Genomic DNA, 115,343 nt, shown 5'->3' with positions numbered 1-115,343 from the left:
TAACGGAAGCTGGAAGGGCGGTCCCGATATCATGGGCAAGGATGGCCCGAGCAACTGGGCTGCAGTCTCTGCGCTCATGACGGGTAATCAGGGAACCAGCGATTTTAAGGGCAACATGGACAAAGCTGTTCAACAAGGCGGTTGGGTTGCATTCCTCACGCATGGTTTCCAGTTCAAGACCAATGGCTTTGCAGACTATTCTCCGACCGATGCGAATGGAATGGATGGCGCTCTCCAGTATGCTCAGCAGAAAGATAAGGACATTTGGGTTGCCCCGATGGGCTATGTCGCCATGTACATCAAGGAACGCAAGGCCTCGAAAATTGAACCGCAGGACGGCGGCTCTGCAAACTCCATGGCTTTCGAACTCAAGCATAGCATTGCAGACAACATTTCCAAGTACGACTACCCGCTTTCCATCAAGGTGAAAACCGACTGGAGCAAGGTCGAAGTGACGCAGGATGGCGCAAAGCTTGAATCCAAGGTGGATGGCGGCTATGTTTACTTTGACGCGGTGCCCAATGCAGGCAAGATTGTCGTGACCAATGCAAATGCAGCTCCGGAACCGGAGTCTTCTTCCAGCAGCGAAGTTGTTTCCTCTAGTTCCGAAAACCCGTGGGCAATTGCATCTGAAATTCAGGACAATTTCCAATTCTCTGTGTACAGGTCTTCCGACAACTACATTGTGGTCGGTGGCGCCCAGGGCAAAGAAATCACGGTGTTCAACAGCCTTGGCCATCAGGTGCGCACTACCCGTGGTCTCGGTGTTGAACAGAAGGTTTATACCGGAGCCAAGGGTGTGTATATTGTGAAAGTCGGTAACAAGACACGTAAGGTTCGACTGTAGTCGAAAAAGTTTAAACCTCTCTCTTTAGAATGGTGGGCGTCGTCCTGCCATTTTTTTATCTTTTTAGCTGTATAAAAAAGAGGCTTCAAAATGAAAAACGTAGTTCTTCTCGGTGCGACCGGTTCTATCGGTACTTCTAGCGTCGATGTCATTCACCAGCATTCCGATATCTTCAATCTTTATGCCGTTGCCGCAAACAGCAGTGTGGCCAAAGTTGCCGAAATCGTGCGCAAGTACAAGGTGGAACGTGTGTGCATGTTCGACCCGAATGCCGCCAAGGAACTCGAGAGTGTACTCGGCATGAAGGTGCTCGTGGGCATGGAAGGCCTTTGCGAACTCGCTGCCGACCCGAAGGCCGATATCATCATTAACTCGCTGATGGGCGCCGTGGGATGCCTCCCGACGATTACCGCTATCGAACACGGCAAGCATGTGGCTCTTGCAAACAAAGAAACCATGGTCATGGCAGGCCCTGTCATTTGGGACAAGCTTGCCGAAAATCCGAAGTCCTTCATCACGCCGATTGATTCCGAACACAGCGCCATCTTCCAGTGCCTCGAAGGCGGCAAGCGCGAATCCGAAGTGGAATTTCTCGAAATCACGGCATCCGGTGGTCCCTTCCGCGAATGGCCCATTGAAAAGTTTGAAAACATCACCGTGGCAGACGCCTTGAATCACCCGGTGTGGAGCATGGGCAAGAAGATTACCATCGACTCTGCCTCCATGATGAACAAGGGTCTCGAAGTGCTCGAAGCTCACTTCCTCTTCCACATTCCGTATGATCAGATCAAGGTGGTGGTGCACCCGCAGTCCATGGTGCATTCGCTGGTGCAGTTCCGCGACGGTTCGCTGATGGCCCAGCTCGGTGCCCCCGACATGCGCATCCCGATTCAGGTGGCGCTCACGTGGCCCGACCGTCTGCCGCTCGATACCAAGCGTCTCGACCTGCCGACGCTCGCGAAACTGACCTTCTTCGAACCGGACTTTAATAAGTTCCGCTGCCTCGCCCTTGCGTTCGAGGCGGGCCGCCGTGGCGGTATCGTGCCTTCGATGATGAATGCCGCGAACGAAGTTCTCGTGGACGCCTTCCTCAAGGGTAACCTCAAGTTTACCGACATTCCGCGCCATGTGGAAACGATTATGGCCGGTGCCCCGAACGTGACCGGTCACCTGACGCTCGACCAGGTGCTTGAAGCCGACGCCGAAGCCCGTCGACTGACACTCGACCTGATCAAGTAAGTTGTAATCTTGTACAACAGAATTTTGAGTCGCTCCGGAGCGGGGCGACTTTTTTGATTTATATTACTTTATAGGCAATTTTGCCTGTTTGGAAGAGGATTGAGTATGAATAAGATTGTGGCGGTGACCTGCCTCGCTGTAGCGGTGTCTGCGTTTGCGCAAGGTTTTGGCGGTCAGCAAGGTCAGGGTAAAATTGAATACTCCGAAAAATTTGCCGACTTGAATTATGCAGGCGACGGAAAGACTTTCCATACATTGGACATCTACCTGCCCAAAGAAACGAAGGATGCTTATCCGGTGGTGATTCATACTTACGGTAGCGCCTGGAGCATGAATAATATGAAGGGCTCTGCGGACCTGAATACAATCGGCTCGGCACTATTGAAGGCCGGATACGCGCTTGTGACGCCGAATCACCGCTCCGCAAGCGATGCCATTTACCCGGCGCAGTTGCACGACCTTAAGGCCGTTGTCCGCTTTATTCGCGGCAATGCGGCTAAGTACAAAATCGACACGAGTTTTATCGCTATGTCTGGGTTCTCCTCGGGCGGTCACCTATCAAGTCTTGTAGCGACAACCTGTGGCTTGAAAGAAGGCAAGTCCGGCGCTGTGACGGTTGACTTGGTAGGTGACTTAGGCGATTTTACGCAGTACAGCAGCTGTATCGATGCTGCATCGCTGTGGTCGCCCCCGACCGATATTTATACCATGAATCCTATCAATAATTTTATGGGTAGCGGAACTTACGAAGGCGCCTTTATCGGTGCCGAGCGCGAAGGCAACAAGGATAAATGGATGGTGGCGAGTTCGCCGTACTATGCCAGCGAAGACGATCCGCCTATTATCTTGTTCCATGGAACATCGGACCAAATTGTAAATAAGGAACAGAGCCAGGAACTCTACGATTCTCTGAAAAAGCATGATGTCGTGACGGAACTTGTCTCGGTGGCGGGTGGAACCCATGGCGGCAGCGAAATGTACGTCTCCGAGAATTTGGACAAAATGATCAGTTTCTTCAATATGGCACGTGATGCAAAGTCACAGGTAGTCGATCCTCTGGATTCCGCGAAGGTTGATTCCTTGAAACGGGATTCGTCGTCGGATTCTCTGACTCGTCTGCCTTCGAACTGGAAACAGCTTGCCCATGTCGGCGTGGTCGGCAGCAAGCTGGTGGCTTTCGGGAATGGGGGCGAATACCGTTGCGCTGTCGTCTCCGTGAACGGCTCGGTTACCTGGCGGGGCAATTTCCGGGGCTCCTTAGACCTGTCCTGGCTGCCTTCCGGGACGTATGCCATAGTTGTAACATTCCCGTCAGGAATGCAAAAAAGCCTTAAATTCGCAAAGAAATAGAACAATGGGTACACTTGTGTCCACTTTTGGTCTCAAAAGTGGACGTTTTTGCTGTTTTATAGGGTACATTTATGGATGGACTAAAAAGGAGTACCCGAGATGTTGAATTTTGGCCTAAAACAGTATGTTCCCATGACCATTGCGCTGCTTTCGCTTTCGACGGCAGCGTTCTCCGCGACTGCTTATATCAATCAGGTCGGTTACCGTTCTGGCGATTCCAAGGAGTTTGCCTTGGTCGATGGGTCCGGTAATGTTGAAATTGTCAATGCTTCTGGTTCTACTGTCTTGACCGTGACTCCAGGCGAATCCTCGACTTGGGCACCGAGCGGGCAGAATGTGCAGCTGGTGGATTTCTCGGAATTGAAAACTCCCGGAACATACTCTATCAAGGTGGGTGGACAAGTAGTCCGCTCCGATTTGAAGGTTGCCGATAAAACATACGAGGACGTGCTCAAGGCCTCCTTGAAATGGTATTACTATCAGCGAGCCTCCATGGCTCTTGATGAAACCTACGCGGGGCAGTGGAAACGTGCCGCAGGACATACGAACCCGACTGCCCGGCTCCATAGCTCTACAGGTGCCTCGGGAACGATCAATTCTAGCAAGGGTTGGTACGATGCCGGCGACTATGGCCGCTACATTGTGAACTCGGGTATCACCACCTATACGCTCCTTTCTCTTTACGAACATTTCCCCGATTATTTCAAGACGCTCAAGTGGAATATCCCTGCCGAAGGCAACCTGCCGGACCTGCTTGCCGAAATCAAGTGGAATCTTGACTGGATGCTTACCATGCAGGCTTCCGATGGTGGCGTTTACCACAAGTTGACTACACTTGGATTCCCGGGTGACGTGATGCCTGCTCAGGATTCCGATCCCCTTTATGTTATCGGTAAGGGGACGGCAGCGACCTTTGACTTTGCGGCGGTGATGGCTGTGGCGGCACGCGTTTATAAGCCGTTCGATGCTTCTTATGCTAGCAAGTGCCTCGAAGCAGCCAAGAAGGCCTACGCTTGGGGCGCCCAGAACCCGAACAAGGCGTTCAATAATCCGTCCGATGTGGCTACGGGTTCCTATGCCGACGGCTCGCTTGGCGACGAGAAGGACTTTGCCGGTACGGAACTTTTCGTGACTACGGGCGATGCCTCTTACAAGACTTCCGGGGCATCTCACAACCTGCCGGGCTGGGCCGACGTTTCGGGCCTTGCTACCTACGGCAAGGCGACTCATGCCACTGAATTTGGTAATGTGGCTCAAGTGGCGAAAGATACGTTGCTGAGCGTGGCCGATGATTTTGAAGCGCGCTCTACGACAGGTTTTGGTGTCGTGATGGGCGATAACGACTTCTACTGGGGTTCCAACTCCGTGGCCGGTAACCAGGGCGTGTGGCTCCTGCACGCCTATTATCTGACTGGCGACAAGAAGTACTATGTCGCGGCGACCAAGGTGCTCGACTACCTGCTCGGCAAGAACCCGCTCGACATGTCCTTCCTGACGGGTTATGGCACGAAATCCCCGATGATGCCTCACCACCGCCCGAGTACGGCTGATGGCGTGAAGGACCCGGTTCCTGGCATGATTGTTGGCGGCCCGCAGCCCGGTGGCGAAGACATTGGCTCCCAGACCTGGGAATGCAAGGACTACAGGACAGGCAAGCCGGCGACATCCTATACGGACAACCGCTGCAGTTATGCGACAAACGAGGTGGCGATTAACTGGAATGCTCCTTTTGCATACCTCGCTGGCGCTATCGAAGCGATCAATGCCGGTTACGCTCCTTCTTTCGCGACGTCTGGAATTACTTCTATCAAACCCGCTGTCGCTCGCAAGGCTCACGCGAAACAGGGCCCGCAGCTCCGTTTTGCAGACCAGATGCTCTATGTCGAAAAGAATGGCAAGCGCTTCAACCTGAACGGCCACAGAATCAAGTGAAAGGTTGCTAGTTTTGAATTAGTTGTAATTGTTAGGCGGATTTTGTTCCGCCTTTTTTCGTTATTCATTCTTTATTTTTAAATCATTCGGAATTCCGAACTCTGAATTCTGAATTATATTTACCCCGAGAGGTTCCTATGAAAAATCGTTTTGCCAATCGTTTTGTTTTTGCCGCTTTAGCGGGGCTTTCTCTTGGTTCCGCCGCTTTTGCCGCCCAGAATGTCATCAAGGTCGATGACTTGCATCCGGGTGTCGTCATCAATAAAGAAAACATGATGTCTGCGGACCTCGCGATTTGGAACCCGCCGAGCCGCTATTACGACATGACCTCTGCGTTGATCGATGGCGGTTACACGCTGTTTAGATTCCCGAATGGATCTCTTTCGAATGATTACCACTGGAACGGTATCGGTAGCTACGATAGCACGGGCCTCTGGACCGCCGATGAAACCAAGTGGGCGCGCGGTTTCTTGGGCGAAACGATTTATCGCGGCACCACCAAGGACAACTACGGCTTTGTGCGTCGCAGTCACTTGGCCGACGGCAATATGGAAACCATGTGGTGGGGCGAAATTTTGGACCCGGTGGACCCGCCTTGGGTCGTGGTGGAATTTCCGGAAAAGGTCGATGTCGATTCGTTGGAAATTAGCTGGGGAACGCTTCGCCCGAAGGCTTTTGAAATTGCCTACTGGACCGAAGACTATGCCGAATATCCGGGCGTGCACCAGGCGCTTGAAAACAAACTGAAGCTTGAAAAAGTGGTCAAGGTGAATGGCGCGACCACCAAGTACAAGTCTAAGTTCCGCACGCGCTATGTGGCCATTCGATTCAAGACAGCTGATTTGCCTAGCAAGGGCGTGCAGATTCGCGAAATGAAACTTTATAGCGGCGAAACCGACTTGCTTGGCGGTAACAACTACAAGTTCTACGCAATGTCTACCCGCAATGGCGACAAGGCCCGTACCGACTGGACCGACATCAAGTGGGATTTTGAAGAATTCATGGAGTACATCAAGACGCTCCCGAATGCCCGTGCGGTCATTTGCGTGAATGCGGGTACCGGAACTTCGAAAGAAGCTGCAGCCTGGGTGCGTTATGCAAATAAAGTAAAGGGCTACAACATTAAGCAGTGGCAAATCGGCAACGAACTCGACGGTGAATGGGAAGAATCCGGCCCGATTTCGGCAAGGCATTACGCTGCACGATTCCTGGAATACGCTCGCGCCATGAAGGCGGTGGATTCTACAATCGTTCTGCATGGCCCGCTCTTCAGTACGCACAAAATGCTGCAGAAGGGCGCCGGCTTGCTCGATGGCAAGTACTGGATGGAAGAATTCTTGCGCATTGTGGGCGAGGCCGAAAAGAAAGACGGCAAGCGTTACCTCGATGTAGTGGACTTGCACAATTACCCCTACTGGACGCCCAACGAGCCGAAGCCTGCCGAAATGCTCAAGGCCATGCTCGATGTGGGCCCGAATATGGATACGCTCAATGTGTGGATGAAACGTCACCTTGAAGGCGAACGCGGCGTGTTCCTTTCGGAATTCAGTACGTGCGTGCAGGGCTTTAGCCTGCTCATGGATTACCCGCAGGCATCGGCAGTGGCAAGCATCTTTGCACAGCATGCGATGCGTTTTGGTAACCGCCTGCAGGTGCTTCCGTGGGATGCTTTCGGCAACTTGTTCAAAGGCCCCGATGACACTTGGGGGACCATTAGCATGACGGCCCTCGCCAAGGAAGGTTCCTGGAATTATTGGAAGTCTCTGGAGCCGACGGCGGAATACTACGGCATTTACATGACTTACATGGATTTCCTTGAAAATGGCTATGCGGTGCTGCCCGTAAAATCGACGAGCGCAGACATCGAAGCTTACGCTATCGGCAAGGGCGATTCTGCCCGCGTGATGATTGTGAATTTGTCTGAAACCCCGCAGGTGGTGCAGGTTGACCGTGCAAGCGTTTCTGCTGCAGGTGGCGCGACCGAAGTCGGCAAGGGAGACCTGGTGCGTACACAGGTCGAAATCTTTGGCGAAGATCAGTTCAAGTGGGTGGGCACTACGCAGAAGGCGTACCCGTACCCGAAAATGGGCCCGAGCGGCCGCCGCATTAACCCGAGCAAGAGCAAGGACATTACGGTGCCGCCGTTTGGACTCGCTGTTGTACAAATTAACCCGCAAGTGACTTCGGGCGAGGCTGCCGCGGAACCCAAGGTGTTGGCTGCGGCTCTCGAAAAGAAGGTGCTCCTTGCAGGTGATACGCTCGACCTGTTTGGAACGGTTGTTCAAGAAAATGGTCAACTGATCGGAAGTGTACTCTCGATTCCTGAACTTGGTATTTCAAAGGTGATTACTCCCGATGACGGCAAGTGGAACGCTTCTATTGAAAGTTTCCATGTCAAGGTGCCCTTCCCGGCCAATGTTAAGCTGGGCTCGGCGACGGCCGTGCTGAAAATTTCTGGTCTTGGCAAGAAGTCGACGGTGTTCAAGATTCCGTTCCGCATCCGCGGCGCCTACCGCACCACCAGCGTCATGCAGAATTACGATAACGGCCTCGATGCAGTCGACTGGTTCCCGGTCGCAAACGGAGACAATGCGACGACTATCGGCGCGAAGGTCTTCAACGGTGCTCCTCCGCACGGCGGCTTTATCCGCCACGACTTCATGATCGAACAGCCGCCTGCGCAGGGCTGGCCGAACTTTGCCGGCGCCTACTACGTGATTCCTGAAGAAGTTCACAACTCGGTGGGTATTGTGTTCGACTACGCCACGAACCATAGCAATCCCGATGGCTACTTCGAAGTGCAAATCGCAAGCGAACAGGTCAAGGATTACGATGAATTCATGATACGCCTCAAGAATACTCGCGGTTCCTGGATGCGCGACACGCTCATCTGGGAAAATATGAAACAGGAAGGCTGGGGTAAGACTATTCCGCAACTCGACCCGAAGCAAATCAAGAACTTCTCTTGGCGCGCCCGCTACAGCGGCACGGGTTACATCAGCCTCGACAACATTTACCTGTTGCAGGAAGACGGCACCGAAGTCCCGATGCCCCGCGGCCTGAGAAGACTACGCTAAAATTGTCATGCCGGACTGTACATCTTCTTTTGTCTTGTGTCATCCTGAGCGTAGTCACGATGTGACGAAGTCGAAGGATCTCTTGGTGCATTTTACTACATTATTACACGATGGAATCGATTCTCAGTAATGTATTGATGTTTGTGCTCGGCCTGATTGGCCTGAGTTTCCTGGTGACTATTCACGAACTGGGCCATTTTTTGGTGGCAAAGTGGAATAATGTCAAGGTGAATACTTTCAGCATCGGTTTCGGAAAGAAACTTATCAAGTTCCGTCACGGCGAAACGGAATACTGTATTTCGGCGATTCCGTTTGGTGGCTATGTGGCCATGGCGGGTGAAAATCCCGATACGCTCAAGGAAGGCCAGGTCCCGGACGAACGTGATTTTGTGGCGAAATCGGTGGGCGCTCGCGCGTCGATTGCATTTGCGGGCCCGTTCATCAACATTGTATTTGCCTTTATCTTGTTGATGATTCTTTACATGGTCGGTGTCGAAGAACCGGCAACGAACGATTTGATCGTGGGCTTTGTCGCAAAAGATTCTCCGGCCGTAACCGCTGGCATTCAGCCGGGCGACACCATCACTGAAATCAACGGCAAGCCCACTCAGGGCTGGGATGATTTCCGCGAACAGATTGGCGTAAGCCTCGGCGCAAGCGTCCCGCTTACCGTGCACCGTGGCGGCGAACCGTTGACCATTACGGTTGTCCCCGAAGAACTTGTGATTCCGGCGCAAGATTCTGCCAGCTCCGAAATTGCGATGGGAATTGGCGACATTGGCATTTACCCGCGTAACCGCGTGATTGTACGCTTGCCTCCTGTAGCGGGCTCTGCAGCTGAAAAGGCGGGCCTTGCCGTGGGCGATACCATCTTTGAAATTAACGGCGAACATATTTCCCGCTACGAAGAAGTCGTGCGCATTATCGACGGTAGCAAGGGCGAACCCGTAAACATTACCGTTATCCGTAACGGCGATACGCTTACCAATTCGCTCACGCCTGTTTACAACGAAGAATATAAACGCTATATGGTCGGCATCCAGATGGGCTACGTGCTCTTCCGCGAAACGAAAATTGTGCGCCGCGGCCCTGTAGAAGCTTTCACGAAAACTTGCGCCACCAGCTGGAAAATGACCACGAGCATCTTCCGCTATTTCAAGCGCATGTTCCAGGGACAAGTCAAGGTCGATGCCTTCTCCGGTCCGGTCTCGATTGTTGCCGTCATGGGTAACGTGTGGATGAGCGGCTTCCAGGATTTCTTGATGCTCCTTGCGCTCATCAGCATTAACTTGGGCGTCATGAACCTGCTTCCGCTCGCGATTACCGACGGTGGCCTCCTCATGTTCCTCGGTATCGAAAAACTGCGCGGTAAGCCGCTTTCCACCAAGACGCAGACGGTCATTCAGAATGTGGCTGCCGCGTTCTTCATCAGCTTCTTCGTGTTTATCACGATTCTAGACTTCGGCAAACTCTCGCTGTTCTTGAAGTGACAAAGACGCTCGTCATTTACGGTTGCCGTTTTGGCTCCGATGATGATGTTTTCCTCTTGACAGGCTAATAAATATTAGCTATTTTAGCTAATGAATGTTAGCCAACTGTAGAGGCGTCATGTCTACAAAAGAAAAAATCCTTGAAACCGCCCTAACGCTATTTGCCAAAAACGGATACGACGGCACCAGCGTGGAGCAAATCGCCCAGGATGTCGGCATCAAGGCGCCGTCGCTTTACAAGCACTTCAAGGGCAAAGAAGACATCTTGAATGCGCTCATCGACATCGCCGAAGCGCGTTATGAGGAATCGTTCGGTTCCGCGAAAAAAATCGGCACAATTCCCGGGAATATCGACGGATTCATCCACGAAATGATGAAAAGAATCCGCTTTACAATGAACGACCCGATTATCAAGAAGATGCGTGTTTTCTTGGTGCAAGAACAATTCCGCAGCGAACGCCTCGCCGAAATCACCACAAGGCATCAGGTGGACGGACTTTTGCAAATGTACCAGAAAATTCTCGAAACATTGATGGCCGCAGGAATAATCGTCAAAGACGACCCAGAAATGCTAGCGACAGAGATTACGGCCCCCGTCGCACTCTGGATTTCTAAAGTTGATCGCCAGCCGAAATGCGAAAAAGAAGCGCTCAAATTCATCGAAAAGCACTTGCAGCATTTTTTCAAAACCTACAAGAAATGAACCGCCCCATCACAACATTGTTTATGCTGATGTCCGTTGACGGAAAATTAAGGCAAAAAAATGGCAAAAGAAATTGATCCGAAAAGCACCACTAGAGCAATGGCGTTCAAGCTTTGGATGCAGGCTCCAAATCCGATGGTGACATTTTTCAAATCGCTAAACGTCACAAGACTCGTGAAGGTGAGCAAGAAGCGCGGCTTGAAGTTCAACATGCTTATGGATTACTGCATCGGCATGGCCGCGGCAAACGTTAAGGAATTTTACATGCTCCCGGTAAACGGCAAGCTTATGCAATACGATTCGATTGCGGTGAATACAATCGTGAAAAACGACGAAGGCGAAGTCAGCTCTTGCGACATTCCGTTTTCCGAAGACTTGGCGACATTCAACCGCGACTATCTCAAATACACAAGGATCGTGGCAGAAAGTTGTACGGATTGGGACTTGTCCGAGAACAGCATGGTCATCGGCACATCGGCCATCATCGATGCGGAAATCGACGGCGCGGTCGGCATGAATTCCGGCATTTTCAACAACCCGTTTATGATTTGGGGGCGTTACAGGAAACGTCTTTTCCATTACGAATTGCCTGTATCATTCCAGTTCCATCATACGCAAATGGACGGGGCTCATGCCGGGAAATTCCTCGCGAATTTGCAAAAGGCTATCAACGAACTGCGATAAAAAACATGAAAAAATTACGATTCGGAGCGGCGCTTCACTTCCTTATAGCTATTGGTCATGTATGCTGCCTGTTCGCTTTAGACGAGACATTCGAAGCCTATGGAATTAAAGACTTCATGCATCAGATGGTATCAGGCCACATTTGGATGTTGTATGCCCTGACCATCGGTCTTGCCTTTGCATTCTGCGTGGCTGGACTTTATGCACTCTCGGCTACTGGCCTGGAGTTAATTTGGGGTGGCGAACGTCCTAAATCTTTTGTATTTAGTATAGTCAACGACGAAAGTAAAACTCTAACAAACGATTGAATTTATGGTAATAAAGAAATTGGATCATAAACTAACAGTCTGTAAAGTAGCGGACGTTAGTGATGTCGATACGGGTAAGGATTTTTATTTCATTGGCAAGACCGACGAAGAAATATCCCTCGTATGCAAAACAGATGATGTACCCCAAAATACTATTGAACGAGATGATGGATGGCGGGGATTCCGTATTCAGGGTGTACTTGATTTTTCTCTTATAGGTATCCTTTCGAAACTCTCGGCTATTCTTGCAGAAAATGGCGTTGGAATTTTTGCGATATCCACTTTCAATACGGATTATATCCTTGTGAAAGCCGAAAATTTCGAGAAAGCGCTGAAAGTCTTGTCTGATGCGGGATATGACGTGGTGTGATAAAGCCTCAAAGAAAGGATTATAATCGGATGAACACTATCATCATCTACGGAAGCCGCTACGGCTCGACAAAACGCTACGCTGAACGCCTCGCCGAAATCACGGGGCTCAAGGCAGTTTTCTTTAAAGACGTGAAAAGCGTTGCCGGCTATGACCGCATCGTCTATCTGGGCGCCCTCTGCGCCGGCGGTGTCATGGGCCTCAAGAAAACGGTTTGCGGCCTCTCTGCAAGTCAGGAACTGTTTGTCGCGACTGTCGGTCTCGCCGACCCGACCGATGCCGAAAACGTCAACCACATCAGGGACTGCCTCAAAAAGCAGGTTCCCGCATCGCATTACGATGAAAGTAAAATTTTCCACCTTCGCGGCGCCATCGATTACACCAGACTCAGCCTGAAACACAGAATCATGATGAAACTTTTGTATTCGAAGGTCACGAAAATCCCCGAAGCGGAGCGTAACGCCGAAGTCCGCGCTCTCATCGCCACCTACGGCAAGCAAGTGGACTTCGTGAATTTTGATACCCTAGAACCGATTGCTCAAATTTTGAAATAATTTGAATAAGTTCCTTGACAAGAATTTTAAAATAGTGTACATTTGTGTATGTGTTAAATAAAGGAGAACTTATGGAAATGAAGTTTTGTCAGAGCTGCGGAATGCCGCTCACACCGGAAATCTTGGGCACCAACGCCGACGGCAGCAAGAACGAGGAATATTGCATCTACTGCTACAAAGACGGCGCGTTCACCGGCGACTTCAACATGGAACAGATGGTCGAATTCTGCTCGCAGTTCGTCGATGAATTCAACAAGAATACAGGCAAAAGCCTGACCCGCGAAGAATACAAGGCGGAGCTTCGCAAGTACTTCCCGACACTCAAGCGCTGGCGCCTCCCCGCGGACCAATTGCCCCACGCCACCTCGCCCATGAAGCAGAAGTTCATTGAAGAGATCAATGCGCTGAACATCAAAGACATGCCGACCATCGACAACCTATTTGTTCTGCAGGGCTCGTTCATCAATCAGGAATACAAGATCAACGGCAACAGCGTCAAGCTTTTAGACGACAACGCAAGCTACTGGGGCAACCAGGTCGAAAAGCAAAACGCCGAAGGCCGTTGCTTCGGAATCGCCTGCGACGAATGCTACATTCTCGTGAGCGAATACGGCAAAAACGGTGCCGATGCTGAAATCGTCGTATTCAAGAAACGGTAACGGGTAATTATGCTTCTATTCAGTGCAAAATAACTATATTGTGTGCAGAAAGGGGAGTAGTAAGCCTGATTATGCATAAGATTATTGTTTCCATAATTGCCCTATTGGCTATGACGCAAACCGCCATAGCCCAATTCAATACTCACATAAGCCATAGGCTCATCAGCGGAAAGTCGGTGCAAACAGTAAAAGCGGGAGACTTCATCGAACCTGTCGTTTACGAAATTACGGAACTCAATCGAGTTTATGATTTTTATATCAATTACCCGGTAAATACAACGGTCAAGACGCTGGGACTGAAACTGGATTGCGGCACACTGCCAAGCAGTAAAGCCGAGTGCACCATATCCGGTCGCATTCCGGCTAACACCCCCGGGGACGAATACGAAATGTCATTTACCGCAGCTGGGAATTATGCCCATGAATACCTGCAAATCACAACCGGTATAAACATCACTCCGTTAAATGAACAAGTGGAGCATATCAGCGGAAACCTTGACCAAACAGTTACCGCAAGCGATGAGATTGAGCCCATTGTGTTCGGTTATACAGAATTGCTTAAAGAAAATCTTTCTGGCGTGCCTGAGGGAATTTCGGCAAAAATAGACGACGAATCTGCTATAATTACAATTTCGGGTGCCACGGGCCAGGACCATCCCGATGGCGATTTTAATTATAGACTAGCAGCCTACATTATGGAAAAAGATTCCATCGTCTTTAACGGCACAATTTCTGTCAAACACAAAAAGTTCACAACGACGTTAGTCGCTATCGAAAACGAAACGCAAGATGTCGTTGCAGGCGACGCAATCAAACCGATCGTGTTCAGGTATGCCCACATGCAGAACGCGACCGTTGACGGGATTCTCGAAGGCTTCGAAGTCAATCAGGATAAAGAAAAGGATCTCGTCATTATCACGGGAACCGTTCCTCAAGATATCGGTGACCATGTGCTGACCATAACCGTAACCGCACAAGGCAACGACAATAACGCCGAAGCTAATGCCTCCGTCAACATTTCGGCAAATCCCGACTATTCTTCTAGCTCTGTCTCTAGCAGCAGCGAAGTTTCCCCAAGTTCGTCTTCTGTAGCATCAAGCAGCAGCGCCGCGGAGTCTAGTAGTAGTGAAGCTGCCGAAAGTTCTTCAAGTGAACTCACGACTGCGATTTATGTTGTGCAAAATATGTTCAATGTAAATTTCGTGAACAACGAATTGAGCGTCACTCTTGCAAGCGTGCCCAGTGCGAACTTGCTGATATTCGACATGATGGGCCACCTGCTCGAAACCCTCGATGTTGGCGCTTCGACTACAATCAACCTCGGCCACCTGCCGCGCGGTACACTCCTCCTTAGAATTTATGGCCAGGGTTTTGCCGAAACAAGACAGATTGTTGTCAAATAAAGTAAACGGACTGCCCGTATAATTAAGATATTACGCTTCTTTCCCGAGCACGGCGCGGGCGAGCTGGTCGGCGCACGATGTGGGCTTCCCGCCGCAAGTGCTGCCGACACTCACGGCGACTTTTTTTGTTTTTTAGTATTTTCCCCTTGACTCGTCCCTTGGGGCAGGCCTTATATTTCTAGCAGATTCGAATCCTAACCAAAATCGTACGATGACAAACTACAAAACCAAACTCAAAATCGGAGAGTTCTCGCAGCTGATGCAGGTGACGGTAAAGACCTTGCGTCACTACGAACAGAAAGGTCTGCTATTGCCCCACGACGTGGACAACCTGACGGGTTACCGTTACTACAGTATCGATCAGATGCAAAAGTTGAAAAGCATCCGCGAATTGCAAAATCTCGGATTCTCGCTGGACGAAATCAAGGAACTGTACGAAGACGATTCGCACACGCCAAGCATCCACCAGATGGAAGAGAAAATCAAGGAAACGGAAACACAACTGAAACGTTTGATTGCCCGCCGCGACCAACTGCTCAACTGGAAGAATTCTCTAAAGGAAATGAATACAGTGGATAAATTCAGCATCCAGTCTCTGCCGGAAATCATCGTGGCAAGTCATCGGGAAATCATTCCCAACTTCGAAGTGCTGGGCCCCATGTGCTACGAAAAAATCGGCCCTGAAATGAAACGTCTCGGTTGCAAGTGTCCCAAACCCGAATACTGCTTTACTGTCGAACACAACAAGGAATACACCCCGACAGATATCGATATCGAATACTGCGAGCAAGTTGTAGAAATGGGGACCGACAGCGACATTATCAAGTTCAAGCGCATTCCGGCTGTTCCCAAGGCCCTCTGCATGAAGCACATCGGCCCTTATGAACGTTTCTACGAGTCGTTCATCGAAGCATTCCGCTACATCGAAGAAAAGGGGTACAAAATCGCGGGAAAGCCCCGCACCAGCTACATCGACGGAGCCTGGAACCAAGAAGACCCTGAAAAATGGCTCTCGGTTATCCAGATTCCCATAGAATAAACTATATCTATAGTCTGCCCCATCTTGGGGCGGACAGCAAATTTATTAAGGTGACCAAAGTTCATTATGGCAAAAGAAATTGATCCGAAAAGTACAACTCGAGCAAAAGCGTTTGAGTTTTGGATGCAGGCTCCAAATCCGATGGTGACATTTTTCAAATCGCTAAACGTCACAAGACTCGTGAAGGTAAGCAAGAAGCGCGGCTTGAAGTTCAACATGCTTATGGATTACTGCATCGGCAAGGCCGCGGCAAACGTTAAGGAATTTTACATGCTCCCGGTAAACGGCAAGCTTATGCAATACGATTCGATTGCGGTGAATACAATCGTGAAAAACGACGAAGGCGAAGTCAGCTCTTGCGACATCCCGTATTCCGAAGACTTGACGATATTCAACCGCGACTATCTCAAATACACAAAAATCGTGGCAGAAAGTTGTACGGATTGGGACTTGTCCGAGAACAGTATGGTCATCGGCACATCGGCCATCATCGATGCGGAAATCGACGGTGCCGTCGGCATGAATTCCGGCATTTTCAACAATCCGTTTATGATTTGGGGACGTTACAGGAAGCGTCTTTTCCGCTATGAATTGCCGGTTTCGTTCCAATTCCACCACACGCAAATGGACGGGGCTCACGCCGGGAAGTTCCTTGCGAACTTGCAAAAAGCAATCGATGAACTTCGATAAAAAAACATGAAAAAATTACGATTCGGAGCAGCGCTCCACTTCCTTATAGCTATTGGTCATGTATGCTGCCTGTTCGCTTTAGACGAGGCATTTGAAGCCTATGGAATTAAAGACTTTATGCATCAGATGGTATCAGGTCACGTTTGGATGTTGTACGCATTGACCATCGGTCTTGCCTTTGCATTCTGCGTGGCTGGACTTTACGCACTCTCGGCTACCGGCGACATTCGGCGCTTGCCCTTGACACGTATGGCAGTCATCACCATTGTTGTGCTCTACAGCCTTCGCGCTCTGGTTGGTGGTTTTAGCTGTATCAATGATTTTACTTGGTTGCGATGTGTCTCGTCCCTCATTCCCGCTGTTATTGCATGGTGCTACTGGCCTGGAGTTAGGAGAACTTGTGAAGCACGAAAGGAATATGGAAACCGATACTAACAAATTCCGAAAAAAAAGCGAAAAGGACTTGACGAGAATTTTTAAATAGTATACATTTGTACACGTGTTGTAAGGAGGAAATTTCATGCCTTTTGACTTTAAAAAAGAATACAAGGAATTCTACATGCCGAAGGGCAGGCCGGAAATCGTCACCGTCCCGAAGATGAACTACATCGCGGTGCGTGGCAGGGGCAACCCGAATGAAGAAGATGGTGAATACAAAAAGTCTATCGAACTTTTGTACGGAATTGCATACACGATTAAGATGAGTAAAAAGGGTGACCACAAAATCGAGGGTTACTTTGATTACGTCGTGCCGCCACTTGAAGGATTCTGGTGGCAGGACGACGTTGACGGAATCGATTACAGCCACAAGGAAAATTTCCAGTGGATTTCTGTCATCAGGCTCCCTGACTTTGTTACCAAAGTCGATTTCGTTTGGGCGATTGAAGAAGCGACTCGCAAAAAGAAAATGGACTTTTCAAAAGTCGAATTTCTAGAAATCGAAGAAGGACTTTGTGTGCAGTGCATGCATTCCGGCTCGTACGATGACGAACCCGCGACAATCGTTGCAATGGACAAGTTTATCGCCGATAACGGCTACGAAAATGACATCTCGGACACGAGGCGTCATCACGAGATTTACCTTTCCGACGCGCGCAAAGTCGCCCCGGAAAAGTTGAAAACAGTCATCCGCCACCCGATAAAGAAGAAATAAAGGAGAACTTATGGAAATGAAATTTTGTCAGAGCTGCGGAATGCCGCTCACACCGGAAATCTTGGGCACAAACGCCGACGGCAGCAAGAACGAAGAATACTGCATCTACTGCTACAAAGACGGTGCATTCACCGGCGACTTCAACATGGAGCAGATGGTCGAATTCTGCTCGCAGTTCGTCGATGAATTCAACAAGAACACCGGCAAGAACTTGACCCGCGAAGAATACAAGGTGGAACTCCGCAAGTATTTCCCGACGCTCAAGCGCTGGCGCCTCCCTGCGGACCAATTGCCGCACGCCACTTCGCCCATGAAGCAGAAGTTCATCGAGGAGGTCAATGCGCTTAATATCAAGGACATGCCGACTATCGACAACCTCTTTGTGCTGCAGGGTTCGTTCATCAATCAGGAATACAAAATTAACGGCAACAGCGTCAAGCTATTGGACGATAACGCAAGCTATTGGGGCAACCAGGTCGAAAAGCAAAACGCCGAAGGCCGCTGTTTTGGAATCGCCTGCGACGAACGCAACATTCTCGTAAGCGAATACGGCAAGAACGGAGCCGATGCCGAAATTGTCGTTTTCAAAAGACGGTAGCGAATGGGCGCGAAAGTCGCCCTGCTTGAATTTGGAAAGGTAAGAAATAGCTATTTTTATAAGAAAGGAAACTTCTTATGAATAAATGGGCTAGGAATTTTGCGAGTGCAATTTCAGTAATGAGTTGTGCTTTCGTACTCGGCTGTGGTGATGATTCGTCCGGTTCTAATTTCGATCCTAAAATGCAGACCGCGTTTTCTATGGAAGAACTCGGGGATTGCGGAAAAGGACAGGAAGGCGATTCGGTCTATGTCAACGATGAAGACATCTACGTGACATGCAAGGATGGCTTCTGGATGATGTTCGAATTTACTGAAGAAGACCAGGACCCACCAGAAGAAAAAAGCTCCGGCAGTAAAGACAACGGTTCGAGCGGTAGCGAAGCGAAGTCAAGCTCCAGTACGCCATCGACGAGTTCGGGGAACGAAAAATCCTCGTCTAGCCAGATTACAACCTCGCTGAACTTGTACGTCGCCGCAGATGATACCTTGATATCCTTAAGGTACCTGCAAGATTGCAACAGCAGTCATGAGGGAAAATTCGTGTTTGTCGCTTCGTTGAATGGCTACTTGCGTTGCCATGACGAACACTGGGAAGAGTTCGTGCCCACCTTGGATGATGCTCCGAAATCTTCGGCTTCGATGAACGATCCGCGCGCCGGTAAGTCGGATTTGTCGAACTTTTTCGAGATGGATTCCTTGACTATTTACAGTAGCAGCGCCCAGTATTCCTCCGAATACGATACGACCATGGCGAATGCCGAAAGAGTCCTGGGCTTGTGTGCCGGCGATAATCTTGGCAAGGTCGCTCTGGACAGCGAAAAGGTAATCAGAGTTTCGCGCAGCGACCTGTACTATTGCCTGAAGGGTGTGTGGATTCCGGTATTGGCCGAAAATGCCGATACTTACGGTTTTGGAACCGCAACGAACGGCACCTTCAAGGAAGGCCTGATGGGAACTCCTCAAAAGTCCATGTCGGCATACTGCGACAAGGCGTTTTCCAACATCACGCACGGGGTATATGTCTATGACAACAAGTGGAGACTGGCCGATTCAACCGAACTCTGCTTCAACAAGATGTGCTCCGCTGCAAATATTGGAGAATTAGCGTACCTCGAAGATATCCCGTTCACATGCCGCGAAAAGAACAGGTGGTCCCTCTCTAACATGTATGAGCTTCCTGTAGAAAAACACTTCAACAAGAATGTTTCTTACGGAACCTTGATAGATGAACGTGACGGACAGACATACAAGACGGTGCAGATTGGTGATTATGAATGGATGGCGGAGAACTTGAACTATGCGGGGGTGGATTCCGATGTGGGCGAGTGCTACAATCAGGATCCGAAAAATTGTGCCATTGCCGGTCGCATGTATACTTGGCTAGAAGCCATGCGGTTGTCTGCGACTTACAAGAGCACCATATTCAAGGATACTTTGGATTGGCAGGGAATCTGCCCTGTGGGTTGGAGAATCCCCCTATCTTCCGAGTGGAATTTGTTCTCGAAAGCCGAAAAAAATTCCTTGGCTGAATGCACCTGGGTTTCCGATGTCGACGTCTATAAGAATATAGGACAGTTCAATGAAGATGGGATGACGATTCTCCCGACAGCGCCTGGAACAACTTATCATCAGGCCTACTTCTGGTCTACAACGAATAGAGCGTATGAGGCATACGAGGGATCTTTCCGCGTGGGAAGATCTTATGTCAGTTATTTTATAAAAACTAGTGCCATTGCAGTGCGCTGCATCAGAAGTGTAGGGGGTAATGACTGATGAAGACTTTAACGAAAATCCCGTTAGTTCTGGCTGCGATTTCTGGAATGGCCTTCTGGTGTTGCGGCGGCGATAGCTCTTATGCCGATATGTATCAAGGTGAGGGCGTTTATACAAAGAGCATGGAAGACTTGGAAGCGTACGGATGTGACAATTCCAAGGAAGGTGTCATTGTTTACCTGTCCGAAGAAAACGAGACCGTCATTTGCACCAAGGGAAAGTGGACTGTCTATCAGGATTGGCTGGATAAGCATCCCCAATCTTCGAGTTCGAATAAAAAATCGAGTTCAAGTACAAAATCAAGCTCGAGTGCCAAGTCGAGTTCCAGTTCGAACCGGTATTCTTCTAGCGTCAATATCGATAGCCTTGGCTCGGTTTCAGGTTTGTCGGATTTGCCCGAGTGCGATTCCTCGATCAACAAGGCGGCCGTTTATGTCAAAGCCTTGGATCGGACTCTGAAGTGTTTCTCGAAAATCGGCTGGATCGAAAGCGAATTTAACGCCGTATTGGATACTTCGCGCTGGGATGAAGCTCCCAAAGAAGATTGCGAACTCGAAGGAGATGAGTACTACAATTACAGCGTGAAGATTCGCTATGTCTGCAAAGACTTGAAATGGATCCCCTATAGCGACTGGGCCCTTGGCTCTTTCCCGGAATCACCTGAAATCCCGTCTTGGGATTCTACGATATTGGATCACGAACTAGAACACATCATAACGGATCGTCGCGATTCTGCGTTTGGAGAGTGTACTGCTGGCCGCGAGGGTGAATTCATCTTGAACGAAACCCTGGGGTATTCCAAGAACGGTTATTACCAGTGCAGCGAAGGGCATTGGTACATCGTTCCCGATTCCGTTGCCGATACTATTGGTCTTAAGCCCATTGGTGAAGGGTCGTTTGCTATAGCGAGATTCACTAGGGACTCCTCTGGATGGGATAGGCCTAAGTTGCCCGATCAATGCATTGTGAAGGGTGAGCCGGAAGCTGCCTACTATGTCTACGACGGGGGCGCATGGCGTAGAGCCTCGTATTACGAAATTTGCGAACTTCATCCTTGCCTCAAGGCGAACGAGGGAGATACATACAACCTGTTCGGTTTCACGTTCTATTGCCGCAATAGCAACTGGGAACAAGATGGCCCTTATAGTTTCAAGCAGAGCGATATTTTTGCTAAAGATAAAGAATATGGCACAATGACAGACCCCCGAGACGGCCATGTTTACAAGACTATCGATATCGATGGAAATACCTGGATGGCCGAGAACCTCAACTATTACGACAACTCGGGATTTATGTACCTGGAAAGCTATTGCCATGATTATAATGGAAGCGAGTGCGGGCTTGGTGGCCGTAGCTATTCCTGGGTCGCTGCGATGGCTATCGATACCGTTTACAAGAACGAACTTATTCCCGATAGTCTTATAACGCTTCCGTACCGGGGTGTTTGCCCCGAAGGCTGGCACATCCCGAGCTATACGGAATGGGAAAACCTCTTTACGGAACATTCTGTCACATCCCTGGAATCGGAAGCGGGCTGGCTTTATTCCTGGACCGATTATGTCGTTTCTGAAAAGTGGAATTCGACGGGTTTCTCTGCTTTCCCGACAGGGCTGGCTGAATATAACACGAGCGCGTATTCAGGAAGATGGGTCTGGAATTCTTCGGGAAATCGGACTGAATTCTGTACTGCATCACCCAGTAAAGACGATGTGTCGTATTCTTACCATGCTTATATGACATCGCGTTATGCCGGTCTTTATAAATACTATAGACGAAATGGATGCTTTGTCAGGTGTCTTAAGGACTAGGGGGATTAAATAATGAATAAGACTTTATTTTTCGCTATATTGGTTTTTATCCTCTCTGTCGGACAATCCCTCGGGGCGCCTGTTCCGTGGCCGGTTAAGCCTGCAAAGACATTCTTCAGGGCGGATGGTGGAATCATGGAAATCTCCACTCCCGAAGAATTTGCTCTTATGGTGGAACGCCTGAAAACAAACCCGGATGAATCGCAATATTACATTTTGAAAACGGATATTGTGATAAACAAAGGTGACGCGAAGACCTGGGCGAAAAATCCGCCTAAATACGAGTGGATTCCTGCAGGATTGCCTGCCGACACTCCCTATGTTAATTTCGATGGAAATGGACATACCATAAGCGGTATATACATAAATACGGAAGATAGTTGCCAAGGCCTTTTTGGTGCGATAAGGGGCTATGTCTACAATTTGAATATTGTCAATTCGTATATCAAGGGCGGCAATAATGTCGGCGCGCTTGCAGGCTCCGTTTGGGCTCCGGTAAATGTATATGTCGATGCCATTGTGGAAGGAAACGATAACGTTGGCGGTATTATTGGGAAAGCTTCCCAAATGGTTTCGAATGGCTTGGTGTTCAAGGGTTCCGTGAAGGGGAAAAACCATGTCGGTGGCATTGTCGGGGCGGTAAATTCTGGAGAAATGAGAAACAGCGATAATTACGGTTCTGTCTATGGAGAACGAAATGTCGGTGGCATTTATGGGGGCCTTGATAAAACTGAAATGAAAGCGATTAACCTTAAAAACTATGGCACCATTGTTGGCAAGGTTAATGTCGGGGGTATTGCGGGGGTTAATTCTTTCAATGAAAAGCCCGAAAATAAAGACGCGTACCCGATCAGGGCGGGGTTCCTGAGAAATATGGGCGAAGTTATTGGCGAAGATACAGTTGCTGGAATTTTTGCAAAGTATAGCCGTCCCAGAAATGTTTATTACATTCCTATGAAATACTCGTACAATGCGGGAAGGGTCCGTGGCGTAAGCAGTGTGCAGCCCCTATATGAGGCTCTTTACAAAGACTCGGCTTCTTGCTACAAGTGTGTGAACTTCAAGGAAGTTTATGAAAACGGGGGCTTGGTTGCAGAAAAGATTAGGGAAAGCCAAATCGACCTTTATGTGGATTCGCTGGGCCCAAGCTTTATACCCGATTCGGGAAAGGTGAAAATCAATGATGGCTTCCCCATCCTGCTTACCGAAAACAAGAACTTCAAATACCTGGCAGGCAAGGGAACCAAGGAAAGCCCGTTCCTGATTTCTTCACTTGATGACTTGATTAAGTTCAAGAAGCGTTCCCAAGCCTATACATTGCAGGAAGCGCCGTATTACAGGCAGACGGAGGACATCGAATGGGATGCCTCGATGAACTGGATTCCAGATACTTTGTTTGAAGTCGACTACGATGGTGGTAACCACAAGATTTCGAATTTGTATTCCCACAACGAGAATGGGTGCGGTGCATTTATAGATTCTGTGAAAACTGCTGTCTTTAAAAACCTGTTCCTCGAAAATGCCGATGTCATGGGTGCTGTCTATGCGGCAGGACTGATTTGCCATGTGGGTAATGTTGAAGTCTCGAATTTGAAAGTATCTGGAAGTGTAACGGCTGCTTATCATTATCGCGAGACTTTGTCGTGGATGAGCCGTGCGGCTACGGCAGGGGTCGTTGCGACGGCTATATATGGGACAATCCGAAATACGGTCAATATGGCTGATGTCTCCGCTTCGGAAAATGCGGGTGGCATTTTTGGAATGCGGCCTAGACTAGGTACGGTAAACCTTTACAATGTCGTGAACAAGGGAAACATAACTGGGCGTTTCTATGCGGGTGGCATTTCCGCACAAGATGGGAATATCCTGTATGCCGAAAACTACGGAGATGTTTCTGGCTCGAGTTACGTTGGAGGTATTTCGGGCCTTCCGGCTTCGGTTAGCAAATCGTTTAACCGCGGGAAAATTACGGGTTATGACTATGTCGGCGGTATTGCGGGAAAGGCGGACATATTGCACGATGTGTATAATGCTGGCTCCATCGATAACTTGGGAAACCCCTTGAAGGTTGGTGCGATTGTTGGACAGGGGTTGCGTTATTATGGAAAACAAAATGGGATTTGGTCCTCGAATGTAGCTGGCGTCTATTACCAGAAAGATGGCCTTGCGCTTGCGGGGCATATGCCCGACAGCGTCAATGTAGTGGATTCAGCGAGCTTTACAGCAACGGAATTCAAGGATAAGGCGACTGCCGATAAGATGGGACGCACCTTTAGGGCCGACGAAGAAAATGTTAACGACGGTTACCCTATACTCGCGTTCGATTTTAAGGGAAATGGTTCCGAAGCAAGCCCGTTCCTTGTCGAAACTAAGGAAGATCTGATGCGTTTGTCCGATCTGTTGCTTGATACGCTCATGAGAATAGTCTATGCTAACAGTCACTTCAAGCTAACGAGCGATATCAAGTTTGATTCTACGGATAAATGGATTCCGCTGGGATATTCGGAAAGACTTCCATTTGGAGGCTCGTTTGATGGTGGTAATCATACTGTTAGTGGCATTGTAAGGCGGGATTCTGTCCATGCGGGATTCTTTAATTACCTGTATAAAGCAACTGTCAAGAATTTAGGTGTAAAGGATTCCCGTTTTACGGCGGATCATGCCGCTGCGATTGCTGCGTATGCAGTCTCGTCGACAATCTCTAATTGCTGGAATGATAATTCGTATGTATATGCGAATAAGTATGGGGGAGGAATTCTTGGCTATGTTTGGACAGGAGCACGCATCGATAGGGTCTATAATACGGGAACCATTGAAGGACGTTCCAATATCGCGGGAATTGTCGGTTATTTGAGTCTGTACCAAACAACGGATTCCTATCTGGTAAACGCTTACCATCGTGGCACGGTGAAATCTTCGTCCAATTCATCGATATACGGTATTGCCTACATAAATGGAAGTGCTATGGGTGGGTCGAATATCCTCGTCAAAAATCTCTATACGACGGATACCACAAGGTACATGATATCGTGCAGTGCTAAGTCTTGCGATTTTAACTCCATGTTCCACATCAAGCGAAATGACGAGGATTCGACAGGCCTTTCTGCCGAAGAAATGAAGACGAAGGAATTTGCAGAAAGGTTGGGAGATGCATTCGCTTTTGATGAAAAAGGCGTGAATGGCGGGTTCCCCATATTCTCTGGCAAGGAAAGCGTAATTCCCGGGGCTAATAAAGATAGCGCCGAAGTTGTAATCCCTGTGCAACAGAAAAAAGTCCCGAGTGCTTTTGTAGCAACTGCAGGCGACAAGAATATATTGCTGCAAGGGAATTTGCAAGGCAAAAAGATTGCTGTATTCGATGTGAAAGGCTCGAAGGTTTGGATGGGTACTGCTACGGCGAATACGCATTCTATTCCTGTGTCGAGGGCTGGCGTCTATCTGGTTCGCTGTGGCAAACAGACCGTAAAGATTGCCGTGCGGTAGAAACGGATATAATGAAAATCGAAATTGCGGCAAAAGATGATCTCTTGCCGCATACCCGCGCATGGCTCGATACCAGTGGCGATGTGCCGCAGACCGTCTCGTTCTTGGAAAAGGTCTTACTCGCTGATTAGCGCCTGCCTCGACGTTTGTAGTCGGCATCGATTTTCTGCTTCCACCTGCGTTCGTTTGCGCGGTTTTGGCGGATGTCGCTTATGAGACAACATTCTGCATTGTACATCATGCGGATTCCTTCGCCATCATTCACGTAATTCGCGGCGCGGGTTTCATCGATACCGAAGTTCCTTGCGGTTTTGAAAATTTATAGGATTAAATAAAAACTTCCTTTTAAAATTAAGCCCAAAAGATCCCCTTCAGGCTTTTCTTTGACGACTATTCCATCTTGCTTCCCTGCTATTCAAGTTCATATTCAAGCGCATTGTCAAAAAGAACTTTGAATGAATCGCGCAAGAATGGAGTTACACCTGCCCGCTTGATGACAAAGTTTATACTGACAACTTCTAGAATGGAATAAAAAACTATAATTGTAGTTATGAAAAAGTTCTTTTCACTATTGGCTGTGTTTTTCGTACAATTGTTCGCGGATACTCCCGAAGAATGGATTGCGAAGGCGAATGGCGTGATTAAACAAGAAATTCGTGCATCAGGTAATTCCATTCGTTCTGTCTATTCCTTTGAAAGCCTTAAGGAGGCTTCGACGATACTGGATTCCGCACTCAAGAGGTTCCCTTACCGAATCGATGTCTGGCTCGGACAGGTTCAGTTGAACGGTGAAATGGAAAACTGCAAGGCGCAGGTCGAGTACTTCGAGAAAATCCATGAACTATTGAAGACGAAAAGGGACAAGTGCGAACTCAAGGACGGAGAAAAAATTGGCAATGCAGACGAACTTCTAGAAAAGGAGTTCACCATTGCCGCTAGAAAGCACTTCGAATCGGAGAATGATCCGTGCTACGAAATGCTTGCCCGCCAAATGCTCAAGTTTCTCCCCAACAGTGTAGAAGCGCTGAACGCTATGAGCGTTGTTCATTTGCTCCAAAAGAGTGACAGCGCGATAGTGTATCTAGAGCGAGCTTACAAGTTGAATACTTCTGACTGCGTTGTGATTCACAATATTGCGGAATTTTATAAACGCAAGGACAATAAGAAAAAGTACGAAGAATACACGATGAAAGAAGCGCTGATGTGCCGGCAGAAGTAGCTTGTAAATAAGTATTTCCCGACCCTCAAACGTTGGAAATAGCTTCTTTCCCGAGGACGGCGCGGGCCAACTGGTCGGCGCACGAAGTGGGCTTCCCGCCGCAGGTGTTGCCCAGGAGCTTTGCCGCGATATCTTCGGCGCTCATGCCTTCGCAGAGCTTTGCGATTGCCTTCAGGTTGCCGTTGCATCCGCCCGTAAAGCGGATGTTCCTGATTTTGTCTCCGTCGCGCGTAAACTGGATTGTTGTCGCGCAAACGCCTCTGGTCTTGAAAGTCTCTTCCATAATAAACTCGTTGCAGGTTTGTTTGTTGTCATCCTCGACCGTCAGGGAGGGGATCCATTTTTTGATAAATATAGAATGTCTTGGCGCTGGGCGAGAGGACTTGGCAATCTCTAGCTGTTTTTATAGATTATAGCAACAAAGCATATCGCAGTGGATTAGGTATGAACATTCTGATTCTTTCGGGTAGCCCGCGCAAGGGCGGCAATACGGATTTATTGGTGGATGCGTTCGTGAAGGGTGCTTCGCAAAAGCATCAGGTCGAAGTCGTCTCCGTTCACGATCACAAAATCAATCCTTGCGTCGGTTGCAATATGTTGGAATAAATTCGGATAGGGACAAATTCAAAGGCCACAGAAATGTTTGATATTTCTAAAATGAAATGGGTCAGGGAACCCCGGAACTACAGCATCAATCAGGAAGGCGTCGAAATTGTGACCGCCCCGCATACAGACCTTTGGCAAAGGACCTACTATCATTTCAGAAACGATAACGCTCCGGTTCTGCAGATGGAAACAGAAGAAAAGTTCTTTTCCTTTGTCGCCAAAACCGATTTTTCCGAAAGTCGTCATCGCTTCGACCAGTGCGGGGTGGCGCTGTATCTGGATTCGGAAAATTGGCTTAAGGCGTCGGTCGAATATGAGAATGAAAAATTCCAGCACCTGGGTTCCGTCGTGACAAACCGCGGGTATTCAGACTGGGCGACGACCGCGATTCCTGCAGATGTAAAATCCATGTGGTATAGGCTCAGCAGGCGCGAAGATGACTACTGCATAGAATGTTCTCGAGACGGGGTGCAGTTTTCCCAAATGCGGATTTGCCACATGCTCGAAGGAGCCGGAAAAATTCGGTTTGGCATATATGCATGCAGCCCGGAAAATTCCAGCTTCACGGCTCGATTTACGGATATGCTGGTGACGGAATGCGCATGGAAAGCGCACGACGGCCAACAACCGGATGCGTAAACGTAGATTTCCACCAAGTCGGCATCGAGCATCACCTTTACCCCGCGGATGGTATATATCCGCGATCCATAATACCACCTTTTCTGGTGCTGGGAGTTAAACTTTGTACACGGCCTTTTTCTCGGCGACTGCACAGGGGGTTATGCAGAGTTTTAAACCCATGGCGTTCAGCACACGCATGATGGTGTCGAATCTCGGATGCGCGTCTTCTCTTAGCGCCTTGTACAAACTTTCGCGATTCAGTCCCGCAGACGCGGCGATTTTTGCCATTCCGATTGACCGGGCTGCATCTCCAATGGCATGTTGCCAGAGGACGGGGTCGTTTTCGGCAAGGGCTTCTTCCAAAAAGAGTTTCACGTCTTCTTCTGTTTTAAGAAGATCTGCGACATCCAAATCAGAGACCTTTGCATCAATTTTTTTCATTGTTCAACTCCTGTCCTCCCACAATGTAGCCAATCGGCTACAAATTGTCAATAGGCCTGTGCGATTTTTTTGAAGGGGGAAGTCTCCCCCTCGCTTCTGCCCCATGTCATCCCCGCGCAGGCGGGGATCTCCCTGTGGCATACGCTACCCCCTCTAGCGGGGACACCCCGCAACGCCCCGACTGCAAAAAAACGGGATTTGCCTCAAAAAACTTAGGATTGCCATCTTTTGTCTTCAAAAAAGGGTATATTTCCGTTGTATGTCAATCAAGTTCATTTCGCCTAAAAAGTCCGTCAATTCCGCGTTTCTCAAGCTCCCTGTCCCCGTCGAAAAGATGGAGGATTTCAAGCTTTCGCTTAGGAATCTTTATAGCAAGCGGAACCCGGCGCAGGACGAAGAATACCACAAGGGCGAAATCTGGAACTTTTTACGCAAGATTTTTGAACCCGATTATTCGGTGCAGGTCAACCGCCCGATAGACTTGTGCGTTTTTAACGGCAATACGGCAAGTGCAAAGCCGGCGGTGATTATCGAAGCGAAATCGCCGACGAATGCGGCAGAAATGCTTTCGGCGGAGCATCCGAACGTAAAATCGTTGCAGGAACTCGTCTATTACTTTATGCTGGAATACGTGCATTCGGGCAATCACGAAATCAAGTGGCTCGCCATCACAAATTTTGACGAATGGTATTTCTTCGACGTTAAAGATTTTATCCGCTATTTTGGGAACAAGACGAAACCGATATACGATCAGTTCCTGAAATTCAAGGCGAATCAGATGAGCGGCAACAAGACATCCGATTTCTACAACGAAATCGCGAAACCCGCCATCGACGATTTCCTCGCCTCCTGCGACATCAACGTTGTGCATTTTAATTTGGAAGATGCTTGCAAAAACGTCATTGCGAGTCCCGGATCAAAGTCCGGGATAAACTCCGCGAAGCAATCTCCGCCAGCGTGTCATCCTGAGCGGAGCGTAAGCGGAGTCGAAGGATCTAAAAAGCTCCTCCCTCTTTTCAAATTCCTCTCCCCGGAAACCCTCCTCGCGAAGCCTTTCGCAAACGACAGCAACAGTCTCGACCGCAACTTTTATGCGGAACTCTTGCACATCATTGGCCTCGAAGAAGTAAAAGAAGACAAGGGCAGCAAGAAAGTCATCCGACGCAAGAAGCCCGCAAATCGCGACAAGGCGAGCCTCCTTGAAAGTGCTATTTATCAGTTAGAAATCAAAGAATCCGATGCGAATAAATGTGAAGAAACCGCACTTCGCCTCTGTATCACATGGATAAACCGCCTATTATTTCTTAAGTTGGTGGAATCTCAGATCCTTATGTATCAAAAGGGTGATGCATCCTACCGGTTCATGAGTTCGGACAAAATTAAGGGTTTTGATGAACTCAATATTTTCTTTTTTAAAGTTCTTGGGAAAAAGGTTGATGACCGTGACGCAGATGTAAAAGCTAAATATCCGAATGTTCCCTATCTGAACAGCTCCCTTTTCGAACCCACGGAAGATGAATCGAAACTGATGATTGGGAATCTCTTGGATAATGATCTTGAAATTTTCAACAAGACCGTTTTGAAGGACGAACGCGGCAAACGCGCAAAAGGCACGCTCCCGAATCTGGATTACATCTTCAAGTTCCTCGATGCGTACAACTTCGCAAGCGATGCCCAAGGCGGCGTGACCTCTACGAGCAAGACGCTCATCAACGCGTCGGTTCTCGGACTCATCTTCGAAAAAATCAACGGCTACAAAGACGGCAGTTTCTTTACGCCTGGGTTCATCACCGACTACGTGGCCCGCGATGTGCTGGAACGGACGGTAGTGCAGAAGTTCAACGAGAAAAAGTCCTGGAAATGCGAAAATTTGGAAGATGTCTCGGACAAGATTGAAGATATTTCAGAAGCGAATGAAATTGTTGATGACATCCGCGTTGCCGATGTCGCCGTGGGCTCTGGGCATTTTTTGGTGTCGGCCCTTAATCGCCTGCTTGCAATCAAATCGGAATTGAACATTCTATGCGATGCAGACGGCAAACGCATCAAACGTCGCGACCTGATTTTGAAAGTGGATAACGACGAACTTTCTGTTGTTGATGACGAGGGCGAACCGTTTGAATACAAACCGGGCAACGAAGAAAGCCAGCGGTATCAAGAAGCCTTGTTCAACGAGAAACGCCGCATTATCGAGAAATGCCTTTTCGGTGTTGACTTGAACCCCAACAGCGTGAATATCTGCCGTTTGCGCCTTTGGATTGAACTTTTGAAGAACGCCTACTACACCAAGGAAAGCGGCTACAAACAACTTCAGACACTCCCGAACATCGACATCAATATCAAAGTCGGCGATTCGCTGCTGAGCAAATACCCCGTGCAGAACGGACGCTTGATTGCGGATTATCTTACTCGTGATGAACGAGCCGACCGCAAACGGGACAGCCTCAAGAATAGCCTTATTGAATACAGACAGCTTGTGCAGGAATACAAAACGGGCAAGTCGCAGAGTTCCAAGATGATGCTCCGGCACAAGATTGCGTCGCTCAAGAGCCGAATGGTTGAAGACGGACAGATTGAAATGTTTGACGAATACAAGGGTTCTGCGGGTAATACCATCGATTTTTCCAACTCGCTCGAATGGATGTTCGAATTTCCAGAAGTTTTGGACGAAAAAGGTCGCTTTGTTGGCTTTGATGCAATTATTGGAAACCCGCCGTATGTGCAGCTCCAGAGCATAGGCGAAATGAGCGACGTCTACAGCAAACGCGATTACAGTTGCTATAACAAGTCTGCAGACCTTTATTGCCTTTTTGTGGAACGCGCCTACAGCCTGCTGAAAAAGAACGGATATTTCTCGTTCATCATGCCGAACAAGTGGATGCTCGTGGATTACGGCAAGGAACTGCGGCGATTCATGAGCCAGACCTCGCTCAAGAAAATTCTCAACTTTGGCGATGTTCAGTTCTTTGCCGATGCGACCATTTACGTGTGCATATTCGTATCGCAAAAGTCCGGCGACAAGATGCCCGTTTTGGCGTGCTCACTGAACAGCAAGATCTATCACGGCGAATTCGAAAAAGAAGTCAAGGCTGCGACATTCGAGTTCTCGACAGAAAATTTCGGAGCAAGCGAATGGAGCATCCGCAACAAACTCCACGATTCCGTATTGCAGAAAATGAACGTCGGCACGGCTCTGAAAGATATGCCGATTACAATTAATTACGGCTTAAAGACAGGTTATAATGATGCTTTCTTTATTGATGGCAAAACAAGAGAGAAATTAATTTCTGAAGATGCGAAAAGTGCTGAAATAATAAAGCCGTTATTACGTGGGCGAGATATTGATGCTTGGAGGACGGAAAAGGAAGATCAATATATATTATTCGTTCCGTGGCATTTCCCGTTACATTTGAATCCGAACATTGTCGGGTGTTCCAAAGAGGCCGAGACTGAATTTGAAAGGGAATATCCCGCTGTTTACAAACATCTGCTGAGTTACAAAGAAAAACTCTCAGCACGAAACAAGGCCGAAACAGGCATTCGCTACGAATGGTATGCATTACAGCGTTGGGCTGCTGATTATTATAAAGAATTTGCCAAACCAAAAATCATGTACCCGAATATGACTTCGGTATTCCCGTTCACCTATGACGAAACCGGCTCTTTCGGCAACGACAAATCTTTTATCATTACAGAAAAGGACAATTCGCAGAATTTGCCAAAGGGAACGGAAAACGTCATTGCGAACGAAGCGAAGCAATCCAGTGCAGAAACATCCGGCGATGTCATTCCCGCGAAGGCGGGAATCTCCTCTCCTAGTGGCTATAACTTACTGAAAGCCCTTCTTGCAATCTTTAACTCGAACCTCGTCAAACTCTGGATATGGTACAACTGCCCCGAACTCATGGGCGGCACCCGTGAAATCCGCAAAGCCTACTTCGAAAACCTCCGCATCCCCCTAAACAACACGGAACTCCTGCAGCAACTCGCCACCCTCGCCGACCAAATCATTTTCGCCAAGAAAAACGGTGAAGACACAACGGAATTAGAAAAACGCGTGAACGAAATCGTCTATCAACTCTACGACATTGCCGATACCGCAGAAATCGAAGCCGTGGAGAAAAGATAATATAAATGGAGATGTTTTATGTTTAGAGCATATGTATTGGATTTAGAAAATATTGCCCCTTTAATTAAGAATGAATCATCATTGTCTATTTATGATGATGTTAAAACCTCTAAGATTATAGAAACGTTAGAAAATATTCTTAGTGCTAAAAAAGCATTTTTGAACGCTAAAGAGTTGTGCGATTTATTCTTTCCTTCTGCTGAATTTCCCGTTTTTTTATCTCATTCGGGCCAGAATAAATTAAATGTGCGAAAATTTGCTCAATGGTTAAAGAGAAATTTCGAATTAAATGCGTTTATTGATTCTGATTTGTGGGGCTGTATTGCTGATTTGCAAAAAAAAATAGACGCAAAATTTAGTAAGGATGAATATGGAAAATATGATTATAAGAAAATAAATTATAGTACCGCTCATGTTCATATGATGCTTAGTCACGCATTAACTCAAATGATTGATTATTCAGAGTGCTTTATATTTTTAAAATCATCAGAATCTATATCCATTCAAGATACGCAAAAGGGGACATTTTCGCCTTGGATCTTTCATGAATTGGCAACTGTTGATACGATAAGAGAAAACCGAAACAGGAAATCTTTGCCCCAAGAGATAGCGAAAGTACACGCAGGAATGTTTTCAAAACGTTGTGATGAAAGTCTAAAAATATTTTACCCAATACCATACAAAAGACCTATTTCTCTTGTAAAGGATGATCTTGAAAATTGGCAATCAAATTTCATGAATCCTTATTCGGATAGGTTGAAGCGTATAATGAAATGTGCGGGTATGCTTTGTGAAGGTTATGGAGAAGAAATGGCTATCGCAAAAACGAAATGGGAAAAAGCTTTGAATTGGCTTTATAAAAACTATTAAAAATAGGGTGGTAAAGTATGAAACGTCAAGTCTTTTATAGTTTCCACTATAAGCAAGATTCTCGTCGAGTTGCTCAAATTCGTAATATTGGGGCTATTGAAGGAAATACGGCTGTATCTGATAATGATTGGGAAGAAGTAAAGAAAGGTGGAGACGAGGCCATTCGTCGCTGGATTGATGCCAATATGCAGTATCGCTCGTGTTTGATTGTCCTTGTGGGGGAACATACCTCGGAAAGACCTTGGGTTGACTACGAAATTCGACGAGCATGGAATAAGGGAATGGGTGTTTTTGGAATATACATCCATCGTATAAAAGATCCTTTGCTTTGTCGATATGGTTATATGGGGTTTTCTAATATGGGTGATAATCCCTTTGATAAAATATTCTTTGAAAATGGTAATCCATTATCTTCTGTGGTACCATGTTATAATCCAAATCCTAACGATGCATACAATGACATTGCAGAACATTTAGAAGATTGGGTTGAAAAAGCAATTAAGGTGAGAGGTTAAAGAATGGCTTTATTTAATATTAATCGTTTTGAAAAAATTGCACGTGAAAGTCGCGGTACAATTGTTGAAAGTGCTGCACAAGAATCTGTTAGACTCAATTCTGAGATGTATTGTTTTTCTCAGTTTGATGATTTAAAAAAGTATGATATTTTTCTGTCTCATAGCTATAAGGATCGAATAGCTGTTGCGGGATTGGTAAAATATTTGAAAAAGCAATATGGTTATGAAATATATGTTGACTGGATTGAAGATAATACATTAGATCGTACTAGCGTGACAAAAGAAACTGCAAATGTTATTAAAAACCGGATGAAAAATTGCAAATGTCTTTTTTATGTAACCTCCGAAAACGCTCCAAGTTCTAAATGGATGCCATGGGAATTAGGACTAATGGATGGGTTAAAGGGAAGAGTTGCTATTTGTCCTTTAATAAGAGGAACGTCTAGTTCTGATGTTTATCAAGGACAAGAATATTTAGGGATTTATCCTTACATATCTGAAAATCCAAAAAAGGGTTCAGATGAGTTGACTCTATGGGTAAATGATAACGAGGCTTGTTATGTTAAATTTAAAGCATGGCTTGATGGAAAACTTCCTTGTTTACACAAAGATGATGAATGAAAAAATAGGAGAAGTCTGTTATGGAACCAACAATTTTTAATAAACTTGTAAATCGACTTCAATCAGGCGAATTGGCGTTTTACATTGGGGCTGGTTTTTCTGTTCCATGTAAGTTGGTTGATTGGAATGGTTTGATTGAACCCTTAATTTCCCCTTTGAATTTAAAGCTCAAAAAAGATAAAGATGGTAATTATATAGGAAATGAAGATCTTATACAATTTGCTCAATTTGTGGCAAATCAGCCTGAAGGGAGAAAAAAAATAAATGAGGCTATAAGAGAGGGCTTTTCAAAAGGGGTAATTTCTGATAATCAGAAAGAATTAGCCAAGTTAGATGTGTCCGAAATTTGGACAACAAATTATGATCCGATGATAGAAAATGCGTTGCGTGAAAATAAAAAAGAGCCATGTGTAATTGTGAATAATAAGGATTTATTGGAAAAAGAGAAAAAGGGCGCTATTCCTATATATAAAGTTCATGGGGATTATTGTGATCCCGAAAATTGTGTGATTACAAGTTCCGATTATGAAGATTTTTTTGAAAATAAAAAAAATTTTATATACGCTTTAAAAACAGCTCTTATAAGAAAAACTTTTATTTTTGCAGGATTTAGTTTTAAAGATCCTGATGTTAAATATATTTTAGCAGAGTTAAGACATTCTTTAACAAAAGATAACATGCCGGAACATTTCTGGATTATTTGTACGCAAGATAAAAAAGATCGAGAAGTAGAATATGAGTTGTTTAAAGAAGATTTGAAAAAAAATTACAATATTACATCTATAGAAATTAATGATTTTAAGGAAATACCTCAATTGTTGCGAGATCTTTCTAAATATGCCAAAAGAAATCGTATATTCATTTCAGGATCATATTGTCGGGAAATTGATGAGTCTGATGATGATTATAAAAAACGTACAAATGATATCGACTCTTTTATAAGTGATTTGACGTCATCTTTGGTAGGAAAAGAAAATCAGATTGTATCAGGCTATGGTCTTGGAGTAGGTAGTGCTGTTATTACCGCGTGTTTACGGACTGCATATGAAAAATATTCAGCATCATCTAGTTCAAAATACCTTATAATGCACCCGTTTCCTCGTAATATTGCAAACATGGCGGAAAAAGAACGCCTTTGGAAATCTTATAGAGAAGAAATGTGTGATGAGTCTGGTATACAAATAGTTCTTTTTGGACGAAAAATAAATGAAAAGAAGGAAGTTGTTAATGCGGATGGAGTAAAAAAAGAATTTGACATAGCTCATCAAAAAGGACTCTTTATAATACCAATTGGATCAACAGGTGGAATGACGAACGTCATTTGGAATGAAATCTGCAAAGAAATGGAAGAATTTGGCTACAATTCAGATTTTTTGAAGACTAAATTAAAAAAATTAGGAGAGTTAGATTATGTGAAGAATAAAGCAGAATTGGTTGATTGCGTACTTGAAATAGTTAATGATGTTCAATCTTATAAAGGGTAATTATAGAAAAGTCTACTATGTGCTTGAATAATGATGTCCATTTAAACGAAATTTTTGATTTGAAAATTGATTCTCTTAATGATGTTTATAAATGTTATGTCGAATCTCAAAATAAAAGAATGCAAGACATTAAATTCGGTGTTCGAAAATATGGTGACAGAAGAATCAAAGACGAAGAAAAATTGAAATTTTATGAAAAAATAAATGACGACTTAAATAATGATTATAATGAGTCAAATGTAACTGTTTTTTTGTCTCATGCTCATGAAGACCTTAAATATGCATACTCTGTAGCGCGTTTTTTGAAGAAAGCGTATAATGTAAATGTTTATATAGACGCATTCGATCCTTTAATGCCTTCAGCGACGAATGCAGATACGGCTGATAAATTAATAAAAAAAATAAAAAGTGCTGATAGGTTTATTTTTGTTGGTACAAAAAAATCTTTTATGTCAAAATGGTGTAATTGGGAGTTGGGCTTAGGGGATTCCAAAAGCTTAAGGGGACATCTTGCATTTTTGGTAATGAGTAATCGGAATGAAAAAATGGGCAATTTTAACGAAAATGAATATGTTGGTTTATATCCGTTTATTTGGGATAAAAGTATGTGTGGTATTGAATCTAATGAAGATGTTTTATATGTTGGATATCATGGCCTCAATAACAACACTTATGTGCCGTTGAAAGATTGGCTAAGCAAAAAAAATAAATTTAGATATGCAAATACTGCGCTTAGTAATCGGAACGTTTCTCTAGTGGTTTTTTTTCTTTCAAAATTCAAAAAGCGGGCTGTCGAAGCAATGAATTTTGGAACTATTTCAGGAGCGTTGGAAAAAATGTCATTTATTTTGGGTATACCCTTAAAACAGTGCTATTGTGAGTTTAATCTTATTTTCAAAAGTGAACAAAATGGTTTTAATAAGTCTCTTCCTTCAAGAATTGCTTTGAGATGTTATAATGAGTGGAAGGATAAACCATTTGATGATTTAAAACAAGACGTATTGCACATAAAAGATGATTATGAGAGGATTTGTTATAATGACCTATCAAGAAGTTGAATCTTTAGCCAAATCTCTTTCTTATCGCGATAAACTCCATCTTGCACAGACAATGTTGCAAATGGCTCGAAAAGAAGAGGAGGAACAGAACTCATCAACAGCAAGGTTTGCTGCTGAATTTCCCAATATTGTTGAGCGAATTCGAAAGTCAAAGCCCGGGAAAAGAAAATCTTTAACTAGTTTCATCAAGGATATGTTCAATTTCCGAGGTGGGATTACAGATGAAGAGATTGACCGCGTGATTGACCAATTGCAAAAACAGAATGTAATTACGATAGATGATGTTGGTCGTGTAACCTATCAATAATTTTTTTGTTCCATTAGAAGGTTACCCATGCTTTTCACTCCCACTGGCACATTCTATTCCAAGGTTCAATTCAAGACCGAAGAAGAGGTCGAGAAGGTTGTCGCCCGCAACTTCAAGCTTCTCTTCGGAGACTATTCCATCTTGCTGCCGAAAAGTTTAATCCGGACTTCTGGCGGCAAGGGGACTGTTCCCGATGGCATCATCGTAGATTTCAAGGGAAACCGATGGTTCATCTTGGAGGTGGAACGCGGCGACCACGAAACGTGGGGGCATATTGCTCCGCAAGTCAGCAAGCAGCTTGTCGCGGTGATGAATCGCGAGACGAAGAACAAGATTACGGAACTTTGCATTGCAGAAATCGGAAAGCAGAAGGAGTTCTCGAAGCTTCTTGAATCCGACCTGAAAATCCAGCAAATCCATGTGCACGGTTTTGTCCAGAAGATTCTGGAAAAGGACCCGATTGTCTCTTTGCCGATAGACTATTCTCCGAGCGACCTTGAGGAATGGGCTTCGATGCAGAAGGTCGATGTGCAGATTCAGCATATCGAAAAATATATGAACGGCAAGGGTGAGGTGCTTTACGACTTCCCGGATTTGGAATTGACGCAGGAAAAGGAGTCCTTGAAGGCAACAGACAAGAGCAATGCTTTGTACGAGATTGTGAAGGCGGGGCTTTTGATCGTGGGCGATGTCGTGCATTTCGATTATGGCCCGAAGGGCAAACCAAAGGCGCATTTCGAAGGAAAAATCTGTTCCGACGGAATCGAGGTGGACGGAATCGTTTCTTCGGCCAGCGTCTCTGCCTTGCGTTGCATCCAGCAAATTAGCCCGTCGCGCACAACGACGAACGGCTGGGTCACCCCGTGGTCCCGTCAATGGCTGCTGCCCTCGTTGCCGGAGGCGCCCGGAACGGCCTCATTTTTTGGAAGAATAAGGATAGAAAGGAATTGAAAAATGAGTAACAGTTCAACCTATTGCCCTCGCCCGTCTAAAAATCTATTTTAACGCCTAGAGGAAAAATATGCGTATAGAAGAAATCCTTGCAATGGAAGAATCTCAGACTTTTGACCGCAAGAGCGTCAATATTGCTCCGCGCGATTTTTCGAACCATGTCTGTGCGTTCGCCAATGCGGATGGCGGGATTCTCGTTGTTGGAATTTCGGACAAGACTCGTAGAATAGAGGGTGTCGATCATCACAAACGCGAAGTAAATGAGCTGTTGCGAGTCCCGATGGATTTCTGTATGCCGACAGTCCCTTTCGCTCACGAATTTGTTGAGTGCGTTGATTATAAGGGGCACGCGAACCATGTACTGGTATTCCATATCGAAGCAAGTCCGTTCGTTCACGAAAATCAGGCCCATGATGCTTATTTGCGAATTGGCGACAAGTCTAAGATTTTGTCTTACGATGACCGTATGACTCTCAGTTTCGACAAGGGCCTGCGTTCGTTTGAAGATGTTCTTGTGCCGGAATCCGGTTATGATGATATTGATGAGGCTTATCTCAAAGAATATTTGAATTTAATCGGCTATTCTAAGTCTCCGCGTGAGTATCTGTTGCATAATAAGAACTTTGCTAAAGTAAAAGAGGGTGTTGTTCATTTGAGTGTTGCCGCAGTACTTCTTTTTGGCAAAAACCCGCAGTTGTTCTTCCCGCGTGCAAGAGTGCGTTTCATCCGTTATGAGGGAATCGAGGAAAAATTCGGTGCGGAAATGAATGTTGTTAAGGACGTAACATTTGAGGGGCGGATTCTTGAACAAGTTCAGAAGGCTGTCGCCTATATCCAGACGCAGATTAAGGAACGGACTTATCTGACTAAGGGAGGAATCTTCACGACGGAGCAGGAGTATCCTGAATTTGTCCGTACTGAACTTATTGTCAATGCTGTGACCCATAGAGATTATTCCATTCGGGGGACGGAAATCCAGATAAAAATGTTCGATGACCATCTTGTTGTCGAGTCTCCGGGGAACCTTCCGAGCCAAGTGAAGATAGAAACGATCAGAAACGCTCATTTTGCCCGTAATTCGCATATTGCGGAATACCTGAAGGACTACAAGTATGTGAAGGATTTTGGGGAAGGTGTTGATCGCATGTGTCGGGAAATGGAGGCGCAGGGATTGCCGAAACCAGAATATCGGCAGGATGCTTTCATTTTGAAGGCTATCGTTAAAAATTCGGGATTTGGGTCGAAAAACTTAGGGATTGATGGCGAAAACTTAGGGATTGATGGCGAAAACTTAGGGATTGATGGCGAAAACTTAGGGATTGCTCAGCTCAAATCTGAGATTTTAGATGCTAAGTTGAATGCCTCGGTAAGGGATAAAATATTGCAACTTGTGAACGAAATCCAAATAAATCAAGTTTTTGGTGCTGGCGATATTGTGGATATCTTAAAGTGTGCTCCGGCTACTGCGACCAATCTTATAAAGCGGATGAAAACGCTAAATATAGTGGAACCTGTTGTGGGCGCAGGCAAGGGAAAATACGTATTGCGCCGTGCTAAGTAGATTGTGCAATCATGAATCCACGCGAAGTTCTCGTATTAATCAAAGGAGATTTTCTAATCGGTGAATCGGAAGCGTAATTGTATCCGCAAAAATTTTCCGCAAGTTGCGGAAGAATTGTCTAAAGAGCCATGGAAACCCGAACCATGCAACCACTAAAACTTGAGGATCTTACCGTCCAGTTCGATAGCATCGTCCGCAGGTATTGCGACGGTGGCCTTATCGCTTACCGAGATGCGCGCTATTTCACGAATGACATGCTGAATCTTTTCGAGCGAATCGAAAGGCAACGCCTGTTTGTAAACAATGACGGAGCCAAGAATATCTTGGCTGTCGCGGTTCAAGAATCGCTCCGCCATGAGAGACGAGCTGGAAAAAATTTAGTCTCGTCAGTTGTTCGGAATTTCCGAACAACTGCGGCTGAGCCTAGTGTAAAATTTCCTTAAGCCCCTTGCCAGAATCCCAATATTATCTACATTTCAGCTGCGGTTCCTAATAGTGCAGGCTCCGAAAGGCATTTGATGATTGTCAAATGTTTTTCTTTTTTTCAAAGGGGCCACTATGTCTAAAAAGAAACTCGCTTCGTCAAAGAGCAACGCGAACCTCAACGCCGACTTCATAACGGATTTGAAGAGCATCGTTTCTACGGCACGGAATATGAGTTTTCGTGCGGCAAATCTGATGCAGGTCGCCTGCAATTGGCTACTGGGCTGGCGAATTGTGGAACAGGAACAGCAGGGAAAGGCTAGAGCTGATTATGGGAAACATGTTGTTGAAACGGCTTCCGAAAATTTAACTGCTGAATTCGGAAAGGGTTTCTCGATCGCATCGTTAAAAAGTTATAGGAAATTTTATCTTAATTTTCAGGGTTTACAGGTATTTCAAACTCTGCCTGTAGAGTTTAAGAAAGCGATTGCTGCAAAAGGGCAGGCATTGCCTGCCCTTTTTGAAAGTGAGGAAATAAGGCAGGCTCTGCCTACCCAATTGTCATGGAGCCATTACGAATGCCTTATGCGTGTCAATGACATCGATGCTCGAACGTGGTATATGCAGGAAGCCGCTTCGCAGCAATGGGATTATCGCACCCTAAAGCGGAATATTGCGTCTCAATATTACTATCGGTTAATGCAAACTCCCAAGGCTAAAAGGGCTACCGTTGTCAAGGAAATGAAAAAAATGACGGCCGATTATCAGAAGGAGCGTTCGGAGTTTATCAAGAATCCTTTGATTGCAGAATTTCTTGGAGTAAATCAGGATGCAGCGGTGACTGAGTCAACGTTGGAAAATGCGATTTTGAATCAAAAAGACCGAAGGAGATAACCCGACAATTGGCATAATTCTCTGCTCCGACACTAATGCCGATGTTGCTCGTTTTTCAACACTTGCAACAAATAAACGCATGTATGCAGCACAATATCTGACCTACATTCCTTCTAAGGAAATTCTGGCCCGCGAGATTGAAATGCAAAAGGAACAGTTTATTGAGCAATACGGAAACTTAAAGAAAAGAAGTAAAGCAAAGAGCTAAGGTTTCAGAGATTGTCGAGAACCATTTTGCCAACGCCGACATCATACAATTAGTAAAAAGCGGGGCTTAACCCTGCGTATTGCTAAAAGACGGCCATTGGGAGATTATGAATTAAGGGTTTGTCGCGTGGGTGTTTTTTTCTCGTTCCCCGCATTTTTCTAAATTATCCTCCGTAACAGTAAAGGATACGCTATATGAATATTCTCGTCGTTGGTAGCGGTGGTCGCGAACATGCCATCGCTCTTGCAGTCAAGAAGTCGCCGCTGTGCGACACTCTCGTGTGCGCTCCGGGCAATCCGGGCATGGCAAACCTTGGCAAGTGCGTGCCGGTGGATGTGGCTGACCCTGGTGCGATCGCTGACCTCGCCGTGGCCGAAAAGATTGACCTCGCGGTCATCGGCCCCGAAATTCCGCTGGTCGCGGGCGTGGTGGATGAATTCCGCCGTCGCGGGCTGCGTGCTTTCGGTCCGACTGCGGCTGCTGCCGCGCTCGAAGGCTCCAAGGCCTTCAGCAAGGATATCATGAAGAAGTACAACGTGCCGACGGCCGCCTTCGAGACCTTCACCGATCTCGCCTCCGCGAAGAAGTTCCTCGCCGAACACCCGGCTCCGATCGTGGTGAAGGCGTCGGGCCTCGCTGCGGGCAAGGGCGCCATCGTCTGCATGACCGACAAGGAAGCGAACGACGCTGTGGAAGAAATGCTCGGCGACAAGGCCGTCTTCGGCGAATCCGGCAAGACGGTCGTGATTGAAGAATTCATGGACGGCGAAGAAGCCTCCATCTTCGTGGTTTGCGACGGCAAGGACTACGTGATTCTCTCTTCGGCCCAGGACCACAAGCGCGTCTTTGACGATGACAAGGGCCCGAACACGGGTGGCATGGGCGCCTACAGCCCGGCTCCGGTGGTGACGGATGCTCTCCTCGAGGTCGTGAAGAAGACGATTATCGAACCGACCCTCAAGGGCATGGCCGCCGAAGGCAAGCCTTACACGGGCGTGCTCTATGTGGGCATCATGGTAACGGCAAAGGGCCCGAAGGTCGTGGAATACAACTGCCGCCTCGGTGACCCCGAATGCCAGATTGTGCTCCCGCTCTACGACGGCGATGTGCTCGCTTTGTTCGACGCTGCCGAAAAGGGCGAACTTGCGAAGCTCGGTGCTCCGAAGGCTCCGAAGGGCAGCTCCGCAATCGTCGTGCTCGCAAGCGCGGGCTATCCGGGCTCCTACGAAAAGGGCAAGGTCGTGACGGGTATCGAAGAAGCCGAAAAGAACGGCGCCCAGGTGCTCCACGCCGGTACCAAGATGGTGGACGGCAAACTGGTCACGAACGGTGGCCGCGTGTTCGGCGTGGTGGGCCATGGCGAAACGCTTCAGGCCGCTCTCGATATCGCTTACGAAGCCGCCGAAAAGGTTCAGTTCGAAGGCAAGTTCTACCGCAAGGACATCGGCAAGAAGGGCCTTGCAAGACTCGCGAAATAAGGAAAATTGGCTAGAGATTGCTTCGCTTCGCTCGCAATGACATGCATGTGAGGAACTAGCAAGGAAAAAGTTTTCTGAGCGTCATTGCGAGGAGTGAAACGACGAAGCAATCCAGGCCTGAAGGGATTAGTTTAAAAGGATTCAAAAATGGACTTAAAAGAAAATGCTAAGGTCGGTATCGTTGCGGGTAGCAAGTCCGACCAGGAAACTGTAGACAAGATCACCGCGGTGCTCGACGCCTTCGGCATCGTGTGGGAATTCAACATTCTCTCCGCACACCGCACCCCGAACGCCACCGCGAAGTATGCTCGCGAAGCCGCCGGGCGAGGCCTCCAGGTCCTCATCGGTGTTGCTGGCCTCGCTGCAGCCCTCCCGGGCGTGCTCGCAGGGCACACCATCCTTCCCGTTATCGGCCTGCCCTGCGCCGGCGGCCCGCTCAACGGCGTCGATGCCCTGCACTCCATCGTGCAGATGCCCCCGGGAATCCCGGTGGCAACAGTCGGCATCGGCAACGGCAAGAATGCCGGTTACCTCGCTGCCCACATCGTCGCCATCGCAGACCCTGCAGTCCGTGAGAAACTCGTCGCTTACCGCAAGGGCCTCGGGGATATCGAAGGGTAAGCCTGCAAAAATTATGAATTCGGATTTCGGAATTCGGAATTGTAAAAATAGGCGGCTTTGCCGCGACTATTTTAATTCCGAACTCTGAATTCTGAACTCCGAACACACTCATGCTCTCTCGTCCTTCCTCTCTCGTCTCTCGTCTAACCGCGGCGCTGCTCTTTGCGCTGTCTTTCGCCTATGCCGGTGAGCCCAACCTTCCCGAGGTGAATGCACCCTGGATGAAGGGAGAAAAGCTGACCTTCAGCCTTGGTTGGGGGTTCATTACGGCTGGTACTGCGACTCTCGAGGTCAAGCCGATTGCTGGCGGCAAGACGGAGTTCTTGACGCATGCGACGGGCAACAAGACCATCAATCGAATCTACCCGGTAAACGATACGGTGTACACCCGCGTGCGTAACAAGGGACTCATGACCGAAGTCTTCCGCAAGCGCCTGCACGAGGGCACGTTCCACAACACCTCTGTTATCCGTTTCGACCGCAAGGGTGAAAAGGCCTGGCTTTCGGACACCGTGTTCACCGACATGAAAACCCGCAAGACCAAACGCTCCGCCGATACTGCGGTCGCCATCCAGGGCATGGAGCACAGCATCATGTCGGCGTTCTACTACGTGCGCACGATGCCCCTCACGGTCGGCGATACGAGCCGTTTTTCGGCGGTGAGCGGCAAGAAGCGCTATGAGCTTAAGGTGCTGGTCCATGGCAAGGAAACGGTCGAAAGTGTACTCGGGAAGGTTCCCTGCATCAAGGTGGAACCTGTGCTCGACGGAGATGGAATTTTCGTTTCCAAGGGACGGATTTTCATTTGGTTGACCGACGACGACCGCCGGATTCCGGTGCTCATGGAGTGCGAAATTGCGCTCGGGAGCATCAAGGCAAAATTGCTGGAGGCAAAATAACGGGAGTTTTGTGGACTTTTGCTTACAAAAAATCTTAAATGGGAGTGTTTTTTGCTTTTTTTACATTTTGTTTTTTGCAAAACGTCCGCTTAAAAGTTATATTCGCAAATGCGATTATATAATCTGAGGCTTTTAATGTTTAAGAAAGTACTTTTGGCTTTGAGTTTGACCGCCTTCATGTCCTGGGCTCAGGACGATTTTGATGACGATGATGAAGGCTTCGTATCCGCTCCTGCCGCCGCATCTTCTGAACAAGAGGATGACGATGATGGTTTTGTTTCGGCGTCCGATGGTGGCGGTTCGCATGCTGCGATGGCCTCTTCCGAAGACGAAGAAGAAGATTTCTCCGATGTCGGTATGTCTGCCGCCCAGCGCCGTGAGATGGCCGAACGCAAGAAGTTTGAAGAAGAGCAGCGTCTCGATGAATACGCGAACTCCGAGCGTCGCCGCGACTGGCTCCGTAACCGTCTGATTTTCCAGATCGGTATGGGTTCCCGTTATCCGATCATGGGCGAAACCGGTATGGGTATGGGCATCGGTGCTGGTCTTGAATATATCCTGCCTTTCCACTTTGCCCTTTACGGCTCCTATGGTTTCCTTCCCAAGGGTACGGACAATGACTTCGACGAATGGGAACTCGAAGGTGGCACGGGCTGGAAAGCGGGTATTAACTATTATCTCTTCCCCAAGAACCCGCTGCACTTGGGCCTGTCTGTTTCTTACGGTACAGTCTATTTTGACCACGACATCAAGCCGGAAGGCAATGTTCGTTCTTTGATCAAGGTGAACGGTTTCCAGTTTGATGCGCTTATTACTTACCTGACCAACGAATGGTACTACCTGCAGTTCTCTATCGGTATGTATTACGCACCGAAGCTTGCCAGCACCCCGAATACAGGTGACGAAAGCACGGACAACCCGAGTTTCCGCAAGAAGGAAATCGAAGGAATGTGGAACGGCGAATGGGGCTCCAAGGTCGTGAACAAAGACGGCATGAGCAAGACGGGCATCGTGTTCGGCATTGCGATTGGCTATGCCCTGCCGGAACTCTTCCCGGATGACACCGAAAAGCGTCGCCGTGAACGTGAAAAGGCCAGGGAACGCGAAGGCCGCTAAGGTTTGAGTTTAAATGAGAGAATGGGTCGGCTATGCCGGCCCATTTTGCTATATTTGCGCCACACGCCCTTGTAGCTCAGTTGGATAGAGTGTCAGCCTCCGAAGTTGAAGGTCATGCGTTCGAATCGCATCAAGGGTATAAAAGGAATGCTCCCTTAGGGAGCATTCCTTTTATACTTTTTGATTTAGATGAAAATGCAAGTTCGACTGCCCCGCAAGGCGAATGAAGCGGGCAAGCTAGCTTGCCTATTTCTGAGCCGAGGGGCAGGTACACAAACCGAAGGTTTGTGTACAATCGCATCCTACACCAGCTTCACAATCAGTTCGTGCGGCTCGGCGTCCACCACCAGCGCATCGCGGAATTCGCCCACGTCGGCGTCACCCTCGATCACCTTCACGATGTCGTCGTTTTCCATGGAATTGCCTTCGGTGCGTCCGTAGAAATGGTATTCGCTTTCTTCGGCAACCTGGTCGATAATAACGCGGACTTTCTTTCCGATCATCGCTTCGGCGTGTTCGGCATCAAGTTCTTCCTGCAGGTCGGTGACGGCATCGAGCCTTGCGCGGGCCTCGCTCTCGTCGACCGCGGGCAAGTCCATTTCCATCACGGGGGTGCCTTCTTCGGGGCTGAACACGAATCCGCCCAGGTGATCGAACTTGATGTCTTCCAAAAGTTCCATCAGTTCTTCAAAGTCTTCGTGGGTTTCGCCGGGGAAACCCACAAGTACCGTGGTGCGCAGCGTAACGCCCGGAATGCGCTCGCGGATCTTGTGCAGAATGTCCACGAGTTCCTTCTTGCGGTAATTGCGCTTCATGTTCTTGAGCACGTTGTCGCTGGCGTGCTGGATCGGCATGTCCACGTATTTCACCAGGCGCGGCTCGTTTGCCATCAGGTCCAATAGTTCGTCGTCCACGAACATCGGGTACCAGTAGAGCGTACGGATCCACGGAATGTTCGTGTTGTCGAGAATGGCGCGTAAAAGTTGGGCGAGCGTGCCGCCCTTCTTGCCCTTTTCGCGACCGAAGTAAGTCGTGTCTTGTGCGATGAGCGTGATTTCCTGGACGCCCTGCGCTTCGAGTTCCTTGGCTTCGGCAACAATGTCTTCGATACTGCGGGAAACCTGCTTGCCGCGGATAAGGGGGATGGCGCAGTAGGCGCAGCGGCGGTTGCAGCCTTCGGCAATCTTCAGGTAGGCGTGGTGCTTGAATCCGCCCAGGTTCATGCGAGGCAAGTTCTCTGCATCGCAAGTTTGCGGTGCCACGATGCCCATCTTCTTCAAAAGTTCGCCCGGCCTGTAGGTGCCAACCCAGTAATCGACTTCGGGCAGTTCCTTTACTAGTTCGTCGCCGTAGCGGCCCGAAAGGCATCCCGATACAATCAGTTTCTGCTTCGGCTTTTTGCCGTTAATTTGTGCGAGAATCGCGTTGATGGATTCTTCCTTGGCGGCTTCAATAAAACCGCAGGTGTTCACTAGGATGTAATCCGCTTTGGCTGCCGTATCGCAAGTCGCAAAACCGGCATGCAGCATTTCTCCGACCAGGTTTTCTGCATCGACCTGGTTCTTGGCACATCCAAGATGAACGACAAAAACTTTGGGTTTCTTTGTAGGCATATTGCCAAATTTAGAAAATGAAACGTCCGTAAAAAAAGAAACACCGACAGAGCCGGTGTTTCCTGAAATTTAGAACAAATTCTCTTGTTATTCCCAGTCGTCGAAATTGTCGGCCGGTGCCGGGGCTGCGGGAGCCTGTTGGGCGGGCTCGGATGCAGGAGCGGGTTCCGGTGCCGGTGCAGGAGCCGGTGCGGGCTCGGGTGCGGGAGCGGGTTCCGGTGCCGGTGCAGGAGCCGGTGCGGGCTCGGGTGCGGGAGCGGGTTCCGGTGCCGGTGCGGGTGCCGGTTCAGGCTCAGGTGCGGGGGCCGGTTCAGGTTCCGGTGCGGGAGTCGGCTCGGAGTAAGAATTGTTGGAGTAGTTGGAGTAATCTTCATCTCCGCCGGGGTTACCTACGTCGTCGTTCTTGCTCATGTCCACCCACCAGGCGTAGTTGAGCGGAGAAAGAACCTGCTTGCCGTATTCCTGGGCGTTGGCGCTCGATTCGAAATAGCCGACGCGGATGCGGTAGTAGGTGCCTTCGAGTTCGCCCGGGTTTTCCACTTCGGCGATGTAAGCCTTCACGTTGCTTTCGGCGAGCTTCTTCACGATGCCATCGGCGGCCTTCTTGGAAGACTGGATGCTGACCTGGATGACAAAGTCGCCCTTGTCAAGCTGCTGCACGCTGCCGGTCGGTGCGGGAGCCTTTTTCTGGGCGTCTTCGGCTGCTTCGTCAGCCTTGGTGTTTGCGGAGAGGGACTGGAGGGGCACGAGTTCCGGTTCTTCGGCCTTCGGCTGTTCCTCGGCCTTGGGGGCAGGTGCCTGGGCGGCCGGCTTGGCCGGTTGCATCTGCGGAACGAGTTCTTCTTCGTCATTGCATGCGACTAGCATGGAGCCGGCAAGTGCGATGGCAGCGAGCGAAATGATTGACTTTTTCATCCAATTCTCCAATTTTTTTTGAAAAAACCGAGGACTTAAACTTTTTCAATAAAAAATATACATAAGTCTTTGATAATCCGCAAGTTATGATGAAAAAAATGTAAAAAAAATGCTTAAAAACGGACGTTTTTTTATACCCTTGACGAAATTCGTACAATTAGATATATTTGGCTATCCAAAAACGAATTTCTAATTTAACCAAAGGATAATCGTGATCGGCGTAATTGTTAAGTCCAACGAACCTTTCGAACGCGCTCTCAAGCGTTTCACCAAGTCTTGCGAAAAGAACGGCATCATTTCCGATGTCAAGAAGCGTCAGCGCTTCGAAAAGCCTTCTGAAGAAAAGAAGCGCATCGAAACTGCTGCCCGTCGCAAGCGCCTGAAGGAAATCGCTGACCAGAACCGCAAGCGTCTCTACTAGTCGTCGACTGGCTGAGCCAGTTTGCCGTAGTGGAATCGCCAAGGCTTTCTAGGACATCGTTTCTAGCCTTGTGTTGTAATGAGTCGTCGGTCTATGACCGGTGGCTCGTTGCGTGTTTTTAGAGTTTAAACCTTATTGCCGGGAGCGGGGCGTAATCCGCCAGGGGTAAAACATGAGCAGTGCATTGCTGACTAAGATTAAAGACGACATCAAGGCCGCCATGAAGGCGCACGATTCCGAGACTCTCGGAACGCTCCGTACCCTCCATTCCGACATCAAGAACGAAGCCATGAAGAACGGTGCCACTCCGGCCCAGATCGAAGAGACGATCACCGACGAAATGTGCGTCGACGTTCTTGCCCGTAGCGTGAAACAGAAGCAGGAAGCAATCGACATCCTCACGAAGGGTGGCTTCATGGACAAGATTCCTGCCGAAGAAGCGACCATCGCCCTGTACCGCAAGTACATGCCCGCCGAGATGACCGAGGACGAAGTCAAGGCCCTCATTGCAGAAATCAAGGCCGCGACCGGAGCCTCTAGCCCCAAGGACATGGGCAAGGTCATGAAGGAACTCTCCCCGAAGGTCAAGGGCCGTTTCGACGCCAAGCGCGCATCTGCCCTGGTGCAGGAAGCTCTTAAGTAGTCTCGTGGAAGCGCGGAAGTCGACTGACTATATCACGTTCGTTATCGTGGTATCCGCATTCGCGGTGTTGACTCTGCATACGAACAACTGCTTCTGGTTTTATTCCGGGAAAGAAGATTATTGGTTCTCGGCAAATATCATTGAATGCGTATTCTATTTTGCGGTCCCGCTGTTCTTTATGGTCAGCGGGATTACGCTTATGGATTTTTTTGACAGGTATTCTATGAAACGTTTCTTTGCGAGGCGTTTCATGAAGACTATGTTGCCTTTCTTGGTCTGGAGCCTGGTCGCGCTGGCGATAGATCTTTATACCGGAAAACGCTTGTGGTCGAATATCTCGATCAAGTCGGTGTACCAGGGGCTAACGGGCAACGGTTTCGTCAGCATCTACTGGTTCTTTTATTCTTTGTTCATTTTGTACCTGTGTATGCCTCTCTATGCGGCCGTAGAAAAAAGCAAGAGGAGGCTTGTGTTCTCCTACCTGGTCATTGCGGCTTTTGTATTCAATATCTTTCTACCCTTCTTGAAAAAAGTTTTCAATTCGGATTTGAATGTCATGTTCAGTGTTTCTGCATTGGCCGGATTTTTGATATGGCCGCTGTTAGGATGGTTGTTGCACAACTATGAATTCAAAAGGTGGCACAAGGCGCTAATCCATACTGCGGGTTTGATTGGCCTTGCGTTGCATGTTGTCGGTACTTATCATTTGTCGCATAAAGCGGGCTATGTTGTCGGGACGTTCAAGGGATACGAAAATGTTCCGTCGGTGCTGTATGCGACAAGCGTATTCGTTTTCTTGAAGGATGCCGGTCGTTGGGTGATGGAACAGGAACGTCTTGCAAACTTTGTCAAGGTCGTTGGACGGTACGCCTTCGAGATATACCTCTTGCAGTTTATCTTGCTCGATGCAGCGACAAGGATTCCCGAAATCGACAGGAACTCGCTCGTGTATCGCCTGGGCGCTCCGCTTGTGATGATTCCGGTGATTATTGCATTTACATGGTGCCTCAGGAAAATTCCTGTTGTAAGAAGGATCGTTCCATAGTATATTTTTCCTATGCCCACGTCGCAATCCAAAATCCAGGAACTGGAGCTGCTCTACAAGATTAGTTCCATTTTGAACCAGACGCTCGATTTCGAGAGCGTCGCGCACCCGATTCTGGAAGTGGTGGAATCCACGATGGGCGTGGAGCATGCGACGCTTACGCTGTACAACCGCCACACCGGTGAAATCTCCATTGAAATCGCGGAAGGCTTGAGTAGTCGCCAGGCGCGCAAGGGCCGCTACAAGGTGGGCGAGGGCATTACCGGCCGCGTGGTGGAAACGGGCAAGCCGATTATTATCCCTTCCGTCGCGAAGGACCCGGACTTCCTCGACCGCACGGGGCGCGGCAAGACGGAAGACAAGGCGTTCCTCTGTGTTCCCGTGATTATGGAGCACCAGGTGATTGGCGCCTTCAGTGCCGACGTGCAGAATCCGGTGGAAGAAGAACTTCCCGAAAAACTCCGCCTGCTAGAAATCATCGCGCAGATGCTTGCGGCTGCCGTGAAGCTCCGTCGCGAGGCCCGCGAAGAAAATGAACTCCTGAAGGCTGAAAACGAACGCTTGACATTGGAACTCAAGGACCGTTTCCAGCCCGATAACATTATCGGGCGTTCGAGCGAGATGCAGCGCGTGTACGCGCAGATTGACCAGGTTTCAAAGAGCCCCCTACCCGCGCTCATCGTGGGCGAGGTGGGCACGGGCAAGGGACTCGTAGCCGAAGCTATCCATTACCGTTCCGACCGCAACATGGGCCCGTTCGTCCGCGTCCATTGCGCCTCCATGCCGGAATCGGTACTTGACCGCGAATTGTTCGGCAGCGTGCGCGGTGCCCTCGTGGGTGTGTTCGCCGAGACGCCCGGCCGCGTAGAACAGGCCGAGGGCGGCACGCTGTTCCTTGACGAAGTGGGCGAGCTTTCGCCAAACCTTCAGGTGAAACTTCTGCGCCTGTTGCAGAACGGCGAAGTGGAACGCATTGGCGCCCGCATTTCTAAAAAGGTGAATGTGCGCGTGATTGCGGCCACCACCAAGAACCTGCAGCAGATGGTCGAAGAAGGAACCTTCCGCGAAGACCTCTATTACCAGCTGCACATCTTCCCGATTTATGTGCCGCCATTGCGTAACCGCAAGACGGACATCGTGCTTCTGGCGGACCATTTTGTCGAACATTACTGCCGTATCGTGGGCAAAAATGTCCGCCGCCTTGCCCGCACCACCATCAACATGCTCATGAGTTACCCGTGGCCCGGAAACGTGCGCGAACTCGAAAACGGAATTGAGCGAGCCGTCCTCGTTGCCGACGAAGACGTCATCTACCCGCACCATTTCCCGACCACGCTGCAGACCGCCGAAACCAGCGGCACTCCCGTGAACGGAAACTTGAAGCGTATGGTGGAGGCCTACGAGAAAGACATTATCTGCGATGCCCTCAAGAGTAGCAAGGGTAAGGTAGCCGCTGCGGCGCGCAGTCTTTCGACGACTCCGCGCATTCTTACGTATAAAATAAATCAGCTTGGTATCGACTTGTCCGCTTTCGGCAAGTAGAAACAAGTAGATTTTAGTTTGCCTTTTTTTCGGCGTTTTCGATGGCGCTTTCCGCTTTTTCTGCAGCTTTTTCAGCGGCGGCTTCGGCAGCCTTGATTTCGGCCTTCCACGGGGTAAGGCCTACCACGTTGTCTACGGGGAGCGAAAAGGCGATTCCCTGGCCCATGGTGTCAAGCCCCGCCTTCTGGTAAAGGGCGTGCAGCACGGCGTCCTTGATTTTCGCGTCGACCAGGATCATCACGATTTCCTTTTCGGGCTGGATGGCGATATGGAAAAACGATTCGGCTTCCTTGTTTGCCGTACCGCGGGCGTTCAGGATCGTACCGCCGCGGGCTCCGGCGTCTTTGGCCGCATCCATCACGGTTTCAGAGAATCCGGTATTTACAATACAAAAGATGACTTCGTGATTGAATCCGCTCATTTTTCATTTCTCCGTACCGCGTCGCGGTTGTCGCTTAAAAAGTTGAAAATGGACTTGCCGATAACACTTGCCATGGGGATGGTGTAGGCGATGCCCTTGCCGCCCACGATGGTGTTGAACTTTTCGGCTAGGCTGTCGAGTGCCGCGGCAAGCTGGTTTTCGCCGATGATGCTGATGATGACGGCGCGGTCGGAATCCGCAAGGCCCATTGCCGTTGCAATTTCGCGGGGGGCTGTCCCTTGCCCGAACAGCACCATCTGCATGTTCACGCCAAAGGACTGGATGTGGTCCATGTAAAAATCCGCCTTGGCACGACTCACCACCGTAATCAAAATCTTGAGACGGTTCATCGAGACTTTGGCTCGGGTGCCGCGCACGATTCTGTTCCGGATTTTTTTATCGATTTCCACAGCGCCCCCTACATAAAGTCGATAATCTGTTCGTCGTCGGCATCCTGGATGCGACGCATCATCATGCGGTTACGGAGTGCCGTTGAAACGGTGGCCCTGAAACCGAGTACCTGGATGGTAATCAATGGTGTCATCGCGACCATCGCGACAATGCCGAAAGCGTAGTTCAAAATGGAATCGCCACCGTCGCGGAGGCCTGCACAAGCGCCAATGGCTAGTGGCAGAATGAAACTGGAGGTCAACGGGCCGCTCGCCACGCCACCGGAGTCAAATGCGATTGCCGTATAAAGTTTCGGCACAAAGAACGAAAGTCCGAGAGAAATAAAGTAGCCGGGAATTAGGTAGTAGATAATGGGGAAGCCGACAATGATGCGGATCATCGAGAGCCCGATAGAAAGCCCTACACCGACCGAGAGGGCGATTAGCATCGAACGCTTGGTCACGAGGCCTCCCGTAATCTCTTCGACTTGCTTGTTGAGCACGTGTACGGCCGGTTCCGCGAGCACCACCACCATTCCGAGAACAAATCCTGCTATTACGAGTGCCTTTGGCATGGCACTCAGCTGCTTGCCCAGTTCGAAACCGATTGGCATAAACCCGACGGCGACGGCCGTCAAGAAAACCACCAACCCTACGAACGTGTAAACGATGCCGAATGCCATCGGGATGAGCTTGCTCCACGAAAGCCGAAGAACGGTCAGCTGTAGGAGCATAAAGAAAATCACGATAAGACCGAGGGCGATGACAACTTCCTTGGCGATTCCGATGATGGTGGGCAGAAAATTCAGACCGAGGCTTGCATCAATAGAGTAGGCCGATTCCGTAAGTTGGTAACTCAGGTCGCCTTTCGAAAAAATCACGAGTCCCATGAGGGCGATAATTGGACCCACCGAGCAGAGTGCAATCAGGCCGAAGCTGTTCTCGTTCGCGTTCTTGCCGCCAATGGCCCCTGCCACACCGACGCCGAGTGCCATGATGAAGGGTACAGTAATCGGCCCTGTCGTCACGCCACCTGAATCGAATGCAAGGGGAACGAACATTTCTTTTCCGAAAGAAAGCATCAGCATACCGAGCATGAACAGCATCAGGTAAAAGAAGATGATAATTGTCGAAAGGTCGCGCTTGAAAACGATCTTGATGATGGAAAGGGCGAGGAATCCGCCGACGCCGACGCCGATGGTTGCTATCAGGAGAGTCGGTTCCACGGCGGCTCGAACCTGTTCGGCAAGCACCGACAAGTCGGGTTCTGCTACGGTAATGAGCACGCCCATTACGAAACACACCGAAACTAGCAACTGCAGACGCCGTGATTTGGCGAGGCCGGATCCCACATGTTCGCCCATCGGGGTCATGGCGAGGTCGGCACCCAGGTTAAAAAGCCCGATGCCCCCGATCAGGAACACGGCGCAAATGCCAAAGACAATCAGCTGCTTGGGGGTAAATTGGACAAGCGGCGTAAACGACACCGCGAGCACAATCAGCGTCACGGGCAAAACCGAGGCAAAAGCCTCTTGCAACTTATCCCAGAGAATCTTGAACATCTTCGGAAAATATAGAAAAACGCAGGAAAAAACTCTTTTTTATAATTATTTTTCACAAAAGATGCAACCGGCGGACATTCAGGTGCATCTAAAGGGTACAATGGACGAAAAAGTGATATTTCAATATCTGCGGGAAGGTAGCCGCGAAGCGCTCGCCATGCTGTGGGAGGCCCACAGCGGACATGTGCTGAATCTCGCCTTCCGGATGTTGAAAAATCGCGACGAGGCCGAAGATATCCTGATGGATGTTTTTGTGCAGGTCCCGAAGGCCATCCAGGGCTTTCGCGGACAGTCCGCTATTGCAACATGGCTTTACAGGCTCACGGTAAACGCCTGCCTTATGAAGTTGCGAGGCGACAAACGGCATCGCGAACTTGAAGAGGAACACCTCGACGTGATCGTGGAGTCGGCACTCGGCAAAGAAGAAAGTTCCGATGAAAACTTTGATCCGGAACTTTTGGAAATGGGACTGAATGCTCTCCAGGCCGAAACGCGAAGCATGCTCTGGCTCAAGGATGCCGAAGATTTAGACGTGAAGGACCTGGCGGAAATCTACAAGATGCCCGAAGGAACCATCAAGGCGCGCCTCAGCCGTGCAAGAACTTTTGTTCGCAACTACCTGAACGAACGCAAGACAAACTTTAAAAAAGGAGCTTAACCATGTCTACAAAAATTGACTTTTCGAAAATGGAGCGGCTCACTCCCCGGGCTGACTCGTGGAGCAAGGTCTGCGCAAGACTTGATGCCGAAAGCGCGAAGGGCAAGGTTGTCTCTATCAAGAGCTGGTACAGCGCGATTCCGCTGGCCGCAAGTTTTGTGCTTGTGAGCCTGACTGCGATTTTGCCGTCTTTCACCAGCGACATTGAACAGGAAAATTCCGCTTCTACCGAATACGTTTCGATCAACAATTCCGCACCGTCCGAACTCCTGAGCTGGTATGAAAACCTCGGGAATTCCACCAGCGACGAGTTCGAAACATTGGAAGAAACGGTGGGCTTTAATTATTTAACCAAGGAGTAAACCATGAAAGGATCAAAGCTCTTTATTGCAAGCATTATAGTGCTTGCTCTCGCCTTAGGCTTTTTCGCCGGCAGGTTCTGCAATTTCAATTGCTGCTCTAGTACCGCAACCTGTTGCCAAAAGGGAGGTCCTTGCGCATGCTCGCAAGGTCTACCGTGCTCTTGCGAAAAGAATGGACAGCCTTGCCACTGCCCGAGCTGCGCCAAGCATGAAAATGGCGAACACAAGCACATGGGCCCGCACGGTGATTTTGAAAAGGGTCCGAAATTCAGGGGCAAGATGGACTTTGCCGCCATGGATTCCTTGCTGCAGGTGACACCGGAACAGAAATCTGCCATCGAGGCTAGCCGCGTGAAAGGCGATTCCATTTTCAAGGTCCTCCGTCAGCAGAAACATGATGCCGAAAGGGCTCTGGGCGAGGCTCTCGAAAGTAAGGATTCTGCCGGAATCGATGCCGCCAAGGCTCGCGTTCTCGATGTAGACAAGTCCCTGCTGGAACACCGCATCAACGGAATGCAGGCCCTTGCCGGTATCTTGACTGCCGAACAGCTCGAAAAGTTCAACAACTTTCACAAGGAGCAAATGAGAAACTTTAGGGAGCGTATGAAAAACGGACCTAAAGGTCATGGCCCGCACGGTGAGCACGGTCCCCATCACAATTAACTTTCCTTGATAAGCAACAAGTCCTCGGCAGTCGTGCCGGGGACTTTCTGTTTTTAGTTTACTTCCTACGGTCAACAAGTCATTTCTTCATAAACGACAGGTTCTGTGCGACACGGAGGAGCCCTTCTGCGCGGTGCTTGTTGTTGGCAGACGCTCCGTTGAGGTCTTCTAGGAATCTTGTCAGTTCTAGCATCCCCCCGCCCTGCTTGAGCACATGGACGGCGCAAAGGGAAATGACGCCGAGAGACGAGTTGATGATGTCAAGATCCGTGTTGGCAAGCTGGAAGGCGGCTAGCTGGTAGGCGTCTTCGGAATCTCTCTTGATGAGTCGGTCGATGTCGCCTAGCGTCTTGAATCCGAAGGAGACAAATACGCTCAGGAAGCGGGAGAGTGAGGTTTCGTGGATTTCCGCCTGGTTGATGGAAGCGATTCGCTTGTTCAGTGCATCAAACGGGCGTAATTCCAGATAGTTGCTGAAGGAGTCTCCATTCAGTTCGATCTCGTCGAAACTTCCCGAACTTACCAGGGACTGAACCTGACGACGGTAATCGTTGATTCCCGAACGGATGAGGCAGAACTGTTCGTCGACTAGTTCCAGCATTCCTGCAAGTCGGTTCAGGTTACGTAGGTATTCCCTGGGAACTTCGAAACCCGACTTGTAACCCGTATCGTGATCGAGTACCGACCACACATGCTGCAGGGCGGTTCGCATCTGCACTTCGAAACGGATTTCGTTTAGTTGGGGGTAGTTGGGGTCAAAGTATTTTTCCTTGGGAAGCTTGCAAATGTAATGTAGTGAATTGTAGCCGAAACTGTGTATTTCGTGCATCTTGCGTTTGTCGATACTGTTTTCCCAGTCAATAGTAAAAGTGCGTCCGACAAGGGCTGCAATTTTATCCACTTCGTCGCTGTAGAATGTGATGACGCGGACACCCAAAATATCCGTTAAGTCCGAAAGGGAATTGTACTTGCCCGACTTACGTTCGAGTTTACCCGCAAGGCTGTCTTCTGCCTTGACGCGCCCTTCGATGGCGTTGATGTATATCTTGTTTTCTTGGATGCTCTCGCGAAGAATTCGCTTGACGATGCGTAGTAGCTTCTCGAAGACAATGCGTTGTTCGCGGTACTCCTCCAGGATAAGCGTTTCCTTGGGGGGCAGGCCGTAGTCCTTGTTGGTTACCTGTTCCATGTCGTGTCTATTTCCCAAAGACTTTGTTGATTGTTTCTGCAAATTCGTCGTATGCGAATGTCCCCTTGAGACTAGAAAGTGCTCGCGCAAGCCCGCGGAAATGCCATTCGTGCGAAGCCTTGTCCTTGACGCAGAACAAGTCCCATACCTTGTCGCCTATTGCCTGGTAGTCGCGGTAGATGGCTCGGATGTTGCTTAATTTATCTGAAAGTGCTACAATCTTGACTTCGTTTGTAGCTGAAGACAATCGCTCAATGGCTTCTTCCTTGCGAAGTCTCCAACTTTCCTGACGGCTCTTGCCCTCGAATTCGATATCGGATTCTGCTTCAACAAGTTCTGCCACCCTCTTGCCGAATTCGCGTTCGACATCCTTCAGGGTGATTTCGGTGTCTTCGACCGTGTCGTGAAGTGCTGCCGCGGCCAAAAGTTCCTGGTCGTTCGTCATGGTGGCTGCGATCGCGACTGCCTCCATCGGGTGAACGATGTAAGGGAAGCCTTTTCCCTTGCGTTCTGCTCCCTGGTGCGCCTTAACCGCAAATACGATTGCCTTGTCAAGAATTGATGTATCCATACTTTTGAATGTAGCATTTTCAATTCTGAATTCCGAATTCCGAACTCCGAATTTCCTATATTTGCACCCGAAACAAACACCCGCGCAGCGGAAAGGATTAATCTATGTCGAAACTGACTGATTCTCAGGAATGGAAGGCCCTTGAGGCCCACGCCGAAGTCGCAAAGACCTGGCACATGAAGGAACTCTTCGCAAAGGACCCGGCTCGCGCCGAAAAGTTCAGCGCCGAAGCCTGCGGCCTCTTCCTGGACTACTCCAAGAACATCATCACCGACGAAACCATGGCCAAGCTCCAGGATCTCCTGAAGTCAGCCGGTTTCGAAGACATGCGCCGTAAGTACTTTGCCGGCGAAAAGATTAACACCACCGAAAAGCGCGCCGTGCTCCACACCGCACTCCGCTACAAGGGCAACGATCCGATTTGCGTCGACGGCAAGGACGTGATGCCCGAAGTTCGCGCCGTGCTCAAGCACATGGAAGAATTCACCAAGCTCGTGCGCACCGGCAAGTGGAAGGGCCACACCGGCAAGTCCATCAAGTACGTGGTGAACATCGGTATCGGCGGTTCCGACCTGGGCCCCGTGATGGTCACCGAAGCCTTGAAGCCGTATGCCGACAAGCCGGCTGCTGGCGAATACTCTCCGGAAGTCTACTTCGTTTCCAACATCGACGGCACCCACATGGCCGAAACCCTCAAGAAGGTGAACATCGAAGAAACGCTCTTCATCGTGGCTTCCAAGACCTTCACCACTCTTGAAACCATGACGAACGCCGAAACTGCAAAGGCCGCAGTCCTTAAGGCCTTCAACGGTGACGAAAAGTCCATCGCCAAGCACTTTGTGGCGCTTTCCACCAACACCGAAGCCGTGTCCGCCTTCGGTATCGACACCGCCAACATGTTTGAATTCTGGAACTGGGTGGGTGGCCGTTACTCCCTGTGGTCTGCCATCGGTCTTTCGATCGCTCTCCGCATCGGTTTCGACAACTACATGAAGCTCCACCAGGGCGCCTACGAAATGGATCAGCATTTCAAGACCGCTCCGGTCGACAAGAACCTCCCCGTGATCCTCGCCCTCATCGGCGTTTGGTACAACAACTTCTTTGGCGCTTCTAGCTACGCCATGCTCCCGTACGACCAGTACTTGCACCGCCTTGCCGCCTACTTCCAGCAGGCCGACATGGAATCCAACGGCAAAACCGTTGACCGCGACTCCAAGCGCGTGAACTACCAGACGGGTCCGATCCTCTGGGGCGAACCGGGTACGAACGGCCAGCACGCCTTCTACCAGCTGATCCACCAGGGCACCAAGATGATTCCTTGCGACTTCATCGCCCCGGCCAACAGCCACAACAAGGTCGGCGACCATCACCAGAAGCTGCTCTCCAACTTCTTTGCGCAGCCCGAAGCCTTGATGAACGGCAAGACCCTCGCCCAGGCCCAGGAAGAACTCCGCAAGGATGGCAAGAGCGAAGAAGAAATCGCATTCCTCGCCCCGCACAAGGTGTTCGAAGGCAACAAGCCGACCAACTCCATCATGATGGACTACGTTTCTCCGGAAACGCTCGGCGCCCTCATCGCCATGTACGAACACAAGATCTTCACCCAGGGCGTTATCTGGAACATCAACAGCTACGACCAGTGGGGTGTTGAACTCGGTAAGCAGCTCGCCAAGAAGATCCTTCCGGAACTTGCCAAGGCCGACGCCGAACTGAACCACGACAGTTCCACCAACGGTCTTATCCGCTGGTTCAAGGCTCACCAGAAGTAATCTAGTGTGGCGGGGTTCTGCCCCGCGCTACTATGTCTTTCTAAACGTGGTTCGGCTAGCTCGCGCTTTGCACTCCAGGGTGACATGTCATTGCACTTCGTGCATGACTGCGTCGGTTATCCAATGCGTGTGCAAGTACCCGCGCTGTATAACCTAGCATGTCATTCTGGAGGCTCGCAGAGCCGATAGAATCCTGGAACTTAAAAGGCTGCATCTGTAAGGATGCAGCCTTTTTCGTTATGTTGTTTAAATTTTATTTCCCTTCTCTTAACCTAAAGGCGACGCAGGCGATGTCGACGGGGCGGGGGAGACTCATCTCGCGACTCATGCCTTGGGGCAGGTTGCGAAAACCGACGTTCTTGATGTTTTCGCAGAGCTTTTGTGCGACTCCTGCGACGGATTGGGCTGCGTCGTTATTGCTTGCGGCATTCTGCAGCAGGTTCAATAAGATGAATCCCGCACCGAATCTTTGCTGCTTATCGACGAGCGTGTTGAGCCTTGAGGTATCGGATACGAGGAAGCCGATTTGTAACAAAGTATCGCCGGAGAGCTTCACCTTGACCTGGCGCTCTACGGCGGAAGTCGGGCGGACTGATTTCTGTAGGGGCTGCATGTAGGTGACAAAAGAGCGCGGTTGCGTCACTTCGGCAGGCTCAGTGACCTTGGCTTGCGGCGCTTCGGCAGGCTCAGTGGATCCCGTCGGGGCGTCGCCCCTCCAGGATGACGTGGACGGTGCAGGTGTGAATTTCGCACATTCGGCTTTGTAATTCGCCATGACGATAATGTTGTCTGCAAGGTCGAGGTAATCGCCGCAGGCGCCCGCCACAAGAATAAAGCTGAAGCCTGCGGCGGCAAGTTCCTTGATGCGGTCCGTCAGCGGAATGAGCGGCTCACGATCGTCGCCCAGGAGCTTGCGCACGCGTACGTCGCGGATCAAAAAGTTCACAGCTGAGGAATCCTCGTCAATGAGGAACGTCCGTGAACCCGCTTCCATGGCTTCGAGGAGGTTGGCGGCTTCGCTCGTGGAACCCGAAGCCGAAAGTGTGTTGAAGTTCTTGGTGCTTACACCGCCCGGCAGGTCACGCACGAACATCGAAAGGTCGGTGCCGCGGACGCTGCGTCCGTCTTCGACTCCGATACGCAGTGCAGTCTCGTTGATGACGATCCCTTCGCGGCCGTCTCTTGGAATGTGCGGGTAGACGGAGCGCGTCAAAGCTTGCAACAAGGTGGATTTCCCGTGGAAGGCTCCTCCTGTAATCACGGAGATTCCCTTGGGGATACCCATGCCACGAATTTCGCGACCGCATACATTCAAAGTCACCGCCATCTCTTCGGGTGCTACAAAAGGAATTGCCTTTTCAAGCGGCATTTCGCTCAGGCCGGAGGCTCGCGGAAGTTCCGCTCCGTCGGGAACGAAGGCGCAAAGTCCGCATGCATCGATCTGCGACAGGATTTCCTTGCGTTCGGCGAGTACGCGGTAATGCTCTTGCAAAGCGCCTTCGTCGGACTTGTCGTAATAAAGCCCGGCCGATACCAGGTCCGGCAAGACCATCGTCAAAATTTCGGCGGCGAGTTCCGCCTGGATCTTGCGACCTTCGCCGGGGAGCTTTACCTGTAGGCACGCACGGAGTTCTCCGTTGTCAATCCACAGCGAATTCCGCACCAGCATCTCGGGTCCAGCCACGTCGAAAATGACGGCTGCATCCTTGTCGGGGTATTTCTCCTGCACCAGGTGGGAAAGCTTGCGGTGCAAGAAATCGCTCAGGGCGAGCCTACGTTCGAAAGAACTGCCCCATTCCGTGGCATAGCCTAGAATCTGGAGCTTGGCGCGAATCGTCACGCGCGAGGCGGGGGCGTACGGATCCCCCTGTATGTGCAAAAATTCCAGGACGAAATCGCCAAAATCCCAAGGCTTGTCTGCAAGCGACTTGTAGAGGCCGTAGTTCTTGCCGTTTAAAGTGCGAATTTTCTGGTAAAGGGCTTTCATGTCGGTGAAAATAGTAATTACAACGGGGAATATCCCTAAAAAATGGATACTTCCCTTCGTCATACTCAGGAGAGGCTTGCTGCGTTTCTCGCAATGGCGCCTAATTCCGAAATCAGAACTCCGAATTCTGAATTTTTCTTATAGGTATCCAAACTTTTGCACAAAAAAAAATTAAATTCATCAAAAACTTTATATTTTTAGAATAAACAAATAGGAGTAATCCATGAAGAAGCTGTATATCTTTGCGCTTATGGTCGCATTCCTCGTCACTTCCGCCGTCGCAGACGACGATCCACCTCCGCGCGGCAAGGCTGCTACCATCACCATTATCACCAACCCGCCTAACAGCGACGTGTTCCTTGGTGGCGAACCCCTCGGCAAGAGCCCCATCGAAAACATGAGCGTCAAGTCCGGCCGTCAGACCCTCGTGGTGATTGACCAGGGTTACGAACTCGTGAACCAGCGCGTGAACATTTGGCCGGGCAACGACAAGCGTAACGTGTTTGACTTCGGTACCAAGATTCCGAAGGGCAACATCAAGGTGACGACGATTCCGGGCAAGTGCATCATCTATATTGACGGCGACAATGCCGACAAGACCGATGGCGCCGCTCTCACCATCAACAACCTCGATGCGGGCGACCACGTGGTCCGCGCCGAATGCTCCAACCGTAAGTCCGCCGAAGCTCTCGTGACCGTGAAGGGTGAAGAGACTGTCGAAGTGACTCTCGATGCATCGGGCAAGAAGAAGAAAAAGTAATTTTTCGCCTTCAAGTTTTTGAGAAGTCCTCCGGTTCCGCCGGAGGCTTTTCTTTTAGTTATATTTCCACTACCGTCATCACGGAGTGCTCATGAAACATTTTATCCTGCTTGCCTTATCGGCTTTGTTGCTTTGTTCCTGCGCGAATAAGTCCTTGACTCGCTACGAGACGCTTGCCCCGGTTCTCGAAAAGGAGGGCTTCGAGGCGACCATCAAGAAAATCGAAGAAGAAAAGGAAGATATCTACGGAGACAACAGCGTCTTTCTCTACCATTTCGACCAGGGGGCGCTTTACCACTACAACGGCAAGAACAAGGAAAGTATCAAGCACTTTGAGTTGGCGGAGCAGGTTTACGAAGACCTGTATACCAAGTCGGTGACCAACGAGACGGCGGCGATTCTGACAAATGACAATGTTCGTCCGTACAGGGCTCGCCCCTTCGAAATTTTGTTGATGTACCAGTACCAGATCCTGAATTACCTTGCCGTCGGAGACTTGGACGGGGCCTTGGTCGAGGTGCGCCGTGCGCAGCTAGCCATGGAGCGCCTGTACCAGAAAGACAAGGACAAGGTGAACGATAGCGGCTGGTTGCGTTACTTGAGTGCAATTGTCTACGAAATGTCTGGCGAATACGACGATGCCGCCATTTCCTATATGCAGGCGGCCAAGGCGTTCGAGGAAAGTGGCGGTCAGGTGCCGCGTGAAGTTTGGGAGTTCATCACAGAAAGCCTAGTCCGGATGGACCGTGCCGATGAACTGAAAAAATTTAGGACCCCGCTCCCGCAGCAGACCTTGCAGGCAAGAGATGCGCATACCAAGGGTCAGGAAATTATCGTTATCGGCTATGCGGGACATAGCCCTATTCTGGGTGAAATGTATTTGTCGGGAACGTTCGTGAGCGCGGGAGCCCTGAACCTGACCCACAAGGATGGAAAGACCGGGAAAATCAATACGTTTACCCTGATTGCGCCTCCGGTCGCTGGAGCGGGCAGCGGCACGTTCCATGTCGGCTTTTCCTTGCCGCAGAAGAAAACCTTGCCCCAGCGGGTGAGCCTCTTCAACGTGAACTTGGATAGCAAGCTGCGTCTTTCTCCGGAAAAGGTCTCCGATATCGATGCGGAACTGGAACGGAACATGAAGGACGAAAATGCGACGACGATGGTTCGTACGGCGACCCGTGTCGTGATTCGCACCGTGGCGGCGCAGAAGGCGAAATCGGCCACCAATACCGGTAACGGCCTTCTGGACCTGGTAAAGAATATTGCCGTAGATGTGGGCCAGAGCCAGCTGGAACAGGCCGACTTGCGTGTAGGGCTCTTTATGCCTAATTCCATCTGCGTGACGCGCTTTCCGGTGGATGTTGGTAAACATCAGGTTACAGTTTCGGCCCTAGGAGCGCATGGCCAGATTGTCGGGGATTATCGCCTGGACCAGGTTTCGGTCGCAAAAGGCCAGAAAAAAATTATAATCATCCCTGCGATCCAGTGATTTTAAGTATTTTATGAAAATAATAGTATCTTTTTTTGAAATTTTTATGTAATTTCAAAGGCAAACGTTAAGGAGTCCTTATGAATATTAAAGCTTTAGTTGCCGCAGGCGCTCTGCTTGCTACGCAATCCTTCGCCATCATAGGCATCGGTGGTCACTATGCCCCCGGCTTTGGCACCAAGATGGAGGGGATGTCAGAACCTGCTCCCGTAACTGAAGACAAGACCGTATCTATAATGCACAACGGTTTTGACGGCACGATGCAGGGCTTCGGTTTCAAACTGTGGATCGACCTGCTCCCGATTATCGATATCGAAGCGACCATGAACTTCCAGATGGGGTCTTACGACGCATCCCTCTTTGTCGTGAATCCGAATGACCCCTCCATTGTGACGGAAGTCCCGCTTGAAATTGAACTGGGCGGTACCCCGTTTGGCAAGGCCAATCCGAAGTTCGTTGCCATGACCGGTGACCTTTCTATCACCTACCCGATTACATTCCTGCCGATTATCCGTCCTTACATCGGTGGCGGTCTTTCTTATCACCTGAACAGCTTCGTCCTGAACCAGAAGTTCGTTTCTAGCGTTATTGATGGAACGACACAGGAAATGATTACTGTTCTTGCTCAGGTGGATCCGACTGACCCCAATTCGATTGCTGTAGCCGAGGAAAAAACGAAGCAGTTGGGCGAAACGATGAAACAGAAGGTCCAGGACGCCGCTCTCGACGAAGGTCTCAAGAAAAGCCTCGGTGGCCACATTCTGGTGGGTCTCCGCGCCAAACTGCCGATTATCCCGATTGCCGCGTACGGTAACTTCAAGTACTACATCGGTGGCGATTATCCGAGCGAAATCGATGCCGGAAACATGACTGTTGAATTGGGCGTAGGCCTCGCTATTTAATTACACTCCTAGGTAAATCAATGACTGAAAATACAAGCAGCACCAAAATCCTTATTATCGAAGATGAAATCGCCATTGCCGAAGGCCTCATCGACCTCTGCAATGTGAATGGTTATGTGGTCAAGCATTGCGCCGATGGCGAGTCTGGCCTCGCCGAAGCCCTCACGGGTCAGTACAACCTGGTTCTTCTGGACCTGATGCTCCCGGGTATGGATGGCTTCACCGTTTGCGACAAGATCCGCGAGAAGGACCGTTCCCTTCCGATTATTATCTTGTCTGCAAAGAATGCGGATGACGATATCATCAACGGTCTTAAGTTCGGTGCCGACGACTACATTCCGAAGCCGTTCTCGGTTCCCATGTTGCTCGCTCGTATTGATGCTGTGCTCCGTCGCAGCCGTCAGACCATGGAGAACGAAGGTAAGCTTGTTGCCGGTAGCCTGCGCGTGAACTTCCGCGAATACACCGGTGTTCGTGGCACGGAAGAACTCGCCTTTACCCGTAAGGAAATCGAAATTCTTGAATACCTGTGGAACAACCGCGATCATGCCGTTCCTCGTTCTGAACTCCTGCGCAAGGTTTGGGGCTACGAAAACGCGGATTCCGTGGACACCCGTACGGTGGATATCCACATTACCAAGCTCCGCAAGAAGATCGAAGACGATCCGTCCCATCCGAAACTTCTGGTGACTTTCCGCGGTGAAGGCTACCAGATGCGTTCTGCTCCGGAATGCGACAAGTAAACTTGAAATCGGTCGTATCGTACATTAAAAAGCACCAGGCTGTCCTGAAAGAACGCCTGGTGTTTGTTTCCATATTCCTGGTCATAGCCATTCCGTTGACCATCCTTTTCTTCAAGACGTATGAACAGTCTACAGCCCTTGAAGAAAAAAAGATCGAGGAACGCATTGACGCCGCATACGAAAGCCTCCGTTTGCGTCTTTCTTCTGACTTCAACTTGGAAAACAGCCGTTCCTACAAGGATTACGGCATATTGAACTCCATTACGGTGATTGGCGGCAACAGCCGTCTTTTCTCGGAGTTCTTCTCTTACCCGGATTCAAGCGGCCCTTATTGCGATTTTGACTCGCTGTACAGGCAGTGCCGCAAGGGACTCGTAGGGCATTTTCAGATTTCGCACAGTGGCGAACTCCTGACGCCTTTCTACCCGGACACCAGCACGGGTATCGGCAAGTCGATGTGGGATAACTTCTCGTTCGACGACCAGGAACAGCGCAAGAAGACGCGCGACCTGATCCAGCACCTGCTTGATGTGTTGGATATTAAGAACGGGCTCCCCAAACGCACAGTCCAGACACTCGACTCCACCGAGGCGATTGACCAACTGTACGACGAGATTCCCGATCTGCAGATTCCGACCCGCGTGGAACTGACTTCCGAAGAAGAAGCGCTGACCTATATGGCGGAAACGGCGAAGAACGACACGACTATTGCGCCCGACATTCCGATTTTTAACGGAAGCAATACCAACGTGAACATCACGGACCTGAAAATCCGGATGACTTCCGACTACATGGTGTTTTTCCGCACGATATACATTGGTATGTTGCCGATTGTGCAAGGGTTTGTGGTCGACAAGGGCATTTACCTGAATTACATGACGCAAGAAGAGCAGTTGGCTTATGCCGAGCTTCCGTATGCCATTGAACTCGTTTACGAAGACAAGGTGCTGCTGACCATTGGTAAGTATAACGACTCCTACGAGGTGCGGACCAATAGGCAGCTGGCGCCCCCGTACGAGAAGATTTCGTTCAAGATGTATGCCGGCCCGACAGCCAATTCGGCGGGGCTCACGATGCTGTTCAGCGGCCTGATTCTTCTGGTGGTCGTTGCGGTGTGCCTGGTGACGATTTACCGGTTTACGCGCAGCAGGCTCGCGCTTGCAGCCAAGCGTCAGGACTTTGTGTCGGCCATTACGCACGAACTGAAGACTCCGCTGACGGCCATCAAGATGTATGCGGAACTGTTGCAGAATTCCTGGGTGGCAAACGAAGAAAAGAAACAACGCTATTACGGACAAATTGCGAGCGAGGCGGACCGCCTTTCGCGCCTGATCCAGAATGTGTTGAACTTGTCGAAGCTCGACGGAAACCGCTGGAACGTGCAGCTCCGCAAGGAACGTCCCAAGGCGGTGCTGGACGACTTCGTGGCGACTTACAGCAAGAATATCGAGAAACAGGGCTTTGAACTGACGGTGTCGATTGATACGGATGCGAACAATGTCGCGATCCTGATTGACCGGGATGCCGTGATGCAGATCCTGATGAACCTGGTGGACAACTCCCTCAAGTTCTCGAAGAACGCAAGCTACAAGATGATTAGCATCGAACTCCGTGTGAGCGGGGGCGATATGTACCTTGCCGTGCGTGACTACGGTCCGGGAATCCCTCCTGCCGAAATGAAGAAGGTGTTCCAGGAGTTTTACCGAGTCGAGAACGAGATGACGCGTTCCACGAGCGGTACGGGTATTGGCCTTTCGATGGTGAAGAAACTGTGCGCTCTTACCAATATGAAGATTGAAATCGAAAATACGAATCCGGGGCTTCGAACGAAAATCCATTTCCCGCCGCTGGATATCTAAGCGTATTTGGCGCACTGGCGACCTTATTTTTAGTATTTTTAGAGTGCCTAGATGTATTGCTGAAGGCAAAACGAGGAACAAACCATGACTCAAGAAGATATCTTGAATAATCCGGAAAAATACGATCTTTCTATCGAAACTGTCGGAACGGGAACGCTCAAGTCTCCCATGAAGGGCGTCCCTTTTGTGTCGGAGTCTGAACGCGTAAGCCTTACGGCGGACGTTGGCCGTATTCAGGATTTCTGCAAGCGTGGCGTCGAAATTCCGTCGCTTGAGGCGGCCGGTCCTCGTGAAACGATTTTCCACGACCCCGCCTGGACGCGTGCTGGCATCGTGACCTGCGGCGGTCTTTGCCCGGGCCTTAACAACGTTATCAAGGGCCTTGTGCAGGTGCTGTGGTTCGACTACGGTGTAAGGAACATTTTCGGTATCCCGTACGGCTATCGCGGCTTGAATCCCGCTTACGGTTATTCTCCTATCATCCTGAATCCCGATGTGGTGGACGCCATCCAGGAAGACGGCGGTACCATTCTCGGAAGTTCCCGCGGTAACCAGGACGCGAAGGTCATGGTCGACACCCTGATGCGCCTGAACATCAACGTGCTGTTCTGCATCGGCGGAGACGGCACGCTCCGTGGAGCGCACGATATCGCGAAGGAAGTCCAGAAGAGAAAGCAGCCGATTTCTGTCATCGGCATCCCGAAGACGATCGACAACGACTTGAACCTGATTGACCGCACCTTCGGTTTCGAAACCGCCGTGCTTTCCGCTACCGATGTCATCACCAGCGCGCACAACGAAGCGAATGGCGCCTTCAATGGTCTTGGCCTCGTGAAGCTGATGGGCCGCGATTCCGGCTTTATCGCCGCTTACGCAGCTCTTGCGACGACGGTCGTGAACATCTGCCTTGTTCCCGAAGTGCCCTTTACGCTCGACGGGCTCTTCAAGGCTCTCGAAAGCCGCTACAGCAGCGGCAAGACGCACGCCGTGGTGGTCGTCGCTGAAGGCGCTGGTCAGGAACTATTCAAGGGGCAGCCCGAACGTAGGGATGCAAGCGGCAATATCCTGAAGAACGACATCGGCGAATTCCTGACAAGAAAGATCAAGGAACATTTCGACCAGGTCGGCAAGGAAATCAACATCAAGTACTTTGACCCGAGCTACATGGTGAGGAGCATTCCCGCTCAGGGCACCGACGCCATTTTCTGCTTCCAGCTTGCCGAAGCCGCCGTACACGCAGGCATGGCCGGCAAGACGGATATGGTCGTGGGTAGCATGAACAACGCTTTCTCGCATGTGCCTATCGAATACGCCGTCAACGAACGCAAGAAAATCAACCCGAACGGAGCCTTGTGGCACGCCGTGCTCGGAATTACCCGTCAGCAGGATTACTTCTCTGGCAAGGGTAAGGGCAAGAAGTAGATTTTCTCCGGCTTGAAATAGGAGGGGAAGGTCTTTTGAAAAAAATTGTTTTTAGGAGGATTGTTTTATGTTGAAGCACGAAGACAAAGTTTTGATTCGAACTGCCCTTATGGAGTATCGTTATCTGTTGTTCAAGACGTATCACGGTACCGAGGACGAAAAGGAACAGATTGCCCACGTGAATAAGGTGCTGCAGGGTTGGAAAGTGTAGATTTCGAGGAACGATGAAACGCTTTTTGGTTTTGTTTCTGCTTTTTGCCGTGTACTGTGTGGGGTATGCCAACGAAGACCTTCGTGTGGCGGATTCCTGCTATGCGGCTCGCGCAGAACGGGCCAAGGGCGACAAGGCGGATGCCAGGAACGCGAAGATTATGATAGAGCATTACCTGAAGGCGATGGGTGATTCGTCTGTCTGGGAGCGTGCTACTGAAGGCTATGTAAAGAGCCTTTTCTTCTCGTTCAGATTCGTTCATTTCGAAAAGAACCATCGCAAGGCGAAGCTTGACAGTCTAAAGACGATTAGCGAGACCGCCTACAAGCAGTTCCCCAAGAATAAGGAAATAGCGCATGTGTACGCAAGCGCCCTTTCGATGTGGGGGAATGAACGCGGAGCGCTTACTTCGGTGAAGGACGGGATTGCTGCGAAGGTGCGTGACGTGGCAACAGCCGCCGAGGACTACCAGGTGCTGGGACGTGCGCATTTCGTGCTGCCTTATGTGCCGCTAATTCTTTCTTGGCCCGACAAGAAACTGGCCGACAAGTACCTGAATATGGCCCTGCAAAATGATCCGCGGGATCTTTACAACTATTTTTTCTTGGCGGAGTTGCGCTTTGACCAGAAGCGCTACGCCGATGCCCTTGACTTGATTGACCGAGGGCTTTCGCGGGGAATCCGCACCAATTACTTCCTTGAAGACAAACGAGGCCGTTGGGAGCTTAAGGAACTCCAGAAGAAAATCAACGCTAAACTCGACAAGAAATAGATTGTTGCTGATAGTAAAGCCAAAAGCACCGCTGTAGCGGTGCTTTTAAAATGAGTGCCTGGATCCTCCACAGCGTGCTTCGCCCGCCGTGGAGGATGACGGGGGTGGGCACGCGCGTTTTGGATACGTACTTAGTACGATTGGCCGCGAGCGGTCTTACCGTGAGCAACAAAGCCCCAGTTGTTTAAACTGGGGCGGTTGCGAGAGAACCGGCTTCAGCGCAAGGATTCTGCTGAGTTTAGCCGGTTCGGTCTTCCCGTGAGCCGTAAGCGACTCGTATTAACGAGTCGTGTCGGCGAGAGCGAGGCGATATCACATTCTTGTTAATGCGATAGAGCCGAGCGGTCTTAATTAGCCTGGACAGCGGTCAGCGCAATCGTGTAGACGATGTCTTCCACGAGGGCGCCGCGGCTGAGGTCGTTCACCGGCTTTGCAAGACCCTGCAACATCGGGCCGATGGCAATCGTGCCATGGGCACTGCGCTGCACGGCCTTGTAACCGATGTTACCGGCAGAGAGGCTCGGGAACACGAACACTGTTGCCTTGCCGGCGACGGTGCTGCCCGGCGCCTTCAGGGAACCGACGCTCGGCACGGTCGCAGCGTCATACTGCAGCGGACCATCCACCAGCATTTCGGGGCGGGCTTCCTTCACAATCTTGGTGGCTTCGCGGACGAGGTCTGCATCCGGGCCCTTGCCGCTGTTCATGGTGCTGTAGCTGAGGAGGGCGACACGGCTGGGCAAACCAAATGCCTTGGCGGTATCGTCGCACTGCTGGGCGATACCGGCGAGTTCTTCGGCGGTCGGGTTCAGGTTAATGGCGCAGTCGCCGTAAATGTAAGTCTTGTCCGGCATGCACATGAAGAACACGGAGCTCACGGACTTTACGCCCGGAGCGCACTTGATTACCTGCAAGGCAGGGCGCAAGGTGTCGGCGGTGGAGTGGATGGCGCCGGAAACGAGGCCGTCCACTTCGCCCATCTTGAGCATCATGGTGCCGAGCATCACGTTGTCGGCGAGGGCTGCGCGGGCCTGGTCTTCGGTCATGCCCTTCGACTTGCGGAGTTCCACGAGAGTCGGCACGTACTTTTCGGCAAGTTCTGCAGACGGTTCGATAATTTCGATGTCAGCCGGGAGGGCGACACCCTGTTCCTTGGCGACGGCAAGGATTTCGTTCTTTTTGCCGATGAGCACGGGTACTGCGATGCCGCGGTCGATCACGAGCTTCGCGGCCTGCACGGTGCGCGGTTCGGAACCTTCGGGGAGCACGATGCGCTTCTTGGCCTTGGACGCCTTGAGGAGAAGGCCTGCGCGGAACATGGCCTGGCTGGTCTTGCGTTCTGCAGGTTCGGCAGCCAAATCCTTGGCGAGGCACTTGGGGCAGAAAAGAATGCGGTTCGGGCAGAACAGGTCGGCATCTTCGCCATCGGAATAAATCTTTGCGTCGAGGGCGGTTGCGAGCGTATCGTTGTACTTCTGGGCCATTACGTCGCTCATGCCCTGGGCGCCTTCGACCACCACGGCATCCACGGAATCAAAGTCCTGCGAAAGAAAGTCGGCGGCAATCTTTTCCATGAGTACGGCGGAATTGTGGGCCTTGAGTTCCTTCACGGCGTCTGCCCCGTTCACGCAGGGCTTGTAAGCGGCGGCAATCAGGCCGGCACCGGCAACTGCGTCCATGACTTCCTTGACTTTCGCTTCCATATTGGCGGAGGCGACCAGATAAACTCGATTCATAGAAAACTCCTGTTGATTTTAAATTTCGCCTTTAAAATTAGGTTTTTGAACCCCCGTAGGGTATGCTTTTTTCGGATAAAAGGGGCTTAAATGTTGCAATTTTCCCCACGTTCCCCGCAGAACTTATAAAAACAATACATTGTAAAGTAAGATTTGCAGATGAAATTGCGAAAATAACCTATTTTTACGCCTGGTTGAAATGTGTTTGGGATAATTATGGAGAGAGCGGATGAAGTGCAATAACTTTTTCCGGGGTTTGGTTTTATTCCTGACCCTACTAGCAACGAACACTTTTGCCCAGAGTTATGTCGCCATAGCTCACGTGATTTATGACGGCAATATCCTTTATTATGCCGACAACGAAAAGGACGATGACCTTAAATATAAACCGCTCACCAAGGGGGACAGCGGTACATTCGACATCAAGTTTACCGAAGAACGCCTTAAGGCGAGCGCCATTGACAAGCGTCGGTTGCGTTTCGGCCTGATGTGCACCGAGGGAACCCCAAACTGCGAAACCTACCTGAATCCGGAAATAGAGAACAAGCCGCTCCTTAAGGATTTGTTCCCTGAATACGAGCAGGGTAAGGAAGACCAGCCCATCTACGAAGTCTGGGTAGAAATTGGCGAAGATGGAAAGGTGACTCTGTATGACGAAACCACCAAGCCTGTCATCGCAGTTCCTTCGCCGAAAACGATCAGGTTCCTAGCCCCGTGGACCAATACGGGTGTTACGATTGTGCTGGGTGGCAAAACCGATTATATGACCCCCATCACCGAAACTTATTGTGGATGGTTCGAGTACCAGGCTGTCCTTACTCCCAAGGACGCCTATGTTTATTTCAATCAGACGATTGGCGGCAACAATGTCGGTAAGAATGGTGTCACCAAGGAAGAGATTTCTGTAGAAGACGAAATCAAGCTCGATTCCGTTCTCGCCATTTCCGATACCGTATGGATTCTTGCGACCATGTATGGCGATCCCGAACTTTTTGCGGAGTTCCCGGGAGAACTGGGAGACTGCCCTGTCAAGAAACTTCCGGTTATGATGTTCGACTGGTTGCACGGTAGCGAAAGCGACGAAAAGAATGCCGCAATCCAGGCCGGTACGACTAGCCAGGACTTCGGTACAGGCGGATGCAAAAAGAATGACGGATACGGCATCATGAAGGGAATGGTCGAATCGCAGCTGGGCCCGAACGGGGTTCCTGTCCGTTCCGCCAATTTCCCGAGCGACTGTAAGTTGACCGACCACCTTGATAACTGGTTCGTTCCCGAAGTGGTTGCCCAGGATGCCGCCGGCAATACCTACACCAACGCCACTTGCCGTGAGTTGGAACTCAACTTGACCGAAGACGGTTTCTGGCTTGGTCAGAAGAATACCGATAGCCCCGAAAAGGGTCTGTTCTTCCTGGACGATTTCGAGTATCTTTATACGGCGGATTCTTCGAGCAAGATCCCGAACCCGATGTACGACAACATCAATTCCGAAAAGTACGGAACCCACAACTACGGCTTTACCATGGCACTTCAGGCCCAGTTCGAATATGTGAAGGGGCAGTACTTCGAATTCCTGGGCGACGACGATGTGTGGGTGTTTATTAACAATAAGCTTGTGGTGGATATCGGTGGCCAGCATGAGGCCAAGGAAGGAAAGGTCAAGCTGGACACTCTCGGACTGACAGAAGGCGAAACTTATCCGTTCCGAATCTTCTATGCGGAACGCCACAAGAACCAGTCAAATTTCAAGATGCGCACCTCGATGGACCTGAAGGCCGAGGCGAGCATGTTCCTGGCAGACCTCTCGAACGACCCGAAGCTTATCCAGAAGGAAGTCTGGCAGATCGTGCGCAAGAAGGCGCTCTCTTGTGATTTCCTGAATACATCAACTGATACGACTTTGGAACGCGGCCCGTCTGACTTCGTCCTGTTTGGGCGCAGTCTTGGCAAGGGTGGCGTGGCACTCAAGGTTCTTGATTCGATTTACTATGCAGGCATCATCGTGAGCAACGATTTTACGATAGTGACTGTTGATGTCAGGGAAATTGGCAAGGCTCAGGCTCTGCCTCCTGGCAACTACTACATCCGCGTTCGTCTCAAGAGTAATCCGGACGAATACAAGGATGTCCCCTTTACCATCGATCCGTATGAACTGCCGAATCTCGCCTTTGCAAGCGTCAAGGATTCCTCTTACTTTGTCGTAAATTACGAGGATCCCGAAAATCCCGACACGACTTTCTACGAACAGTTCTGGAATCCTTTCGGAGATACGGTGAGTCGCGATGTCGTGAGTGACACCTTGCCTATTAGCCAGGTGAAAGGCGAAAAGATGTGGGCCGGCCGCTCTTATCCGGTGAACATCATGTATGCCGAAGAATGGGCTACGATTTATAGCGGCATTGCAGTGAAGATTACGACATCGACGCCGAACCTGGTCGCTTGCGATTCCATGGGAAACCCCATCGATGAAATTTTGCTCATGGGTGGCCATGCGAATTTCTACGTGAAGGCTACTGACGAGGTGGTTGACGGAACGCTTACCGTTTCTACTCCCGGAGCAAAGAACAAGACGGTAAATTGGACCAAGATCAATATCAAGGTTCCGCCGGTTCCGCAGATTGAAGCCGCCTATATTTACGACCGTACCGGTGACGGTCGCGCCGACAGTATCTGGATCAAGTTCAACAAGCCGCTCGGCGGACAGAGCGTACTCGACTCGCTCAAGTTCATTTTCGGTGAAAGTTTTGACGATGCCTTCCATGTGGCGTATCAGGAGGGCGACATGGACATAAGTCTTGTTGCTGCGGGAGATGGCTTCGGTTCAGGCATCTTTACGGGTGGAGACACCAAGGCCTACAACGGCAAGGTCAATATCTGGTATACCTATACCGACCCCGAAGACGGCAAGACTGCGATATTCCCGGTTGAAGGCTCTCTTACGGATATGGTCGGCCCCGTAATCGTTGCGGCCGAGGTCAAGTACCTTAAGGACGGCAACACGCAGCTGATGCTCAACTTTAGTGAAGGTATCGATGAGAGCAATGCCGGTGTCGAACTCTTCCGTTTCCACTGCTGGAAAAACGATGTGCTGGATTCCGCGGTGAAGGCCGCAGGCGACATCGGAACGATGCCTGCCAATGTCTGGAAACTGATTTTCCCCAAGGGTAGCGATGCCGACATTGTTCCTGCCGTGGGCGATTCCGTTCGTTTCAGGCCGCCTTCTCAGCTGGGCGAAGCGAAGGATCTGCAGGGAGTCCTCCCGCACGAGATGAACCCCTGGGTTCGCATTACGGGTGAGCAGAAGGTGACGGTGACTAGCCCGAAGGTCGTGACTCTGGAACCGGGAACGGAAATGTTCGATAGTGCTAGTGTGATTATCAAGAACCCGAACGCGACCGTGCCCAAGCTGGTGGGTGGCGACAAGGTTCTTTCGGCAGATCAGGTGGCAGAAGTTTACGGCACGCAGGGCCATTACTTGGGAGACCTCGACATGGCCGAACTGGTTGAAAACGAAATTGCCGAAATCGTGAAGGCGGTGCAGTCGACCGCACTCTACACCGACAAGAAGGATCCGGTGAACGAGGACGGTTCTCCGACGAAGACTTACACGATTGAGGATATCATCGCGGCGGTGAGCAACGGTGATATGTCCATTGGCGATGCCAAGAAGCGTTTCGGCCTGAGTCCTGTGATTGTGGATGCCTACAAGAACGGCCTCCTGAATGCAGAAAACGTGCACAACTATGCCCGCGGAACCGATGCGGATGTGAAGAAGATCGTGAGTGCAGTCGCCGACAAGACGGAACTTCGCTACGAGGCGATTTACTACTCTAGCCTTGGTCACTACGTGAACAGCCACTCCGGAACGATCACCTGCAATAGCGATATCTTCACGGAAAATGGCTCCAAGAACTGTCTCGAGAACGACGGTCGCCTGTTCCTGGCCTGGAATATGCGTGCAGAAAAAGGTCGTCTTGCCGCTACGGGCGTCTATATCGCCCGCCTGCAGGTCAAGATCAAGGTGAACACCAAGGTGATCATCGACCGCACCCAGGACTTCCTGTGGGGTGTTCGACGCGGCAAGGTGAACGCCATCGACCTGGGTCTTTAAGTTTTTTTGAGAACAAAAACCCCGAAAACACGACATTTACACGTTTGTTAACTAGAATTAACGGCATTTTCCACATTGCCGTGTTGATTTTTTGAGAAAAAAAATTATTTCTATATTAAAACGTTTTTAATGCGCATTGGGCGTTTGCCCTAGGAGATGTGGATGAGGTGTGGATTTTTGAAGAGAGCAATCTGGTTGCTCGCTCTAGTTGTGCCTGCAGTATTTGCGGCAAATTATTCTGTTACGGTTACTTATGAAGGTGACGGCCTTTATTATGCCATTTACAATAGGGGCGATGGTACTTGGTACACCGATGGGGAGGCTGATTGCTTTCAAGCCACTAATGTGCTCCGCTTTAACCTGAGTAGCAGAGATTTGGACAAGTATGAGCTGAATTTCTATACCGACGAAACCTGCTACACTCGTCTTTCTGATGGCGCCATTCCCTTGAAGGATTTGTTCCCGACCTCACAGCAGGCGAAAATCACCGTTAATGAAGACGGTTCCTGGCAATTTACCAATGGACAAAAGCCTGCCGAAGACCCCGAAGAACCCAAGGATCCCGAGGGACCGGTTGGCCCCGGTCAGGATGATCCCAAGGATCCGGATGAACCCGGCAACGACATTCCTGCAAAGGGTGGGATGAAGATCGTGGCCTTCTTTACGCCGTGGACCAATACCAATGCCCAGATGTTTATGGATGGTGAAAGTGTCGCGATGATTCCGGTGGCAGAAAAGTATTGCGGCTGGTTTATCGCTGCGGTCGATGCTCCTGCCGAAGGTTTCAATGTCTATTTCAAGCAGACCATCGGCCCGAATTTCGTGGGCTCCGAAGGTTTGACAACGACCGAGCCGACTACCGCAACTGAAATTTCGTTGGACTCCGTGGCGGCCTTGAGCGACACGATCTGGGTCCGTGGCAGCCAGGAAGGTGCTCCGGTTGTCTATTCCAAGCATCCGAACGGTGTGTTGGGAGACTGCCCCGTGAAGAAACTTCCGGTGATGATGTTTGACTGGTTGCATGGCAACAAGGGTGACGGTACCCGTGGCAACGGCAATCCCGAATATGGCGTCAGTGCGGACTTCGGTTCTGGCGGCTGTAGCGGAAGCCCGATGCGTGGTATGGTCGAGAAGGAACTCGGTCCCAATGGCGTTCCTGTGCCGGCCGATCCGTTCCCGACGGACTGCAAGATTACCGAACACCTGGCCTACTGGTTCCTCCCGGAATCGCTGGCTGTCGATGCTCAAGGCAATACGCTTACCAATATGACTTGCCGCGACCTTTATGTTTCCATGGACGAAGAAGGTTTCTGGCTTGCCGAGGTCTCGAAGAACGGTGTGTCTGCGGGTAACGAATCTAGTAAGGACAAGGGCGGCATGTTCCTGTTGGACGACTTCAAGTACCTGGATGAAGGCACCGAGACCATCCCTAACCCCTATTACGATAATATAAGAGGCCACAACTTCGGCTTTACCATGAAGATTCAGGCAACCTTTGAGTATTTGCCTGGCCAGTACTTTGACTTCTACGGTGACGACGACGTGTGGGTGTTCATCAACAACAAACTGGTGGTGGATATCGGTGGTCAGCATGGTCAGGTGGCGGGAGCCGTCGACCTGGATACGCTCGGCCTTATTCCCGACAGCACCTACAACTTCCACATTTTCTATGCGGAACGTCATACGAGCGAGTCGAACTTCCGCATGCATACCTCGATTGACTTGAAGACCGAGGCAAGCCTGCTGCTGAAGAACATCTCCGACAATTCGGACGTTATCTCTAGGGAAGTCTGGCAGAAGGTTCGCAGGAACAAGCTGGCTTGCGACTTCTCCGAAAACGGCAAGGAACTATCGTTTGAACGTGGCGCATCGACATATGTGCTTTATGGCGGAAACCTGCCTTCGGAAGGTATCGCGCTTGATACTGCCGGCAATTACTTTGGTGGCATTAAAATTTCCGCTAGCTTTGATGAGTTCACGATCGACAAGGAAGCCATCAAGGATGCCCATGGCCTTGCTCCGGGTGTCTACTACCTGCGCGTGGCGCTTGTTTCGGACAACAGTCAGTACAAGGACATTTACTTTGTCGTTGGCGCCTATAAGTTGCCGGACCTGACTTATGCCGACTCTGTCGGAAACGCCTTAGGTTCGACCATCTTGAGCGACACGCTGCCGCTGAACATGAATAAGAACGTTACCATGTGGGTGGGCCAGTCCTACAAGGTTTATGTGCAGTATGCCGATGAATGGGCGAAGGGTAGCGATATTGTCTATCCGTCGACGGACGATGACGCCCTGATTCCTTGCGATTCCTTGGGCAACCCCATTACCGAAATCAAGCTGGATTCGGGCCGAGCGATGTTCTATGTGAAGGCTGTCGGTGAAACTTGGGGTGCTAGCTTGTATGTGAAGGGCCAGGCGGCAGGAAATACGGCGGCTTGGAAGGGAATCAACTTCGCCTTGCCTCCTGTACCGCAGATCGAGACTGCCTACATTTATGACCGCGACGGTGACGGTCGTGGCGACAGCGTATGGATTCAGTTCAACGGTGAACTTGGCGGAAAGAATACGCTGGATTCTTCCAGGATGACGTTCGGAGTCCTTTTCAACGATACCTATAAGCCTACCTACAAGAGAGGCGATAACACGGCATCCATCGTGGCGAATGACGGCTCATTCGGCTCCGGAATCTTTACTGGCGGACTCGACAAGCCTTATTCTGGAAAGATTGTCGTGTGGTACACCTATACCGATAATGGCAAAACATCTGTATTCCCGGCGGAAGGCCCGCTGGTGGACAAGATTGGCCCTGTGGTGACTGCAGCCGAAGTTTCGTACATGAGCGACGGTAATGCGGTGCTGCAGCTGACCTTTAGCGAAGGCCTCAATGGCGATAATGCGTCTTCGGATCTGTTCCGTTTCCACTGTTGGAAGGACGGTCAGATGGATTCCCTGGTGAAGGCGGCAAGCGATGTTTCGAAGACCTCCGCGTCTCAGTGGAAGCTGGTTTTCCCGAAAGGTGGCGATTCTGATATTGTGCCTGCTGTCGGTGATTCAGTCCGTTTTGTTCCGCCATCTCAGTTGGGCGCGGCGCTGGACCTTGTGGATGTGGGAACGCATGAGTATAACCAGTGGGTGCGCGTGACCGGCGAACAGAAGGTGACGATTACGAGCCCCGGTGTGGTGACGCTGAATCCGGATTCGCCGGCGTTTGACAGTGCCAAGGTGATTATCCGTAGCGACAGCGCGACGGTGCCGAAACTCGTGAAGGATGAATCGATTCTTACTGCAGAACAGGCGGCTACCGCTTACGGAACGCAGGGACATTTCCTGGGTGACCTCAATATGGCCGAACTGGTAGAAAACCAGATTGCCGACATTATGAAGGCTGTCCAGGGAACGCCTAGCTACACCGACAAGAAGGCCGGAAAGAATGAGGTTGCGCAGACCTACACGATCGAACAAATCATCTCTATGGTGGCGGCTGGGCAAATGTCCCTTGGCGATGCGAAAAAACGTTTCGGTCTGGATCCGGTCATTGTGGATGCTTACAAGAACGGAATGCTTACGGCTGAGAATGTCCGTAAGTACGCCCGCGGCACGGAAGCCGATATCAGGCAGATTGTCGAATCCGTTGCTGAAAATACGGAACTGCGCTACGAGGCGACCTACTACTCCAGCCTGGGTGAATTTGTGAACAGTAATTCCGGTGTGATTACTTGCAACGGCGACATCTTCAAGGAAAATGGACGGGGAACCTGTCTTGACAATAACGGCAAACTGTTCCTTGCTTGGAATATGCGCGCGAAAAACGGTCGTCTCGCTTCGACGGGTGTCTACATCGCAAGACTGGAATACCGAATCAAGGTCGGAAGCAAGACCATGGTGGACCGTACGCAGGACTTCCTGTGGGGTGTGCGTCGCGGCAAGGCGAATGCGATCGACTTAGGTCTCTAGTTTGTTTAAATTTCTCTCTCGTTAAAAAGAAGGGCCGCACCTTGGGTGCGGCCTTCCTTATATGCCTTGCAAGAACGACTCGCGGTGAGGCCGCGAGTACGAAGCATTACACGAACTTGTAGAGGTCGGTAATGTCTTCGTTGTTCTTGTCGTAGAACCAGAACTGGTTGATGTGGGCGTGCTCGTCTTCCACGAGGCTGATGTTCATGCTGTGCTTGTATTCCAAGTAGTTGAACATGCGGTTGTGGTCCTTGCAGAGCACGTCGATCACCTGCGGGCTTACCACGAGGGTCACTTCGCGGAGCTTGCCCTTTGCCTTCGCGCGGGCCATCCAGCGGTCGATCATGCCGAGCGTGGATTCAAGCGTCGCGATGCGTCCGCCGCCGTCGCACACCGGGCAACGTTCGGTCTTTTCGGTCATCAGATTCACGCGGACGCGCTTACGGGTGACTTCCATGAGGCCGAACTGGCTGATGGGGGCGGGGCTGATCGGGGCCTTGTCGCGGCGGATTGCCTTGCGGAATTCCTGGTAGACCTTTTCGTTGTCTTCTTCGGATTCCATATCGATAAAGTCGATAATAATCAGGCCACCCACATCGCGGAGCCTAAGCTGCTTTGCAATCTCGTAGCAGGCGTCGATGTTCGTTTCGAGGATGATCTTGCCCTGGTCCTTGCCGTGCACCTTCGGTCCGGTGTTCACGTCGATAGAGACGAGTGCTTCGGTCTGTTCGATGACGAGGTTGCCGCCACGCGGGAGCGGTACCTGACGCTGCAGGGAACGTGCGTAGTCGTTTTCGATCTTGAAGTATTCGAACAGGCTTTCGTTGCTGCTCCAGAGCTTCACCTTGTCGAGCTTGTCCGGCGAGAGTACCTTGAGGTATTCGCGCAGGGCGAAGTATTCGTCGCGGTTGTCGATATACACGTAGTCGGTGTTGTCGCTGAAGTATTCGCGGACGGTCTGTTCAATCGAATCGGATTCTTCGTAGATGCAGGTTTCGGCAGGCTGGTTTTCGAAGTTGTACTTCGTCTGTTCCCACTTGCTTTCGAGTTCGCGCATCTGCTTGTTGATTTCGAATTCGGATTCGTTCAGACCGTTGGTACGAACGATGTAGCCCACGTCGCGACCCTTGAGGCGGCGGACCACCTTCTTGAATTCGCGGCGCTTGGCCGGGTCGCGTTCACGCTTGGACACCCCAATGAAGTTGGTGCCCGGCATGCACACGAGGAAACGACCCGCAAAGCTCAGGTGAGTGGTCAGACGGGCACCCTTGGTGCTGATCGGTTCCTTGACCACCTGAACCATGATTTCTTGGCCTTCTTGCAGAATTTCGTCAATAGAGACTTCCTTGGAAGAACCGCCCTCGTCATCGTCGTCGCCATATTCGCGGCGGAGGAGTTCGTTTCTGTCCATGGCGTCTTCTTGATGCAAAAAGCCTGCCTTTTCAAGGCCAATATCAATGAACGCAGCCTTGAGTGCCGGAAGCACCTTCTGGACCACGCCCTTGTAAATATTGCCCAGAACTCGATTAGAAGAAACGCCTTCGACGACAAGTTCAACGAGTTCGCCGTCTTCCATGATGGCGATGCGCTTTTCGTAAGGCGTCTTGCTAATCAAAATTCCACGCTTGCACTTATTTGCCATTAAAGCTCCTAAAAGGTAGACAAAACTTGATGGTTGATTCCCTAAGAAGCAGTCCAAAAGTATGGAACGCTTCCGAACCCACGCGCTTCTTTTACGGAAAGTACCGCATTTCCACGGCGTAAAGTCTAGGGAGCCTAAATATAATAAGTAGAAAGTAAGAAGTTTGCGGGATTTGGGCGAAAAGTGGACTGAAATACAAAAAAATAAGGATGGGCGGCATTTCTTTGATCTTTTTAAGGTCCATTTCTAACGAATTAATATACATTAGGGGTATGGATATCGCATCGAGTACATACCGGCGGATTTTTGTGTTGGGTTCCGGGTTCAGCAAGTCGTTTTGCCCGCAAATGCCCACGCTCCGCGACCTGAACGAGCTGATTCCCTTCGGAATATCGGACGAGTTCCCGCACCTGCGTGACTACTGCAGGCGTTTCCTAGAACTTTGCAATAACCAGGCGGAATACCTGAATATCGAAACGCTTTCGACTTCGATTCTGTCGGCGCAGATTTTCCCCGGGGTGCGCGAGAGCCTTTATCATTCCAGCTTGCGTTTTGAACTGTTGCGATTTATTGCGGGAGCCATTCGCCATGATCATGCGGTGGATTCACAGTCGGCGGCCATTCTCCGCAAGTTCTTGACGGGTTGCGTGAATTGCCCGAGTGAAGGCGTGCGCGACACCTTGCTGCTGTCCTTTAATTATGACACGCTGATCGAGGACGTGATTACGGATGATGCCAAGATGAATGCGCGTGTAGCGGTGGATTACGGGGTGCGTATAGACCCGGCTGACCGCAGCGCGGTTCGTGCGCCGCGTACCCATTCGGTGGATTTGATTAAGTTGCATGGATCGCTGAACTGGTATCCGGTCAAGGGTGCGTCAGACCCGCTTGATTTGAAGAACGTGTGCCAGGTGGAACCTTGCGATCGCAGTTTCCCGATTTATCGCGAGGATACTCCGATTTATATTCCGATGGCGCATACGAAGGAATCTTTCTTGCGCGGGAGCCTGTTTAATTTGTTGTGGAGTAAGGCCGATTACTACCTCAAGAATGCCCAAGAAATTTTCTTCTTGGGTTATGGTTTCCCGAAGTCCGACATGAACAATCTGGAATTCCTGCTTCGCCACCGTGACCGCTTCAAGAAGGTGGTGGTGTTTGAACGCGAAGGCCACCCAGATCTGGAACGCCTGCGTGAGTTGCTCGGTGAAATCGTCGTCAGTTGCGACGCGAAGGAATTCTTGGCGAAGTTCTAGTACTCGCTACTGGGAAACCTGCCCGGCAGTCTTTTGTCTTGCTATATTTTGCACCGAAGGGTGTGAAAATGAAATTTCTTGGATTGGCCATATTTATGCTTGCGGGCATTGCCTGCGCCCAGCTGGTGCAAAAGAAAGCGCCTACTGCCGCCGACTCTATTGATTTGGGCAACAAGAAAGGGCCGGTTGTTTATGCGGACCCTAAAGAGAACGAAAAGTCTGCCATAAAAGATGCGACTGCCAAGATGGACAGTCGCGAATATTCGAACGATTCTACCGTCGGAACGCTGATCGGTGTCGGTGCGGAATTTGTCGGCGATATGGTGAAAGGCATGCTTTCGCCGAATTCTCCCGAAACAGACGCCGTCGAACTGGAACGCACGAGACGGTAGCGCTTTGCGCTAGTTGGTAGAACTTAGTGCGCTTCGCTACAGAACTTAGAAGATGTTTACTGAGCTCTAAGTTCTAAGCTCTGCCGAAGGCTCTGTTATCCCAAATATTTTTCGCCGGATTCTACGCTCTGGTAGATGAGCGTGTTGATGGTCATGGGGCCCACGCCGCCCGGAACCGGAGTGTAGGCCGATGCCACGTCGTCGAGACCCTTTTCGATATCGCCCACGCCACCCGGATGGTAGCCGGCGTCAACCACGACGGCGCCCTGCTTGATCCATTCCTTCTTGATGAATTCCGGCTTGCCGACAGCACCCACGAGGATGTCGGCCTGCTTCACGAATTCGGGAAGGTTCTCGGTCTTGCTGTGGCAAATGGTTACGGTGCAGTCTGCATTTAAAAGCATTAGGGCCATCGGCTTTCCGAGAATGGCGCTGCGGCCTACGACCACGGCGTGCTTACCCTTGAGAGGAATGTTGTAAGCCTTGAGAAGACGCATAATGCCGGCTGGCGTTGCGCAACCGTAAGCGGGTTCGCCCATGGCCATACGTCCAAAGCCGAGGCAGGTCACGCCGTCTACGTCCTTGCGGGCGTCAATGGCTTCGAAGGCGGCGCGTTCGTCGATGTGGCGCGGAACTGGGTGCTGCAGCAAGATGCCGTGCACGTCGCGGTTCTCGTTGAGTTCCTGGATTTTGTTCAGGAGTTCTTCGGTGGTGGTGTTCTTGGGGAGAACCACGCGGATGCTTTCCATACCCACGCGGGCGCAGGCGTTGCCCTTCATCTTGACGTAGGTGGCGCTGGCCGGGTCATCACCGACGAGGATTGTTGCAAGGATGGGGGTCTTGCCCGTCTTTTCCTTGAGCTTGGCCACGCGGGCGCTGAGTTCTTCTTCAGTGGTCTTGGCAAGGGCCTTGCCGTCGAGGATGAGTGCTGCCATAAGTGTCTCCGGTGCGCAGATGCGCGGTTGTTTGCTGCAAAGATAGAAAAGTGTGCGGGGTGAGTAAGATGGAATTGTTTGCTGGCGACTAGATGTAACGGAATGTTTACCCAAACTTGACAATTTGTCAATGGAACATGCTCGCGCGTGAGGCCTATTTAGCCATTTTAAGGGTAATTTTAAGTTGAAAGATTATATACGGGCGGTGGTGCGCTCGAATAAAGGAGTTAAATATGGGATGGCTTAAAGGTTTGGGCATTGCCCTCGCTAGTTCTTGTGCCGTTTACGCGGCGACGGTCAATAACCCGATTATGTACGTCGATAGCCCGGACCCTTCCATTGTCCGTGTCGACGATGCTTACTACATGGTGACGACGACCATGCACTTTGCCCCGGGCGTGCCCGTATTCAAGAGCACGGATTTGGCCCAGTGGCGCACAGTGGGATACGCCTACCAGACGCTCACCAACAACGACCAGCAGAACTTGAATGGCGGCAAGGACGCCTACGGTAAGGGCTCGTGGGCTTCGAGCATTCGCTACCACAAGGGATTTTTCTACGTGCTGACACCGTCTTACACGACTGGCAAGACGCATTTGTACAAAACTGCCGATGTGGAAAGCGGCCAGTGGAGCGAAGTGCAGCTCCCGTTCTACCACGACCCTTCTTTGTTCTTCGATGACGACGGCACCGTGTGGGTGTTCTACGGCAGCGGCGACCAGATTGGCTATGTGCAGCTAAACGACGATGCAAGCGGTGTGAAGGCTGGCGGCAGGAGCGGTAAGCTCGGCGGCGTGAGCGTGAACCAGGCTACCGGCAAGAGCGGCTATATTGTACAGCAGGAAGGCTCGCACATGGAAAAGGTGAACGGTGAATACTACCTGTTCACGATTTCTTGGCCGAATGGTTCTTGCCGTACTGAAGTGGTTTACCGCTCCAAGAGCCTGCTTTCGGGCTATACCGGCAGAGTGTTTTTGGCTGATAACGGTGTTGCGCAGGGTGGCATCTTTGATACTCCCGATGGCAAGTGGTATGCCCTCCTGTTCCGCGATTCCGGCCCGGTCGGCCGTATGTCGCACCTGGTGCCGATGGAATGGAAGGACGGCTGGCCGGTTCCGACCAGCGGAAGCAAGGCTCCCTCCACGATTGACCTGCCGGAATCCCCGCTTCCGGGCTATGGCATGGTCACCAGCGATGATTTTGAATCCAGCGAACTTGCTCTTGAATGGCAGTTCAACCACAATCCCGATAACAAGAACTGGAGTTTGTCTGCAAATCCGGGATTCTACCGCATTACTACGAGCCGCACCGATAGCCGCGTGGTGAGTGCGAAGAATACGCTGACCCAGCGATCCTTTGGCCCTAAGAGTTCTGGCCGTACGCTTGTGGATGGCACCGGCATGAAGGATGGCGACATGGCGGGCCTCGTTGCCCTGCAGGACGACAAGGGTTTTGTGGCACTCGCCAAGGATGGCGACAGCTACAAGGTGGTGATGTACACCGGAAACAAGGATGGTGAAAGCCTGAAGGACAACAAGGCGATTTCGGGTTCCAAGGTTTACCTGCGAATTGATTTCGACTTGCCGATTGACCGCGGTACCGCATACTTCTACTACAGCACCGATGGCAATACCTGGACAAAGATTGGTAGCGACGTGAAGCTCAATTACGACCTCCACATGTTTGTGGGAGTGCGCTGGGGCCTCTTCAACTTTGCAACAAAGCAGGCGGGCGGCTATGCGGACTTTGACTGGTTCAAGGTCGGTGTTGACGTGAACGATGAAATTTATCTCGATGGCGCAGGTTCTGAACCTGTCCCGCAGACTCCGTTCTGTGCTGCTGGTGAAAATTGCCCCGCCATTGCGCTCCCGGGCAAGATTGAGGCAGAAAACTTCGACGTGCCGGGCAAGGGCAAGGACGGTACCTCTTACTACGACGGCGATTCCGAGAACCACGGCGACAGCGACTACCGCGCAGGTACCGGTGTTGACCTTTACAAGAAGGCGACTGGAATTATTGTGGGCTACAATAGCGAAGGTGACTGGCTTGAATACACCGTGAACGTGAAGGAAGCGGGGGACTACACCATGTTCGCGGCTGTCGCTGCTGCAGGCAACACCTCGAGTTTCAAGCTCTCCTTGGATGGCAAGGACATCACCGAAGAAATTGCGGTGCCGGCGGCAAGTTCCGGCGAAGAGAATTACGACGACTACAACAAGGTGCAGGCTAATGTGACGCTCCCTGCTGGCGAACATGTGCTCCGCTTCACGGTGGTTGGCTCTTGGCTTGATATCGACTACTTTACGTTCGTGAAGGGCAAGGATGCTACGGATCCGGAACCGATTGATCCGATGGGGATTGCCAATGCGGTTCGTTACGATGTGCAGGCTGAACAGGTTTACCGCGTGTACGGCCTGAACGGAAGCTTTGTGGGCGCCGTGTTTGCCGCAAGTGCAAGCGAAGCCCAGTCTAAAGTTCGCGCCATGGTTTCGGAAAAAGGAATCTACCTGATTAGAGCGAAGAATGGGATGGTTTATCGCTTTACGGTAACGAAATAGCCCTTCGGGCTAGTTCAGATTTCGGATTTCAGAATTCAGAAACTCATTATAAATTCTGAAATCTAAATTCCGAATTCATAAAGGTGCTTGAGTGGTGCGAGAGTGCAATTAACATAAGGAGCGAAGGATGTTTGGTATGAAAAATTTGGGCAAGGTGGTGCTTGCCCTCGTGAGTGTTGCGCTGTTTACGGGTAATGCTTTTGCAGACAACCTAACTGTAGACGGAAAATCCCGTAGCATGCTCGTGTATGCTCCGTCGGGAATCGAAAAGAATCGCCCGCTCATCATTCAGATGCACGGCATGAATCAGGACGCCTCCTACCAGAAGAATGCGGCGAAGTGGGAGTCCATTGCCGATACCGCGCGCTTCGTGGTGGTTTTCCCGAATGGCGAAAACAAGGCCTGGGACATTGGCGGCGACAAGGATGTCAATTTCTTGAAGGCAATCATCAACGAAATGTATCAAAAATACGGAATCGATAAAAACCGTGTATATGTTTCGGGATTTTCGATGGGTGGCATGATGAGCTACCATGCGGCAAACAAGATGGGTGACATGATTGCGGCTATTGCGCCTGTTTCGGGTGGTGGCGGCGTGAATTCGCCCAAGCGTGCGATGCCGATTATGCATACGCACGGCACGAGCGACGATGTGGTGAATTATAACAGCACCGTGAATACCCTGAAGGGCTGGGTCAATGCGCAAAAGTGCTCAAGCAGTTCGCAGAAGATTAAGCCGTATCCGACGACTAAGTCGGGCTCTGCCGCGTCTCTTGAAATTTGGAGCGGCTGCACCGATGGCGTCGAGGTGCGCCTGCTGACAATCGAAGGAAAGGGTCATTGGTATTCTATGGACGAGGCCGTGAGCGTGAACACGAGCGTGGAAATCTGGAATTTTGTGAAGAACTATTCGCTGGATGGTTCCTCTCTTCCGCCGCCGACACCTGCGATTGTCGTGCCTACGAACCGCGATGAAGTCTTTAACGGCGGCTTCGATTCGAGCGCCGTGTCTTGGGACCTGCAGGTGCACGGTGACGCGCAGGCGACGGGCGAGGCCAAGGGCGGCAAGTACCAGCTGGATATTTCTGCCATCGGTACCGAGAATTACCAGGTGCAACTTATCCAGCACGATTTGCACCTTGAAAAGGGACAGTGGAACGAAATCAGTTTTGACGCGAGCGCGGGTGCGGCACGTACGCTCGAGGTGAATGTGGAACAGCACAACGACCCGTGGGCATCTTACCTCAAGGAAAAGCAGAATTTTGAACTCGGCACTACGTCAAAGACGTTCACGTTCAAGTTCCAGATGACGGCCGCGACCGATACGAACAGCCGCCTGAGTTTCAATGCCGGTGCTGTGACGGGAACGCTTACGCTCGACAACGTGAAAATTGCAAAACTCGATGCCGCGCAAATTCCTGAGGAAGATCCGTCGACTTTGCGTGGGGTACAGTACATGCGTGAGCAACCATCGGAGTACGCCGTGTTCAATATACACGGAAGCAGGCTCGGCTTGGTTGAAATTCATGATGCGGGTTTTGCCGAATCGCTTGAACAGGCTGGGTTCACTAAGGGTGTGTATCTTTTGCGGAGCTTGAAGGGCAAAAAGTCGCTCCTGGTGCCCGTTTCCCGCTGAAAAAGCCAAAACCGGATTATCATTCTGGAGCGAAGCTATACGATACTTGGCAACTTGTTGCCATAGTAGAGTTATCCTCTTTGGGGAGATAGAATCCATAGAACGCCATTGACAAATAATCAATGGCGCCTTCTGTTTTGGCGGGTATTTTGCCGTTTTTGGAGAGTATTTTTAAACCAGTAAATCAAAAAAAAGTGGAGATGAAGATGTTTGGTTTAAAAAAATGCTCGCTCGGCGGGGCTGTTGCCCTTGCCTTTTTGGGTATGGCTTCTCAGGCCTTTGCGCATCCTGACAGCCTGGTGCTTACGCCTCCGCTGGGATGGAACAGCTGGAACGTGTTCCACGAAAACATCAATGAAAAGCAGATTCAGGAAATTGCCGATGCCATGGTGTCTTCTGGCTTGAAGGACGCGGGCTACATTTACCTGAACCTCGACGACAACTGGATGGACACCAAGCGCGATGCGCAAGGCAACCTCCAGAATAATCCGAAAACCTTCCCGAGCGGCATGAAAGCCATTGCCGATTACGTGCATGCGAAGGGCCTTAAGTTCGGCCTTTACGGCGACCGCGGCAAGCGCACCTGCCACCATTACAACAGCAAATGGGATAGCCAGAGCGGTTCCAATGGTCACGAAGAACAGGATGCCAAGAAACTCGCCGAATGGGGCGTTGACTACTGGAAGTACGACAACTGCGATTCTGACCCGAATACCCAAGAAAAAGATTACACCGCCATGTCCAAGGCCCTCCGCAATTCCGGACGCGACATCGTGTTCAGCATTTGCATGTGGGAATACAAGGACTGGATGCCGAAAATCGCGAACCTCTGGCGTACCACTTTCGACATTGGCCCCGAATGGATTTCTACCTCCTGGTACCGCGGCGTCTACGAAATTATCGATGCCAACAACAAGTATTGGCAAATCGCTAAGCCCGGCCACTGGAACGACCCGGATATGCTCGAAGTAGGCAATAGGGGCCTCTCTTACGAAGAACAGCGCTCCCAGATGACGATGTGGTCCATCATGGCTGCCCCCATCATGATCAGTTCCGATGTGCGCAACATGAGTAACGAAACGAAGGACCTGTACCTGAACAAGGATATGATTGCCATTAACCAGGATTCTCTGGGCGTTCAGGGACATCGCGTCTCCGACGTGAACGGCAAGCAGATTTGGACCAAGCCCTTGAAAAATGGCGATATCGCCGTGGCACTTCTCAATAACAACAGTTCTACCCAGACTGTGGAATGCAACTTTGCAGACATTGGCGTAGAAGGCGAAGTGGAAGTTCGCGATGCCTGGAAAAAGAAGGACTTGGGCCCAGTATCCCATGTTTCTATCGAACTTCCGGCACATGGCTCGGCACTTCTCCGTTTGGTTCTCAAGCCGGTTCCGCGCGCTCCGTTCAAGGGCGAAGCTCTCGCCATTCCGGGCAAGATCGAAGTGGAAGATTTCGACATTAACGGTGTGGGCCAGGGCAACACCACCTACAACGAAAACGATACCGAAAACCACGGCGATAGCGACTACCGCCCGGGTACCGGCGTAGACCTTTACAAGAAGGCGACCGGCGTGATCGTGGGTTACAACCAGGCGGGTGAATGGCTCGAATACACCGTGAAGGTGGCCTCGACGGGAACTTACACGATGAACGCTTCTGTGGCTTCTGCCAACAACACGTCAAGCTTCAAGCTCTCTATGGACGGCAAGGACATTACCGAAGAAATCGCCGTGCCTGCAGCCACTGAGGGCGAAGACAATTACGACGAATACAATACGGTCGAAGCCAAGGTCAGCCTGACCGAAGGCGAACACATTCTCCGCTTCACGGTTACTGGCGACTGGATGGATATCGACTGGATTGAATTCTGCTCGGGTGAAAGCTGCGAAGAACCGCAAGGGATTCGCACTGCTCTCCCTGCCGCCATGAACCGCGACTTGGCTCCGCGACTCCTCAAGAAGGGCAACACGCTCTTCATCGAAAAGAACGGCAAACGCTTCGACCTGACAGGACATAGGATTAAGTAGTTTAAGGCCCTTTCTTATTGAGTTAAAGCCTTTGACATTTTTTCAAAGGCTTTTTCGATATAGATGAGCTTTTAATGGCAGAACAGGTTATTTTATAAATTAGAAGACCTTTTTTCGAGAATGCGCCTATGCTGAATATCAACGAAATTAGCGATTACAGGGACCTGCTCAAGAATTATTATACCCAGCGAAAGCTGGATATGCCCCTGTATTCCTACAAGATGATGGGGCAGAAGCTGGGACTCGATACGAGCCAGATTTTCCGTGTACTGAACAAGGAACTGCATCTGCCGAACCACAGCATTCCCCTGGCGAAGGACCTGTTGGACCTGAAGGGGCGTAGCGGCGAAATTTTTGAAATCCTGGTGGCGGCAGCCAAGGCGAAGTCGCAGGCGAAAAAGGAAAAGCTCTACAAGATGGCGCTTTCGCTGCAGGATGTGGACTTGCGCAAGTTCAGTGCGAGCGAATACCTGTTTTTAAGCAAGTGGTGGATTCCGGTGGTGCGGGCGCTAATCGAAATGAACGGGGGCCATGCCGAGGTTTCACGCTTGGTGAAGCAGATTACGCCCGCTGTCTCGGAAGACCAAGTGCGCGAGGCCATCGCGGTTCTCAAGGATTTAAAGCTGATTACGCCGCTTGCCTCGGAACGCTACGCCGCGACAACGGCTAACTTTACATCGGCGGGGTCGCCGACAAAGACCGCTGCCATTCGCAGCTACCAGAACCAGCTCTTGGCGCTTGCGCAGAATGCGCTGGTCGCCGTGGAGCCTGCGAAGCGGAATATCTCTTCGCTGCTGGTGGGTGTGGACGATGAATGCTTTGATGACCTGAACGAGATGACTTTGGAATTTAGACGACAGGTGCAAAAGAGGGTGGCCGAGGTGAAGGACGTGAATCGCGCGATGCAGTTCGTGTTCGCCTTTTACCCGGTCGCCGAAGTTGCCAAGGAGTCCAAGGGTTCACAGGCTAAAAAAGTGGGGGCGAAAAGATGAAAAAGTTTCTTTTATTCCTCGCCGTTTTTGTGTCGCTTGCGTTCTGGGCGTGTTCCGGCGAAAAGGATGTGGCCGGAATCAGCACGGTGGAGACGGAAAATGCCTACCTGATTCAGGTTGTCCGCGGAGATTCGTTGCCGGCGGCAAACGTGGTGGCGCGCGTGCGTTCTGCGGAATATGTCCGAAGCGTCGAGGGGGCTGCTGCGGATTCCGCGGATGCCGAATTTTTCAGCGAATTCGTGACGGATTCCTTGGGCTGCATTCGTATCAACAGCCTTGCCGTCGATGTGGCGACTCTTGAAGTGGTGGATGCTGGCGAAGGCCTGTTCAAAAAGATTTCAGCCGAAGACATCAAGGACGGAGATTCCGTGCGGTTTGTCTTGGAAAAGACTGGAAGTCTACGCGGAAAGGTGCATTTGCCCGAAGGGGTCGACTATGCCTGGGTTCAGGTGTACGGTTCGGATCGTCTTGTCAAGACGGACGCTCAGGGTTTCTATGCGATGGATTCGTTGCCGCCATTTGAATATGAGTTGCGTTACATTGTAGGCGATAGCGTGGTGGAGGGATCGGCTACGGTCGATGCCGCCGAAGAAACTTCGGCCTATGTTTACGCGTTCGAGCCGGATTCCGTCAAGATTCTTGATTTCGAGTCGGACAGCGAGGAATTTTTCATTACCGATTTGGGAATCTCGGTGGAAGGCTATATGCGCGTCACCGATACGAACGTGGTGACGACGCCGGATGTGGATGCAGGTGTCGCAAGCTTTATCGAAGATGCGGGCGCTGGACGCGAAGGCCGAGCGTTGCATTGGAAATCCTCGGCTGCAGTGGGCAAGTGGTCTTTCTTTGGTACCTGGATTTGCAAGGAGGAGTCTCCCTGCGATATTTCGGCGACGGATTCCATCGTGTTTTATGCTCGCGGAACTGGTGTCATCTCGATTGCCTTTGAAACTCTGGGAAGTTCAAATGTCGAAGGCAAAACCTTGGCGTACGACACCCTTGCCACAGATGGTGAATGGAGCCGCCGCGTGATAAAGCCTTCGAACTTTAAGCCACGCGATGACCTTTACGGAAACCTCGGCTGGGATGTGATTAGCAAGGCTACGACGACGATTTCGATTGCCGCTTACGACGATACAGAATTCTGGATAGACGATGTGGTGCTCTACGGCGTCAAGCCCAGTAACTTCATTGAGCGTTAGTTCCCGGACACCCCTTTGAAATTTTGACAAAACTAAATCCCCGAACAGGGGATTTTTTCGTGCTACAGGATTTAATTTTAGATTGGTTGGCTTGTGCTGGAAAAAGGATGGTACGAGATGTTTGGAATCAAAATCAATCGCATGGCTTGCGTTGCCCTTGCTGCAATGGGATGTTGGTGTGCTCAGGGGCATGCGCAAGACCTGCTTTACCCCGACATGTTCGCGCTTGGCGATGTGCAGCTGCTCGATGGTCCGCTGAAGGAGCGCCAGGACCTGAATGTTGAAACGCTGCTTGCCTACGATACGGATAAATTAATTGCGCCGTTTTACGAAGAAGCGGGGATGAAGCCGAAGGCCAGCAAGTTTTCGAACTGGGCGGGCCTCGATGGCCATGTGCTGGGGCATTACCTGAGTGCCTTGGCAATGCAGTATGCGGCAACTGGCGACGAACTCATCAAGGAACGGCTGGAGTATGTGCTGAGCGAACTCAAGACAATTCAGGATTACAATTCCAGGGACAACAATTTCAAGGGTTACCTGAGCGGCGTTCCGAATGGAAAGCAGATGTGGCTCAAGTTCAAGAATGGAAACGCGGGCGCGCAGAACGGCTATTGGGTGCCGTGGTACAACATTCACAAGACTTTTGCGGGCCTCCGCGATGCCTATATCTATGGCGGCTATGAACAGGCGAAGACGATGTTCCTTGCCCTTTGCGACTGGGGCCTCACGATTACGGGCGGACTCAACGACAACGCCATGGAATCGATGCTCGGCACGGAACATGGCGGCATGGACGAAGTGTACGCCGATGCCTACGCCTTGACGAAAAACGAGAAGTACCTGAAAGAGGCCAAGCGCTGGTCGCACAAGTGGCTTTTAAATGCGATGGCGGCGGGGAACGACAACCTCACGAACATCCACGCGAATACGCAGGTGCCGAAAGTCGTAGGTTTTGCACGTATCGCGGAACTCACGAACGATGCGACTTATGTAAAGGGCTCCGAGTTCTTCTGGGACCGTGTGGTGAACAAGAGGAGCATTGCAATTGGCGGCAACAGCATCTCGGAACATTTCCCGGCGCTCGACAATCACAAGAAGTATGTGGAGGAACGCGAAGGACCGGAATCGTGCAACACCTATAACATGCTCAAGCTCACGGAACGCCTGTTCAATATGGATCACGACGCCAAACAGGCGGATTTCTACGAACGTGCTCTCTTTAATCATATTTTATCTACAATACATCCGAGACATGGCGGGTACGTGTACTTCACTCCTGCGCGTCCCCGCCATTATCGGGTGTATTCCAAGGTGAATGCGGCCATGTGGTGCTGCGTGGGTTCCGGAATGGAAAACCCGACGAAATACAGCCAGTTTATTTATACGAAGGACGGCGATGAACTATATGTGAACCTGTTTGCCGCATCGCTTCTGAACTGGAAAGACAAGAAGGTGAAAATCAAGCAGGAAACGGCTTTCCCGAAGGGGGAATCGGCGAAGTTTACCGTTACGGGTAGTGGCAGTTTCGATATGAAAATTCGCCACCCCTACTGGGTAAAGGAAGGCGAATTCAAGGTTGTCGTGAACGGCGATACCGTGGTGAAAAAGTCGGAGCCCTCCAGCTATGTTTCTGCGGGAAAATCGTGGAAGTCGGGCGATGTAATCGAGGTGCTGTTCCCGATGTACACGCACACTGAAGATTTGCCGGGCGTGAGCGATTATGTGGCGATTTTGCACGGGCCAATCGTGCTTTCGGCAAAGACCGGAACCGAAAATCTGAACGGCCTTGTGGCCGATGACGGCCGCTGGAGCCATATTGCGTCGGGCGCGTTGCAGTCGCTGGATCAGGCGCCGATGCTTGCGAGCAAGAAGGAAGAAATCCCGTCGAAGGTGGAGCGCGTCAAGGACGAACCGATGCACTTTAAGGCGCCGTACCTGTTTGCAAACAAGAAGGATGCAAACCTGTTGCTGGAGCCGTTCTACGAAGTGCACGATGCTCGCTACATGATGTACTGGATGGTGCTTACGGACCCTTCGATTCTCGAACGCCTGAAAAAGGAACAGGAAGAGGCCTTGGCGCTCGACGAGAAGACGGTTGACAAAGTGGCGCCCGGCGAGCAGCAGCCCGAAGTGGACCACAAGATGAAAACGGAAAATTCTTCGACGGGAACGCATCAGGGTGAGTTCTACCGCGACGCGGGCAAGTGCAGCGGCGGCGACGGTGGACTCATCAGCTATGAATTTGAGACGAATAGCGAAGATTCCCTGAGCCTCATGGTTCGCTACTGGGGTAACGAAGGCTGCACCCGCGAATTCGACATCAAGATTGACGATGAAAAGCTTGTGACCGAAAATATCTCGGGCAAGTGGAACAAGGACGAATTCGTGAACGTGACTTACCCGATTCCGGACAACATGGTGAAGGACAAGAAGATTGTGCGAATCTCGTTTACGGCAAGTTCGGGAATGGTGGGCGGTATTTACGGCGTGCGTCTGCTGCGCAACAAGCCGAAGCCAGAGGAACCTCCGCAGGTAATTGCCGCGAAGCCTGCCGCTCGCCCCGATTTGAAGGCCCGCGTTTACGGCGGGGAATTGCAGATTGATGCCGGTACGGCGCTTTCGCAGGGCTATACCGCACGAATCTACGGCGTGAACGGTCGCTTGGTAAAATCGCAGGCGCTTGCTGCGGGGCAGTCCAGCTTCAGCATCGGCCTTGGTGACATGAAAAACGGCATGTATGTCTTGAAAATCCAGCGCGACGGTTTCAGCTACGGCACAACGATTTTCAGGAAAAAACGATAAAATTGAGAACATTTTGTAGAATTTGAGAACATGAATTCTGTGAAATGCTGAGTTTTATGCTTAAATCTGTTAAATTTTAGTTAATTTAGGATATTTTGCTAATATAGAACTATATTTACCATATAAAATTTGAGAACATTTTGAAAGTTCTCCGGGATGGTTATATGGTAAATTGGGTGAATAAGTTCAAAATGGCGGCCTTGGCCGCCGCTTTGGGCACAGGCGTTGCCTCGGCAGAAAAGACGGTGGTGTTTTTTACGCCGTGGTCGAATACCAATGCGGTCTTGTTCATGAACGGTGATTCCGTGGCGACAATGACTGCGCTTGACAATTATTGTGGCTGGTTCAAGGCGACCGTCGACGCTCCCGAAAAGAATTTCAACGTCTACTTCAAGCAGACCGTTGGCCTGAATTACGTGGGCGCCGAGGGCATGGTGACTGAAGAACCTATGACCGCGGGCGAAATATCGCTCGATTCCGTGGCGACACTTTCGGACACCATTTGGGTGCAGGGCTACAAGACCGATGTTCCTGCGCAGTTTTCGGGCTACCCTGGCGTACTTGGCGATTGCCCGCTCAAGAAAATTCCCGTGACCGTTTACGACTGGCTGCACGGTACCAAAGGCGCCGGCGACGGTAGCGGCAAAAATGGTGACCCCGCAAACGGAGTCAGTGCCGACTTTGGTTCGGGCGGATGTTCCGGCAAGGACAAGGCCGTCACAGGCATGGTCGAATACAACCTCGGCGAAAACGGAGTCCCTGTGCGTGCAGATCCGTTCCCCGAAAAATGCAAGATTACGGAACATCTCGACAGTTGGTTTTTGCCCGAAGTCATTGCCAAAGACGACGAAGGCAACGAGTACACCAACATGACTTGCCGCGACCTTTACGTGTCTATGGACGACGAAGGTTTCTGGCTTGCTGAAGTTTCCAAAGACCAGATTTCTAAAGGCAACGAGGCCAATTCGGACGGTATGTTCCTGCTGGACGATTTTGAATTTCTCGACGAAGCGAAGACGGTTCCGAACCCTTATTACGACCAACTGAAGGGAACAAAAATCGGAAAGCATAACTTCGGCTATGCCGCAAAAATCCAGGCGACCTTCGAATACGTTCCGGGGCAGTATTTTGATTTTTACGGTGACGACGATGTGTGGGTGTTTATCGACCACCGCCTGGCGGTAGACATTGGTGGGCAGCATGGCCAGGTGGCGGGCGCTGTGGATCTCGATACCATCGGGCAGAATACGGGCGACATGCTTGTTCCCGGCAAAATCTACGACTTCCATATTTTCTATGTGGAACGCCATACGGGCTCTTCGAATTTCCGCATGCATACCTCGATTGATTTGCAGGTTGATGCGTCAATCTTCTTGTCGTCGGACAATCGTGACGGCGGCACCACTTACGAAGTCTGGCAGATAAACAAGACGAACAAGCTTTCTTGCAACTTTGATGCAAATTCTACCGAGCTCGATACGACCGGTGGCGTGTCTACCTTCAAGCTTACGGGCGGAAATCTCGCAGGGCCAGAAATTCTGGGCATTGGCACCCATTACGAAGGTATCAAGATTACGAGCGATTCTACGTTCTCCATTGACTCTGCGGCGATTGTTTCTAGCTTTGCGCTTGCCCCCGGCCATTACTTTTTAGAGATCACGCTCAAGGCGGACCCGAGTCAAATGGTGAAGGTCGAAATTACGGTGCCCTCTTATTCTGTGCCGAGTGTCGCGTTTGCAAAAGAAGACTGGACGATTCTCGGTAAAGAGGTTTCGGGCGACACCGCCCAAATTGGCCCCTGGGCGTATGCGACTTACCAGGTGAACATTACCTTCTTTGAAGAATGGGCGAAGGTCAACAATTACAACCGCAAGATTAACCTTTCTTTCTCGAACCCGGATATCGATATTTTAGATACGGTGGGCGGCAAGAAAATCAATGCCGTGACTCTCGACGAAAACGGTCGCGCCACGTTCTACGTACATGCGAATTCCCCTGTGTCGGGCGTGAACCTTACGGCCAAGGGCGCTGCAGCGGGTGTTTCGGTGTGGAGTAACTTGAAATTTGCCGAACCGCCTGCACCCCGTGTAGAACGCGCCATTGTGGTAGATAGAAACGGTGACGGCCGTGCAGATAGTTTGTATGTGCATTTTGAGCGCTCTATCATGGGCAATAGCCGACTTGATTCGATCCAGTTTACCTTTGGCGAATCGTTCCAACCGACATCGAAATTCAAGGTGATAAACGAAACCGATATCGTGATCACGGCTGAAGACATGACCGGCGAAGGATGCAGCAAGAGCGTTTGCGGCTTTGGCAGCAGGCAATTTACGGGCGATGCGTCCGGTGTTTACACAGGGACTTTGAATAACTGGTTCACCTACGAAAACGAAGGCGAAATAAGCAGTTTCTATATCGAAAATGAACCTGTTGCCGATGGCGTTGGCCCCATTATTCTTGCGGCTTCGAAAACCGAAAACAAAGACGGGAATAGATTTTTGAACATTACCTTTAGCGAAGCGATTGCGGATGAATCCAGGGCCGCCTTTGCCGAGATGTTTGAACTCACCTGCATACGTTCGGGCTCGAATCAGGTACCCGAAAAGCCTGTATTGCAGAGCGGTTTGGGTACGCAAATGATGCTGGTTTATGCCGTAAGCGAAATGGATGCGGTGCTCCCGAATGCCGGGGACATGATTCGCTTTGCGCCTCGCGGCTCCGCACGTGATTTGGTCGGCAATGCGCCGCATGCCGAAAACCCGTGGGTCGTAATTACCGGAAACCAGGATCTCGGCGTAGAAAATCCGGGCGTTGTCGCTCTTGGCGAAGACCCGTACGACATTATCAAGAACAATTCCGTAACGCAGCCGAAGCTCATTACGGGTACGACACAGACTGCCCAGCAGATAGCAGATTCCTTGGGCGTGCAAGGGACTCTTCTCGATTTCGATATCGCAAAAATCATGGTGGAACAGACGAAAAACGCAGTCGATGCTCTGGAAATCTTTATCAAGTCGCGCATAGGGAGCGAAACCGATTACGACACGACTATTACGAACATTAGCGAACAAGAAGCGCTTGCGCAGTTGTTCAACGATATCCGCGTGAATCTGTTGGATACGTCGTACGGTTTTAGCGAACAGACCATCAATGGTATTTTGGACGGTTCCATTACCGAAGAAAACTACAAGGCCTTTGTGGGCGAACAGGAACTTGGCGTGATTGCGACCATGACCGAAGCCAATATCGAAGCGAGCCGCGACACGACCATTACCATAGGCGGGGTTACGACAGTAACTCAGGGCGACATGTTCGAATTGATCCGTAGCGGAAAACTGGATGCCGAACTTGTCGAGGCGGGGGTGAGCGAAAAACTGGTCGAGGCAATCAAGCGGGGCGATGTGACCGAATACAACCTCGAAGAATACCGCAGCGGCGAAAAGACGGTTGTGGCCGACAATGCAGTCGAACTTTACTACCGCACGTATTATTTTAGCCAATTTGGCCAGTATGTGGGCGGAACGTCGGGTTCCATCAGGTGTTCCGACAAAGAAGTGTACGGCGACGAAGGCTGCCTCAAAAACAAGGGTAAAGTGTTCCTTGCTTGGAACATGCGCTCCCAAAACGGGCGGTTGGTGGGCACAGGCGTCTATATTGCGCGCCTCGAAGTCAAAATTGTGGTAGACGGCAAGAATACGGTGCACCGCTCGCACGATTACCTATGGGGCGTACGCCGCGGAAAATCGGGTTTTTAACTTCCCATTGACATTATGTCAAAAGAATCTCCTTTTAGGGGGTTCTTTTTTTTCGCCCAAAAGGTAATTTATAGCTAGGTTAGTTTGGTGGGAGGAAAGGAAGGTGTCATGATGTTTGGTTTTAAGGTCAGGCAGGTTGCCTGTGGTATTTTGGCTGCAATGGCCATTTCGGCGGTAAATTCTTTTGCCGTTACGAGTCAGTTCCGCGGTGTCAACTGGGCGGATAAACGCGATAATTTCGTGTCTGATGTGCTGGTGCTTTCGGGCTTAAGCCTTTCGGACAATTACCAGTCGGCGTCGGTGGTTGCCGAACGCGTCATAGGACAGTTCCAGGAGCTGTTCGGTACGAACAGCGTGCGCATGCCGGTGAACGAACCGACGGTTCTCAAAGCGTTCGATATGTATTCCGGCGCCTTGGATGTGGCTCTCAAGCATGGTCGCCTGGTGATGGGCTACTGGGGCCCTGCACAGCCCTCTGGCCCGAAGAACATGGATGACTGGTGGAAAATGTGGGCAAAAATCGTCGAAAAATACGGCGACCACCCGAATGCCTATTTTGAAATTTTCAATGAGCCGCACATGTACAGCAAGGACGAACTGCGCAACTTGTATGCCACATGGCTCGAAAAATTCCCGAATGTGCCACGCGACCATATTCTGCTCGATGGTTCGGGCCTTGCGTGGAATGTGCCCGACATTGCCGACGACCCGCGTTTCGAAGGTTGCCTTTTCGCCGTGCACGAATACACCTTCTGGAACATGAGCATTACCACCGAACAGGGCTGGAAAAACAGCTTCAAGGGCAAGGTGGGCAAGTACATAGACCGCACGGTGTGTACAGAATGGGGCGGTGCCATGAGCCCTGGCGACAAGGCGGGCGTGCATTACGACTACATGGACTATAATTCTACTCCGACCAACTACTTTATGGCCTATATCCGCGGCATGAGCGACCAGTTGCGCGAATGGGAAATGGGCAGCTTCTACTGGCCAGGGCTCCGCGATGGCGACTGGTATAGCATGACCAAGCGCAGCGGCGAAGGGGCGAACATCAAGCTTGAAATCGTGAACCAGTCGGGCGTGGACCGCATGAAAATGGCCTGGGCCGATACGGTCGAGACAACCCCGCTTGTGCGCGAGGCGTATAGCGGCGAACCTGCGGCGATTCCGGGAAAAATCGAGGCCGAGAATTACGACAAGGGCGGAAACCGCTTCAGTTTCTACGACAAGGATGCTGCCAACAAGGGCGAGACCTACCGCGAAGATGCCGTAGATGTCGTTACCCTCGATGGTGCAACCTGTGGCGGCGATGCCTGCAAGGGCTATGCAATTGGCTACACCGAGGCGGGCGAGTGGCTTGAATACAGTGTGAAGGTCGCTGCCGATGGCAAATACGGCGTTCGCGCGAATGTGGCGACGGCTTCAGAGACTTCGAAAATCCAGTTGCTTGTCGACGGCAAGGTGCTTCTCGATACCATTACATTCGAAAAGGTCGACACGACTTGGAATGTGTACAAGGAAGTCGATATTGGCGCGGTGGACCTTACTGCTGGCGAACACATTCTAAGGCTTGCCATTGCAGGTAGCTATGTGAATGTGGATTGGCTCAAGTTCTGCGAAGGCGAGGCCTGCGAGGCGCCTACGGGAATCCGTGAAGTCATGCCCGCATCCGTTACCAAGACTTCGGTCCCGCGCCTCCGCAAGCAGGGCGGCCAGCTGTTTGTCGAAAAGAATGGCGTGCGCTTTGACTTGACCGGACACCGCATCAAGTAAACCTGGTTGGATCACTTCGGCAGGCTCAGTGACCTGTGCTGAATCATTGATAAGTTGTCAACGAGAACTCCCGAAAAGGGAGCTCTTTTTTTGACTGCAAAAGGTATTTTTTTTACTGGTGTGGATTTTTCGTGAGGTTTCTTATGGATACAAAGATTCTTTCTTTGGTGTTTGGCGGCACGCTCGCTTTTGCCGGTGCCGCAACAGCTGCCACTCAAGCTACCTTCTATGTTTCCCCTTCGGGCAGTGATGCCGCCAAGGGTACTAAAGAAGCTCCCTTCAAGACGATTACGCAGGCGCAAAAAGCCGTGCGCGCTATTAACGGCTCCATGACGGGTGACATCGAGGTGATTTTACGCGAAGGTACCTATGTACTTCCGTCTACAGTCAACTTCACCGAAGCCGACGGCGGTAAAGACGGTCACTACGTGCGTTACAAGGCCGCCGATGGTGAAAGACCCTTGATTACCGGTGGCATGCAGATTACCGGCTGGACTCTGCACGACGAAGCGAACAACATCTGGAAAGCCGAAGGTGTCGACGGCCGTTTCCGCCAACTTTACGTGAACAACCGTAAGGCCGTTCGCGCATGCTTCCCTAATGTGATTGACGCAAAGGAAAAAGGCAACGGCGGTTTCGACCACGATTTCGTGCGCCTCACGAAGGTAGACTCTACGGGCCGCGCCTTCGATGTCTCTGCAGACTACGTCAAGAATATCAAGAACATCGAGGATGTCGAAATTCACCTGATGATTGCCTGGTCCGAAAACATCTTGCGCCTGGAGAAGGCCCAGGTGAACGGCGGTACTGCAAAGCTCATTCCCAAGGATCCTGAACGCACCAAGCTGTTCCATCGCGCTTACCCGATGCTCGGCACCGCTTTTGCGAGCAATCCGCCTAAGCAGCAGGTTTTCTATCTCGAAAACTCCTACGATTTGATTGACGCTCCGGGTGAATGGTACCTGGACGAAAAGAATCAAACGCTTTACTACAAGCCCCGTGAAGGCGAAAGCATGGCGACCGCCCACGTGGTTGCTCCCCGCCTTAATACCTTGTTCAGCGTCTTGGGTAAGGATACCAAGAACAAGGTGGGCTACATGTCTTTTGAAGGTTTGACCTTCGCCCATTCCAACTATACCCGCCCCAGCGAAGAAGGCTTCCTGGATTTGCAGGCCGCAAACTTCAACGTAGACGTTCTTCCGGATCCTAGCCGCGGAAACTGGGAAAAACTGAATAGCAACAAGTATTTGCTGTGGCGTCCCGATGCGGCGTTCCGTGTCGAAAATGCGCATCATTTTTTGGTGCAGGGCAACGTGTTCTCGCAAATTGCAGCTACGGGCCTCGACTTTGTCTCTGGCACCAACGACGACATGATTCAGGGCAACGCCTTCTTCGAAATCGGTGCTGCGGGCATTATGCTGGGCAAGTTCTATCAGGACTCTACGACCGAAATCCACATCGCCTACAACCCGAGCGACAAGGACGAAATCAGCACCCGCGATACGGTCAAGAACAACCTGGTCACCAACGTGACGAACGAGCATCAGGGTGCCGTAGGTATTGGCGCCGGTTACCCGCGCTATGTGGTAATCGAACATAACGAAGTCTCTTACACGTATTACTCCGGCATTTCCATTGGCTTTGGCTGGACAAAGGCTCAGACGGCCATGACCAACAACCATGTGAACTGGAACGAGATTCACCATATTGCCCGCCTGCTTTGCGACTCCGGCCCGATTTACACCCTGAGTAACCAGGGCACCGGCAGTGAAATCCAGCATAACTATATCCATGATAACGGAACCTCCAAGTGGGCCGACTACTGGAATGTGCCCATTTACCTGGACGAAGGCTCCAGCGGCTTTACCGTGAAAGAAAACGTGTTCAAGAATTCTCCCTCGGGCGTGGGGCAAAATCAGGCCGGCCAGAACACCTTACAGCAGGACGGTAACTACTACAGCGAAAATGTCGTGAATAATGCCGGTATCGAGAAGGAATTCCGGTACATCCGCGGCATCAAGGAAATCCCGCTGGCTGATTTCAGCAACACCGTGACGCAGGAAGCCTTCAAGGTCGTGGCGACCCTTCCGGGTATCATCCAGGCCGAAGACTACGATGTGGGCGGCCAGAGCGTTTCGTATAGCGACAAGGACTTCGTGAACGAGGGCAACACCTATCGCGAAGACGGCGTGGACGTGGTGGGCTTCGGCTGTTCCGACACGCTCAATACCCAGGATTGCAAGGGATACGCTATCGGCTATACCCAGGCGGGCGAATGGCTTGAATACAGCGTGAACGTGGTTCTTGCAAGCAAGTACGTGTTCCGTGCGAACGTGGCGACCGGGCTTGAAGGCGGCAGTTTCCGCCTGTTCCTTGACGGCAAGGCCGTGACCGATACCATTGCGGTGCCGCAGACCGAAGACTGGAACACCTATACGCTCGTGGACGGCGAAACTGGCGAAATCGAGAAGGGCGACCATGTGCTGCGCGTGCAGTTTACCGGCAGCTACGTGAATATCGACTGGATCCAGTTCGCGCTCACCAAGGAAGAACTCGCGACCAACCCAATTCGCTCCTACAGCATGAACTTCTTGCCGAATGCGGAACGCTCCCTGAAGGTGTTCAACGCAAGCGGCCGCCTGATGGGTGTCTTCAATAACCGCGCAGGCCTCTCGCTCACCGAAACCCTGAAACAGGCTGGCCTTGCCAAGGGAATCTACCTGGTGCGCGGCTCCGGCAAGACGCTCCGTGTGCAGGTGAAATAACCCTTGATAAAATATCAATGCAAAGTGACCGCGAAAACGGTCATTTTTGTGTATATGGGTATAACTTTATACTGGTTGGTTGCAAATTTTTAGGAGTCGTTATGAGAACGCTGGGCTTAGTGTTTGGTTCGTTGGTTTGGACGGCTGTGTTTGCGCCTATGGCTTTCGCCGCCGAAAATCCGCTGAAATTGTGGTATAATACCGATGCGGGTACCTCGTTTACCGATGCCTTGCCCATTGGCAACGGTTATATGGGAGGCATTGTTTACGGTGGTGTTACAAAAGACATTATCGGCCTGAACGAAGGTACTGTGTGGTCGGGCGGCCCGGGTGACAACAACAAGCAGGGGGCGGCAAGCCACCTGAAGGAAGCCCGCGATGCCCTGTGGCGCGGAGATTACAGGACTGCCGAATCCATCGTGTCGAACTACATGATTGGCCCCGGTCCGGCAAGTTTCCAGCCGGTGGGTGACTTGGTGATTACCACATCACATTCGGGCGCTACCAATTACCGCCGCGAACTGGACCTCAAGACGGCTATTGCAAAGACGACTTATACGGCAGGCGGCGTTAATTATACCCGCGAATATTTTGCGAGTTACCCGGACCACGTGATCGTGGTGCACCTCACGGCAAGCGAAAAGGGCAAGGTGAGTTTCGGTGCCACTATGACGACTCCGCACCGTAGCAACAGCATGTCCAGCAACGGCAACACGCTCGTTTACGATGTGACGGTGAATTCCATCAAGTTTCAGAATCGCTTGAACGTGGTGGCAGACGGCGGTACGGTATCAGTTGCGAACGGGAACATTTCGGTGCAGGGCGCAAACTCGGCAATGCTCGTGCTCACCACGGCCACGAACTTCAAGTCGTACAACGATGTCTCGGGCAGCCCGGGCGCGATCGCCTCTGATATTATGTCGAAGGTGGCCAAAAAATCTTACGACGACTTGCTCGCGGCGCACCTCAAAGATTACCAGACGATATTCAATCGCGTTTCGCTGAACCTGGGCGAACCCGACCAGAGCGCAGGCGATGTCACGACGACGCGTGTCAAGAATTTTAATTCCACGAACGACCCCTCGCTCGTAGAACTCCATTATCAGTACGGTCGTTACTTGCTGATTGCAAGTTCCCGCAAGGGCGGCCAGCCTGCGAATTTGCAGGGTATTTGGAACAAGGACACGAACCCGGTTTGGGGCAGCAAGTACACCACGAACATTAACCTCGAAATGAACTATTGGCTGGCCGAATCGGCGAACCTCGGCGAAAGCGTGTGGCCACTCATTGACAAAATCAAGAGCATGGTGCCGCAGGGCGAAAAGACCGCTAAGGTGCATTGGGGTGTTGACGAAGGCTGGGTGGAGCACCACAATACCGACCTTTGGAACCGTTCCGCTCCGATCGATGGCACTTGGGGAATGTGGCCGACAGGTTCGGGCTGGCTTACGACGCATCTCTGGGAACATTATCTGTACAACCCGGATAAGGAATACCTCAAGGATGTTTACCCGACCATGAAGGGTGCCGCTTTATTTTATCTGAACAGCCTCGTTGAAGAACCGGTGAGCGGCAAGAAGTACCTAGTGACGGCCCCGAGCGATTCTCCGGAAAACGACCACAGCGGCTACCACGTGTGCTTTGGCCCGACGATGGACAATCAGATTATCCGCGATGTGCTGAATTACACCATCGAGGCGGCGAAGGTTCTCGGAGTCGATGCCGATTTGCAGGCGCAGATGCAGGCCACGGTCAAACGACTTCCTCCCACGAGAACGGGGAAGTACGGCCAGATTATGGAATGGTTCGATGACTGGGACGACCCGACCAACCACAATCGCCACATTTCTCACCTTTACGGCCTTTTCCCGAGTGCTCAGATAAACCACGAGGAAACTCCTGACCTGATCAAGGGTGCGGGGGTTACATTGGAACAGCGCGGCGACGATGCGACGGGTTGGTCTCTCGCGTGGAAAATCAACTTCTGGGCGCGTATGCACGATGGCGATCACGCATACAAGATGATCCGTATGCTCTTGACTCCGAGCAAGACCTACAACAACCTTTTCGATGCGCATCCGCCGTTCCAGATTGACGGTAACTTCGGCGCAGTTTCCGGTGTGAATGAAATGCTCATGCAGAGCCACAACGGAAAGATCCGCATTCTTCCGGCGCTTCCGTCGCAGTGGAAGGACGGTTCCATTACAGGAATTCGCGCCCGCGGCGGATTCACCGTCGATTCCATGGCGTGGAAGGGCGGCGCCCTCGCTTACCTTGTCATTAGCGCTACGAACAAGGAACTCCTGAATGTGGAATACAAGGGTAACTCCGCAAGCTTTATTGCTGCAGCGGGTGCAAAGTACGAATTCGACGCAAACCTGAAGATTACGAATCAGCCGTTCGAGGCGGTAACGCTCCCTGCAAAGATTGAAGCGGAAGACTATTCCGGAATGGACGGCGTGCAGGTGGAACCCGACGAAAGCGGCAACCTGAATGTGGGCTGGATCAACGATGGCGACTACACCGAATACCGCGTGAAGGTGCCTGTGGCGGGAATGTACAAGTTGACTGCTCGTGTGGCTTCTGATGCCGAAGAAAAGTCAACGATTACGGTGGTTGATTCTATGGGCAAGGCGCTTGCGACTCTTACGGTGGATTCCGCCAAGACGAATGGCTGGAACGACTGGTACGAAACTTCTACGACAGTCAAACTTGAAAAGGGAGAGCAGACGCTCCGTTTCAATTACTCCGGCGAAAGCAACTTCCTCATGAACGTGGACTGGTTCAATTTCGAAAGCGACCCGTCGTTTATTCCGACTGAAACTCCGGTGGCAAGCCGTGCGTTTGAAGTGCGCGCCGTGTCGATGTCCCGCGCCTCGGTCGCTCTTATGGTTCACGCCGAAAGCGATTTCGAAGCCCGCCTCTACAATGTGAACGGCCACCTCGTCGATATCCGCCGCGGCTCGGGCAATGCCCTCGTAGAATTCGGCTGTAACGGAAGCCTTCCGCAGGGCAGTTACATCGCCGTGGTCATGAGTGGCAGGCAGCAGAAGACTCTCCGCTTCCGCGCGTTCTAGCATCTACCCCGGACCAGCCCGGGGTGACTTTTTCTTGCGACTCAATCATATTCCTTGCTACAAAAAAGGCGGCCTTGTCGGTCGCCTCATTTCATTATAAACAGAATAAATTACTTGATGGTGTACAAGTGCCATTTCCATTGGATGTCGGCACTTTCCAGGGAAGTCTTTTCGCTCTTGGAATTGTCTTCCTTGACCCATCCGAGGTTCTTGACTTCGATGCAGTTCTTTTCGTCCAGCAAGTCCTCGTCGTCATAGTATTCGTCCTGCTCGATCTTGTCGCGCAATACGGGGCAAATCTTCATACCGTCAATACCGCGAGGCAGCTGGATTGCGATATTCTTTTCACCAGTCCATTCCTTGATATCGGTTGTGTCGAGGGCGAGAGCCGAGAGAGGTTCGTATTCCGAGGGCTCCTGTTCGATATAGGTCTTGATTAAAAAGCGAACTTCAGGCTTGATGGACTTGGCGGTACGCTTGTAACTTGTCAGCGAGACGGAAAGCATCTTGTTGGTCCGCAGGTAGTTAATCTTCGGATCGTTGCCGTCACCGATATAGGTTCCCTTGTCGTTGTAGTTGATGCTGTCACGAACCATTGTGATGACGGTCTTCATGCTGAGGGCGTTGTCACCCGCGTCCTTGACATACTGGTCAATAAAGGTGTCGCAACGTTCCTTGTTGTTTTCCACAAAACCGCGAGTGTTGTCGTAACATTCGTAGTAGTCCGATTCGTCCAGCTTTTGGGCGATGCTGTCAAGGGCGACCTTGTAGTCCCAATGGAATTTGGCATCGGCCTTGTTCTCGATCTCGATGGGGTTCTCGCTTCCGCATGCGCCAAAATAGAGCGCGGCGGTTGCGGCTAACGGTAATACGATTTTTTTCAACATGTTCTGTGTCATAAAAATACTCCGATTACCTGATGCTGAAGTCGAGGAGCAGACGCCAAGAGAAGTTGGAGTCGTGACCTAAGTGATGGTACCTGTGGTTGTCGCTCGTCGCGCCACCGATACCGTAAACCTGGAATTCCACCGAAATGAGCCTGCTTTCGATACCTGCTCCGAGCCATGCGCTGGTTTCCCAGTCCTTGATGCCGAAACTCTTGTTGGTCTGGTGGCTTTCGTACAGGGGAAACGGGTTGTCGCCGTACTTGGTGATTCTTTCCAGTTCCTCTGCAGAGGCGTCGCCGAACGATTCAAGGTACAGGCGGTTTTCGGTATCGACCATTTCGTAGATAGGCTTGGTGATGTCGACTGTCGCACTCAAGAAGATAAATGCTGTCGTCTGCTTGATATGGTGCCCCAGTTTCAGGGTGAGCGGAAGGTCGGCGGCAAAGTTGTGGTACTTACGGTCTACGTTGTGGACTGTTTCGTAGGGCGTGCCGTCAGAAGTTTTCCCTTTAATATGATCTTTGTCGAAATTCCAGCGGGAATAGCGGTAGTTGGCACCGAGCCTTCCCTGGAAACCGAGATAGTGGCCGAAGTAGCGGCGGTAGAAATAGTAAAGGCCGACTCCGGAACCCCATACGGCGTCTTCTTCCATGTGACCGTATCTCTTATCCTGGAAGTTGGCGTCCATGACGGTCAGACCGTGGTGAAGCGTCCTGGAGCGTTTCTTGGCGGATGCCTTGACTTTCGCCTGATATTCGGCATAAGTAATCTTATTGCGGGGCTTGACCTTGGCCGTATCAGCTTCGGTTGCTGTAGAATCGGCAACTTGCACGCTATCGGTAGCGGCGCTGTCGGCAACGGCGGTTGTGTCGGCGGGCCGTTTCGCTTCAGTGGAATCGCTTGGTGCGGGGGTGGCTGTGGCGTTCGGGTCGACCGTTGTCGGGGTGGAATCCCAATCGGCGGCTTCCGTGGCGGCCGAATCCTGGGGTGTCGGCGCAGACTCCGGTGCGGCTTCCTGTGCAAAACCGATGACCGCGAACAGACTGCAGGTTGTCAAAATCTTGCGAAAAATGCTCATAATCGTTTACCCAACTCCTGTAAAAGAGTTCCAATTACAAAAAATAAGTAAAAAATAGGTCTTGCGCAAAAAAAAATTAAAAAAAATGAACTTTATGTAAAAAAATAGTTAGTTTTATGCGAAGAAGGAGATTTTGAGTCTTCCTTGTTTTTGTTGAACGGAAAAATGAGTGCAAGAGGATAATTATGAAAACCGGCAAGATTTCTCTCGTTAGAATGCTTTCCCTGCTTGTCCTTTTATTGGGTTTTCAGTCTGCGTGGGCAGATGTTTGGGATGGTGTAACCAAGACTCCTGCCAAAAAGGAAAAAATCGATGGCAAGGACTTTTTCCTGATTGAATCGGCGGCCAACCTGGCGTGGTTTTCGGATACCGTGAATTCATTGAATGGCAGCGTGGGATTGAATGCCAAAGTGGTGGCGAACTATATTGACATGAACCACAAGCCCTTTGTTCCTATTGCCGCCGGTAAAGGCGATAGAAACTATAAAGGTACATTTGACGGTAACCACGTGGTTATCAGGAATTTGAACATTAGCAGTGACCATATTTCTAGTATTAATAGAGATTATGGACAGAATATTGCCTTTATTGCAGCCTTAAATGGTGGAACCGTAAAAGATGTGGTTCTAGACAGCGTATACATCAAGGCCACGACCGATATTGGATCGATTCTTAAAGGGGATAACAATAAAATCAGTGTGGGTACTGTTGTCGCCTGGCAGAAGACAGGAACGGTCGAAGGCTGCTATGCATCGGGTATTATCTATAACAGCGGTAAGGGCCAGGCTGTCGGCGGCATTGTCGGCAACGCAGATGCGGGAACCATTAAGAACAACCTAAGTATCATCTCGATTCAGATATCAGGAAGCGAAGCCTATGTGGGAGGTATCATCGGTCAGGCAAAGAACGATGTCAAAATAGAATCGTGCGTTTATGATGGTGGTAAGTTTATCAACGATTCCATTGCCCGAGATGGAGGCGTAATCGGTTTCCGTTACGAAGGAAATACGACGCTTGTAAAGAACTCCTATTATGACGAGAACGATGTGGATAAGGGCGTCGCTCTGGGATCTTCAGACGGAGTTTTTTCTGCATCTGTTCTAAATGAGAATCAAATTGCCTGTATCTTGAACGAAGGCGAATGGGATGGTTCGAGCTGCTCTAAAGAGGGTGTGTGGTCTACGGGTAACCACATTACCAACCAGGGTGTTTCGAAAAACGACAAGAATGAAACCATTTTCACGATTAAGTTCAATGCTAATGGCGGTAAATTCCCGGAAGGTGCAAAAACGGTCAAGTACCTTCGTTTTGGTGAGTTGGTGACAAGTGCCGAAATTACGACTCCGATTTATGAGGGCGACAGCATTTTTGGGGATGGTCCTTGGATCCAGCCGCGACAGCTCCGGTGACATCAAACGTTATCGATACGGTTTATGGTCAAGGTACGGTTTATGCGGTTTGGAAAAAGGCAGTCGAAGTTTCCTTCGACTATAACAACGATGTGAATTCGACCGTTGTCGTGAAGAAAATAGGCTTGGGAGACTCAATCGTTGCGGTTGCCGCTCCGGCTGCTTATATTGATGCTTCTAGCGATATGTACTATTTTACGGGGTGGGCAAAAACCAAGACGGCAACGGAACCTTTGGCTCAGTTGGGCGTTGCTGATGAGGGCTTGACTTATTATGCCGTTTGGTCGACCAATGCGACCTATACCGTTGCTTTTGATGAACAGGGAAAAGGCGCGGAATTGCAGTCCCAGCAGATTAAAAAGAACGGCAAGGCGGTAAAGCCGGAACCGACTGCGAACGGTTATACCTTTGGAGGATGGTTTACCGAAGCCGCTTGCCAGAACGCTTTTGACTTTGAAACAGCTATTACGAAAGACATTACCTTGTACGCCAAGTGGAATCTGGAATCCTACGCCATCACCTACAAGATGGACGGTGGCGAAAACAGCGAGTCGAATCCCGGCAATTATACGATTGAAAGCGAAACGATCGTTCTGGACTCTGCGAAGGAAAGAAACGGCTACCTGTTCGACGGTTGGTATTACGATGCCGAATATACCCAGTTGGCAACCCAGATTTCAGCAGGTTCATTCGGTGCGGTTACTTTGTATGCGAAATGGACTCCGAAACAGTACGAAGTGATTTATTCCGCAGGTGCTCGTGGCATGGGTTCTGTGGAAATTGATTACAAAACCCATGGCGATACGTTAGTGCTTTCCTCGGACAAGTATTCCTACTATAACGAAAATTACAGGGTCAGTTTCCTTCACGATGGATGGGCCTTAACCGAAGGGGGAGCTAAGGAATATGAATTTGGTGGCAAGTATGGAAACGATGCGGACTTGATGCTGTATCCGTATTGGTCTAAACTTGTTAAGGTCCATTATGGATCTGAAGACAAGGATACCTTGTGGGTGAATGTGGGCGACGTAGAATCGGATTCGTTGGTGAGCAATGCCATTAGTGAGGCTTTGCTGTCTCATGAGCCTGCGATTGACTTGCCGACTAAGGACAATACGGACAGGGTTCTGTATTCCTTGAAATGGGTGTCTGATTCGCTAGCCGTGTACGAACCGTTCTTTGAAGAAACGGCGCGACCGAAAGAAATTGTCGTTGCTTATGGAACCGGAGCGAAGGATACCATTCATATTAACATTAAGGATTCCAAGTTTAAGACGGATGAAGAACTGCAGAAGCTGATCAAGGATGCCTTTGCAAGTCATGATCCCGTCATTCCGCTTCCGACCAAGGCTGCCGATTCTCTGTATGAATACGAATTTGCAAAGTTTGTTCTAAATGCCGAGACGGGCGTTTACGAACCGCTATTTGTGAAGGTCGGGAACCTTTTGTTCAAGATAAACTTCCATTTGCCTGCAGGTGCTGAATTGGTTGAGGATTTTGCGGGATATAAATATGGTGAGGTGACGAAATTGCCTGTTGCCGTTATGGAGGCGGATACGACTTGGGTATTCAAAGGCTGGTATACAAAGGCCAAGGGCCGCGGCGACCGCGTGAGAGCGATGCGCGAAACGGATTATGGCAACAAGAGTCTGTATCCGCTGTTCCAGAAGACGGTTCGCTACGATGCCAACGGTATTAAGGGTGAAATTGAGGTCATCTATACAGACCGTGCCGATGTGACGATTGCCCGTGCGCTTGACGATGTAATTCCGGCGAACTACACCAAGGGCAAGGTAACTTTCGCCTTTGACAAATGGGTGCTGAGGGATGGCGTGTATACGGCAACCTTCAAAGAAGTTGGAACCCGTTTCAATGTGTATGCGAGTGCTCGCGGATTTACTATCGAAGAGGCTAAGCTTGGCGCTCGCTTGATGGTTCTCGATGTGAATGGTCGTGTCGTGAAACGCGGCGTCATTTCGAATGGGTCTCAGCGTGTGGAAGTTCCCGAATCCGGCAGCTATACGGTTCGCGTGGGCAAGGACGCTGCTCAGGTGAATGTGAAGTAGCGGTTGCGCCGTCATTAACGGCCTCTGCCTTTTCAAGTCTTCCGGGGCCATGAAGTGGTGACGGCGGACAGCACTTGGCAAGTGGACGCCTTTGGCGTCCGCAATTTCGGCTCAACCATGCCAGAATGTAAACATTCCGTCGCGGCGTTCGCCTTATATGCTTTTGTTGACTTAGTGCGCGTGGTCCCCGAATGGGAAAGATCCTGACGGAACATTACTCGGTGATAGAAATGTTCAATCGGTGCACCTTGTAGTGCATGACTCTCGGCGAAATACTTAAATCGCGTGCGGCAGCAGACATGTTGCCGCCGTTTCTTTTTAAGGCCTCGCTCAGGATTTCTTTTTCGTAGGTGTCCATGAGAGTCGAGAGCGGCGCAATCTTGTTCGGGAGCATGGGCTTGCGGGCCGATTCGTCGGTCTGCAAGGTGGGCGGCAGGTTGTGCGAATGGATGCAGTCGTCGCTGGTGGCGAGGGCTGCGCGCTCGATGCAGTTCTCGAGCTCTTGCACGTTGCCTGGCCAATGGTAACTCATGAGCATGTTGATCGCGGGCGTCGAGAGTCGCACCACATGCGTGCCGTACTTGAGATTCACTTGCGAAATAAAATGTTCTGCCAAAAGTAGAATGTCGCTTTTGCGCTGCGCCAAGTCGGGGAGCGTTATCTGCACGATGTTCAGGCGGTAGAATAAGTCTTCGCGGAAAAGCTTCTGCAGCATCATATCTTCGAGATTCTTGCTCGATGCGGCAATCAGGCGCACGTCGCTATGCAGGTGGATGTTGCCTCCTTGGCGGTAAAAGCTTTGGTCTTGCATGAACCGCAGCAGAATCTCCTGGCTTTTCGGGCTGAGTGCCGAGACGTCGTCCAGAAAGAGTGTGCCGCCATTTGCAATTTCGGCTTTGCCCAGGTGTCGGCTGCTTGCGCCGATGAAGGCCCCGCGTTCGTAGCCAAAGAGTTCACTTTCGAAAGTATTTGCGGGGTTGCCGAAGCCTTCGCTCAAGTTTGCGCAGCCCATCACGACAAAGGGGTGTTCCTTGCGCGCGGAAAGTTCTGCGATGGTGTGGGCCGTGAGTTCCTTGCCCGTGCCGTCGTTGCCGTAGATAAGCACCTGTGCGTCGTTCTTGGCGCACTTCTTAATTTGCTTGTAGACCTCGCGCATTTCGCCGCTGTTGCCGACCATTTTGCCGGGCTTTTCGTCGATAATGTCGCGTAGCTCGCGGATCTCCGCTTTCAGCTTCTCTATTTCTTCAGCATCGTTCAATTTGTCATCCTGAGCGTAGAGGCGTAGCCTCGGAGTCGAAGGATCTCCCTTTGCTCATACAACGCCTTACTTGTTTTACAATAATGTAATAATATACCTTAATTATACAATATTGTAAAACATTTTGTTTCAAAACCTGTAAATTTTGGGTGCCAACCCCAGTTTTTATTCCTAATTTCTTCCGAAAACGGTGATTGCGCAACAAGTGCGCGATGACAATGCATAAAAAATGAGGTTCAAAATGAGCGTAAGCTACCGCAAAAAGACCATCAACGAAATCGCAAAGGCCCCTACCGCGCCCGTCAAGCCGGCCGGTCCGGTGAATGTGGATTTCTACGGCGAAGACGTGTTCAACATCGACGCCATGCGCGAATACTTGCCCAAGGATGTCTGCGAAAAGCTGATTGCAACCATTAACGAAGGTGCCGCCCTCGATCCGAGTATCGCAGGCGATGTGGCCCACGCCATGAAGAAGTGGGCGATGGACCGCGGTGCCACGCACTTTACCCACTGGTTCCAGCCGCTCACCGGTTCCACAGCCGAAAAGCATGACTCCTTCCTTGAACCTGACGGTTGCCGCGCCATTATGGCCTTTAGCGGCAAGAACCTGATTGTCGGCGAACCGGACGCTTCTAGCTTCCCGAGCGGGGGACTCCGTTCCACGTTTGAAGCCCGCGGCTATACCGCCTGGGATCCGACCAGCCCGGCATTCCTCAAGCGTCACGGCAACGGGGCTACGCTCTGCATTCCGACGGCGTTCTGCAGCTACACCGGTGAAGCGCTCGACAAGAAGACTCCGCTTCTGCGCAGTTTGCAAGCTCTTTCTAAATCTACCCGCCGCCTTATGACCTGCTTCAAGGCGGGTCCCAAGAAGACGACGGTCACGCTCGGTGCCGAACAGGAATACTTCCTGATCGACAAGCGCTTTTACCTGCAACGCCCGGACCTGTACCAGGCAGGCCGCACGCTGTTCGGTGCCGCACCCGCGAAGCACCAACAGATGGATGACCACTACTTCGGTAGCATCCCGGCTCGCATTCTGAACTTCATGAACGAAGTGGAAATCGAACTTTGGAAGCTCGGCATTCCGGCGAAGACCCGCCACAACGAAGTTGCGCCTGCCCAGTTCGAACTGGCCCCGATGTTCGAAGAAGTGAACCTCGCTTGCGACCACAATATGCAAATCATGGAAGTGCTCCGCAATGTGGCCGACAAGAATGGTCTCGTTTGCTTGCTCCACGAAAAGCCTTTCGCTGGCGTGAACGGTTCCGGCAAACACAACAACTGGTCCGTGTCTTACGGTAAGGGTAACTTGCTCAATCCGGGTAAGGACCCGCACCAGAACGCCGTGTTCCTCACCACGCTCTGCGCCATCATTTACGCTGTCGACACCCACGCTGACTTGCTCCGCATGACGACTGCTGGCGCCGGCAACGACCATCGCCTCGGTGCAAACGAAGCTCCTCCGGCAATCGTTTCCATGTTCCTCGGCGACCAGCTCATGGACGTCATCGAACAGATCGAACAAGGCGTGCCCAAGTCAAGCAAGCAAGCCGGTGCACTCCGCATCGGTGCCGACATGCTCCCGGCCCTCCCGCGCGACGCCACCGACCGCAACAGAACTTCTCCGTTCGCCTTCACCGGCAACAAGTTCGAATTCCGTGCACCGGGTAGTAGCCAGAGCTGCTCCGAACCGAACGTGGTTCTGAACACCATCGTGGCCGAAGCGTTCGACATGATTTCGGAACAGCTCGAAAAGCTCGACGAAAAGAACTTCCACACGGGCCTGCAAAAGATTTTGCAGAAGATCGTGAAGGAACACAAGCGCGTGATTTTCAACGGCAACGGCTACACCGATGAATGGGTTGCCGAAGCTGAACGCCGCGGCCTTCCGAACATCCGCACTTCTGTGGAAGCCCTCAAGGCTTTGACCAAGGAAGAAAATATTCAGTTGTTCGAAAAGTATGGCGTCATGAACCGCCGCGAAATGGAGTCCCGCTACGAAATCAACGTCGAAGATTTCCACAAGCGCATCCACATCGAAGGCGAAGTCTGCCGCGACATGGCCAAAAACATCATCTTGCCGAAGGTCGTCGAGGCTTACTCTAGCGCCCTCAAGACAAACGAGATGGCTTTGAACCAGGGCTTCCCCGGCGTCGATGCCTACGTGAAGTCTCTGGGTGAAGGCGTCAAGAACTTGAGTGCCGCCATCGCAACGATGGAAGAAAGTCTGAACGGCCTGCACGAAGGCATTCTCGATGCGATGGCCGCATTGCGCAAGGTTGTCGATGGCCTCGAAAAGGTGGTGCCCGACGAAATGTGGCCTCTGCCGAAGTATAGGGAGATGTTGTTTATATACTAATAAACAGCATCGGCCGCACGTCGCAGGTGTGCGGCCAAATGTCCGTTTATATACTAAACGACATCAGCCGAGCGTCAAAGGTGCTCGGCTCAATGCCATTTCATCTACTAAGATGAAAAGCATGGGCTTCCCAAGCCTGTGCTGAGCTTGTTGAAGCAAAAGTGAAAATTTTAAAGAAAACGGGCGGCTGTACAAAAGTCGCCCGTTTTAGAATTTTGCTAAGGGTTTGTTTTAGGAAAGCGTTGCCTTGATGGTGAGAATGTCAGATTCGGTCAAACCGGTGAATTCGATGATTTCCTCGATCGGCTTGTTCTTTTCAAGCATTTTCTTTGCCATTTCACGAGCTTTGGCGTCGGCACCTTCAGCGCGGCCCTCCGCACGTCCCTCTTCGCGACCTTCAGCACGTCCTTCCTCAAGGCCTTCCGCACGGGCATGCTTCTTTTCCACGTAGAGTTCGTATTCACGGTCGCTCATCTTCATAGCCTCGCTTACAAGAAATTCTTCCGTAAATTTACTCAATTCGGCCTTCTTCTGCAAGAGGGCGAACTGCGACCCCTCCGGAACGGGGACGG

The 115,343-nt window shown here is 50.7% G+C and carries 90 protein-coding genes, 1 tRNA gene and 1 pseudogene (1 of these 92 running past the window's edge); 73 read left to right on the top strand and 19 right to left on the bottom strand.

Translation table 11 applies throughout. The annotated features are described in order from the left end of the window. The 13 genes from BUA93_RS12710 to BUA93_RS12650 form a co-directional block, all read left to right on the top strand. On the top strand, window positions 1-847 hold the 3' portion of the coding sequence (locus BUA93_RS12710) for a polysaccharide deacetylase family protein (RefSeq protein WP_072979974.1). The gene continues 470 nt to the left of window position 1, outside the view; 847 of the gene's 1,317 nt are visible here — the last part of the coding sequence; its start codon lies beyond the left edge, outside the window; the stop codon is at window positions 845-847. Between the two features lie 90 nt (window positions 848-937). Beyond that, window positions 938-2,086: a 1-deoxy-D-xylulose-5-phosphate reductoisomerase gene (gene dxr / locus BUA93_RS12705; RefSeq protein WP_072979972.1), complete on the top strand. Its 1,149-nt coding sequence runs from the start codon at window positions 938-940 to the stop codon at window positions 2,084-2,086. Between the two features lie 105 nt (window positions 2,087-2,191). After that, entirely contained in the window at window positions 2,192-3,436 is a 1,245-nt protein-coding gene (locus BUA93_RS12700) for an alpha/beta hydrolase (RefSeq protein ID WP_254793984.1), read from the top strand. Between the two features lie 99 nt (window positions 3,437-3,535). After that, window positions 3,536-5,368 carry a glycoside hydrolase family 9 protein gene (locus tag BUA93_RS12695; RefSeq protein ID WP_072979971.1) on the top strand — a complete coding sequence of 611 codons (1,833 nt, stop codon included), beginning with the start codon at window positions 3,536-3,538 and terminating at the stop codon, window positions 5,366-5,368. 137 nt (window positions 5,369-5,505) lie between these two features. Beyond that, window positions 5,506-8,445 (top strand): glycoside hydrolase family 44 protein, encoded by a 2,940-nt coding sequence (locus BUA93_RS12690; RefSeq protein WP_072979969.1) that lies wholly within the window; start codon window positions 5,506-5,508, stop codon window positions 8,443-8,445. A gap of 110 nt (window positions 8,446-8,555) precedes the next feature. Then, window positions 8,556-9,935, top strand: a complete 1,380-nt coding sequence (gene rseP / locus BUA93_RS12685; RefSeq protein ID WP_072979967.1) for an RIP metalloprotease RseP — start codon at window positions 8,556-8,558, stop codon at window positions 9,933-9,935. A 118-nt stretch (window positions 9,936-10,053) separates the two neighbouring features. Then, window positions 10,054-10,638, top strand: coding sequence for a TetR/AcrR family transcriptional regulator (locus tag BUA93_RS12680; RefSeq protein ID WP_072979965.1), 585 nt, complete (start codon window positions 10,054-10,056; stop codon window positions 10,636-10,638). 60 nt (window positions 10,639-10,698) lie between these two features. Next, window positions 10,699-11,322, top strand: coding sequence for a CatA-like O-acetyltransferase, family 2 (locus BUA93_RS12675; RefSeq protein ID WP_072979963.1), 624 nt, complete (start codon window positions 10,699-10,701; stop codon window positions 11,320-11,322). 5 nt (window positions 11,323-11,327) lie between these two features. Then, the gene (locus BUA93_RS12670; RefSeq protein ID WP_072979961.1) at window positions 11,328-11,630 is read left to right on the top strand and encodes a hypothetical protein; all 303 of its coding nucleotides are present in this window, start codon (window positions 11,328-11,330) and stop codon (window positions 11,628-11,630) included. A gap of 4 nt (window positions 11,631-11,634) precedes the next feature. Continuing rightward, entirely contained in the window at window positions 11,635-12,000 is a 366-nt protein-coding gene (locus tag BUA93_RS12665) for an ACT domain-containing protein (RefSeq protein WP_072979959.1), read from the top strand. A 29-nt stretch (window positions 12,001-12,029) separates the two neighbouring features. Next, window positions 12,030-12,554, top strand: a complete 525-nt coding sequence (locus BUA93_RS12660; RefSeq protein ID WP_072979957.1) for a flavodoxin domain-containing protein — start codon at window positions 12,030-12,032, stop codon at window positions 12,552-12,554. A 71-nt stretch (window positions 12,555-12,625) separates the two neighbouring features. Then, on the top strand, window positions 12,626-13,213 hold the full coding sequence (locus BUA93_RS12655; RefSeq protein WP_072979955.1) for a zinc ribbon domain-containing protein: 588 nt from the start codon (window positions 12,626-12,628) through the stop codon (window positions 13,211-13,213). Between the two features lie 71 nt (window positions 13,214-13,284). Then, window positions 13,285-14,616 (top strand): T9SS type A sorting domain-containing protein, encoded by a 1,332-nt coding sequence (locus BUA93_RS12650; protein WP_072979953.1) that lies wholly within the window; start codon window positions 13,285-13,287, stop codon window positions 14,614-14,616. Window positions 14,617-14,646: 30 nt separating this feature from the next. Here BUA93_RS12650 and BUA93_RS12645 read toward each other — a convergent pair whose 3' ends face one another. Beyond that, window positions 14,647-14,730 carry a TSCPD domain-containing protein gene (locus BUA93_RS12645; protein WP_072979951.1) on the bottom strand — a complete coding sequence of 28 codons (84 nt, stop codon included), beginning with the start codon at window positions 14,728-14,730 and terminating at the stop codon, window positions 14,647-14,649. A 97-nt stretch (window positions 14,731-14,827) separates the two neighbouring features. On the opposite strand from BUA93_RS12645, the gene BUA93_RS12640 reads away from it, so the two are divergent. The 9 genes from BUA93_RS12640 (at window position 14,828) to BUA93_RS12600 (ending at window position 26,381) form a co-directional block, all read left to right on the top strand. Continuing rightward, window positions 14,828-15,655 carry a MerR family transcriptional regulator gene (locus tag BUA93_RS12640; RefSeq protein ID WP_072979949.1) on the top strand — a complete coding sequence of 276 codons (828 nt, stop codon included), beginning with the start codon at window positions 14,828-14,830 and terminating at the stop codon, window positions 15,653-15,655. A 66-nt stretch (window positions 15,656-15,721) separates the two neighbouring features. Continuing rightward, the gene (locus tag BUA93_RS12635) at window positions 15,722-16,345 is read left to right on the top strand and encodes a CatA-like O-acetyltransferase, family 2 (RefSeq protein ID WP_072979947.1); all 624 of its coding nucleotides are present in this window, start codon (window positions 15,722-15,724) and stop codon (window positions 16,343-16,345) included. 6 nt (window positions 16,346-16,351) lie between these two features. Next, window positions 16,352-16,780, top strand: coding sequence for a hypothetical protein (locus BUA93_RS12630; RefSeq protein WP_072979945.1), 429 nt, complete (start codon window positions 16,352-16,354; stop codon window positions 16,778-16,780). Window positions 16,781-16,865: 85 nt separating this feature from the next. Continuing rightward, window positions 16,866-17,498, top strand: coding sequence for a GyrI-like domain-containing protein (locus BUA93_RS12625; RefSeq protein ID WP_072979943.1), 633 nt, complete (start codon window positions 16,866-16,868; stop codon window positions 17,496-17,498). A 10-nt stretch (window positions 17,499-17,508) separates the two neighbouring features. After that, window positions 17,509-18,096, top strand: a complete 588-nt coding sequence (locus tag BUA93_RS12620) for a zinc ribbon domain-containing protein (protein WP_072979941.1) — start codon at window positions 17,509-17,511, stop codon at window positions 18,094-18,096. 182 nt (window positions 18,097-18,278) lie between these two features. Next, the gene (locus BUA93_RS12615) at window positions 18,279-19,871 is read left to right on the top strand and encodes an FISUMP domain-containing protein (RefSeq protein ID WP_175547443.1); all 1,593 of its coding nucleotides are present in this window, start codon (window positions 18,279-18,281) and stop codon (window positions 19,869-19,871) included. Continuing rightward, window positions 19,871-21,679, top strand: a complete 1,809-nt coding sequence (locus tag BUA93_RS12610) for an FISUMP domain-containing protein (RefSeq protein WP_083597433.1) — start codon at window positions 19,871-19,873, stop codon at window positions 21,677-21,679. Before BUA93_RS12615 ends, BUA93_RS12610 begins: the two co-directional genes overlap by 1 nt. A gap of 12 nt (window positions 21,680-21,691) precedes the next feature. After that, the gene (locus BUA93_RS12605; protein ID WP_139258061.1) at window positions 21,692-25,162 is read left to right on the top strand and encodes a hypothetical protein; all 3,471 of its coding nucleotides are present in this window, start codon (window positions 21,692-21,694) and stop codon (window positions 25,160-25,162) included. A 550-nt stretch (window positions 25,163-25,712) separates the two neighbouring features. Continuing rightward, complete coding sequence (locus BUA93_RS12600; protein ID WP_072979933.1) at window positions 25,713-26,381, top strand: tetratricopeptide repeat protein; 669 nt, start codon at window positions 25,713-25,715, stop codon at window positions 26,379-26,381. A gap of 25 nt (window positions 26,382-26,406) precedes the next feature. On the opposite strand, the gene BUA93_RS12595 is transcribed toward BUA93_RS12600, so the two are convergent. Then, window positions 26,407-26,664 carry a TIGR03905 family TSCPD domain-containing protein gene (locus tag BUA93_RS12595; protein ID WP_072979931.1) on the bottom strand — a complete coding sequence of 86 codons (258 nt, stop codon included), beginning with the start codon at window positions 26,662-26,664 and terminating at the stop codon, window positions 26,407-26,409. Between the two features lie 161 nt (window positions 26,665-26,825). Here BUA93_RS12595 and BUA93_RS12590 point away from each other — a divergent pair, with 161 nt between their 5' ends. Then, window positions 26,826-26,987 carry a flavodoxin family protein gene (locus BUA93_RS12590; protein WP_254793982.1) on the top strand — a complete coding sequence of 54 codons (162 nt, stop codon included), beginning with the start codon at window positions 26,826-26,828 and terminating at the stop codon, window positions 26,985-26,987. Between the two features lie 51 nt (window positions 26,988-27,038). Continuing rightward, window positions 27,039-27,626 (top strand): DUF1349 domain-containing protein, encoded by a 588-nt coding sequence (locus BUA93_RS12585; protein ID WP_254793981.1) that lies wholly within the window; start codon window positions 27,039-27,041, stop codon window positions 27,624-27,626. Window positions 27,627-27,722: 96 nt separating this feature from the next. Here the strand turns inward: BUA93_RS12585 and BUA93_RS12580 are convergent, their stop codons facing one another. Then, entirely contained in the window at window positions 27,723-28,049 is a 327-nt protein-coding gene (locus tag BUA93_RS12580; RefSeq protein WP_072979927.1) for an addiction module antidote protein, read from the bottom strand. A 259-nt stretch (window positions 28,050-28,308) separates the two neighbouring features. Between BUA93_RS12580 and BUA93_RS12575 the strand changes: the two genes are divergently transcribed. The 9 genes from BUA93_RS12575 (at window position 28,309) to BUA93_RS12535 (ending at window position 39,545) form a co-directional block, all read left to right on the top strand. Then, window positions 28,309-32,178 (top strand): type IIG restriction enzyme/methyltransferase, encoded by a 3,870-nt coding sequence (locus BUA93_RS12575; RefSeq protein WP_072979925.1) that lies wholly within the window; start codon window positions 28,309-28,311, stop codon window positions 32,176-32,178. Between the two features lie 18 nt (window positions 32,179-32,196). Next, a complete protein-coding gene (locus BUA93_RS12570) occupies window positions 32,197-33,048 on the top strand; it encodes a hypothetical protein (protein WP_072979923.1) in 852 nt (283 codons plus the stop codon). A 17-nt stretch (window positions 33,049-33,065) separates the two neighbouring features. Further along, window positions 33,066-33,563 carry a TIR domain-containing protein gene (locus BUA93_RS12565; protein ID WP_072979921.1) on the top strand — a complete coding sequence of 166 codons (498 nt, stop codon included), beginning with the start codon at window positions 33,066-33,068 and terminating at the stop codon, window positions 33,561-33,563. Between the two features lie 3 nt (window positions 33,564-33,566). After that, entirely contained in the window at window positions 33,567-34,184 is a 618-nt protein-coding gene (locus BUA93_RS12560; RefSeq protein WP_072979919.1) for a TIR domain-containing protein, read from the top strand. A gap of 20 nt (window positions 34,185-34,204) precedes the next feature. After that, window positions 34,205-35,668 carry an SIR2 family protein gene (locus BUA93_RS12555; protein ID WP_072979917.1) on the top strand — a complete coding sequence of 488 codons (1,464 nt, stop codon included), beginning with the start codon at window positions 34,205-34,207 and terminating at the stop codon, window positions 35,666-35,668. Window positions 35,669-35,727: 59 nt separating this feature from the next. Continuing rightward, a complete protein-coding gene (locus BUA93_RS12550) occupies window positions 35,728-36,726 on the top strand; it encodes a toll/interleukin-1 receptor domain-containing protein (RefSeq protein ID WP_175547442.1) in 999 nt (332 codons plus the stop codon). Further along, complete coding sequence (locus BUA93_RS12545; protein WP_072979913.1) at window positions 36,707-37,033, top strand: hypothetical protein; 327 nt, start codon at window positions 36,707-36,709, stop codon at window positions 37,031-37,033. Before BUA93_RS12550 ends, BUA93_RS12545 begins: the two co-directional genes overlap by 20 nt. Before the next feature lie 27 nt (window positions 37,034-37,060). After that, window positions 37,061-37,984: a hypothetical protein gene (locus BUA93_RS16595; RefSeq protein WP_083597431.1), complete on the top strand. Its 924-nt coding sequence runs from the start codon at window positions 37,061-37,063 to the stop codon at window positions 37,982-37,984. A gap of 70 nt (window positions 37,985-38,054) precedes the next feature. Beyond that, complete coding sequence (locus BUA93_RS12535; RefSeq protein ID WP_072979909.1) at window positions 38,055-39,545, top strand: ATP-binding protein; 1,491 nt, start codon at window positions 38,055-38,057, stop codon at window positions 39,543-39,545. Window positions 39,546-39,697: 152 nt separating this feature from the next. On the opposite strand, the gene BUA93_RS12530 is transcribed toward BUA93_RS12535, so the two are convergent. Further along, window positions 39,698-39,901, bottom strand: a complete 204-nt coding sequence (locus tag BUA93_RS12530; protein ID WP_072979907.1) for a hypothetical protein — start codon at window positions 39,899-39,901, stop codon at window positions 39,698-39,700. Between the two features lie 202 nt (window positions 39,902-40,103). On the opposite strand from BUA93_RS12530, the gene BUA93_RS12525 reads away from it, so the two are divergent. The 7 genes from BUA93_RS12525 (at window position 40,104) to BUA93_RS12495 (ending at window position 45,323) form a co-directional block, all read left to right on the top strand. Continuing rightward, window positions 40,104-40,862, top strand: a complete 759-nt coding sequence (locus BUA93_RS12525; RefSeq protein ID WP_072979905.1) for a DUF1016 N-terminal domain-containing protein — start codon at window positions 40,104-40,106, stop codon at window positions 40,860-40,862. Next, a complete protein-coding gene (locus BUA93_RS16800) occupies window positions 40,840-41,070 on the top strand; it encodes a PDDEXK nuclease domain-containing protein (RefSeq protein ID WP_217651007.1) in 231 nt (76 codons plus the stop codon). The genes BUA93_RS12525 and BUA93_RS16800 overlap by 23 nt, the downstream gene beginning before the upstream one ends. A 194-nt stretch (window positions 41,071-41,264) precedes the next feature. Beyond that, on the top strand, window positions 41,265-42,548 hold the full coding sequence (gene purD / locus BUA93_RS12515; RefSeq protein ID WP_072979903.1) for a phosphoribosylamine--glycine ligase: 1,284 nt from the start codon (window positions 41,265-41,267) through the stop codon (window positions 42,546-42,548). Window positions 42,549-42,695: 147 nt separating this feature from the next. Further along, the gene (gene purE, locus BUA93_RS12510) at window positions 42,696-43,169 is read left to right on the top strand and encodes a 5-(carboxyamino)imidazole ribonucleotide mutase (protein ID WP_072979901.1); all 474 of its coding nucleotides are present in this window, start codon (window positions 42,696-42,698) and stop codon (window positions 43,167-43,169) included. Between the two features lie 110 nt (window positions 43,170-43,279). Further along, window positions 43,280-44,068, top strand: coding sequence for a DUF3108 domain-containing protein (locus BUA93_RS12505; RefSeq protein WP_083597429.1), 789 nt, complete (start codon window positions 43,280-43,282; stop codon window positions 44,066-44,068). 135 nt (window positions 44,069-44,203) lie between these two features. Continuing rightward, window positions 44,204-45,184, top strand: coding sequence for a hypothetical protein (locus BUA93_RS12500; RefSeq protein ID WP_072979899.1), 981 nt, complete (start codon window positions 44,204-44,206; stop codon window positions 45,182-45,184). Window positions 45,185-45,249: 65 nt separating this feature from the next. Then, window positions 45,250-45,323 (top strand) — tRNA-Arg (locus tag BUA93_RS12495). A gap of 163 nt (window positions 45,324-45,486) precedes the next feature. Here the strand turns inward: BUA93_RS12495 and rimO are convergent. After that, window positions 45,487-46,797 (bottom strand): 30S ribosomal protein S12 methylthiotransferase RimO, encoded by a 1,311-nt coding sequence (gene rimO / locus BUA93_RS12490; RefSeq protein ID WP_072979898.1) that lies wholly within the window; start codon window positions 46,795-46,797, stop codon window positions 45,487-45,489. 87 nt (window positions 46,798-46,884) lie between these two features. Continuing rightward, window positions 46,885-47,712, bottom strand: coding sequence for an SPOR domain-containing protein (locus BUA93_RS15765; RefSeq protein WP_083597427.1), 828 nt, complete (start codon window positions 47,710-47,712; stop codon window positions 46,885-46,887). Between the two features lie 211 nt (window positions 47,713-47,923). Here BUA93_RS15765 and rpsU point away from each other — a divergent pair, with 211 nt between their 5' ends. From rpsU to BUA93_RS12460, 4 genes are all read left to right on the top strand, one after another. After that, window positions 47,924-48,133, top strand: coding sequence for a 30S ribosomal protein S21 (gene rpsU, locus BUA93_RS12475; RefSeq protein WP_014546541.1), 210 nt, complete (start codon window positions 47,924-47,926; stop codon window positions 48,131-48,133). 172 nt (window positions 48,134-48,305) lie between these two features. Continuing rightward, window positions 48,306-48,776 (top strand): GatB/YqeY domain-containing protein, encoded by a 471-nt coding sequence (locus BUA93_RS12470; RefSeq protein WP_072979896.1) that lies wholly within the window; start codon window positions 48,306-48,308, stop codon window positions 48,774-48,776. Window positions 48,777-48,780: 4 nt separating this feature from the next. Continuing rightward, entirely contained in the window at window positions 48,781-49,821 is a 1,041-nt protein-coding gene (locus BUA93_RS12465) for an acyltransferase (RefSeq protein WP_072979894.1), read from the top strand. 12 nt (window positions 49,822-49,833) lie between these two features. Beyond that, window positions 49,834-51,363: a sigma-54 interaction domain-containing protein gene (locus BUA93_RS12460; protein WP_072979892.1), complete on the top strand. Its 1,530-nt coding sequence runs from the start codon at window positions 49,834-49,836 to the stop codon at window positions 51,361-51,363. A 13-nt stretch (window positions 51,364-51,376) separates the two neighbouring features. Here BUA93_RS12460 and BUA93_RS12455 read toward each other — a convergent pair whose 3' ends face one another. The 3 genes from BUA93_RS12455 to BUA93_RS12445 are packed head-to-tail and all read right to left on the bottom strand — an operon-like array spanning window position 51,377 to window position 53,735. Continuing rightward, window positions 51,377-51,784 carry a P-II family nitrogen regulator gene (locus tag BUA93_RS12455; RefSeq protein ID WP_175547441.1) on the bottom strand — a complete coding sequence of 136 codons (408 nt, stop codon included), beginning with the start codon at window positions 51,782-51,784 and terminating at the stop codon, window positions 51,377-51,379. Continuing rightward, window positions 51,781-52,194: a hypothetical protein gene (locus tag BUA93_RS12450; protein ID WP_072979890.1), complete on the bottom strand. Its 414-nt coding sequence runs from the start codon at window positions 52,192-52,194 to the stop codon at window positions 51,781-51,783. Before BUA93_RS12450 ends, BUA93_RS12455 begins: the two co-directional genes overlap by 4 nt. Before the next feature lie 8 nt (window positions 52,195-52,202). After that, window positions 52,203-53,735 (bottom strand): DUF1538 domain-containing protein, encoded by a 1,533-nt coding sequence (locus BUA93_RS12445; RefSeq protein WP_072979888.1) that lies wholly within the window; start codon window positions 53,733-53,735, stop codon window positions 52,203-52,205. Window positions 53,736-53,835: 100 nt separating this feature from the next. Between BUA93_RS12445 and BUA93_RS12440 the strand changes: the two genes are divergently transcribed. The 3 genes from BUA93_RS12440 to BUA93_RS16000 are packed head-to-tail and all read left to right on the top strand — an operon-like array spanning window position 53,836 to window position 55,418. Then, a complete protein-coding gene (locus BUA93_RS12440; protein WP_072980046.1) occupies window positions 53,836-54,393 on the top strand; it encodes an RNA polymerase sigma factor in 558 nt (185 codons plus the stop codon). A gap of 2 nt (window positions 54,394-54,395) precedes the next feature. Beyond that, window positions 54,396-54,755, top strand: coding sequence for a hypothetical protein (locus tag BUA93_RS12435; protein ID WP_072979886.1), 360 nt, complete (start codon window positions 54,396-54,398; stop codon window positions 54,753-54,755). A 3-nt stretch (window positions 54,756-54,758) separates the two neighbouring features. Continuing rightward, window positions 54,759-55,418, top strand: a complete 660-nt coding sequence (locus tag BUA93_RS16000; protein WP_175547440.1) for a Spy/CpxP family protein refolding chaperone — start codon at window positions 54,759-54,761, stop codon at window positions 55,416-55,418. A 79-nt stretch (window positions 55,419-55,497) separates the two neighbouring features. On the opposite strand, the gene BUA93_RS12420 is transcribed toward BUA93_RS16000, so the two are convergent. Together BUA93_RS12420 and BUA93_RS12415 are read right to left on the bottom strand one after the other, a co-directional pair. Continuing rightward, entirely contained in the window at window positions 55,498-56,607 is a 1,110-nt protein-coding gene (locus BUA93_RS12420; RefSeq protein WP_072979882.1) for a GTP pyrophosphokinase, read from the bottom strand. A 7-nt stretch (window positions 56,608-56,614) separates the two neighbouring features. Continuing rightward, window positions 56,615-57,178 carry an HD domain-containing protein gene (locus tag BUA93_RS12415; RefSeq protein ID WP_072979881.1) on the bottom strand — a complete coding sequence of 188 codons (564 nt, stop codon included), beginning with the start codon at window positions 57,176-57,178 and terminating at the stop codon, window positions 56,615-56,617. Window positions 57,179-57,282: 104 nt separating this feature from the next. On the opposite strand from BUA93_RS12415, the gene pgi reads away from it, so the two are divergent. Beyond that, the gene (gene pgi, locus BUA93_RS12410) at window positions 57,283-58,947 is read left to right on the top strand and encodes a glucose-6-phosphate isomerase (RefSeq protein WP_072979880.1); all 1,665 of its coding nucleotides are present in this window, start codon (window positions 57,283-57,285) and stop codon (window positions 58,945-58,947) included. A 253-nt stretch (window positions 58,948-59,200) separates the two neighbouring features. Here the strand turns inward: pgi and BUA93_RS12405 are convergent, their stop codons facing one another. Further along, on the bottom strand, window positions 59,201-60,934 hold the full coding sequence (locus tag BUA93_RS12405; RefSeq protein WP_072980044.1) for an ABC-ATPase domain-containing protein: 1,734 nt from the start codon (window positions 60,932-60,934) through the stop codon (window positions 59,201-59,203). Window positions 60,935-61,157: 223 nt separating this feature from the next. Here BUA93_RS12405 and BUA93_RS12400 point away from each other — a divergent pair, with 223 nt between their 5' ends. From BUA93_RS12400 to BUA93_RS12370, 8 genes are all read left to right on the top strand, one after another. After that, entirely contained in the window at window positions 61,158-61,694 is a 537-nt protein-coding gene (locus tag BUA93_RS12400; protein WP_072979879.1) for a PEGA domain-containing protein, read from the top strand. Between the two features lie 91 nt (window positions 61,695-61,785). Beyond that, window positions 61,786-63,183 carry a COG3014 family protein gene (locus tag BUA93_RS12395; protein WP_139258057.1) on the top strand — a complete coding sequence of 466 codons (1,398 nt, stop codon included), beginning with the start codon at window positions 61,786-61,788 and terminating at the stop codon, window positions 63,181-63,183. A gap of 80 nt (window positions 63,184-63,263) precedes the next feature. Further along, complete coding sequence (locus BUA93_RS12390) at window positions 63,264-64,085, top strand: hypothetical protein (protein ID WP_072979877.1); 822 nt, start codon at window positions 63,264-63,266, stop codon at window positions 64,083-64,085. Between the two features lie 20 nt (window positions 64,086-64,105). Further along, window positions 64,106-64,828, top strand: a complete 723-nt coding sequence (locus tag BUA93_RS12385) for a response regulator transcription factor (RefSeq protein ID WP_072979876.1) — start codon at window positions 64,106-64,108, stop codon at window positions 64,826-64,828. Window positions 64,829-64,830: 2 nt separating this feature from the next. Further along, window positions 64,831-66,687 carry a sensor histidine kinase gene (locus BUA93_RS12380; RefSeq protein WP_254793980.1) on the top strand — a complete coding sequence of 619 codons (1,857 nt, stop codon included), beginning with the start codon at window positions 64,831-64,833 and terminating at the stop codon, window positions 66,685-66,687. Between the two features lie 84 nt (window positions 66,688-66,771). Continuing rightward, window positions 66,772-68,109 carry an ATP-dependent 6-phosphofructokinase gene (locus BUA93_RS12375; protein ID WP_072979874.1) on the top strand — a complete coding sequence of 446 codons (1,338 nt, stop codon included), beginning with the start codon at window positions 66,772-66,774 and terminating at the stop codon, window positions 68,107-68,109. A gap of 67 nt (window positions 68,110-68,176) precedes the next feature. Next, a complete protein-coding gene (locus BUA93_RS16340; RefSeq protein ID WP_175547439.1) occupies window positions 68,177-68,320 on the top strand; it encodes a hypothetical protein in 144 nt (47 codons plus the stop codon). Window positions 68,321-68,333: 13 nt separating this feature from the next. Beyond that, on the top strand, window positions 68,334-69,092 hold the full coding sequence (locus BUA93_RS12370; RefSeq protein ID WP_072979873.1) for a hypothetical protein: 759 nt from the start codon (window positions 68,334-68,336) through the stop codon (window positions 69,090-69,092). Between the two features lie 347 nt (window positions 69,093-69,439). Here BUA93_RS12370 and pta read toward each other — a convergent pair whose 3' ends face one another. Further along, on the bottom strand, window positions 69,440-70,828 hold the full coding sequence (gene pta, locus BUA93_RS12365) for a phosphate acetyltransferase (protein WP_072979872.1): 1,389 nt from the start codon (window positions 70,826-70,828) through the stop codon (window positions 69,440-69,442). A 256-nt stretch (window positions 70,829-71,084) separates the two neighbouring features. Here pta and BUA93_RS12360 point away from each other — a divergent pair, with 256 nt between their 5' ends. Both BUA93_RS12360 and BUA93_RS12355 read left to right on the top strand, forming a co-directional pair. Then, window positions 71,085-74,939: a fibro-slime domain-containing protein gene (locus BUA93_RS12360; protein WP_254793979.1), complete on the top strand. Its 3,855-nt coding sequence runs from the start codon at window positions 71,085-71,087 to the stop codon at window positions 74,937-74,939. 177 nt (window positions 74,940-75,116) lie between these two features. After that, a complete protein-coding gene (locus BUA93_RS12355; RefSeq protein ID WP_175547438.1) occupies window positions 75,117-78,896 on the top strand; it encodes a fibro-slime domain-containing protein in 3,780 nt (1,259 codons plus the stop codon). 106 nt (window positions 78,897-79,002) lie between these two features. On the opposite strand, the gene BUA93_RS12350 is transcribed toward BUA93_RS12355, so the two are convergent. Then, on the bottom strand, window positions 79,003-80,538 hold the full coding sequence (locus BUA93_RS12350) for an Rne/Rng family ribonuclease (RefSeq protein WP_072979870.1): 1,536 nt from the start codon (window positions 80,536-80,538) through the stop codon (window positions 79,003-79,005). 272 nt (window positions 80,539-80,810) lie between these two features. Between BUA93_RS12350 and BUA93_RS12340 the strand changes: the two genes are divergently transcribed. Then, the gene (locus BUA93_RS12340) at window positions 80,811-81,791 is read left to right on the top strand and encodes an SIR2 family protein (RefSeq protein ID WP_175547437.1); all 981 of its coding nucleotides are present in this window, start codon (window positions 80,811-80,813) and stop codon (window positions 81,789-81,791) included. A gap of 68 nt (window positions 81,792-81,859) precedes the next feature. Next, window positions 81,860-82,183 (top strand): hypothetical protein, encoded by a 324-nt coding sequence (locus tag BUA93_RS12335; protein WP_139258054.1) that lies wholly within the window; start codon window positions 81,860-81,862, stop codon window positions 82,181-82,183. Window positions 82,184-82,278: 95 nt separating this feature from the next. Here the strand turns inward: BUA93_RS12335 and folD are convergent, their stop codons facing one another. Then, a complete protein-coding gene (folD, locus tag BUA93_RS12330) occupies window positions 82,279-83,118 on the bottom strand; it encodes a bifunctional methylenetetrahydrofolate dehydrogenase/methenyltetrahydrofolate cyclohydrolase FolD (RefSeq protein WP_072979866.1) in 840 nt (279 codons plus the stop codon). A gap of 233 nt (window positions 83,119-83,351) precedes the next feature. Between folD and BUA93_RS12325 the strand changes: the two genes are divergently transcribed. The 10 genes from BUA93_RS12325 to BUA93_RS12280 all read left to right on the top strand — a co-directional run bounded on the left by BUA93_RS12325 (window position 83,352) and on the right by BUA93_RS12280 (window position 105,711). Next, complete coding sequence (locus tag BUA93_RS12325; RefSeq protein ID WP_083597422.1) at window positions 83,352-85,676, top strand: beta-xylosidase family glycoside hydrolase; 2,325 nt, start codon at window positions 83,352-83,354, stop codon at window positions 85,674-85,676. Between the two features lie 127 nt (window positions 85,677-85,803). Beyond that, complete coding sequence (locus BUA93_RS12320) at window positions 85,804-87,312, top strand: carbohydrate binding domain-containing protein (RefSeq protein WP_072979854.1); 1,509 nt, start codon at window positions 85,804-85,806, stop codon at window positions 87,310-87,312. Window positions 87,313-87,518: 206 nt separating this feature from the next. After that, on the top strand, window positions 87,519-89,345 hold the full coding sequence (locus tag BUA93_RS12315) for a carbohydrate-binding protein (protein WP_254793978.1): 1,827 nt from the start codon (window positions 87,519-87,521) through the stop codon (window positions 89,343-89,345). A 128-nt stretch (window positions 89,346-89,473) separates the two neighbouring features. Next, complete coding sequence (locus BUA93_RS12310) at window positions 89,474-90,337, top strand: DUF4423 domain-containing protein (protein ID WP_072979852.1); 864 nt, start codon at window positions 89,474-89,476, stop codon at window positions 90,335-90,337. Continuing rightward, window positions 90,334-91,539 carry a hypothetical protein gene (locus BUA93_RS12305; protein WP_072979850.1) on the top strand — a complete coding sequence of 402 codons (1,206 nt, stop codon included), beginning with the start codon at window positions 90,334-90,336 and terminating at the stop codon, window positions 91,537-91,539. The genes BUA93_RS12310 and BUA93_RS12305 overlap by 4 nt, the downstream gene beginning before the upstream one ends. A gap of 117 nt (window positions 91,540-91,656) precedes the next feature. Next, window positions 91,657-94,341 (top strand): beta-L-arabinofuranosidase domain-containing protein, encoded by a 2,685-nt coding sequence (locus tag BUA93_RS12300; RefSeq protein ID WP_072979849.1) that lies wholly within the window; start codon window positions 91,657-91,659, stop codon window positions 94,339-94,341. A gap of 176 nt (window positions 94,342-94,517) precedes the next feature. After that, window positions 94,518-98,096 carry a fibro-slime domain-containing protein gene (locus tag BUA93_RS12295; RefSeq protein WP_254793977.1) on the top strand — a complete coding sequence of 1,193 codons (3,579 nt, stop codon included), beginning with the start codon at window positions 94,518-94,520 and terminating at the stop codon, window positions 98,094-98,096. Between the two features lie 108 nt (window positions 98,097-98,204). Next, window positions 98,205-99,869: a carbohydrate-binding protein gene (locus BUA93_RS12290; RefSeq protein ID WP_254793976.1), complete on the top strand. Its 1,665-nt coding sequence runs from the start codon at window positions 98,205-98,207 to the stop codon at window positions 99,867-99,869. 143 nt (window positions 99,870-100,012) lie between these two features. Next, window positions 100,013-102,634 carry a carbohydrate-binding protein gene (locus tag BUA93_RS12285; protein ID WP_072980034.1) on the top strand — a complete coding sequence of 874 codons (2,622 nt, stop codon included), beginning with the start codon at window positions 100,013-100,015 and terminating at the stop codon, window positions 102,632-102,634. Window positions 102,635-102,735: 101 nt separating this feature from the next. Further along, window positions 102,736-105,711: a glycosyl hydrolase family 95 catalytic domain-containing protein gene (locus tag BUA93_RS12280; protein WP_139258052.1), complete on the top strand. Its 2,976-nt coding sequence runs from the start codon at window positions 102,736-102,738 to the stop codon at window positions 105,709-105,711. 110 nt (window positions 105,712-105,821) lie between these two features. Here the strand turns inward: BUA93_RS12280 and BUA93_RS12275 are convergent, their stop codons facing one another. Both BUA93_RS12275 and BUA93_RS12270 read right to left on the bottom strand, forming a co-directional pair. Beyond that, complete coding sequence (locus tag BUA93_RS12275) at window positions 105,822-106,610, bottom strand: hypothetical protein (RefSeq protein ID WP_139258050.1); 789 nt, start codon at window positions 106,608-106,610, stop codon at window positions 105,822-105,824. Between the two features lie 13 nt (window positions 106,611-106,623). Further along, the gene (locus BUA93_RS12270) at window positions 106,624-107,676 is read right to left on the bottom strand and encodes a hypothetical protein (protein WP_072979847.1); all 1,053 of its coding nucleotides are present in this window, start codon (window positions 107,674-107,676) and stop codon (window positions 106,624-106,626) included. 185 nt (window positions 107,677-107,861) lie between these two features. Between BUA93_RS12270 and BUA93_RS12265 the strand changes: the two genes are divergently transcribed. Further along, complete coding sequence (locus tag BUA93_RS12265) at window positions 107,862-109,085, top strand: hypothetical protein (RefSeq protein ID WP_072979846.1); 1,224 nt, start codon at window positions 107,862-107,864, stop codon at window positions 109,083-109,085. Continuing rightward, window positions 109,058-111,151 carry an InlB B-repeat-containing protein gene (locus BUA93_RS12260; protein WP_139258048.1) on the top strand — a complete coding sequence of 698 codons (2,094 nt, stop codon included), beginning with the start codon at window positions 109,058-109,060 and terminating at the stop codon, window positions 111,149-111,151. Before BUA93_RS12265 ends, BUA93_RS12260 begins: the two co-directional genes overlap by 28 nt. 214 nt (window positions 111,152-111,365) lie before the next feature. On the opposite strand, the gene BUA93_RS12255 is transcribed toward BUA93_RS12260, so the two are convergent. Continuing rightward, window positions 111,366-112,409, bottom strand: coding sequence for a sigma-54 interaction domain-containing protein (locus BUA93_RS12255; RefSeq protein ID WP_072979844.1), 1,044 nt, complete (start codon window positions 112,407-112,409; stop codon window positions 111,366-111,368). A gap of 241 nt (window positions 112,410-112,650) precedes the next feature. Between BUA93_RS12255 and BUA93_RS12250 the strand changes: the two genes are divergently transcribed. Next, window positions 112,651-114,771: a glutamine synthetase III family protein gene (locus BUA93_RS12250; protein ID WP_072799853.1), complete on the top strand. Its 2,121-nt coding sequence runs from the start codon at window positions 112,651-112,653 to the stop codon at window positions 114,769-114,771. Between the two features lie 231 nt (window positions 114,772-115,002). Here BUA93_RS12250 and BUA93_RS16335 read toward each other — a convergent pair. Beyond that, window positions 115,003-115,343 (bottom strand): annotated as a pseudogene (locus BUA93_RS16335) (hypothetical protein); the annotation flags it as partial.

This window comes from Fibrobacter sp. UWH4 (assembly GCF_900142475.1).
Taxonomy (GTDB): domain Bacteria; phylum Fibrobacterota; class Fibrobacteria; order Fibrobacterales; family Fibrobacteraceae; genus Fibrobacter.
Note: the sequence above shows the minus strand (reverse complement) of the source record. Positions and strands in the feature narration are given on the sequence as shown.

Bases quoted from the DNA above. Each gene is read 5' to 3' on its own strand.
- dxr (WP_072979972.1), top strand. From the start codon at position 938: ATGAAAAACGTAGTTCTTCTCGGTGCGACCGGTTCTATCGGTACTTCT.
- BUA93_RS12700 (WP_254793984.1), top strand. From the start codon at position 2,192: ATGAATAAGATTGTGGCGGTGACCTGCCTCGCTGTAGCGGTGTCTGCG.
- BUA93_RS12695 (WP_072979971.1), top strand. From the start codon at position 3,536: ATGTTGAATTTTGGCCTAAAACAGTATGTTCCCATGACCATTGCGCTG.
- BUA93_RS12690 (WP_072979969.1), top strand. From the start codon at position 5,506: ATGAAAAATCGTTTTGCCAATCGTTTTGTTTTTGCCGCTTTAGCGGGG.
- rseP (WP_072979967.1), top strand. From the start codon at position 8,556: ATGGAATCGATTCTCAGTAATGTATTGATGTTTGTGCTCGGCCTGATT.
- BUA93_RS12680 (WP_072979965.1), top strand. From the start codon at position 10,054: ATGTCTACAAAAGAAAAAATCCTTGAAACCGCCCTAACGCTATTTGCC.
- BUA93_RS12675 (WP_072979963.1), top strand. From the start codon at position 10,699: ATGGCAAAAGAAATTGATCCGAAAAGCACCACTAGAGCAATGGCGTTC.
- BUA93_RS12670 (WP_072979961.1), top strand. From the start codon at position 11,328: ATGAAAAAATTACGATTCGGAGCGGCGCTTCACTTCCTTATAGCTATT.
- BUA93_RS12665 (WP_072979959.1), top strand. From the start codon at position 11,635: ATGGTAATAAAGAAATTGGATCATAAACTAACAGTCTGTAAAGTAGCG.
- BUA93_RS12660 (WP_072979957.1), top strand. From the start codon at position 12,030: ATGAACACTATCATCATCTACGGAAGCCGCTACGGCTCGACAAAACGC.
- BUA93_RS12655 (WP_072979955.1), top strand. From the start codon at position 12,626: ATGGAAATGAAGTTTTGTCAGAGCTGCGGAATGCCGCTCACACCGGAA.
- BUA93_RS12650 (WP_072979953.1), top strand. From the start codon at position 13,285: ATGCATAAGATTATTGTTTCCATAATTGCCCTATTGGCTATGACGCAA.
- BUA93_RS12640 (WP_072979949.1), top strand. From the start codon at position 14,828: ATGACAAACTACAAAACCAAACTCAAAATCGGAGAGTTCTCGCAGCTG.
- BUA93_RS12635 (WP_072979947.1), top strand. From the start codon at position 15,722: ATGGCAAAAGAAATTGATCCGAAAAGTACAACTCGAGCAAAAGCGTTT.
- BUA93_RS12630 (WP_072979945.1), top strand. From the start codon at position 16,352: ATGAAAAAATTACGATTCGGAGCAGCGCTCCACTTCCTTATAGCTATT.
- BUA93_RS12625 (WP_072979943.1), top strand. From the start codon at position 16,866: ATGCCTTTTGACTTTAAAAAAGAATACAAGGAATTCTACATGCCGAAG.
- BUA93_RS12620 (WP_072979941.1), top strand. From the start codon at position 17,509: ATGGAAATGAAATTTTGTCAGAGCTGCGGAATGCCGCTCACACCGGAA.
- BUA93_RS12615 (WP_175547443.1), top strand. From the start codon at position 18,279: ATGCAGACCGCGTTTTCTATGGAAGAACTCGGGGATTGCGGAAAAGGA.
- BUA93_RS12610 (WP_083597433.1), top strand. From the start codon at position 19,871: ATGAAGACTTTAACGAAAATCCCGTTAGTTCTGGCTGCGATTTCTGGA.
- BUA93_RS12605 (WP_139258061.1), top strand. From the start codon at position 21,692: ATGAATAAGACTTTATTTTTCGCTATATTGGTTTTTATCCTCTCTGTC.
- BUA93_RS12600 (WP_072979933.1), top strand. From the start codon at position 25,713: ATGAAAAAGTTCTTTTCACTATTGGCTGTGTTTTTCGTACAATTGTTC.
- BUA93_RS12595 (WP_072979931.1), bottom strand. From the start codon at position 26,664: ATGGAAGAGACTTTCAAGACCAGAGGCGTTTGCGCGACAACAATCCAG.
- BUA93_RS12590 (WP_254793982.1), top strand. From the start codon at position 26,826: ATGAACATTCTGATTCTTTCGGGTAGCCCGCGCAAGGGCGGCAATACG.
- BUA93_RS12585 (WP_254793981.1), top strand. From the start codon at position 27,039: ATGAAATGGGTCAGGGAACCCCGGAACTACAGCATCAATCAGGAAGGC.
- BUA93_RS12580 (WP_072979927.1), bottom strand. From the start codon at position 28,049: ATGAAAAAAATTGATGCAAAGGTCTCTGATTTGGATGTCGCAGATCTT.
- BUA93_RS12575 (WP_072979925.1), top strand. From the start codon at position 28,309: ATGTCAATCAAGTTCATTTCGCCTAAAAAGTCCGTCAATTCCGCGTTT.
- BUA93_RS12570 (WP_072979923.1), top strand. From the start codon at position 32,197: ATGTTTAGAGCATATGTATTGGATTTAGAAAATATTGCCCCTTTAATT.
- BUA93_RS12565 (WP_072979921.1), top strand. From the start codon at position 33,066: ATGAAACGTCAAGTCTTTTATAGTTTCCACTATAAGCAAGATTCTCGT.
- BUA93_RS12560 (WP_072979919.1), top strand. From the start codon at position 33,567: ATGGCTTTATTTAATATTAATCGTTTTGAAAAAATTGCACGTGAAAGT.
- BUA93_RS12555 (WP_072979917.1), top strand. From the start codon at position 34,205: ATGGAACCAACAATTTTTAATAAACTTGTAAATCGACTTCAATCAGGC.
- BUA93_RS12545 (WP_072979913.1), top strand. From the start codon at position 36,707: ATGACCTATCAAGAAGTTGAATCTTTAGCCAAATCTCTTTCTTATCGC.
- BUA93_RS16595 (WP_083597431.1), top strand. From the start codon at position 37,061: ATGCTTTTCACTCCCACTGGCACATTCTATTCCAAGGTTCAATTCAAG.
- BUA93_RS12535 (WP_072979909.1), top strand. From the start codon at position 38,055: ATGCGTATAGAAGAAATCCTTGCAATGGAAGAATCTCAGACTTTTGAC.
- BUA93_RS12530 (WP_072979907.1), bottom strand. From the start codon at position 39,901: ATGGCGGAGCGATTCTTGAACCGCGACAGCCAAGATATTCTTGGCTCC.
- BUA93_RS12525 (WP_072979905.1), top strand. From the start codon at position 40,104: ATGTCTAAAAAGAAACTCGCTTCGTCAAAGAGCAACGCGAACCTCAAC.
- purD (WP_072979903.1), top strand. From the start codon at position 41,265: ATGAATATTCTCGTCGTTGGTAGCGGTGGTCGCGAACATGCCATCGCT.
- purE (WP_072979901.1), top strand. From the start codon at position 42,696: ATGGACTTAAAAGAAAATGCTAAGGTCGGTATCGTTGCGGGTAGCAAG.
- BUA93_RS12505 (WP_083597429.1), top strand. From the start codon at position 43,280: ATGCTCTCTCGTCCTTCCTCTCTCGTCTCTCGTCTAACCGCGGCGCTG.
- BUA93_RS12500 (WP_072979899.1), top strand. From the start codon at position 44,204: ATGTTTAAGAAAGTACTTTTGGCTTTGAGTTTGACCGCCTTCATGTCC.
- rimO (WP_072979898.1), bottom strand. From the start codon at position 46,797: ATGCCTACAAAGAAACCCAAAGTTTTTGTCGTTCATCTTGGATGTGCC.
- BUA93_RS15765 (WP_083597427.1), bottom strand. From the start codon at position 47,712: ATGAAAAAGTCAATCATTTCGCTCGCTGCCATCGCACTTGCCGGCTCC.
- BUA93_RS12470 (WP_072979896.1), top strand. From the start codon at position 48,306: ATGAGCAGTGCATTGCTGACTAAGATTAAAGACGACATCAAGGCCGCC.
- BUA93_RS12460 (WP_072979892.1), top strand. From the start codon at position 49,834: ATGCCCACGTCGCAATCCAAAATCCAGGAACTGGAGCTGCTCTACAAG.
- BUA93_RS12455 (WP_175547441.1), bottom strand. From the start codon at position 51,784: ATGAGCGGATTCAATCACGAAGTCATCTTTTGTATTGTAAATACCGGA.
- BUA93_RS12445 (WP_072979888.1), bottom strand. From the start codon at position 53,735: ATGTTCAAGATTCTCTGGGATAAGTTGCAAGAGGCTTTTGCCTCGGTT.
- BUA93_RS12440 (WP_072980046.1), top strand. From the start codon at position 53,836: ATGGACGAAAAAGTGATATTTCAATATCTGCGGGAAGGTAGCCGCGAA.
- BUA93_RS12435 (WP_072979886.1), top strand. From the start codon at position 54,396: ATGTCTACAAAAATTGACTTTTCGAAAATGGAGCGGCTCACTCCCCGG.
- BUA93_RS16000 (WP_175547440.1), top strand. From the start codon at position 54,759: ATGAAAGGATCAAAGCTCTTTATTGCAAGCATTATAGTGCTTGCTCTC.
- BUA93_RS12420 (WP_072979882.1), bottom strand. From the start codon at position 56,607: ATGGAACAGGTAACCAACAAGGACTACGGCCTGCCCCCCAAGGAAACG.
- BUA93_RS12415 (WP_072979881.1), bottom strand. From the start codon at position 57,178: ATGGATACATCAATTCTTGACAAGGCAATCGTATTTGCGGTTAAGGCG.
- pgi (WP_072979880.1), top strand. From the start codon at position 57,283: ATGTCGAAACTGACTGATTCTCAGGAATGGAAGGCCCTTGAGGCCCAC.
- BUA93_RS12405 (WP_072980044.1), bottom strand. From the start codon at position 60,934: ATGAAAGCCCTTTACCAGAAAATTCGCACTTTAAACGGCAAGAACTAC.
- BUA93_RS12400 (WP_072979879.1), top strand. From the start codon at position 61,158: ATGAAGAAGCTGTATATCTTTGCGCTTATGGTCGCATTCCTCGTCACT.
- BUA93_RS12395 (WP_139258057.1), top strand. From the start codon at position 61,786: ATGAAACATTTTATCCTGCTTGCCTTATCGGCTTTGTTGCTTTGTTCC.
- BUA93_RS12390 (WP_072979877.1), top strand. From the start codon at position 63,264: ATGAATATTAAAGCTTTAGTTGCCGCAGGCGCTCTGCTTGCTACGCAA.
- BUA93_RS12385 (WP_072979876.1), top strand. From the start codon at position 64,106: ATGACTGAAAATACAAGCAGCACCAAAATCCTTATTATCGAAGATGAA.
- BUA93_RS12375 (WP_072979874.1), top strand. From the start codon at position 66,772: ATGACTCAAGAAGATATCTTGAATAATCCGGAAAAATACGATCTTTCT.
- BUA93_RS16340 (WP_175547439.1), top strand. From the start codon at position 68,177: ATGTTGAAGCACGAAGACAAAGTTTTGATTCGAACTGCCCTTATGGAG.
- BUA93_RS12370 (WP_072979873.1), top strand. From the start codon at position 68,334: ATGAAACGCTTTTTGGTTTTGTTTCTGCTTTTTGCCGTGTACTGTGTG.
- pta (WP_072979872.1), bottom strand. From the start codon at position 70,828: ATGAATCGAGTTTATCTGGTCGCCTCCGCCAATATGGAAGCGAAAGTC.
- BUA93_RS12350 (WP_072979870.1), bottom strand. From the start codon at position 80,538: ATGGCAAATAAGTGCAAGCGTGGAATTTTGATTAGCAAGACGCCTTAC.
- BUA93_RS12340 (WP_175547437.1), top strand. From the start codon at position 80,811: ATGGATATCGCATCGAGTACATACCGGCGGATTTTTGTGTTGGGTTCC.
- BUA93_RS12335 (WP_139258054.1), top strand. From the start codon at position 81,860: ATGAAATTTCTTGGATTGGCCATATTTATGCTTGCGGGCATTGCCTGC.
- folD (WP_072979866.1), bottom strand. From the start codon at position 83,118: ATGGCAGCACTCATCCTCGACGGCAAGGCCCTTGCCAAGACCACTGAA.
- BUA93_RS12325 (WP_083597422.1), top strand. From the start codon at position 83,352: ATGGGATGGCTTAAAGGTTTGGGCATTGCCCTCGCTAGTTCTTGTGCC.
- BUA93_RS12320 (WP_072979854.1), top strand. From the start codon at position 85,804: ATGTTTGGTATGAAAAATTTGGGCAAGGTGGTGCTTGCCCTCGTGAGT.
- BUA93_RS12315 (WP_254793978.1), top strand. From the start codon at position 87,519: ATGTTTGGTTTAAAAAAATGCTCGCTCGGCGGGGCTGTTGCCCTTGCC.
- BUA93_RS12310 (WP_072979852.1), top strand. From the start codon at position 89,474: ATGCTGAATATCAACGAAATTAGCGATTACAGGGACCTGCTCAAGAAT.
- BUA93_RS12305 (WP_072979850.1), top strand. From the start codon at position 90,334: ATGAAAAAGTTTCTTTTATTCCTCGCCGTTTTTGTGTCGCTTGCGTTC.
- BUA93_RS12300 (WP_072979849.1), top strand. From the start codon at position 91,657: ATGTTTGGAATCAAAATCAATCGCATGGCTTGCGTTGCCCTTGCTGCA.
- BUA93_RS12290 (WP_254793976.1), top strand. From the start codon at position 98,205: ATGATGTTTGGTTTTAAGGTCAGGCAGGTTGCCTGTGGTATTTTGGCT.
- BUA93_RS12285 (WP_072980034.1), top strand. From the start codon at position 100,013: ATGGATACAAAGATTCTTTCTTTGGTGTTTGGCGGCACGCTCGCTTTT.
- BUA93_RS12280 (WP_139258052.1), top strand. From the start codon at position 102,736: ATGAGAACGCTGGGCTTAGTGTTTGGTTCGTTGGTTTGGACGGCTGTG.
- BUA93_RS12275 (WP_139258050.1), bottom strand. From the start codon at position 106,610: ATGACACAGAACATGTTGAAAAAAATCGTATTACCGTTAGCCGCAACC.
- BUA93_RS12270 (WP_072979847.1), bottom strand. From the start codon at position 107,676: ATGAGCATTTTTCGCAAGATTTTGACAACCTGCAGTCTGTTCGCGGTC.
- BUA93_RS12265 (WP_072979846.1), top strand. From the start codon at position 107,862: ATGAAAACCGGCAAGATTTCTCTCGTTAGAATGCTTTCCCTGCTTGTC.
- BUA93_RS12250 (WP_072799853.1), top strand. From the start codon at position 112,651: ATGAGCGTAAGCTACCGCAAAAAGACCATCAACGAAATCGCAAAGGCC.